This is a genomic window from Microbulbifer sp. YPW1, from assembly GCF_013367775.1.
Lineage (GTDB): Bacteria > Pseudomonadota > Gammaproteobacteria > Pseudomonadales > Cellvibrionaceae > Microbulbifer.
Map to the genome: position 1 here is coordinate 1,267,126 of NZ_CP055157.1, position 115,343 is coordinate 1,382,468.

The 115,343-nt window shown below is 59.1% G+C and carries 103 protein-coding genes and 1 tRNA gene (1 of these 104 running past the window's edge); 33 read left to right on the forward strand and 71 right to left on the reverse strand.

All coding sequences use genetic code 11. From position 1 onward, the window contains the following. Positions 1-153 precede the first annotated feature (153 nt). The 6 genes from hfq to HUW35_RS05370 form a co-directional block, all read right to left on the reverse strand. Positions 154-438 (reverse strand): RNA chaperone Hfq, encoded by a 285-nt coding sequence (hfq, locus tag HUW35_RS05345; RefSeq protein ID WP_181254590.1) that lies wholly within the window; start codon positions 436-438, stop codon positions 154-156. Positions 439-603: 165 nt separating this feature from the next. After that, a complete protein-coding gene (gene miaA / locus HUW35_RS05350) occupies positions 604-1,593 on the reverse strand; it encodes a tRNA (adenosine(37)-N6)-dimethylallyltransferase MiaA (RefSeq protein ID WP_181254591.1) in 990 nt (329 codons plus the stop codon). Between the two features lies 1 nt (position 1,594). After that, positions 1,595-3,490, reverse strand: a complete 1,896-nt coding sequence (mutL, locus tag HUW35_RS05355) for a DNA mismatch repair endonuclease MutL (RefSeq protein ID WP_181254592.1) — start codon at positions 3,488-3,490, stop codon at positions 1,595-1,597. A gap of 305 nt (positions 3,491-3,795) precedes the next feature. Beyond that, complete coding sequence (locus HUW35_RS05360; protein WP_181254593.1) at positions 3,796-5,139, reverse strand: N-acetylmuramoyl-L-alanine amidase; 1,344 nt, start codon at positions 5,137-5,139, stop codon at positions 3,796-3,798. A gap of 70 nt (positions 5,140-5,209) precedes the next feature. Next, entirely contained in the window at positions 5,210-5,719 is a 510-nt protein-coding gene (tsaE, locus tag HUW35_RS05365) for a tRNA (adenosine(37)-N6)-threonylcarbamoyltransferase complex ATPase subunit type 1 TsaE (RefSeq protein ID WP_181254594.1), read from the reverse strand. Between the two features lie 9 nt (positions 5,720-5,728). Then, positions 5,729-7,240 (reverse strand): NAD(P)H-hydrate dehydratase, encoded by a 1,512-nt coding sequence (locus tag HUW35_RS05370; RefSeq protein WP_181254595.1) that lies wholly within the window; start codon positions 7,238-7,240, stop codon positions 5,729-5,731. A 108-nt stretch (positions 7,241-7,348) separates the two neighbouring features. On the opposite strand from HUW35_RS05370, the gene queG reads away from it, so the two are divergent. After that, complete coding sequence (queG, locus tag HUW35_RS05375; protein WP_181254596.1) at positions 7,349-8,464, forward strand: tRNA epoxyqueuosine(34) reductase QueG; 1,116 nt, start codon at positions 7,349-7,351, stop codon at positions 8,462-8,464. A 390-nt stretch (positions 8,465-8,854) separates the two neighbouring features. On the opposite strand, the gene orn is transcribed toward queG, so the two are convergent. Beyond that, positions 8,855-9,397, reverse strand: coding sequence for an oligoribonuclease (gene orn, locus HUW35_RS05380; protein WP_181254597.1), 543 nt, complete (start codon positions 9,395-9,397; stop codon positions 8,855-8,857). Positions 9,398-9,532: 135 nt separating this feature from the next. Here orn and rsgA point away from each other — a divergent pair, with 135 nt between their 5' ends. The 4 genes from rsgA to HUW35_RS05400 all read left to right on the forward strand — a co-directional run bounded on the left by rsgA (position 9,533) and on the right by HUW35_RS05400 (position 13,890). Then, the gene (rsgA, locus tag HUW35_RS05385; protein WP_181254598.1) at positions 9,533-10,576 is read left to right on the forward strand and encodes a small ribosomal subunit biogenesis GTPase RsgA; all 1,044 of its coding nucleotides are present in this window, start codon (positions 9,533-9,535) and stop codon (positions 10,574-10,576) included. Between the two features lie 23 nt (positions 10,577-10,599). Continuing rightward, a complete protein-coding gene (locus HUW35_RS05390) occupies positions 10,600-11,406 on the forward strand; it encodes a sulfurtransferase (protein ID WP_181254599.1) in 807 nt (268 codons plus the stop codon). 195 nt (positions 11,407-11,601) lie between these two features. Then, positions 11,602-12,453, forward strand: coding sequence for an archaetidylserine decarboxylase (asd, locus tag HUW35_RS05395; RefSeq protein WP_181254600.1), 852 nt, complete (start codon positions 11,602-11,604; stop codon positions 12,451-12,453). A 207-nt stretch (positions 12,454-12,660) separates the two neighbouring features. Further along, positions 12,661-13,890: an MFS transporter gene (locus HUW35_RS05400; RefSeq protein WP_181254601.1), complete on the forward strand. Its 1,230-nt coding sequence runs from the start codon at positions 12,661-12,663 to the stop codon at positions 13,888-13,890. A 55-nt stretch (positions 13,891-13,945) separates the two neighbouring features. Here HUW35_RS05400 and HUW35_RS05405 read toward each other — a convergent pair whose 3' ends face one another. The 11 genes from HUW35_RS05405 to HUW35_RS05455 all read right to left on the reverse strand — a co-directional run bounded on the left by HUW35_RS05405 (position 13,946) and on the right by HUW35_RS05455 (position 30,267). Further along, positions 13,946-15,328, reverse strand: coding sequence for an HD-GYP domain-containing protein (locus tag HUW35_RS05405; protein WP_181254602.1), 1,383 nt, complete (start codon positions 15,326-15,328; stop codon positions 13,946-13,948). A 196-nt stretch (positions 15,329-15,524) separates the two neighbouring features. Next, on the reverse strand, positions 15,525-16,604 hold the full coding sequence (gene hemE / locus HUW35_RS05410; protein WP_181254603.1) for a uroporphyrinogen decarboxylase: 1,080 nt from the start codon (positions 16,602-16,604) through the stop codon (positions 15,525-15,527). 559 nt (positions 16,605-17,163) lie between these two features. After that, entirely contained in the window at positions 17,164-18,582 is a 1,419-nt protein-coding gene (locus HUW35_RS05415) for an FAD-dependent oxidoreductase (protein WP_181254604.1), read from the reverse strand. 15 nt (positions 18,583-18,597) lie between these two features. Continuing rightward, positions 18,598-23,049: a glutamate synthase large subunit gene (gltB, locus tag HUW35_RS05420; protein ID WP_181254605.1), complete on the reverse strand. Its 4,452-nt coding sequence runs from the start codon at positions 23,047-23,049 to the stop codon at positions 18,598-18,600. A 404-nt stretch (positions 23,050-23,453) separates the two neighbouring features. After that, positions 23,454-24,539, reverse strand: a complete 1,086-nt coding sequence (gene aroB / locus HUW35_RS05425) for a 3-dehydroquinate synthase (protein ID WP_181254606.1) — start codon at positions 24,537-24,539, stop codon at positions 23,454-23,456. A 164-nt stretch (positions 24,540-24,703) separates the two neighbouring features. After that, positions 24,704-25,225: a shikimate kinase AroK gene (gene aroK / locus HUW35_RS05430; protein ID WP_219932692.1), complete on the reverse strand. Its 522-nt coding sequence runs from the start codon at positions 25,223-25,225 to the stop codon at positions 24,704-24,706. Beyond that, a complete protein-coding gene (gene pilQ, locus HUW35_RS05435; protein WP_181254608.1) occupies positions 25,225-27,450 on the reverse strand; it encodes a type IV pilus secretin PilQ family protein in 2,226 nt (741 codons plus the stop codon). The genes aroK and pilQ overlap by 1 nt, the downstream gene beginning before the upstream one ends. Before the next feature lie 2 nt (positions 27,451-27,452). Beyond that, on the reverse strand, positions 27,453-27,980 hold the full coding sequence (locus HUW35_RS05440; protein WP_181254609.1) for a pilus assembly protein PilP: 528 nt from the start codon (positions 27,978-27,980) through the stop codon (positions 27,453-27,455). Then, positions 27,977-28,597: a type 4a pilus biogenesis protein PilO gene (locus HUW35_RS05445; protein ID WP_181254610.1), complete on the reverse strand. Its 621-nt coding sequence runs from the start codon at positions 28,595-28,597 to the stop codon at positions 27,977-27,979. The genes HUW35_RS05440 and HUW35_RS05445 overlap by 4 nt, the downstream gene beginning before the upstream one ends. Positions 28,598-28,599: 2 nt before the next feature. Then, positions 28,600-29,187 (reverse strand): PilN domain-containing protein, encoded by a 588-nt coding sequence (locus HUW35_RS05450; protein ID WP_181254611.1) that lies wholly within the window; start codon positions 29,185-29,187, stop codon positions 28,600-28,602. A 3-nt stretch (positions 29,188-29,190) separates the two neighbouring features. After that, complete coding sequence (locus HUW35_RS05455; protein WP_181254612.1) at positions 29,191-30,267, reverse strand: pilus assembly protein PilM; 1,077 nt, start codon at positions 30,265-30,267, stop codon at positions 29,191-29,193. A gap of 156 nt (positions 30,268-30,423) precedes the next feature. On the opposite strand from HUW35_RS05455, the gene HUW35_RS05460 reads away from it, so the two are divergent. Continuing rightward, complete coding sequence (locus HUW35_RS05460; RefSeq protein WP_181254613.1) at positions 30,424-33,111, forward strand: penicillin-binding protein 1A; 2,688 nt, start codon at positions 30,424-30,426, stop codon at positions 33,109-33,111. Positions 33,112-33,188: 77 nt separating this feature from the next. Here HUW35_RS05460 and HUW35_RS05465 read toward each other — a convergent pair whose 3' ends face one another. The 6 genes from HUW35_RS05465 to pilG all read right to left on the reverse strand — a co-directional run bounded on the left by HUW35_RS05465 (position 33,189) and on the right by pilG (position 44,393). Then, positions 33,189-33,674, reverse strand: a complete 486-nt coding sequence (locus HUW35_RS05465; RefSeq protein WP_181254614.1) for a chemotaxis protein CheW — start codon at positions 33,672-33,674, stop codon at positions 33,189-33,191. A gap of 64 nt (positions 33,675-33,738) precedes the next feature. Further along, positions 33,739-40,272, reverse strand: coding sequence for an Hpt domain-containing protein (locus HUW35_RS05470; protein ID WP_181254615.1), 6,534 nt, complete (start codon positions 40,270-40,272; stop codon positions 33,739-33,741). Positions 40,273-40,408: 136 nt separating this feature from the next. Next, on the reverse strand, positions 40,409-42,589 hold the full coding sequence (locus tag HUW35_RS05475; protein WP_181254616.1) for a methyl-accepting chemotaxis protein: 2,181 nt from the start codon (positions 42,587-42,589) through the stop codon (positions 40,409-40,411). 256 nt (positions 42,590-42,845) lie between these two features. Next, entirely contained in the window at positions 42,846-43,388 is a 543-nt protein-coding gene (locus tag HUW35_RS05480; protein ID WP_181254617.1) for a chemotaxis protein CheW, read from the reverse strand. Positions 43,389-43,406: 18 nt separating this feature from the next. Further along, positions 43,407-43,769, reverse strand: coding sequence for a twitching motility response regulator PilH (gene pilH / locus HUW35_RS05485; protein WP_181254618.1), 363 nt, complete (start codon positions 43,767-43,769; stop codon positions 43,407-43,409). A gap of 228 nt (positions 43,770-43,997) precedes the next feature. Then, positions 43,998-44,393 (reverse strand): twitching motility response regulator PilG, encoded by a 396-nt coding sequence (gene pilG / locus HUW35_RS05490; RefSeq protein ID WP_010132439.1) that lies wholly within the window; start codon positions 44,391-44,393, stop codon positions 43,998-44,000. A gap of 380 nt (positions 44,394-44,773) precedes the next feature. On the opposite strand from pilG, the gene gshB reads away from it, so the two are divergent. The 8 genes from gshB (at position 44,774) to HUW35_RS05530 (ending at position 52,668) form a co-directional block, all read left to right on the forward strand. After that, positions 44,774-45,730 (forward strand): glutathione synthase, encoded by a 957-nt coding sequence (gene gshB, locus HUW35_RS05495; RefSeq protein ID WP_181254619.1) that lies wholly within the window; start codon positions 44,774-44,776, stop codon positions 45,728-45,730. A gap of 94 nt (positions 45,731-45,824) precedes the next feature. Further along, complete coding sequence (locus tag HUW35_RS05500; protein ID WP_181254620.1) at positions 45,825-46,766, forward strand: energy transducer TonB; 942 nt, start codon at positions 45,825-45,827, stop codon at positions 46,764-46,766. A 59-nt stretch (positions 46,767-46,825) separates the two neighbouring features. Continuing rightward, on the forward strand, positions 46,826-47,410 hold the full coding sequence (locus HUW35_RS05505) for a YqgE/AlgH family protein (protein WP_181254621.1): 585 nt from the start codon (positions 46,826-46,828) through the stop codon (positions 47,408-47,410). A gap of 9 nt (positions 47,411-47,419) precedes the next feature. Beyond that, the gene (gene ruvX, locus HUW35_RS05510) at positions 47,420-47,848 is read left to right on the forward strand and encodes a Holliday junction resolvase RuvX (protein WP_181254622.1); all 429 of its coding nucleotides are present in this window, start codon (positions 47,420-47,422) and stop codon (positions 47,846-47,848) included. A 65-nt stretch (positions 47,849-47,913) separates the two neighbouring features. After that, on the forward strand, positions 47,914-48,849 hold the full coding sequence (hemC, locus tag HUW35_RS05515; protein ID WP_181254623.1) for a hydroxymethylbilane synthase: 936 nt from the start codon (positions 47,914-47,916) through the stop codon (positions 48,847-48,849). A 16-nt stretch (positions 48,850-48,865) separates the two neighbouring features. Further along, positions 48,866-49,684 (forward strand): uroporphyrinogen-III synthase, encoded by an 819-nt coding sequence (locus tag HUW35_RS05520; RefSeq protein WP_181254624.1) that lies wholly within the window; start codon positions 48,866-48,868, stop codon positions 49,682-49,684. Positions 49,685-49,882: 198 nt separating this feature from the next. After that, positions 49,883-51,418, forward strand: a complete 1,536-nt coding sequence (locus HUW35_RS05525) for a uroporphyrinogen-III C-methyltransferase (RefSeq protein WP_181254625.1) — start codon at positions 49,883-49,885, stop codon at positions 51,416-51,418. Beyond that, complete coding sequence (locus tag HUW35_RS05530; RefSeq protein ID WP_181254626.1) at positions 51,415-52,668, forward strand: heme biosynthesis protein HemY; 1,254 nt, start codon at positions 51,415-51,417, stop codon at positions 52,666-52,668. The genes HUW35_RS05525 and HUW35_RS05530 overlap by 4 nt, the downstream gene beginning before the upstream one ends. Before the next feature lie 69 nt (positions 52,669-52,737). Here the strand turns inward: HUW35_RS05530 and HUW35_RS05535 are convergent, their stop codons facing one another. The 24 genes from HUW35_RS05535 to HUW35_RS05650 form a co-directional block, all read right to left on the reverse strand. Continuing rightward, the gene (locus HUW35_RS05535) at positions 52,738-53,085 is read right to left on the reverse strand and encodes a phosphoribosylaminoimidazole carboxylase (RefSeq protein ID WP_181254627.1); all 348 of its coding nucleotides are present in this window, start codon (positions 53,083-53,085) and stop codon (positions 52,738-52,740) included. A 30-nt stretch (positions 53,086-53,115) separates the two neighbouring features. Then, on the reverse strand, positions 53,116-53,292 hold the full coding sequence (locus HUW35_RS05540; RefSeq protein WP_181254628.1) for a PLD nuclease N-terminal domain-containing protein: 177 nt from the start codon (positions 53,290-53,292) through the stop codon (positions 53,116-53,118). A gap of 101 nt (positions 53,293-53,393) precedes the next feature. Then, entirely contained in the window at positions 53,394-53,813 is a 420-nt protein-coding gene (locus HUW35_RS05545; RefSeq protein ID WP_219932654.1) for a GNAT family N-acetyltransferase, read from the reverse strand. A gap of 114 nt (positions 53,814-53,927) precedes the next feature. Then, positions 53,928-54,344, reverse strand: a complete 417-nt coding sequence (locus tag HUW35_RS05550; RefSeq protein ID WP_181254629.1) for a hypothetical protein — start codon at positions 54,342-54,344, stop codon at positions 53,928-53,930. An 83-nt stretch (positions 54,345-54,427) separates the two neighbouring features. Beyond that, on the reverse strand, positions 54,428-54,787 hold the full coding sequence (locus HUW35_RS18720; protein WP_219932655.1) for a hypothetical protein: 360 nt from the start codon (positions 54,785-54,787) through the stop codon (positions 54,428-54,430). A gap of 4 nt (positions 54,788-54,791) precedes the next feature. Further along, entirely contained in the window at positions 54,792-55,190 is a 399-nt protein-coding gene (locus HUW35_RS05560; RefSeq protein WP_219932656.1) for a hypothetical protein, read from the reverse strand. A gap of 117 nt (positions 55,191-55,307) precedes the next feature. Then, positions 55,308-55,787, reverse strand: a complete 480-nt coding sequence (locus tag HUW35_RS05565; RefSeq protein WP_181254631.1) for a GNAT family N-acetyltransferase — start codon at positions 55,785-55,787, stop codon at positions 55,308-55,310. 132 nt (positions 55,788-55,919) lie between these two features. Beyond that, positions 55,920-56,378 (reverse strand): ABC transporter permease, encoded by a 459-nt coding sequence (locus tag HUW35_RS05570; protein WP_181252545.1) that lies wholly within the window; start codon positions 56,376-56,378, stop codon positions 55,920-55,922. Between the two features lie 124 nt (positions 56,379-56,502). Beyond that, on the reverse strand, positions 56,503-56,889 hold the full coding sequence (locus tag HUW35_RS05575) for a molecular chaperone DnaJ (protein ID WP_181254632.1): 387 nt from the start codon (positions 56,887-56,889) through the stop codon (positions 56,503-56,505). Between the two features lie 142 nt (positions 56,890-57,031). Further along, complete coding sequence (locus tag HUW35_RS05580; RefSeq protein WP_181254633.1) at positions 57,032-57,496, reverse strand: hypothetical protein; 465 nt, start codon at positions 57,494-57,496, stop codon at positions 57,032-57,034. Between the two features lie 115 nt (positions 57,497-57,611). Continuing rightward, entirely contained in the window at positions 57,612-57,998 is a 387-nt protein-coding gene (locus HUW35_RS05585; RefSeq protein WP_181254634.1) for a hypothetical protein, read from the reverse strand. Positions 57,999-58,021: 23 nt separating this feature from the next. After that, complete coding sequence (ubiD, locus tag HUW35_RS05590; RefSeq protein ID WP_181254635.1) at positions 58,022-59,485, reverse strand: 4-hydroxy-3-polyprenylbenzoate decarboxylase; 1,464 nt, start codon at positions 59,483-59,485, stop codon at positions 58,022-58,024. Between the two features lie 165 nt (positions 59,486-59,650). Then, positions 59,651-59,920 carry an RNA-binding protein gene (locus HUW35_RS05595; RefSeq protein ID WP_010133764.1) on the reverse strand — a complete coding sequence of 90 codons (270 nt, stop codon included), beginning with the start codon at positions 59,918-59,920 and terminating at the stop codon, positions 59,651-59,653. A gap of 296 nt (positions 59,921-60,216) precedes the next feature. Beyond that, positions 60,217-61,476, reverse strand: coding sequence for a transcription termination factor Rho (gene rho / locus HUW35_RS05600; protein WP_181254636.1), 1,260 nt, complete (start codon positions 61,474-61,476; stop codon positions 60,217-60,219). Between the two features lie 443 nt (positions 61,477-61,919). After that, entirely contained in the window at positions 61,920-62,246 is a 327-nt protein-coding gene (gene trxA / locus HUW35_RS05605; protein ID WP_161859768.1) for a thioredoxin TrxA, read from the reverse strand. 171 nt (positions 62,247-62,417) lie between these two features. Then, positions 62,418-63,671: a radical SAM family heme chaperone HemW gene (gene hemW / locus HUW35_RS05610; protein WP_181254637.1), complete on the reverse strand. Its 1,254-nt coding sequence runs from the start codon at positions 63,669-63,671 to the stop codon at positions 62,418-62,420. A 4-nt stretch (positions 63,672-63,675) separates the two neighbouring features. After that, the gene (rdgB, locus tag HUW35_RS05615) at positions 63,676-64,320 is read right to left on the reverse strand and encodes an RdgB/HAM1 family non-canonical purine NTP pyrophosphatase (RefSeq protein ID WP_181254638.1); all 645 of its coding nucleotides are present in this window, start codon (positions 64,318-64,320) and stop codon (positions 63,676-63,678) included. A 70-nt stretch (positions 64,321-64,390) separates the two neighbouring features. Further along, positions 64,391-64,840, reverse strand: a complete 450-nt coding sequence (locus HUW35_RS05620) for a DUF4426 domain-containing protein (RefSeq protein WP_181254639.1) — start codon at positions 64,838-64,840, stop codon at positions 64,391-64,393. Positions 64,841-64,916: 76 nt separating this feature from the next. Further along, positions 64,917-65,507, reverse strand: a complete 591-nt coding sequence (gene metW / locus HUW35_RS05625) for a methionine biosynthesis protein MetW (RefSeq protein WP_181255567.1) — start codon at positions 65,505-65,507, stop codon at positions 64,917-64,919. Beyond that, positions 65,507-66,730: a homoserine O-acetyltransferase gene (locus tag HUW35_RS05630; protein ID WP_181254640.1), complete on the reverse strand. Its 1,224-nt coding sequence runs from the start codon at positions 66,728-66,730 to the stop codon at positions 65,507-65,509. The genes metW and HUW35_RS05630 overlap by 1 nt, the downstream gene beginning before the upstream one ends. Positions 66,731-66,943: 213 nt before the next feature. Further along, entirely contained in the window at positions 66,944-68,920 is a 1,977-nt protein-coding gene (locus tag HUW35_RS05635; RefSeq protein ID WP_181254641.1) for a dynamin family protein, read from the reverse strand. A 198-nt stretch (positions 68,921-69,118) separates the two neighbouring features. Next, positions 69,119-69,724 (reverse strand): YggT family protein, encoded by a 606-nt coding sequence (locus HUW35_RS05640; protein ID WP_078082709.1) that lies wholly within the window; start codon positions 69,722-69,724, stop codon positions 69,119-69,121. Between the two features lie 164 nt (positions 69,725-69,888). Next, entirely contained in the window at positions 69,889-70,716 is an 828-nt protein-coding gene (proC, locus tag HUW35_RS05645) for a pyrroline-5-carboxylate reductase (RefSeq protein WP_181254642.1), read from the reverse strand. 30 nt (positions 70,717-70,746) lie between these two features. Beyond that, on the reverse strand, positions 70,747-71,442 hold the full coding sequence (locus HUW35_RS05650; RefSeq protein ID WP_181254643.1) for a YggS family pyridoxal phosphate-dependent enzyme: 696 nt from the start codon (positions 71,440-71,442) through the stop codon (positions 70,747-70,749). 99 nt (positions 71,443-71,541) lie between these two features. On the opposite strand from HUW35_RS05650, the gene HUW35_RS05655 reads away from it, so the two are divergent. From HUW35_RS05655 to HUW35_RS05665, 3 genes are all read left to right on the forward strand, one after another. Continuing rightward, entirely contained in the window at positions 71,542-72,576 is a 1,035-nt protein-coding gene (locus tag HUW35_RS05655) for a type IV pilus twitching motility protein PilT (RefSeq protein ID WP_181254644.1), read from the forward strand. A 239-nt stretch (positions 72,577-72,815) separates the two neighbouring features. Next, the gene (locus tag HUW35_RS05660; protein WP_181254645.1) at positions 72,816-73,964 is read left to right on the forward strand and encodes a PilT/PilU family type 4a pilus ATPase; all 1,149 of its coding nucleotides are present in this window, start codon (positions 72,816-72,818) and stop codon (positions 73,962-73,964) included. A 98-nt stretch (positions 73,965-74,062) separates the two neighbouring features. Beyond that, complete coding sequence (locus HUW35_RS05665) at positions 74,063-75,754, forward strand: amidohydrolase (RefSeq protein ID WP_181254646.1); 1,692 nt, start codon at positions 74,063-74,065, stop codon at positions 75,752-75,754. A gap of 14 nt (positions 75,755-75,768) precedes the next feature. Here HUW35_RS05665 and HUW35_RS05670 read toward each other — a convergent pair whose 3' ends face one another. Both HUW35_RS05670 and HUW35_RS05675 read right to left on the reverse strand, forming a co-directional pair. Beyond that, positions 75,769-76,533, reverse strand: a complete 765-nt coding sequence (locus tag HUW35_RS05670) for a LytTR family DNA-binding domain-containing protein (protein WP_181254647.1) — start codon at positions 76,531-76,533, stop codon at positions 75,769-75,771. Beyond that, positions 76,530-77,732 (reverse strand): sensor histidine kinase, encoded by a 1,203-nt coding sequence (locus tag HUW35_RS05675; protein ID WP_181254648.1) that lies wholly within the window; start codon positions 77,730-77,732, stop codon positions 76,530-76,532. Before HUW35_RS05675 ends, HUW35_RS05670 begins: the two co-directional genes overlap by 4 nt. 124 nt (positions 77,733-77,856) lie before the next feature. On the opposite strand from HUW35_RS05675, the gene argH reads away from it, so the two are divergent. After that, positions 77,857-79,278: an argininosuccinate lyase gene (gene argH / locus HUW35_RS05680; RefSeq protein WP_181254649.1), complete on the forward strand. Its 1,422-nt coding sequence runs from the start codon at positions 77,857-77,859 to the stop codon at positions 79,276-79,278. A gap of 155 nt (positions 79,279-79,433) precedes the next feature. Beyond that, on the forward strand, positions 79,434-79,667 hold the full coding sequence (locus tag HUW35_RS05685) for a hypothetical protein (RefSeq protein WP_181254650.1): 234 nt from the start codon (positions 79,434-79,436) through the stop codon (positions 79,665-79,667). Between the two features lie 77 nt (positions 79,668-79,744). Here the strand turns inward: HUW35_RS05685 and HUW35_RS05690 are convergent, their stop codons facing one another. The 3 genes from HUW35_RS05690 to cyaY form a co-directional block, all read right to left on the reverse strand. Further along, positions 79,745-79,951 (reverse strand): Arc family DNA-binding protein, encoded by a 207-nt coding sequence (locus tag HUW35_RS05690; protein WP_181254651.1) that lies wholly within the window; start codon positions 79,949-79,951, stop codon positions 79,745-79,747. A 15-nt stretch (positions 79,952-79,966) separates the two neighbouring features. Next, complete coding sequence (locus HUW35_RS05695) at positions 79,967-80,836, reverse strand: SPFH domain-containing protein (RefSeq protein ID WP_181254652.1); 870 nt, start codon at positions 80,834-80,836, stop codon at positions 79,967-79,969. 189 nt (positions 80,837-81,025) lie between these two features. Beyond that, positions 81,026-81,358 (reverse strand): iron donor protein CyaY, encoded by a 333-nt coding sequence (cyaY, locus tag HUW35_RS05700; protein ID WP_181254653.1) that lies wholly within the window; start codon positions 81,356-81,358, stop codon positions 81,026-81,028. 100 nt (positions 81,359-81,458) lie between these two features. Between cyaY and HUW35_RS05705 the strand changes: the two genes are divergently transcribed. Genes HUW35_RS05705 through xerC form a run of 5 tightly spaced genes read left to right on the forward strand, consistent with a single transcriptional unit; the run spans position 81,459 to position 85,542 of the window. Continuing rightward, positions 81,459-81,698, forward strand: a complete 240-nt coding sequence (locus HUW35_RS05705) for a lipoprotein (RefSeq protein WP_181254654.1) — start codon at positions 81,459-81,461, stop codon at positions 81,696-81,698. Further along, positions 81,695-82,948, forward strand: a complete 1,254-nt coding sequence (lysA, locus tag HUW35_RS05710) for a diaminopimelate decarboxylase (protein ID WP_181254655.1) — start codon at positions 81,695-81,697, stop codon at positions 82,946-82,948. Before HUW35_RS05705 ends, lysA begins: the two co-directional genes overlap by 4 nt. A 26-nt stretch (positions 82,949-82,974) precedes the next feature. Continuing rightward, complete coding sequence (gene dapF / locus HUW35_RS05715) at positions 82,975-83,805, forward strand: diaminopimelate epimerase (protein ID WP_181254656.1); 831 nt, start codon at positions 82,975-82,977, stop codon at positions 83,803-83,805. 31 nt (positions 83,806-83,836) lie between these two features. Continuing rightward, positions 83,837-84,598 (forward strand): DUF484 family protein, encoded by a 762-nt coding sequence (locus HUW35_RS05720; RefSeq protein WP_181254657.1) that lies wholly within the window; start codon positions 83,837-83,839, stop codon positions 84,596-84,598. Between the two features lie 11 nt (positions 84,599-84,609). Beyond that, positions 84,610-85,542 (forward strand): tyrosine recombinase XerC, encoded by a 933-nt coding sequence (gene xerC, locus HUW35_RS05725; protein WP_370464615.1) that lies wholly within the window; start codon positions 84,610-84,612, stop codon positions 85,540-85,542. A 191-nt stretch (positions 85,543-85,733) separates the two neighbouring features. Here xerC and HUW35_RS05730 read toward each other — a convergent pair whose 3' ends face one another. The 6 genes from HUW35_RS05730 to HUW35_RS05755 all read right to left on the reverse strand — a co-directional run bounded on the left by HUW35_RS05730 (position 85,734) and on the right by HUW35_RS05755 (position 89,294). Continuing rightward, positions 85,734-85,946: a hypothetical protein gene (locus HUW35_RS05730; RefSeq protein WP_181254659.1), complete on the reverse strand. Its 213-nt coding sequence runs from the start codon at positions 85,944-85,946 to the stop codon at positions 85,734-85,736. Positions 85,947-86,047: 101 nt separating this feature from the next. Next, positions 86,048-86,263: a hypothetical protein gene (locus tag HUW35_RS05735; protein ID WP_181254660.1), complete on the reverse strand. Its 216-nt coding sequence runs from the start codon at positions 86,261-86,263 to the stop codon at positions 86,048-86,050. 106 nt (positions 86,264-86,369) lie between these two features. Next, positions 86,370-86,708 carry a P-II family nitrogen regulator gene (locus HUW35_RS05740; protein WP_043319767.1) on the reverse strand — a complete coding sequence of 113 codons (339 nt, stop codon included), beginning with the start codon at positions 86,706-86,708 and terminating at the stop codon, positions 86,370-86,372. 113 nt (positions 86,709-86,821) lie between these two features. Beyond that, entirely contained in the window at positions 86,822-88,081 is a 1,260-nt protein-coding gene (locus tag HUW35_RS05745; protein WP_181254661.1) for an ammonium transporter, read from the reverse strand. 90 nt (positions 88,082-88,171) lie between these two features. Continuing rightward, complete coding sequence (locus HUW35_RS05750) at positions 88,172-88,510, reverse strand: P-II family nitrogen regulator (RefSeq protein ID WP_181254662.1); 339 nt, start codon at positions 88,508-88,510, stop codon at positions 88,172-88,174. 58 nt (positions 88,511-88,568) lie between these two features. Beyond that, positions 88,569-89,294: a TorF family putative porin gene (locus HUW35_RS05755; protein ID WP_181254663.1), complete on the reverse strand. Its 726-nt coding sequence runs from the start codon at positions 89,292-89,294 to the stop codon at positions 88,569-88,571. Between the two features lie 437 nt (positions 89,295-89,731). Between HUW35_RS05755 and HUW35_RS05760 the strand changes: the two genes are divergently transcribed. After that, a complete protein-coding gene (locus tag HUW35_RS05760; RefSeq protein ID WP_181254664.1) occupies positions 89,732-89,953 on the forward strand; it encodes an accessory factor UbiK family protein in 222 nt (73 codons plus the stop codon). Between the two features lie 75 nt (positions 89,954-90,028). After that, positions 90,029-91,519 (forward strand): YifB family Mg chelatase-like AAA ATPase, encoded by a 1,491-nt coding sequence (locus tag HUW35_RS05765; protein WP_181254665.1) that lies wholly within the window; start codon positions 90,029-90,031, stop codon positions 91,517-91,519. On the opposite strand, the gene HUW35_RS05770 is transcribed toward HUW35_RS05765, so the two are convergent. The 6 genes from HUW35_RS05770 to HUW35_RS05795 form a co-directional block, all read right to left on the reverse strand. Next, positions 91,506-92,066 carry a GNAT family N-acetyltransferase gene (locus HUW35_RS05770; RefSeq protein WP_181254666.1) on the reverse strand — a complete coding sequence of 187 codons (561 nt, stop codon included), beginning with the start codon at positions 92,064-92,066 and terminating at the stop codon, positions 91,506-91,508. The genes HUW35_RS05765 and HUW35_RS05770 overlap by 14 nt on opposite strands. After that, positions 92,066-92,941, reverse strand: coding sequence for a subclass B3 metallo-beta-lactamase (gene bla / locus HUW35_RS05775; RefSeq protein WP_255463509.1), 876 nt, complete (start codon positions 92,939-92,941; stop codon positions 92,066-92,068). Before bla ends, HUW35_RS05770 begins: the two co-directional genes overlap by 1 nt. A gap of 102 nt (positions 92,942-93,043) precedes the next feature. Beyond that, positions 93,044-93,499: a YaiI/YqxD family protein gene (locus tag HUW35_RS05780; protein WP_181254667.1), complete on the reverse strand. Its 456-nt coding sequence runs from the start codon at positions 93,497-93,499 to the stop codon at positions 93,044-93,046. Next, entirely contained in the window at positions 93,499-93,732 is a 234-nt protein-coding gene (locus HUW35_RS05785) for a DUF3565 domain-containing protein (protein ID WP_181254668.1), read from the reverse strand. Before HUW35_RS05785 ends, HUW35_RS05780 begins: the two co-directional genes overlap by 1 nt. A gap of 73 nt (positions 93,733-93,805) precedes the next feature. Beyond that, complete coding sequence (locus HUW35_RS05790; protein WP_181254669.1) at positions 93,806-95,236, reverse strand: hypothetical protein; 1,431 nt, start codon at positions 95,234-95,236, stop codon at positions 93,806-93,808. Between the two features lie 77 nt (positions 95,237-95,313). Then, positions 95,314-96,186: a helix-turn-helix domain-containing protein gene (locus HUW35_RS05795; RefSeq protein WP_181254670.1), complete on the reverse strand. Its 873-nt coding sequence runs from the start codon at positions 96,184-96,186 to the stop codon at positions 95,314-95,316. A gap of 168 nt (positions 96,187-96,354) precedes the next feature. Between HUW35_RS05795 and rep the strand changes: the two genes are divergently transcribed. After that, positions 96,355-98,388 carry a DNA helicase Rep gene (gene rep, locus HUW35_RS05800; protein ID WP_181254671.1) on the forward strand — a complete coding sequence of 678 codons (2,034 nt, stop codon included), beginning with the start codon at positions 96,355-96,357 and terminating at the stop codon, positions 98,386-98,388. A gap of 460 nt (positions 98,389-98,848) precedes the next feature. On the opposite strand, the gene HUW35_RS05805 is transcribed toward rep, so the two are convergent. Continuing rightward, a complete protein-coding gene (locus HUW35_RS05805) occupies positions 98,849-99,268 on the reverse strand; it encodes a cytochrome c5 family protein (RefSeq protein ID WP_181254672.1) in 420 nt (139 codons plus the stop codon). A gap of 251 nt (positions 99,269-99,519) precedes the next feature. Here HUW35_RS05805 and HUW35_RS05810 point away from each other — a divergent pair. Continuing rightward, positions 99,520-99,596: transfer RNA gene (locus HUW35_RS05810), tRNA-Arg, on the forward strand. 449 nt (positions 99,597-100,045) lie between these two features. Here the strand turns inward: HUW35_RS05810 and HUW35_RS05815 are convergent. The 4 genes from HUW35_RS05815 to HUW35_RS05830 form a co-directional block, all read right to left on the reverse strand. After that, positions 100,046-100,708: a hypothetical protein gene (locus tag HUW35_RS05815; RefSeq protein WP_181254673.1), complete on the reverse strand. Its 663-nt coding sequence runs from the start codon at positions 100,706-100,708 to the stop codon at positions 100,046-100,048. A 421-nt stretch (positions 100,709-101,129) separates the two neighbouring features. Next, positions 101,130-104,897, reverse strand: coding sequence for a S8 family serine peptidase (locus HUW35_RS05820; RefSeq protein ID WP_181254674.1), 3,768 nt, complete (start codon positions 104,895-104,897; stop codon positions 101,130-101,132). A 446-nt stretch (positions 104,898-105,343) separates the two neighbouring features. Beyond that, positions 105,344-106,333, reverse strand: a complete 990-nt coding sequence (locus HUW35_RS05825) for an NADP-dependent oxidoreductase (protein WP_181254675.1) — start codon at positions 106,331-106,333, stop codon at positions 105,344-105,346. A gap of 215 nt (positions 106,334-106,548) precedes the next feature. Further along, positions 106,549-107,607 carry an AraC family transcriptional regulator gene (locus HUW35_RS05830; protein ID WP_181254676.1) on the reverse strand — a complete coding sequence of 353 codons (1,059 nt, stop codon included), beginning with the start codon at positions 107,605-107,607 and terminating at the stop codon, positions 106,549-106,551. Between the two features lie 267 nt (positions 107,608-107,874). Here HUW35_RS05830 and HUW35_RS05835 point away from each other — a divergent pair, with 267 nt between their 5' ends. The 3 genes from HUW35_RS05835 to HUW35_RS05845 are packed head-to-tail and all read left to right on the forward strand — an operon-like array spanning position 107,875 to position 110,412. Further along, on the forward strand, positions 107,875-109,305 hold the full coding sequence (locus tag HUW35_RS05835; protein WP_181254677.1) for a cytochrome ubiquinol oxidase subunit I: 1,431 nt from the start codon (positions 107,875-107,877) through the stop codon (positions 109,303-109,305). Beyond that, positions 109,292-110,296, forward strand: coding sequence for a cytochrome d ubiquinol oxidase subunit II (gene cydB, locus HUW35_RS05840; protein WP_181254678.1), 1,005 nt, complete (start codon positions 109,292-109,294; stop codon positions 110,294-110,296). The genes HUW35_RS05835 and cydB overlap by 14 nt, the downstream gene beginning before the upstream one ends. Further along, complete coding sequence (locus tag HUW35_RS05845; RefSeq protein ID WP_219932657.1) at positions 110,296-110,412, forward strand: DUF2474 family protein; 117 nt, start codon at positions 110,296-110,298, stop codon at positions 110,410-110,412. The genes cydB and HUW35_RS05845 overlap by 1 nt, the downstream gene beginning before the upstream one ends. Here the strand turns inward: HUW35_RS05845 and katG are convergent. Next, positions 110,409-112,586, reverse strand: a complete 2,178-nt coding sequence (gene katG / locus HUW35_RS05850) for a catalase/peroxidase HPI (RefSeq protein WP_181254679.1) — start codon at positions 112,584-112,586, stop codon at positions 110,409-110,411. The genes HUW35_RS05845 and katG overlap by 4 nt on opposite strands. Positions 112,587-113,037: 451 nt before the next feature. On the opposite strand from katG, the gene mtgA reads away from it, so the two are divergent. Beyond that, positions 113,038-113,733, forward strand: coding sequence for a monofunctional biosynthetic peptidoglycan transglycosylase (mtgA, locus tag HUW35_RS05855; protein WP_181254680.1), 696 nt, complete (start codon positions 113,038-113,040; stop codon positions 113,731-113,733). 131 nt (positions 113,734-113,864) lie between these two features. Then, on the forward strand, positions 113,865-115,343 hold the 5' portion of the coding sequence (locus tag HUW35_RS05860) for a TonB-dependent receptor (protein WP_181254681.1). 765 nt of this gene lie beyond the right edge of the window; only the first 1,479 of its 2,244 coding nucleotides appear in the window; the start codon lies at positions 113,865-113,867; its stop codon lies off the right edge, out of view.

Here is a 115,343-nt window from a genome sequence, read left to right on the forward strand (position 1 = left end):
CACTGGCGCCGAACAACAGACGCCCCGGACGAGCCGGGGCGCTGTAAGTAACTACTTTTTAAACCACGGCTTACCGCCCGCCCCATAAAAACCCCAAGTGCGCAGATTGAAAGCGCGTACAGGACCCGTGGAAGCACGGCGGCAGAATCAAACTCAGCCGAAAGTATCTCGTTCACCGCCCTCAGGGGCGCCGCCTTCACCACCCTGTGCAGCCGGATTCATCAGCGGCACACGTACGGCACGGGACGGAACAACGGTGGAAATTGCGTGTTTGTAGACCATCTGGCTCACGGTGTTCTTCAGCAACACTACGAACTGGTCGAAGGATTCGATCTGGCCCTGCAGTTTGATGCCGTTCACCAGATAGATGGAAACCGGGATACGTTCTTTACGCAGAACATTGAGGTAAGGGTCTTGTAAGCTGTGCCCTTTTGACATCTTTTTTCTCCTTGCCAAAAGATAAGTCGCCAGATGACGCACGATCGCGCCCGCGAAACCCGCGGACTAAGAAACGGCCATGGTGATGCGGCGTATAAAATGAGCCAAATGTAACCAAGGCTCTTGTGAATAACTGACTGAACTGGGACGGATACACCGGCCCACTCACGTTATGGCTGCTGAACCGAGAAATTTCAAGGCCTCAACCAACATTTCATCGATTTTGCGGACTTTGCCGCCAGGTTCCTGTGCGTGGATAGGCGCCAGGTCCGGCCAGCGTCGTAACCAGGTGAGCTGGCGCTTGGCCAGCTGGCGGGTGGCAGCGATTCCCGCAGCCACCATCTGGTCGTAATCGGACTCCCCCTCGAGGTAGTCCCATACCTGGCGATAGCCCACCGCGCGGATTGCTGGCAGATCCCGGTGCAGGTCGCCGCGCGCGCGCAACGCCCTCACTTCCTCGATAAAGCCATTATCCAGCATTCGCAGGAAACGCTGCGCGATACGCTCGTGCAATATGGCCCGATCGCGGGGCACTATGGCCAGCTGGCAGATATCATAGTCTGCGTGCAACGATTCACTCTGCTGCTCCGCGCGCAGCTGGGTCATGGTCTTGCCGGTGAGGTGATACACCTCCAGCGCCCGCTCGATACGCACCGAATGATTCGGATGCAGCTCAGCAGCGAGTTCGGGATCCACTTTTGCCAGCTCCGCGTGCAGAGCGGGCCAACCCTGTTCGGCGGCGCGCGCTTCGATCTGTGCTCGCCACTCGGGGTCGGCCTCGGGCATCTCTGCCATGCCCTGCAATAGAGCCTTGAAATAGAGCATGGTTCCGCCAACCAGCAACGGAATTTTGCCGCGCGCAGTGATTTCCTGCATGGCACTCAACGCGTCCTCGCGAAAGCGGCCGGCGGAATAACTCTCGGACGGATCGCAGATATCGATCAGGCGATGGGGATAGCGGGCAAGCTCTTCCGGCGACGGCTTGGCAGAGCCGATATCCAGCCCCCGGTATACCAGTGCGGAGTCGACGCTGATCAGTTCCACCGGCAAGTGGTCGCTGATCGCCATGGCCAAATCCGTTTTGCCCGAGGCTGTGGGGCCCATCAGGAAAATCACCCGGGGCCGTTTTTCCTCGGGTACGCCGGAACTGCTCATTCTACTGACCACGCATAAACCACTTATCCATATCTGCCAGTTTAACCTGAGTCCAGGTGGGCCGGCCGTGATTGCACTGACCGCTGCGTTCGGTGCGCTCCATGTCGCGCAGCAGCGCATTCATTTCCGGAATGGTCAACTTGCGATTGGCGCGCACGGAGCCGTGGCACGCCATGGTGGAGAGGATCTCGTTGATCTTGTTGCCGATACGGTCGCTGCTGCCTTCCGCCAACAGGTCGGACAGAACATCCCGCACCAGCTGCTCGACCGGTGCGCTGTGCAACATGCTCGGGACCTGTCGCACCATCAGGGTTTCCGGTCCCGCGCGCTGCAGTACGAAGCCGAGGGCAGTGAAAACCTCCTCGCGCTCCTCGAAGCAATCCGCTTCCCGCTCGCTTACCGCGAGACTCACCGGCACCAGCAGTGGCTGCGCCTGGATACCGCCCGCGGCGTGGGCGGCCTTCATCTGTTCGTACACAATCCGCTCATGGGCTGCGTGCATGTCCACCACCACCATGCCGTGCTGGTTCTGCGACAGGATATAAATCCCGTGCAGCTGGGCGACAGCAAATCCCAGTGGCGGCGTTTCCTCATCGGATGCCGCGGGGATCGACTGCCCCCAGCCGCCCTGACCCGCCGCTACTGCGGGCGCTTCCTGCACGCCACCGCCATAGGGTTTGTGCAGCTCACCATATCCCTGCATCTGCTGCTGAAGGCGCTCGGGAGAGCTGCGCTCGCCGTACATGGGCGATGAAAATCCACTGCCTGACGGTGATGTCGGCGCCTGGGGCGCAGCCTGGGATAACGGCATCCGTTCCTGGCCGGCAAATTCGCCGGCGCTGACGCCGGACACCTGCGGCGCGACTTCCTCGTGCTCGTCTTTCTGTCCCGGACGCACATCCGCCAGTGCGCGGTGCAGGGAGCCAAACAGGAAATCGTGTACCAGGCGGCTGTCACGGAAGCGCACTTCGTGTTTGGTCGGGTGCACGTTCACGTCCACCGAGGCCGGGTCCAGCTCCAGGTAAAGTACGAACGCGGGGTGCCGTCCGTGATACAGCACGTCGGCAAAGGCGCGACGCACTGCGTGACTTACCACGCGGTCGCGGATGGCGCGGCCGTTGACGTAGAAAAACTGCAGGTCTGCCTGGGATCGGGAGAAGGCGGGCTCGGCCACCCACCCCCACAGGCGCAGGCCGCTGCGCTCCATTTCGATGTGCAGGGCATTCTGCATAAATGCCGGTCCGCACAGCTGGGCGACACGCCGCTCCTTTTCCGCCCGGCTGGTGCCACCGCGCAGATTGTGCACGCCCTTGCCGTTGTGACGCAGGCTGATGGAGACATCGAAACGCGACAGAGCGAGCCGCTTGATGGTGTCATCGACGCGGTTGAATTCGGTTTTCTCCGTGCGCAAAAATTTTCGCCGCGCGGGGGTGTTGAAGAACAGGTCACGCACTTCCACCGTTGTGCCGCGGGGGTGCGCTGCAGGCGCAAGCTGGGTTTCCATTTCGCGCCCCTCGGCGGATACGACCCAGCCCTTGCCGGTATCGTCGCGGCTGCTGGTCAGCGTGAGTCGGGCGACCGAGGAGATACTCGCCAGGGCCTCACCGCGGAAGCCGAGGGTGGCGACGGCTTCGAGGTCTTCGAGAGCGTGGATTTTCGAGGTGGCGTGCCGGGCAAGCGCCAGGTGCAGGTCTTCTTTTTCGATGCCCTTGCCGTTGTCACGCACCATGATGCGTTTGGTGCCACCCGCATCCAGGTCCACTTCCAACCGTGTTGCACCCGCGTCGAGACTGTTTTCCAGCAACTCTTTGATTACGGATGCGGGCCGCTCGACCACTTCACCGGCGGCGATCTGGTTGGCGAGTCGCGGGGATAGTAACTGGATATTTTCAGGCATTGGGATCTTGGTGTTTGGCGTTACCCCGCTGCCACATACCTCGGGGTTCTTTTAGAGTCAGTGGCGCCGGCGCACCGGTTTAAATTCGAATCACACTACTTCGTTAGCGGCACACGAAGCCCAACTGCGGACTCAATGCGAAGCCAAAATGCTGGGTATGGGTTTTCAAAAGCGTCGGCGACAGGGACGTCGCCGACGCAGCGTACATGGATGTATTCACAGCGGTTTTGAAAACCCATACCCAGTGTTTTGGCGCCTCCGGGCAAAATCTAAAGCCCAGTTTCTGCAGCACGGGTCCACAGATCTCAACCAGACGGTATGGTCAGCGTCTGGCCCACTCGGATCATGGATGTCTGCATCCCGTTGGCCCTCTTCAGGTCCGCCACGGAAATGTTGTAGCGCGCAGCGATGCCAGACAGGGTATCACCCCGAGAGATGGTGTGCTTGCGGTCGATGCGATCGCCGTTGGCGGCGAGCCAGCTGCCCGCTGGTGGGCGGGAAGTAAAGTGGGCCACTATACCCTCGCTGAGTTTTTCCGCCATGCGCTTTTGGAATGACGGGTCACGCAACCGGCGGGCCTCCTGGGGATTGGTGATAAAGCCGGTCTCCACCAGAATCGACGGCACATCCGGGTTGCGCAGCACCGAGAAATTGGCCTGCTCCACTTTCTTTTTGTGCAAATGGGTAAAGCTACCCAGAGAGCGCAATACGCTGCCGCCAATATCCAGGCTCGCGTTCATGGTCGCCGTCATTGCCAGATCCAGCAAAACCCCGGCCAGGGTATCGTCCTTGTCGCTGAGACTCAGGCTACCGGCACCGCCGATCAGGTCAGACTCGTTCTCCCGCTGCGCCAGAAAACGCGCGGTTTCACTGGTAGCGCCGCGGGAAGATACCGCGTAGATCCCGGCTCCACGCGCATCCTTGCGGGTAAACGCATCCGCGTGAATAGAAACGAACAGGTCCGCGCGCAGCTGGCGCCCCTTCTTCACCCGCTCGCGCAGGGGAATGTAGTAATCACCGGTACGCACCAGCTTGGCGGAGAAGCCGGAATGGCGGTCGATGGATTTTTGCAGGTAACGGGAGATCGCGAGCACCACGTCCTTTTCCCGCAGGCCGCCGGGGCCGAGTGCACCGGGGTCCTCGCCACCGTGACCGGCATCGATGGCGACCACGATGTCGCGCTTGCCGCTCACCTGCACCTGTTCGATGGTTTTCTCTTCCACCTTGTCGCGGTCGTGCAGGTCGATCACCAGACGATCCGGGAGCTGTTCATGGCGGCGCAGGGCGAAACTGCGGGGATTGACCGGTTGCTTCAGATCCAGCACCACGCGCAGGTCGCGCTTGTCTTTCACCGCGTGGCGGACGCCGGCGATCGGCGTATCCGTCAGCGGCAGCTCGTCGATCCCGGTTACCAGCTTCGCACCGCTTACATCGATCACCACGCGATCGGGGTTACTCAGCATGAACAGCTTGTGCTCGGCCGGGCCATCCAGGTCGAATACCAGACGCGTGTGATCCGGGGCGCGCCACAGGCGCACACCTTCGACCTCCGCGCTGCTCGCCTGATAGGCCGGCAGCATCGACATCGCTGCCAGCATTGCGGCGATAAATTTTGTTTTCAGTCGCACCGACAAACCTGCTCCAATCATTATTTTTTGCCCTGTCGATTCCCTTGCAGTTCCCGTCCCCGACCGCATTTCTTAAGCTTGTTAAATACTCTTAGCCAGCGAACGCCGCTTTTGCCAGGACTTCGCGACCGGTGTCACTCAGTGCGGACAGTGTCAGCGCGCGACCGTCACCCTGTAACTGCAGGTTCAGCTCGATATCTGGCGGCGGCAAAACACCGCTGCCGCGCTCCGACCACTCCACCAGACTCAGGCTGCCGGGGCCGAAGTAATCCCGTACCCCCATGTATTCCAGCTCTTCCGCATCGCCCAGCCGGTACAGGTCGAAGTGGTAAACCCGCTGCTCCTGCTCGCTGCCGACACCGAATTCGTAAGGCTCCACCAGTGTGTAAGTGGGGCTCTTAACCGCACCGCGGTGACCAAACGCACGCAGTACCCCGCGGCTGAACGTGGTCTTGCCGGCTCCCAGTTGTCCGCCGAGAAAAAACACCAGGCCGGACGCCATGCCGCTTTCGATACACGCCAGCCCCAGCGCCTCACCGGCAGCGACGGTGGCCGCCTCGTCGGCGAGGTACAGGGTTTTATCCACAGGCTGTTCGCTCACGTTGATTCCTCAATCCACCAGGGCGCGCACATGCGGCAACAGGTCCGTCGCCAGCAGGCCGCGCTGGCCGGCTTCTGCCGCGCGATCACCGGCAGCACCGTGCAACCACACCGCAAGGCGCGCCGCGGCCGCGGGCTGCAACCCCTGTCCGAGCAAGGCGGCAACGATACCGGTGAGCAGGTCGCCCATGCCGCCGGAGGCCATGCCCGGATTGCCACTGTTGATCAGGTCGACCCCGCCACTGTGGGCAATCAGGGTACCCGCGCCCTTAAGTATCACTACGCCGCTGAATTTCTGCTGAATCGCCCTCGCTGCTGCGACGCGATCGGCAATGACTTCCTCATTTGAAATACCCAGAAGTCGCGCCGCCTCACCCACGTGCGGGGTAAGCACCCAGTCGTCCCGCTGCACACCGGCAAGTACCCGGCCACCGGCGAGGATATTCAGTGCATCTGCATCCAATACCAGCTTTGCCGCTGCGCGACCGGCGCGGGCCAGCAGCTGTTCACTCCAAGGACTCCGGCCCAGGCCGGGACCCACCGCAATCACATCCGGCGCCTCCAGCAGCGGCTCCAGCTCCTGGCCGGAAACCACCGGCTGTGCCATGACTTCCGGACAGCGGGTCAGCGTTGCCGCGACATGCTCCGGACGGGAGGCGAGGGAAATCAGGCCGGCACCGGCGCGAGCAGCCGCTTCCGACGCCATCAGTGCGGCGCCACCGAAGCCGTGGTCGCCACCGACCACCATCACGTGGCCAAACTGGTTTTTGTAACTGTCTGCGGGGCGCGCCGGCAAGCGCTCGAGAGAGCTGCCGGTATAGCGGACCAGCGCCGCAGTCACCTGTGGATAAATCTCCGGGGCCGCCCCCAGATCCTCAAAAATCACTTTGCCGGTAAGCGCCGGTCCACGCCCCAGGTACAGGCCGGTCTTGCGCCCGATAAAGGTCACCGTCGCATCCGCCTCAACCGCGGCACCCTCTGTTGCCACGCCGGTGTCCGCGTTGAGACCGGATGGCAGATCCACCGCCAGGACCGGACAGGACGACGCATTGATATGGGCGATCGCTGCGTCCATGGGCGCGCGCAGTTCACCACTGAAGCCGGTACCGAGCAGTGCATCCACCAGCACGGTGTGCTTTTCCGGAGCCGGCAGCTCTGCCAGGCTGGATACCAGCGTGGCGCCCTCGCGTTCGGCGAAGCGGTAGGCTTCCAGCGCCTCCCCCTTGAGCTTGTCCTCTGGCACCGCCACAAGCACCGTGGCCGGGATCTGGCGCTGGGCTGCAAGGCCTGCAATCACGTAGCCATCGCCGCCGTTATTGCCGCCACCACAGAACACCTGAATACCACTCACATCCGGCCAACGCTGGCGCAGGCAGTCGTATGCCGCTCGCCCGGCGCGCTTCATCAACGCGAGCCCGGGTATCTGCTGCTGGCTGATCACCAGCTGGTCCAGGCGACGCACAGCCTCGGCGGTATAGAGGTTTTGCGGGGCCGAATGTGGTGAAGAATTCTGACTATCCATGGTGTGTACTGCGTTCCAGCTGTGGTCAATTTTTAAACTGTGGCAAAATACCGATGATTATACCGCTTCAACCCACGAACCGCCGCACACAGGGTCACGCCATCTTCCATGAGTTCCCTCCCCGATTCCTCCGTCCTGCAAGACCTGGCCGCACAGATCCGAGTGTGGGGGCGGGAGCTGGGCTTCCAGCAGGTGGGCATCACCGATTGCCAGTTGCAACAGCACGGTGAGCGCCTGCAGCAGTGGCTGGAGGCCGGCTACAACGGCGATATGGAGTGGATGGGTGCCCACGGTGAAAAGCGCTGGCGCCCGGAGCTGCTGGAGGAAGGCACCCTCAGGGTGATCAGCGTACGCCTTGATTACCTGCCACCGGACACGCAACCGGTACAGGTGCTGAAGGACTCCAGCAAGGCCTACGTGTCCCGCTATGCCAACGGCCGCGATTACCACAAATTGATCCGCAAGCGCCTGGCGCAACTGGCGCAACAGATCGACCGCTACTGCGAGGAACGCGGCATTGCCGCCAGCGGCCGTGCGTTTACCGACAGCGCGCCGGTCATGGAGCGGGCACTGGCGGAAAAGGCGGGGCTGGGCTGGATCGGCAAGAATTGCATGGTGATCAACAGCGCGGCGGGCAGCTGGTTTTTTCTCGGCGAGATTTACACCAATCTGCCATTGCCAGTGGATGTGAGCGAGGAGCCGAACCAGTGCGGCGAGTGCTCAGCCTGCCTCAAGGTGTGCCCCACGGATGCTTTTGTCGGCCCCTACACGCTGGATGCGCGCCGCTGTATTTCCTATCTCACCATCGAGAACAAGGGCCCGATTCCGGAAGAATTTCGCGAGCCCATGGGCAACCGGGTATTTGGCTGCGACGACTGCCAGATTATCTGCCCGTGGAACAAGTTCGCCGCCCCCACCGGCGAAAAAGATTTCCACCCCCGCCACGGACTGGACAGCGGCGCCCTCGTGGATCTATTCCGCTGGTCGGAAGAGGAATTTCTGAAGAAAACCGAGGGCTCGGCGATTCGACGGATCGGGTTTGAGCGGTGGCAGCGGAACTTGGCGGTTGCTTTGGGTAATGCCGATGCTGCGCCGGATATTTTTGAAGTTTTGGAGAACTCGCTGGCTTCAGCAACGCCGCTGGTAGCGGAGCATATTGAGTGGGCCTTGGAGCGGCTGCGTAGTGGGCGGCGGCGGAAGCGAAAGGTTAAACGGGCCTCGTAGTGACTTCCCGCCTCAGTGGTTTTGGGCGCTCTGACTCCAGCTCAGTGGCGGCTGGGCACCTGGGGCGGGTTTTCAGGACCGCTGTGAACCCATCCCTGGGCGCTGCGGCGCAAACATCCTGTTTGCGACGCTCCTGAAAACCCGCCCCAGGCACACAGCCTTCGCGTCAAATATTGCTACTTCGTAAGAAAAATAGCTGCCACACCCGAAAACTATTGGCTTACGAAGTGCCACAGCTTAAATCGTAGGTGGAGTGACGGGGATCTGTTTTCAAAAGCGTCGGCGACAGGGACGTCGCCGACGCAGCGTACAGGGATGTATTCACAGCGGTTTTGAAAACAGATCCCCGGCGCTCCACCGCCACCGAACCTGCTTCCAAGCTACCGAAGCTCAGCTCATACGAAAAAAGTGCTCACGATAGTGTTTCAGCTCATTAATCGAATCATGAATATCATCCAAAGCCAGATGCGATGAAGTCTTCTTAACCCCCTCCAGAACATCCGGGCGCCAGCGGCGGGCGAGCTCCTTCACCGAGCTCACATCCAGATTGCGGTAGTGGAAGTAACGCTCCAGTAGTGGCATGTACTTCACCAGGAACCGGCGATCCTGACCGATGGAGTTACCGCACATGGGCGAGGCTCCCTCGGGCACCCATTGCTGCAGGAACTCGATCGTCTCCCGTTCCGCCTTGTGTTCACTGATCTGCGACTCCTTCACCCGGGTCACCAGACCCGACCCGCCATGCTGTTCCGTATTCCAGTCATCCATCGCAGCCAGCAGCGCATCGCTCTGATGGATCGCCATCACCGGGCCCTCTGCCAGCACATTCAGGCGCGAATCCGTCACCACCGTCGCAATCTCGATGATGCGCTCCTTCTCCGGATTCAGGCCGGTCATTTCCAGATCGATCCAGATCAGATTATTCTGATCCACATTAGTCTCCTTAACAGCCGCTGGCGGCGGTGGCAGTTACACAAGTATTGGATAAACGTGAGGATAGCGGGGAAGTTACCGCAATCCCCCACCGATGCAAGTTATAATCCGCCGCTTTCCACAGTGCGAACTCCCATGAGCAAACGCAAACTCAATCGCCGCCAGCAGTGGCGCATCGCCAAAATCCAGCAGGAACGGGAGGCTCGTGCGCGCAAGCGGGACGAGAGTTTTGAACATGCGGAGGAAGAAGGCGACCTCGGCCAGGAGCAAACCGGCCTGGTCATCGCCAACTACGGCAGCCAGGTACTGGTAGAAAGCGAAACCGAGGGGGCTGAAGCGGCAGAATTGCGACAACGCTGCCATATTCGCGCCAATATCGACACATTGGTCACCGGCGATAAAGTCGCCTGGCGTCCCTCCACCGGTGAATCTACCGGCGGCCTCGGCGTCGTCGGTGCGCGACTGCCGCGCCACTCAGAACTGCAGCGACCGGATCGCTACGGCGACATGAAGACCGTCGCCGCCAATATCGACCGAATCCTCATCGTCATTGCCCCCTACCCGGAGCCCTTCGCCAACGCCATCGACCGCTATCTGGTCGCCGCCGAAACCACCGGTATCCAGCCGCTGCTACTGCTGAACAAGATCGACCTGATTGACGACAGCAATCGCGAACAGCTCGAAGACCTGCTGCGCCCCTACCCCGACCTCGGCTACCGGGTACTGCAGCTGTCCACCAAAACCGGCGAGGGTCTCGGCGAGCTGCTGGACACGCTGGCCCAGGGAACCAGTGTCTTCGTTGGCCAGTCCGGCGTGGGCAAATCCTCCCTCATCAACGGCCTTTTACCGGGGACCGACGCCCGCACCGGCGCCCTTTCCGAAGCCACCGGCAAAGGCACCCACACCACCACCGCCGCGGAACTGTTTCATCTGCCCAGCGGTGGCGATCTGATAGACTCACCCGGCATCCGCGAGTTCGGCATCTGGCATATGAGCGAGCAGGAACTGCTGGAAGGCTACGTGGAATTTCGCCCGTTTATCGGCTATTGCCGCTTTCGCGATTGCCGTCACCAGAGCGAGCCCGGCTGCGCAATTCAGGAAGCACTTGAGCGCGGCGATATCAGCCAGAGACGCATGGACAGCTTCCTGCATCTGCGCAACAGCCTGGAAAACGAATAGAACACATCGACAAGGAATCTCACGTGAGTGATGTACCCCTGATCCTGGAACCCGAACAACTGGCGCCACTGCTCGAACACGAAGAAATACGGGTCGTCGACCTGAGCAGCCCGCAGAACTACCTCGCCGGCCATATCCCCGGCGCCCTCGGTCTGCCCTTCCAGGCCCTGATGGCCGGCACCCCACCCGCCGCCGGCAAACTGCCCTCGGTAGAACGCCTCACCGAGGTCTTCCGCGCCCTCGGCCTCACCCCGGAAACCCATATCGTCGCCTGTGACGACGAAGGCGGCGGCTGGGCCGGACGCCTGCTGTGGACCCTGGAAGTTATCGGCCACAAAAAATACAGCTACCTGAATGGTGGCATGCACGCCTGGAAAAACGCCGGCCTGCCACTGTCCACAGAAAATGTCACCGTCCCCCCTAGCGATATCGAAATCCAGATCAGCGACGACGCGCCGATGCTCGACGCCGATCAGATCCAACAACGCCTGAATCAGGGCGACTTGCAGATCTGGGACGCCCGCTCCCCCTCGGAGTACAGCGGCGAACGCGTGCTGGCAATGAAAGGCGGCCACATTCCCGGCGCGATCAATTGTGATTGGACACAACTGATGGACCCACAGCGGGATCTGCGCATCCGCACCGATGCCAAAGAGTTTCTCGCCGCACTCGGTATCGATGGCGAAAAGGAAATTGCCACCCACTGCCAAAGCCACCACCGTTCAGCGTTTACCTGGCTGGTAGGGAAATCTCTGGGATTGCCGATCGTGGCCTATCCGGGGTCATGGAGCGAGTGGGGTAACTTGCCAGATACTCCGGTAGAAAATTGATTCAGGATTTTCACTTTCTCTAACGAAGTGAAAACCTCAAATGCGAAGGTCGGGTGCCGGTTGCAGGTTTTCAGGAGCGTCGCAAACAGGACGTTTGCGCCGCAGCGCCCAGGGATGGGTTTACAGCGGTCCTGAAAACCTGCAACCGGCATCCGACCGCCACAAAAATCCAAACAACGGGACCACAATACTTACATGCACCCGAAACTGTTTATCTTCCTGCAATACATCACTCCCCAGCACCTGCCCTCCCGCGCTGCTGGATGGTTGGCAGAAACCCGTATCGGCGGAATCAAAAACCCCTTCACCAAGTGGTTTGTAGAAAAATACAAAGTCGACATGAGCGAAGCCCTCGAAGAGGACTACACCGCTTATACCTGCTTCAACGACTTCTTCACCCGCGCCCTCAAAGACGGCGCACGCCCCATCGTCGAAGGTGAAAGCACCATCGCCGGCTGTGCTGACGGCGCCATCAGCCAGCTGGGCGAAATTCACAACGGTCGTATTTTCCAGGCCAAAGGCCAGGACTACAGCCTGCTCGAACTGGTCGGTGGCGATCCCGAAGTCGCCGCGCAATTTACCGGCGGCAACTTCGCCACGGTGTACCTGTCGCCAAAGGATTACCATCGTGTACACATGCCCCTCGACGGCGTACTGCAGCGCATGATCTACGTGCCCGGCGAACTCTTCTCCGTCAATACCACCACCGCAGAAAACGTACCCCGCCTGTTCGCCCGCAACGAACGCCTTGTGTGTATCTTCGACACCGCCGCCGGCCCCATGGCCATGATTCTCGTTGGCGCCATGATTGTCGCCGCCATCGAAACCGTCTGGGCCGGCCAGGTCGCCCCGATCAAGCGTCAGATCCGCACCACCCGCTACGACGAACAAAAACCCATCGCGCTGAAAAAAGGCGAGGAAATGGGACGCTTCAAGCTCGGTTCAACCGTGGTACTGCTGTTCGGTGCTGACAAAGTGAAATGGGCAGAAGAACTCGCCGCGGAATCTCCGGTGAAAATGGGTGAGTATTTCGGAGATCTGATTTAATTTCTCCGCAACAACCTCAATAGTCGTTTCGTAATAACAACGTCGAAGCGAAGACCCAGCTACCGGATACTTGTTTGCGAGACTGTCGAAAAGAGGGACCTTTTCGACAAGCCCCCAGGGATGGGCCTACGGCGTGTCTCGCAAACAAGTATCCGGTAGCTGGGGCGCCACAAAACCCCGTACTCGCGTTCCACTTCAGCAGAATCCATGCCCCCAGTACCAGACTTTATCCGCAGCAATCCCCAGCTCGCGTTTTTTGCACTGTTAGCCGTCGCTGCCTCCGGTTTCGGCCAGACCTTCTTTATCGCAATTTTCGGCGGTGCCCTGCGGCAGGAATTTGAGCTGGGCAACAGCTGGTACGGTGCCTGTTACAGTGCCGCCACGCTGTTATCCGCCTTTGTTTTGCTGGGCGCGGGCACACTGGTAGATCGCTGGCCACTGAAACGGGTCGCCACCCTGGGTGTACTTTTACTGAGCGCCGGCTGCCTGACCCTGGCCGTTGCACAAAGTGCCTGGATGCTATTGCCGGGATTTTTCCTGCTGCGGTTTGCCGGACAGGGATTTATGACCCATATGGGGATGACCACCGCGGGACGCCATTTCACGGCTAATCGCGGCAAGGTGATTGCCCTGGCCGCACTGGGATTCCCCATCGCCGAAGCCCTGTTGCCCACAGGCGGATCGCTGCTGATCGAAAGTAGTGGCTGGCGCAGCGTATGGTGGCTGGCCGCCGGTGTGCTGTTGCTGGCTGTGTTACCTGCCCTGATATGGCTCGCCGGCAATACCGGGAAAGAAAGCGGTCAAAGTGAGAGTACAGCCACCAGCGGCGAGAACGACTATACCCGCACCCAGGTACTGCGGGATCGCGGTTTTTATTGCCTGTTGCCAGCCGTATTGATGACCCCCTTCGTGGTCACTGCCGTATTGTTTCACCAGGCCGCCATTGCCGACGAGCGGGGCTGGTCGATGAGCGTTCTCGCCGGCGCTTTCGGAGGCTATGCCGCCGGGCATCTGCTGGCCCTGTTTTTTGCCGGGGGGCTGGTGGACCGCTTCGGTGCACAGCGCAGCCTGCCACTGGCCCTGCTGCCGATGATTGTCGCGTTGCTGCTATTAGCCCTGCGCCAGGATTCCTGGGTGCCCTACGTGTATCTCGCGCTGATTGGCGTGGCCCAGGCCGGTACCGGCACCGCCGGCAGTGCTTTGTGGCCCGAGCGTTATGGCAGCACCCATCTCGGTGCGATACGCGCCGTTTCCCAGGCGTGCATGGTTTTCTCAACCGCTGCGTCGCCACTGTTACTGGGTTTTCTGCTGGACCAGGGAATGAATGTTTACGGGGTAGGCTTGCTGCTGGCGGCAATCATCCTCGGCGGCTGCCTGCTTGCGGTATTCGCACCCTGGACCGCAAAGCAAAAGCCGCTGCACGCGACCAGTGAATAGTCCTGCGCCAATCGGGAAAAATAAAATGAAAGGAATTCGACGCTGAGTCGAGAAATCAGCGATTCGGAATAAAACGCGCGATAAACGCGGGCAGGCGCTGCTCGAAGAGATACTGATCACGCACTTTCGCCACATCCACCTGTGGATAGCGAACCGGATCCAGGTCGTGCAGGATGGTGATGAAGCCGGCATCACGCAGGGACTTCTTGCCCTTTTCCACCAGCGATTGCTTGCGGTCGTCATCCGCCGCCATATCGAACAGCTGCGGCTTTTCCAGCAGTTTTTTATTGGTGTCGGTCACCAGCATCACTTTCGGCTTCAATCGGCGCTTGTGGCTCTGCTCCACCACAACCGCGAGCTCACCAGTGGAAAGCTCCACCTGGGTACCGGTAGGGTACAGGCCTATGGACTGGATAAACTCCAGTACCAGCTGCTCCTGGAAAGCGCAATCCCGCAGAGCATACAGCTGCGCCACCGCCTTGGACGGCGCCAGCGGAAACTCGGCCCCGCGCGGATTGGTCGCCTCATCGTAGAAAGTCACAATCCCGCACATACGCGCCAGTACCGGAATCTGCCCTCCGCGCAGCCCGCGCGGATAGCCGCTGCCATCGTGCTGCTCTTTGTGGCAATGCACAATGGCCACAACCTGGGGATCGATATTCCCGTCGGCGGACAACAGTTTCACGCTGTAATCCACGAACTTGCGGTATTCCAGCTCGTCCCGCGGATCGCGCTTTTCGGCCTTCAATACCGAATCGGAAAGATACAGCTTGCCCACATCCTTCAACAGGGTGGCGATACCCAGCTGCACCAGTTCCTGGCGACGCAGGCCTATGTGTCGCCCGAAAACCACCGCCCAGACACTGGCGCGTACCGAGTGGCTGTATGTGTGCTCATCTTTTTCCCGCACCCGCGCGAGCCAGGAATAGGCGTCCGGGCTGCGCAGCACACTGTCCACCATCTGCGTGACCGTCTGGCTGACCTGTGCCGTGGGCAGCGGTCGGTCCGACTTCACCTGCACCATGACCTCGTGCATACCCTGAATGATTTGCTGGTGCAGCTGCTTGGCTTTCGCCGCCTCCTTGCGCGCAGGCTCGGGGGGGGCGTAGCTGTCGTGCTTGACCTGTACCGGCTTGCAGTTGATAGCAACGGGAATGCGACGCGCGGCGCCGCGTACCTGGGCTTGTTTCTGCGCTGCGATCTGTTCGTTGGCTGCGCGGGTCAGCTTGCGCAACTTGACGCCCACATCGCCAACGGTCTTGGCGACATCAACGTACACAAAGCGACAGTATTTTTGCAGCTGGCGGATTTCTTCCAGATCGCGGATATAAAAGCCCTGCAGGGCGAAGGGAGTACGCGTCCACGGGCGATCCAGGCGAGACACAAACATGCCTCGCTGCAAGTCTTCAACGAATACTTTCGCCTGCTGGATTGCCACTTGATAGTTGCCGCGTATTTTTTTGTTTTGGGTAATGCTGGTGTCAGCCAGATAACGGCACAGCCGACACACTAAAGCCCCGCTAGAAGCCAAAGCGGGGCGGATTGTCACACGATTCTACTCTCTAGTAGACACCGTATTTGTGACGCACGTCACACGAAATCAGTCAGTAAGCATTCACAGACCGTATTTCGGGTCACTGGTGATACTGCGGCGACAGCTCCACAACCGCGTCAAACATCGCGCCGGCATGGGCCGGGTCGACTTTCGGGGTGATACCGTGACCGAGATTGAAGATATGGCCGCTGCCCTTACCGAAGCCCGCCAGCACGGCAGCAACTTCCTCGCGGATTCGCTGCGGGTTCGCCAACAGGATTGAGGGATCCAGATTGCCTTGCAGGGCAACCCGGTCGCCCACCCGCGCACGGGCCTGGGCAATATCGGTGGTCCAGTCCAGTCCCAGCGCGGTAGCACCGCTATCGGCCATGGCTTCGAGCCACTGGCCACCGCCCTTGGTAAACAGAATCACCGGCACCTGGCGCCCATCCTGCTCCTTGATCAGCCCGTCAACGATACGCGCCATATACTGCAGGGAAAACTCGCGATAGGCCGTGTGGCTCAAGGCCCCACCCCAGGTGTCAAAAATCTGCACCGTCTGCGCACCAGCGCGGATCTGGGCGTTCAGGTAATCGATCACGGAATCCGCCAGAACGGTCAGCAACTGGTGCATGTCTTCCGGACGGTTATAGAGCATTTCCTTGGCGCGGGCAAAGTCGCGGCTGGAGCCGCCTTCGATCATGTAGGTAGCCAGGGTCCAGGGACTGCCGGAGAAGCCGATCAGGGGCACGCGGCCATTGAGCTCGCGGCGGATAGTGGTCACCGCATCGGTCACGTAGCTGAGATCACTCGCGGTATTCACCACTTCGAGCGCCGCGATATCGGCGCTGGTGCGCACCGGCTTTTTGAATTTGGGCCCTTCGCCTTCTTCGAAATACAGTCCGAGCCCCATGGCGTCGGGGATGGTGAGAATATCGGAGAACAGGATGGCGGCATCCAGGGGGTAACGCTCCAGCGGCTGCAAAGTCACTTCGCAAGCCAGTTCGGTGTTGCGGCACAGATCCATAAAGCTGCCGGCCTTGGCGCGGGTGGCGCGGTACTCGGGCAGGTAACGGCCGGCCTGGCGCATCATCCACATGGGGGTACGGTCGACGGGCTGGCGCAGCAGGGCGCGAAGGAAACGGTCGTTTTGCAGGGGGGCGAACTGGGTATCGGACATGATCACAACGGCTGGGTAAATGGCCGGCCATTGTACTCTCGGGGTTCCGTTTAGGACAGGGACTCGCCTGACTGGGGATTTATGTGGGTGATTGGGGGGCTATCGGGGTTTGGTGGTTCGTATTTGGGTGGTCTCGTGGCGGCTTTGCTACCGGGTACCCCTTTGCGAAACACGCCGTGAACCCATCCCTGGGGGCTCTGCACCGCCATCCCTGGCGGTGACAAAACAATCGTTTTGGACGCCGGAGGCGCCCGCAGGGTGAGCTTGCGAATCAACGTTTCGCAAAGGGGCACCCGGCATCAAAGCCTTCGCATCTGAATCTTGTGCAATTTGATACTTCGGAGAAACCCGCTCGTGGCCCGAACCAAGCTCTGAGTTCCTATGCGAAGGTGCTGATGCCGGTAAAGGTTTGCCAGACCTTCAAAAACAGGATGTTTTTGCAGAGCCCCCAGGGATGGGTTAACGGGGGGCGCCTAGCTCGTGTCTGGCAAGTTTGTATCGGCAGCAGTACCGCCACTAGACCAGCTAGCGGCACCACGGAGGCAGACAAAACGAGAAATTAAACCTCAAGGAAATCGAGAATACCTTCTGCAGCCTGACGGCCTTCCCAGATCGCAGTTACAACGAGGTCAGAGCCGCGAACCATATCGCCACCGGCAAAGACTTTTTCGTTGCTAGTCTGGAATTTGTATTCCTGCTTCTCAGGAGCAACCACACCACCCCAGTCAGCAACCTCGATATTGTGGTCACCGAACCACTCGGCAGGGCTCGGACGGAAACCAAAGGCTACCAGCACGATATCTGCAGGAATAATTTCCTCAGAACCGGGTATCACTTCCGGGCGACGGCGGCCATTTTCGTCCGGCTCACCCAGCTTGGTAGTCACCACCTTAACGCCTTCCACCTTGCCGTCCCCGACAATCTCAACCGGCTGGCGGTTGAACAGGAAGCGCACGCCCTCTTCCTTCGCATTCGCCACCTCGCGACGGGAACCGGGCATGTTTTCCTCATCGCGGCGGTAGGCACAGGTCACGCGCTTGGCTCCCTGGCGGATGGAGGTGCGGTTACAGTCCATCGCGGTGTCACCACCGCCGAGCACTACCACGCGCTTGTCTTGCACGGAAATGAAATCTTCCGGTTTCTTCTCGAAACCCAGATTGCGGTTCACATTGGCCACCAGGAACGGCAGCGCATCGTACACGCCCGGCAGGTCTTCACCGGGGAAGCCGCCCTTCATGTAGTTGTAGGTACCCATCGCCAGGAACACCGCATCGTAATCGGCCATCAGCTGGTCGAAGGTGATGTCCTTGCCGATCTCGGTTTCCAGACAGAATTCCACACCCATTTCGGTAAAAATCGCACGACGCTGCTGCATCACGGACTTTTCCAGTTTGAATTCTGGAATACCGAATGTCAGCAAGCCGCCAATTTCCGGGTACTTGTCGAAAACCACCGGTTGCACGCCGTTGCGCACCAGTACATCCGCACAGGCAAGACCCGCAGGGCCCGCGCCGACAACCGCGACGCGCTTGTCAGTTTTCTTAACTGTACTCAGGTCCGGGCGCCAGCCCAACGCGAAGGCGGTATCGGTAATGTATTTTTCGGCGTTGCCGATGGTCACCGCACCAAAACCATCGTTCAGGGTACAGGCCCCCTCACACAGGCGGTCCTGCGGGCACACGCGGCCACACACTTCCGGCAGGGAGTTGGTCTGGTGACTCAGCTCCGCCGCTTCCATGATGTTGCCTTCGCTGATCAGGCGCAGCCAGTTCGGAATGTAGTTGTGTACCGGACACTTCCACTCACAGTAGGGGTTGCCGCAATCCAGGCAACGGTGTGCCTGGCTGGCTACCTGTTTCTCGGTGTAAGGCTGGTAGATCTCCACGAACTGATTGGTGCGCGTGATAATGTCTTTCTTGGCGGGGTCCACTCGGCCCACGTCGACAAACTGGAAATCGTTGTTGAGACGCTGTGACATAAGTAAATATCCCCCTTATTCGCCGCGCTTGCGTACATCGGACAGCAGTCCGGCGAGGCTGGCCGCCTTCGGCTTGACCAACCAGAATTTGTTGAGGTAATCGTCGAAGTTGTCGAGCAACTCCTCACCCCAGGCACTGCCGGTCTCGGCGACGAACTCTTCGATCACTTCGCGCAGGTGGCTCTGGTATTCCTCCAGGGCCTCGCTGCTGATGCGGCGCAGCTCGATCAGCTCGTGGTTGCACTTGTCGAAGAAGTCGCGATCCATATCCAGCACATAGGCAAAGCCACCGGTCATGCCGGCACCGAAGTTGACCCCGGTCTTGCCCAGCACCGCGATCATGCCGCCGGTCATGTACTCACAGCAGTGGTCACCCGCGCCTTCCACTACCGCGAAGGCACCGGAGTTGCGTACGCCGAAGCGCTCGCCGGCACACCCGGACGCGAACAACTTGCCGCCGGTGGCACCGTACAGGCAGGTGTTGCCGACAATGCTGGTCTCTTCCGACTTGAAGCTGCTGCCCTGGGGCGGACGGATCACCAGTTTGCCGCCGGCCATGCCCTTGCCCACATAGTCGTTGGCGTCGCCTTCCAGGTACATCTCCAGGCCGCCGGCATTCCAAACACCGAAGGACTGACCGGCAACACCGGTAAGGCGCAGCTTGATCGGCGCATCGACCATGCCCTGGTTGCCGTGCCGCTTGGCAATCTCACCGGACAGGCGCGCACCGATGGAGCGGTCGCAGTTGGTGAGGTTGAAGCTGAATTCGCCACCGGCCAGGTTTTCGATGGACGGAAGGGTTTCTTCCACCATACGCTCGGCCAGCAGGCCCTTGTCCCACGGCTCGTTCTTCGCCTGCTGACAGGTCTGCGGCTTGCTGTCGAGCAGTGCATCGGTGTGCAGCAGCGGCGACAGGTCCAGGGTTTTCTGCTTGGCGGTGCGTCCTTCCAGGGTTTCCAGCAAGTCCACACGACCCACCAGCTCGTCCATAGTGCGCACGCCCAGGCTTGCCATCCACTCGCGAGTTTCCTCGGCCACGAACTTGAAGAAGTTCATCGCCATTTCCACGGTGCCGATGTAGTGATCGTCACGCAGGTCCTTGTTCTGGGTAGCGACACCGGTAGCGCAGTTGTTCAGGTGGCAGATACGCAGGTACTTACAACCCAGCGCCACCATAGGCGCGGTACCGAAGCCGAAGCTCTCCGCACCCAGCATGGCCGCCTTGACCACGTCGAGACCACTCTTCAGACCGCCGTCGGTCTGCACGCGCACATTGCCGCGCAGGTCGTTGGCGCGCAGGGTCTGGTGGGTTTCCGCCAGGCCCAGCTCCCACGGGGAGCCGGCGTAGCGGATGGAGGTAATCGGGCTCGCCGCGGTACCGCCGTCGTAACCGGAAATAGTGATCAGATCCGCGTAGGCCTTGGCCACACCCGCGGCAATGGTGCCGACGCCGGGGCGGGACACGAGTTTCACCGAAACCAGCGCATCCGGGTTGACCTGCTTGAGGTCGTAGATCAGCTGCGCCAGATCTTCAATCGAGTAAATATCGTGGTGCGGCGGCGGCGAGATCAGGGTCACGCCGGGTACGGAGTAGCGCAAGCGCGCGATCAGCTCGTTCACCTTGCCGCCGGGCAGCTGGCCACCCTCACCGGGCTTGGCGCCCTGGGCGACCTTGATCTGCAGTACTTCCGCATTGACCAGATAGTGCGGGGTCACCCCGAAACGGCCGGAGGCGATCTGCTTGATCTTGGAGACCTTGTCGGTGCCGAAACGCACCGGGTCTTCACCGCCCTCACCACTGTTGGAGCGACCGCCCAGGCGGTTCATGGCCTGGGCCAGTGCCTCGTGGGCCTCCGGCGACAGGGCGCCCAGGGACATGGCGGCGGAATCGAAGCGGCGCAGGATGTTTTCCGCGGGCTCCACTTCGTCCAGCGGAATCGGCTGCACGTCTTTTTTCAGTCCCAGCAGGTCGCGCAGGGTGGCGACCGGGCGCTGGTTGATCAGGGTAGCGTAGTCGCGCCAGGCGCCGTAGTCGCCGGTGCGCACCGCTTCCTGCAGGGCCTTGACCACATCCGGGTTGAACGCGTGGTACTCCTCGCCGTAGACAAATTTGTGCAGGCCGCCGGGGGAAACTTTTTTGCGCGGTTTCCACGCCAGCTGCGCACGCGCACGCATGTCGTCTTCGAGCTCGGCAAAGCCAGCACCCAGTACCCGGGCGGGCGCTTCCGGGAAACACAGGTCGATCACGTCCTGGGACAGGCCGACCAGTTCGTACAGCAGCGCACCGCGATAAGAGGCGATGGTGGAGATACCCATCTTCGACAGGATCTTCAGCAGGCCTTTAATGATGCCGTTGCGGTAATTCTTCTGCGCAGTCGCCGCGTCCAGCAGCAGCTCACCGGTTTCGATCAGGTGATTGATGATGCTGTAGGAGAAATACGGGTGCACTGCGGTGGCACCAACGCCGATCAGACAGGCCAGCTGGTGGGAATCACGCGCGGTGGCGGTATCCACCACGATGTTGGAATCACAGCGCAGGCCGTTGTGCACCAGGTGGTGATGTACCGCACCGGTGGCCATCAGCGCGTCGATGGGCAGCTTGCCCTCTTCGATATCGCGGTCGGAGAGCACCACAACCACGGTGCCGTCCTTGCGCACCGACTCGGCCACATCGTTGCACAGCTTTTCGATGGCACTCTTCAGGTCCAGCTGCGCCGGGTCGTAATTGAGGTCGAATATTTTCGCGGTGAATTCTTCGCGCCCCAGATCCAGCAGCGCGGTGTACTTCATGTGCGACAGTACCGGGGACGACAGGATCACCCGGTCGGCGTGCTCCTGGGTCTGCTCGAACACGGATTTCTCACGCCCCAGGCAGGTTTCCAGGGACATGACGATGGTTTCCCGCAGCGGGTCGATAGGCGGGTTGGTGACCTGCGCAAATTGCTGACGGAAATAGTCGTACAGGCAGCGGTTGCCTTCGGAAAGCACCGCCATAGGCGTATCGTCACCCATGGAGCCCACCGCTTCCTGCCCGGCTTCTGCCAGCGGGCGGATCACCTGATCACGCTCCTCCAGGGATGAGCTGAACAACTTCTGGTAGACCTTGAACTGCTCCATGGAGAAGTTGTTGTCCACCGGTGCGGTCACCAGGGTGGAACGGATACGACGGGCCTTTTCCTTCAGCCACTTCTTGTAGGGCTGGGCTTTTTTCAGTTCTCCATCCACTTCGGCGGTGTGGCGCAGCTCACCCTTCAGGGTATCTACCGAGAGAATCTGGCCCGGGCCCAAACGGCCTTTGGCGACCACATCCGCCGGGTCGTACTGGTAAGTGCCCACTTCCGAGGCCACGGTAATGAAGTCATCTTTGGTGATCACCCAACGGGATGGGCGCAGGCCGTTGCGGTCCAGGGTACACACCGCGTGGCGACCGTCAGTCAGTACCAGGCCGGCAGGACCGTCCCAGGGCTCCATATGCATGGAGTTGTATTCGTAGAAGGCGCGCAGGTCCGAATCCATGGTATCCACGTTCTGCCAAGCCGGCGGTACCAGCATGCGGATGGCGCGATGCATGTCGATACCGCCCACAGTCAGCAGCTCGAGCATATTGTCGAGGCTGGAAGAGTCGGATCCCACACGGTTGACCAGCGGCTTCAGCTCGGTGAGCTCTGGCAGCAACTTGGTGATGAACTTGTTGGTGCGCGCCACGGACCAGTTGCGGTTGCCGGTGATGGTGTTGATCTCACCATTGTGCGCCAGCATGCGGAACGGCTGTGCCAGCGGCCAGCGCGGCATGGTGTTGGTAGAGAAGCGCTGGTGGAACACGCAGATGGCGGTTTCCAGGCGCGGGTCGGCCAGATCGGGGAAGAACGCCGGCAGGTCTGCCGGCATCATCAAACCTTTATATGACAGTACCGAGGTGGACAGGCTGGCGATGTAGGTGGCGTCGGTCAGCTGCTGCTCGGCCTTGCGGCGCGCCACAAACAGGCGCGCATTGAACTGCTGCTGCTCCAGCGGCGCTTCCGCGTTGTCGATCAGCAGGTGTTCGAAGCGCGGCAGGCTTTCCTTGGCGATCGGCCCCAGACAATCCTCATTGGTGGGCACCACGCGCCAGCCGGCCACTTGCAGGCCCTGTTCTTGTACGGCGCGCTCCAGAATCGCGCGCGCACTGGCGGCCTCGGCATCGTCCAGCGGCAGCATAATGGAGCCGATGGCGTACAGGTCGCTCAGGTCCCGGCCAAACTGCTCTTTGGCCACGGCGCGCAGAAAACCGTCAGGCTTCTGCAGCAGCAAGCCACAGCCGTCGCCGGTTTTGCCATCGGCGGCAATACCGCCGCGGTGAGTCATGCAGGTCAACGATTCAATCGCTGTCTGCAACAACTTGTGGCTGGTTTCGCCCTTCAGGTGGGCGATCAATCCAAAGCCACAGTTATCTTTGAACTCATCCAATCGATACAGACCGCTACCCATAGAATTCCTCAAAGTGTTATTGCTACCCCTCCGGTTCCGATGGTCCACCGCGGATCTATTGCAGTGAAAATCAGTTCACAGCCCGCGAGCTGCTACGGGGGTATATTTATCTACTTTCGAGCCAAAGGTGCCGCAGATTCCACTGAGATTTCAGTACCCCAATGACAAAAAAAGCCCGCGTTAGGGGCTTGGGTGTGTCTCGCTGTATGCGAGCCTGCGTTTGTTGTTATTAGCTCATTTCCCCGGCTTTCACCGAGGGGGCGCGCAATATTACTCGTGCCCCCCTGCAATTGCAAGATTCGTCAGTTTTTTTCGCTGTTGACAGCAGGTTTAACCGATTTATCTTCTTTTGATCAGGTTGCTCGCTAAAGAATCCTCACGCAACATCCATTCCAGTTATTCCATCACTTCGCACCACAGGCGTGCAAAGCTTCTATCAGCAGATCCCGGGGGGTATCAGCGACAATCTGTGCGTCGCCGAGGGCAGCGAGCAGTACGAGGCGCAATTTGCCATCTTGCACCTTTTTATCCACCGACATTGCCTGCAAGTAATCGTCGACGGTCATATCTGCGGGGGATTGTTGCGGCAGGCTGGCCTTGCTTAGCAGCACGCGCAGCCGATCCACTTCCTGCTGGCCGATCCAGCCGCGCAGTCGCGACAACTCTGCCGCCATCACCATGCCCGCAGCAACCGCCTCACCGTGCAACCAGTTGCCATAGCCCTGCACGGCCTCGATCGCGTGACCAAAGGTGTGCCCGAAATTGAGAATGGCGCGACACCCGGATTCGCGCTCATCCTCGGCCACAACCGCGGCCTTGTCCGCGCAGCTGCGCTCCACCGCGTACGCCAGCGCCTGCGGATCCCGCGCCAGCAGCGCATCCATGTTCTGCTCCAGCCACTGGAAAAACTCGGCGTCACAGATCATCCCGTACTTGATGACTTCGGCAATCCCCGCGGAGAGCTCGCGATCGGGCAGCGTATTCAGCGTATCGATATCGATCAGCACCAGCTGCGGCTGATAAAAGGCCCCGATCATGTTTTTGCCAAGCGGATGATTGACCCCGGTCTTGCCGCCAACGGAAGAATCCACCTGGGACAACAGGGTCGTAGGCACCTGTACAAAGTCCACGCCGCGCTGGTAACAGGCAGCGGCGAACCCACTCATATCACCAATCACACCGCCGCCGAGCGCAACAATTGTGGTGCTGCGATCGTGACGCGCCGTCAGCAGGGTGTCGAAAATGCGATTGACGGTATCCAGTGTTTTGAAGGCTTCCCCATCTGGCAACTGCACGGTGTCCACCTTGTCAAAGCCACTCAGGCTCTCAAGCAAGGTCTCCAGGTACAGCGGGGCAATAGTCTCGTTGGTGACAACCAGCACCTGCCTGCCGCGTATGGATTTTTGCAAATACGTGGACTGTTTAAGCAGGCCGCTACCGATCAGAATGGGGTAACTGCGGTCACCCAGGTCGACATGAAGGCTGTGCATGGCTACTCCCTTTAGCGCACATTGAACAGTTCTGAAATTGGAAAGGTGGGCACTCTAGCACAAGCAGCGAGGGCACATAGGATAGCGCGACAGCACAATCAGCTACATAAGCACAGGGGATCGCGAGCGATGGGGTGGGAAATTTTACTGGCGGCAATGCCGACTCAGCGATCGGCACTCGCCAGCAGTCGCTCTGACACCAGATTCGAGGCCTGCCGCGGCGTACAGTCGTCGGTATCGCAGACAAGGTCGGCGACTTCAGCGTAGAAGGCTTCCCGCTGCTGGAGAATTTCCCGCAACTTGCTCCTTGGATCGGAGACCTGTAGCAGCGGTCGATTGCTATTCTTGGAAGTGCGTTCCACCAGCTGGTCGAGGCTTGCACGCAGGTATACAACAAAGCCTTGCGCCTTCAGCAGCGCGCGGTTTTCCGGCAGCAGCACGATCCCCCCGCCAGTAGCAACCACCTGGGGCTGACCGTTGCAGAGATCAGCGAGCACCTCGCTTTCGCGACGACGGAATCCGGCCTCGCCCTCGACATCAAATATCCAGGGAATGTCGGCGCCGGTGCGGTCTTCGAGGACTTTATCCGAATCGGCAAAAGGCAGCCCGAGTTGGGCTGCCAGCAATTTGCCGATGGTGGACTTGCCGGCCCCCATGGGGCCGACCAGGAAGATAGGCTGTGTGATCACTTGCTGAAGGAGAGAAACTCGTCTTGCATGATGCGCGGCGTGATGAAGATCAGCAGCTCGCGTTTGTCTTCTTCACGACTGGTGCGCTTGAACAGGTGGCCGAGGAAGGGAATGTCCCCCAGGAACGGCACCTTGGTCTCGCCCTCAATGGTCTGCGCTTCAAAGATACCGCCTAGCACGATGGTTTCACCATTTGACACCAGCACCTTGGTCTGCAGCGAGTTCACGTTGATCGCCGGGATCTGTGCGCCGGTAATCACGTTAGTGAACAGCTCACCGACACTATTCTGGTCGATGTTCAGATTCATGATGATGTTGTCATCCGGGGTGATCTGCGGGGTTACATTCAGCAACAGCACCGCTTCCTTGAAGGTTACAGATGCGGCACCGGAGGAAGTGGCTTCCAGGTACGGAATTTCCACACCGGAGCGGATGCTCGCTTCCTGTTTATCACCGGTAACTACTTTAGGCTGGGAAACGATTTCCGCCTTGCCCACATCTTCCAGAGCGGTGAGCTCGAGGCCGAGCAGGAAGTCATCTTTCAGTATCGCGTAGGCCACGCTGCCCGCAGGGCTGGAAATACCCAGGTCAACCAGCATTGGATCATGCAGGGTCCCAGGTGCTTGCAGGTCCGGACCACTGCCATCACCTTCCGAAATCTGGCCCAGCTGTCGACCAGAACCGATACCGATCGCATCATCGCTGATGTTGTGGTCTTCCATATAATTCCAGCGCACGCCGACATCCCGCAGGAAGCCGGTGTTGGCTGTCACAATACGCGCTTCGATCATCACCTGACGGATCGGGATATCAATGGCATTGATCAGCTCGCGGAACTGGGCAATTTTATCTTCGGTATCGGTCAGGATGATGGTGTTGGTTCGCTCATCCACGATCGCGCTACCGCGGGTCGAGAGAATGCTGCGCCCTTCCTGATCCTCGCGACCACCGGCAAAGTTACCTTGACCAAGTCCACCACCACCAGCACCGCCCTGCTCACCAGCGAACAGTGTGAACAACTCACGCGCATCGGCGTAGCGGATCTGGATATATTCCGTACGCAGCGGCGCCAGCTCTTCCAGTTGCTTGCGGGTCTCGAGTTCACGGCGCTCGCGCTCGGCAATTTCTGCTGCCGGTGCCACCATGATCACGTTACCTTCCTGACGCTTGTCCAGGCCTTTGGCCTTGAGGATCAGCTCCAGCGCCTGGTCCCAGGGCACACCGTCAAGTCGCAGGGTAATACGGCCCTGCACAGTATCACTGGCTACGAGGTTGAGATCCGTGAAATCGGCAATCAGCTGCAGCACGGAACGCACTTCGATGTCCTGGAAGTTCAGGGACAGCTTCTCACCGGTGAACTGGAATTCTTTTTTCTTCTCGCGAACCTGGGCAACCGACAGCGGTTTTACACTGAGCACGTACTCGGTGTCCGCCTGGTAGGCCAGGTAGTCGTATTCGCCATCGTGGGGATCAACGGAAATCACCGTGTTGCGACCGTCGTAGTCGACGCTAATGCTGTTCACCGGGGTGGCGAAGTCAGTCACGTCGAGACGCTGGCGCAGCGCCGGGGGCAGCTCGGCACCGAGGAAGGTCAGTACGATCTTGCCACGGGTGCGCTCCACGTCGATATTCACCGCGGGATCGGTAAGGCTGACGATCACCTTGCCTTCGCCGCCCTCACCGCGACGGAAATCCACGTTGTTGATCGCGACATTACCCGCGGCCTTGAACTGGGGATTACCGCCGACATTGATGCCGCTATTCACTGGCGCTGCAGCAACGGCTGCGGTAGTCGCGGTATCGGCTCCCACTTCGAGCACCACCTGATTGCCCACGCGCTCGCTGGTGTAAACCGGCAGCTCGTCGAGATTCAGAATCAGTCGAGTACGATCATCGCTGGACACGATCACTGCGCTGCGCGCGGTACCGATGTCGAGTGCGTATTTCTTTTCCGGAAGCACGCTTTCCACACCGGCAAAATCCATCACGATACGTGCTGGCTGCTCAATGGTGTAACCCGTAGGTTCCGGCGGTACATCGCTGAATGTCAGACGCAGCTGCAGACGGCTTCCGGGCAGTTCGGAAAACTGGATATCGTTCAACTGGCTGGCCAGTGTTGGCGCTGCCAGTGGCAGTAGAAGCAGGCCCAGCAGCTGCGCTTTCAGGCACGGCAATGCATTGGCTACCCGCGCCAATACGATGGCGAGATGCTTGGTGATCATTTTTAGTTGTCCTTGTCTTCCAAAGTCAGTGCCCGCGGCCGTTCAATCCAGCCGCCGGTGCCATCCGGCACAATTTCCAGTACATCGATCTGTGACGATGAGGCGTTGACTACACGCCCGTGATTTTTACCCATGTAATTGCCGATGGTGATGCGATGAATCCCCCCGTCACCATCGTTTACCAGAGCCCACAACTGGCCGCCACGGGAGAGAGTTCCCACCATGGAAAGCGCATCGAAGGAGTAACGCTCCAGCAGTTCTTTCTGTCGATTTATATCCGGCGCCACATCCAGCTTACGCCCGACCAACCGCTGATCGGCTTCCAGTACCGGGCGAATAAACGGGCTACGCAGAGCGGCCGCGCTGTACACATACGGGCTGTAAGGGGTAAACGTAGGGATAGGCTCGATCTGCCCCTTGGGCTTGTGCTTTACCGCCGCCATCTTTGCGCGCAGGTCGCCGTGCGAGCCGTCCAGGCTACAGCCGGAAAGCGCCAGCAGGGCCGCGGTCAGAGCGAAGTATTGTTTCATCCTTCCTCTCCCTGATCCTTGTAGCGATAGGTCTTCGCGTTCACCACCATGTTCAACAGGGCTGCGCCGTCTTTGCTGTTCTCGATTTCGAAATCATGCAGGGTGACGATGCGCGGCATACCGGCGATACCACTGATAAACGCACCAAATTCGTGGTATCCGCCTTGCACTTCGATACGAATCGGCAGTTCCACATAGAATTCACCTACCTGCTCACCTTCCAGCGCAACCTTCTGGATCGTCAGGCCACTACCGCGGCCGAACTCATCGATATCTTCCAGCAGGCCCGGCACCTCGGTATCTTTCGGCAACTGCTTGAGCAGCGCCCCGAAAGTCTCTTCCATTTCCGCCAGCTGTTCGCGGTAGGCATCCAGGTTTGCAGCCTCAAATGACTTGCGCTCGAACTGGGTAAACAGCTCGCGCTCCTGGTTGGCTGCGAATTCAAGCTGGGTGTAGCGATCCTTGATCAGCGCAAAGTAGCCTCCGCCGACCAGAACCGCAGCAATCACAATCAAAAGTGCCACGCGTCCGGCCAGGGGCCAGACACCGACGCGAGAAAAATCGATATCGCTGATATCGAGATCATTGAGCTGTTTGAGAGTATCTTCAAGCGCCACGGTTACGCTCCATTGTTGGCGCCGTCAGCGCTCTGATCTTCTTCTTTTTTGCGGCCGCTGACATTGACCGTCATCTCAAACGCACTGGCTTGCTCGCCAAACTCCGGCTTCGCGGTAACGCCTGTCAGGTTCGGGGACTGGAACCACTCCGACTGATCCAGGCTGCGCATAAATGAGGAAACCCGGTTGTTGGATTCCGCCACTCCGGAGACCTCGAGTGTCTTGCCGGTGCGTTTCAGATGGGTCAGCCACAGACCTTCCGGTGCTGCGCGTACCATTTCATCGAAATAGCGCACCGCCAGCGGGCGGTTGCCCTGCAGTTCCTGAATGACCCGCATACGGTCGATCAGCTCCTGACGGCGCTTTTTGAGATCCTTGATTTCGCGCACCTGCTTGTTAAGTGCGGCGATTTCCGTATTCAGCAACTGATTGCGCTCGTTCTGGTTGGCAATCTGCGCATCCACGGTCTTCATCCACATAAACACGGAGACAGCGGCAGCGATCACCACCAGCACAGCGACCTGCTGGAATTCTTTCTGTTTCTGCGCCCGGTATTCCTGGCGCCAGGGTAATAGGTTGATCTTTGCCATGTGTTAAAACTCCCGTTCGCGCATGGCGAGGCCAGCGGCAATCATCAGCGAGGGCGCCTCACTGGCCAGCGCCTGACGATTGACACGGGATGCAACGCTCATATCCCGGAAAGGATTGGCCACCATGGTGGGCTTGTTCAGCTTCTCACCCACCAGCTCGGCGAGTCCATCCATGGCGGCGACACCGCCGCCGAGGAGGATGTAATCCACGTCGCTGTAGGAAGTCGAGGAATAGAAGAACTGCAGGGAACGTGTCACCTGCTGGACTACCGCATCGCGGAAGGGCTCCAGCACCTCCGGGTAGTAGTCATCCGGCAGACCGCTGCCGCCCTGGCGCTTGGCGAGAGTGGCCTCTTCCGCTGACAGGCCGTAGCGACGCTGGATTTCATCGGTGAGCTGGCGACCGCCAAACAACTGCTCGCGGGTATAGACGGTACGACCGTCGACCATCACCGACAGCGCACTCATGGTGGCGCCGATATCGATGACCGCCACCACCAGTTGCTCCTGGGGAGGGAACTGGTTATCCAGCAGGGTATAAGCGCGCTCGATGGCGTAGGCCTCCACATCCACAACCCCTGGCTGGAGATCGGCTTCGCCCAGCGCGGAAATCCGCTGCTCTACATTCTCGCTGCGGCATGCCGCCAGCAGCACTTCAACCTGCCCCTCACCCTTTTCGGACGGCCCCTGCACTTCAAAGTCGAGGTTTACCTCGTCCAGGGGGTAGGGAATGTACTGGTCGGCTTCCAGTGCGATCTGGGCTTCCAGCGCATCGTCGGAGAGATCGGCGGGCATATCCAGGGTCTTGGTAATGACCGCAGAGCCGGAAACCGCCACGGCCGCCTGCCGCAGCCGGGTCTTGGAGCGGCGCACCACCTTGCGAATCGCCTCGGCGATGGCTCCCACATCATTGATATTTTTATCCACCACCGCATTCGGAGGCAGGGGCTCGGTTGCATAGCTTTCCACGCGGTATTTGTCGCCACTGCGACTCAGTTCGAGCAACTTTACCGAGGTGGAGCTAATATCGAGCCCAAGCATTGCTTTCGGGCCCTTATTGAGAAAAGGGAGCATCCCCATTTTTCTTATCTTTTCCGTGGGTTATGGAGGTTTGATGGTATAGCACTTTAAATTACCGCCGCAACCGCCTTTTGCATAGGTAACAGTGCACATTATTCGTATAATTGTCGAACAGTGCCGATATAATTGATTAAGACGTATACAGAAGCATTATTCATGACCGATAAAGCCCGCAACCGCCTGCTATCCCTGCTGTGGCTGGTTCTGGCCGGCGCCGCCGCTGGCGCCATGGCGTTTTCCAGCATTTACCTCTATCTGAAGCCAGGCCTGCCCTCGGTGGAGAGCCTGCGGGATATCCGCCTCCAGACCCCCCTGCGGATCTATTCGCGGGATATGAAGCTGATCGGGGAGTTCGGCGAAAAGCGCCGCAGCCCCATCACCATCGACCAGACCCCGGAGATGTTCATCAAGGCCATTCTCGCCGCGGAGGATGACGCCTTTTACTCCCACAGCGGCGTTTCCATCAAGGGCCTGATGCGCGCGGTGCGCCAGCTGGTGGCCAGTGGCTCCATCCAGTCCGGCGGCAGCACCCTGACCATGCAGGTGGCGCGAAACTTCTTCCTCAGCCGGGAACAGCGTTTTATCCGCAAGTTCAACGAGATTCTGCTGTCCCTGCAGATCGAGCAGGAACTCAGTAAGGACGAAATTCTCGCCCTCTACATCAACAAGATCTTTCTGGGGAACCGCGCATACGGCTTCCAGGCCGCGGCACACGTGTATTACGGCCAGGACATCAACGAGCTGAACCTGGCCCAATGGGCAATGATGGCCGGCCTGCCGAAGGCGCCTTCCACCTATAACCCGATCGCCAACCCTTCCCGCGCGCTGGTGCGCCGCAACTGGATCCTCAAGCGCATGCTGGACCTCGGTTATATCGACCAGGACCAGTACAAGAACTCCATCACCGCGCCGGTCACCGCCCGTTATCACGGCCGCGATCTGGACCTGAGCGCCCCCTATGTGGCGGAAATGGCGCGCAAGGAAGCCGTGGACCTGTTCGGCGATGCCGCCTATACCGACGGCTACCAGGTGATTACCACGGTCGACAGTCGCCTGCAGGACGCTGCACGCAACGCCCTGCAGCACGGACTGGAAACCTATGACGGCCGCCACGGATACCGCGGCCCGGAACAGCGCCTGGACCCGGAATTGCTGGCGGACAATGACCAGCTGGTTGATCTGCTGAAGGAAATTCCCGTGCTGGGCGGCCTGGAGCCCGCCGTGGTCACCGAGGTTGCGCCGCAGAGCCTGCGTGTGCAGCTGCGCGACCGCCGCGTGATTGAGATCCCGTGGGAGCACGGCCTCAGCAATATCCGTCCGTATATTTCCGAAAACGCCCGCGGCGCCCGCATCAATTCTGCCGAAGAGATGTTCGCCGCCGGCGATGTGATCCGCCTGCGTCGCGTGGTGATCTCCGCCGAGGAAGTCGCCCGGGAGCAGCGCGAGGCCGAAGATCAGGCGAAGGAATCTGCCGCCGAAGCACTGGCGGAGACCGATATTACCGACGACCCGTTTGCGGCACCGGAAGGACTGGAACAGCAATCCGAAGATGAGCTACCCCAGGCCCGCGAGGAGTGGCACCTGACCCAGATCCCCGAAGCCCAGGGCGCACTGGTGTCTCTCGAGCCCGAGGATGGCGCCATCCGCGCCCTCGTCGGCGGCTATGACTTCCGCCAGAGCCACTTCAACCGCGTTGTGCAGGCCGCACGGCAGCCCGGTTCCAGCTTCAAGCCGTTTATCTACTCGGCGGCCCTGGAGAACGGCTACACCGCTGCCAGCATCATCAACGATGCGCCGATCATCTTTGAACAGACCAACCTGGAAGATGTGTGGCGCCCCGAAAACGACGGCGGCACCTTCCTCGGCCCGACACGCCTGCGCAAGGCCCTGTATCTGTCGCGCAACATGGTCTCCATCCGTCTGCTGCAGGCTCTGGGACTGGAGCGCGCGCTCACCTTTGCCGAGGGCTTTGGCTTCGAGCGCAACAAGCTGGCGCGCAACCTGTCCATCGCCCTCGGTAGCTCGGCGCTGACGCCGCTGGAGATGGTGCGCGGCTACGCGGCCTTCGCCAATGGTGGATTCAGGGTAGAGCCCTATCTGGTGGATCAGGTACTGGACGTGCACGGCGACGCGGTTTACCAGGCCCTGCCACTGACCGTTTGCCGCGACTGTCCGGAGATCGGCGAGGAGCGTGATCCTTCGGCAGAACCCATCGATCTGCAGGCGGCCCAGCAGGAAGCAGCACTGACCGGCGAAGAAGAACCGCTGGAACTGCGCACCCTGCCGGTAGCACCACTGTATGCCGATGAGCAGGCGCGTCCGCGCGCCCCCCGTGCGATGTCCGCGGAAACCGCCTATATCATGGACTCGATCCTCAAGGACGTGATCAAGCGCGGTACCGGCCGCAAGGCTCTGGTCATGAAGCGTGGCGATATCGCAGGCAAGACCGGTACTACCAACGGCCCGCGCGACGCCTGGTTCTCCGGGTACAGTCCCTACCTGGCAACCAGCACCTGGGTGGGCTTTGACGACAACACGCCCATCGGTCGCAACGAATACGGTGGCTCCGCCGCCCTGCCGATCTGGATTGATTTCATGTCTGCAGCACTGGACGGCCTGCCCGAGCGACACCTGCCGCAGCCGGACGATATCGTCACCATGCGAATCAATCCGCGCACTGGCCTGCGCACCTCCCGCGGCGGCATTTTCGAGATTTTCCGTGCGGACCGGGTGCCCGGACGCGAGACTTACGGCAACTACCCGTCGATCTATTCCGACAGACCCGGCTCCCAGGAAAGTGAAAGCGAACAGACTCAGGAACAGCTGCCGGAAGAACTGTTCTGATCCTGGCTCGGGACATCACCAATAAAAAAGCCGCTCAATTGAGCGGCTTTTTTATTGGTTCCGGTTAGTACGCAAAATCAACGACGCTTGCGGTACGCCAGACAGGCTTCTTCCAGTGCCGCCAGGTCGGGAATGACTGCGGCTTCACCCGACAGCGCAACGTGCATCAGTTCACCGAGCGCACATTCCCCTTCGCGCCCGGTCAGCTCATCCGGTGTAACCCGCACCAGTCGCGGCGTGCCCTGCAGTACAACGGCAAAGAACGGCAGATCGCCCTCGCTATTGCCACTGCTGAGCACTGCGATGCGGCAGTTGCTGCGCAGGGTCGGCATCGGGTTGCCGCGCATCACCTCAAACGACACCAGCGGCAGCCGCAACTCCCGCCAGTGCAACTCCCCCATGTACCAGTCCGGAGCGTCAAATGCCGACACCGGGCTCTGCAGGGCGATGATTTCAGATAATGTATCTACCGGCACCAACAGCTGGCCGTCCGACAACGGCAGTAACAGGCTGCTGACCTCCTGGGGCATTTCGGTAGTGGGCAGGGCGTCTACTCCGCTCATGGTGTGCACTCTCCGCCACAGGTTCGGGCTTCAGTTCGTTCGTTAATCTCGGTCAAGCGGTACATCAGGCTTCCGCCTCCACATCGCTGTAATCGCGAATGGCACTCAGCAGCACCTCTTCCTGGTAGGGCTTACCCAGATAGTGGTTAACCCCAAGCGACAGCGCGTGATCGCGGTGCTTTTTACCAGTACGGGAGGTGATCATGATGATCGGGATATCCCGCAGACGGTGGCTACCGCGGATATTGCGCGCTACTTCGAAGCCGTCCATACGCGGCATCTCGATATCCAGCAGCATCACGTCCGGAATCACGTCCTGCAACTGGATGATCGCATCCTGGCCATCTTTCGCGGTGATGACACGGTAGCCCTCGCGCTCGAGGAAACGGGTAGTTACCTTGCGCACGGTTACCGAGTCGTCCACTACCATCACCAGCTTCTGCTGTACCGGCGCTTCACGCCCGCTGACGGGTTCCGACATCTCTCCCAGCAACGGTGTTTGTGGGCGCGCCAGCAATGCGGCGTGCTTACGTAACAGTGCGTGCGCATCGAGAATCACCACCACGGTACCGTCACCGGTTACGGTTGCACCGGAAACCCCCTGCACCGCAGCAAACTGCGGCCCCAGGCTTTTCACCACAATTTCACGGCTGCCCATGATGGCGTCCACCTGCAGGGCCATGGCCGAATTTTCCGTGCGTACCAGCAGTACCGGCATCTGCATGTCTTCCACCGCCAGGCGCGGTTGCGCACTGGACTGCAGCAGGCTGCCAAAATAATTCACCTGATAGGGTTCGCCGGCGTACTCGAATCGCGCTTCCGGCGTGCGGTAATAGTGCTCGAGTTCGAACGGGCTCAAACGCACGATACCTTCGATGGTGTTCAGCGGCAGGGCAAACAGGTCCTCACCCACCTTCACCATCAGTGCGCGGTTGACCGATACCGTGAACGGCAGTCGCACGACAAATTCGGTACCGTTGCCCGCCTGGGACGCAATGCTTACCGCACCACCGATCTGCTTGATCTCGGCGGACACCACGTCCATACCCACGCCGCGCCCGGAAATCTGGGTCACCTTGTCGGCAGTACTGAAGCCGGCCTGCAGAATGAACTGCATGATTTCGTTGTTCGACAGCTCGGCATCCGGGCGCATCAGGCCGCTTTCGATGGCCTTTTCGCGCACACGCATCAGGTTGATACCGGCACCATCGTCACTGATGGTCAGTACCACCTCACTACCTTCCCGGGCGAGCGCCACAGAAATGCGTCCGCGCTCGGCCTTACCTGCCTCGCGGCGTTTTTCCGGGGATTCGATACCGTGGTCCACCGCGTTGCGCAGCATATGCTCCAGCGGCGCCACCATACGCTCGAGCATGGAGCGGTCCAGCTCACCCTCGACGTTGGAGAACACCAGATCAACCTGCTTGCCCAGTTCCGCACTGACCTGACGCACAATGCGGCGCAGGCGCGGTACCAGCCGCGAGAAAGGCACCATGCGACTGCGCATCAGGCCTTCCTGCAGTTCGGTATTTACCCGCGACTGCTGCAACAACAGGGTTTCAGTGTCCCGGGCCTTGTGCCCCAGGGTCTGCTTCAGATCCAGCAAGTCCGAGGTAGATTCCAGCAGGGAGCGGGAAAGCTGCTGAATGGACGAGTAGCGGTCCATTTCCAGCGGATCGAAATCCACGTCCTGCTCTGCCAGCTGTTCCTGGCGGAACTGGATCTGTGCTTCGGTTTCCTTGTCCAGTCGACGCAACTGTTCGTTGAGACGGGACAGGGTCGAGTCCATCTCGTCCAGCGCAAGACCGAACTCGCCCACCTGCTCTTCGAGCCGTCCCCGCGAGATGGAGGTTTCACCGGCGAGGTTAACCAGCTCTTCCAGCAGCTCGGATGCGACCCGCACCATTTCCTGGGGCTGGTTGCGCGGCTGCCCGCCATCGCGCTCGCCGACTTTCTGCGACTTGCGTACAAATGGCAGTACATTGCTGGCAGCTGCCGGCGGCTGCGCGGGCGCGCTTTTTTCGATAACTTCAACGGCAGGCGCAGGCGGCTGCGGATCGCTCGCCGACTCATCGTCCTGCTCTGGCAGCGCGGCCTCCTCGGCCTGCGCTTCCGGCATTTCTTCGACAACCGGCAGCGGCTGCTCGGAGTCCATGCCGTAATCGACCGGACTCGCGTTTTCCGAGACCTGCTCATCGGCCCAGCGGGTTTCCAGCAGGGCACAGAAGGGTTGCAGCTCTTCACCGGCCATCCAGGCGCGCGCGGTTTCCACACCAGCAGCCAGGCGGTCGTAGATACCGTGGGCATCGGCAAAGAACTCTGCGGAGGGCGAACTGCCGCTCTGCATGTTTTCGATAACGGTTTCAAATCGGTGCGCCACTTCACCGAGACCCATCAGCGCGGCCATGCGCGCACCGCCCTTGAAGGTGTGCAGCACGCGCTTCAGTGCTTCCGGGTACTGGGCGTCTTCCGGCGCCTGCTCCCAGTTCTGGATCAGCTCCTCGAGCTCGTCGACCAGGTCACTGGCCTCTTCGAGGAACACTTCGACCACATCCGGATCGATATCCGCCAGCAGTGCGCGCTGGGCATCACTAACGCCAGCGGCAGAATCATCCGCTGACGACTGCGCCGCTACCTCGACAGACTCCGCGGCGGGCTCGACCCGTGCGGGGGCAGTCTCAGGCTCTTCGACAAATTCGAGATCTTGCAACAGCTCTGGTTCGTCCGCTGTGGCCTCTGCGGCCACCTCAGGGGAATCGACAACCGGTGCGGTGTCCTCGAACTCCTCGACCGGAGTTTCCGCGGATGACATCTCGCTCTCGAGCCATTCGACCGTCAGCTCCGGCTCGTCGTGCTCCGGAGCCACCTCGATCAGGCCGTCCACCGGCTCCTGTTCGAAGATGGTTTCTGCATCCGATGCCGGTTCGAATTCTGCGGGTTCGGCATTCCAAGCATCTTCTACTCGCGGAGCCTCTGCAGCGATTTCTTCTGCGACAAGGTCATCGAAACTGAATGCTTCCTCGTCACTATCACTCGGCGCTTCGGCAGCTGAGCTTTCCTCGCCCGCGGCGGGCTCGTCTTCTACAAAACCAAATTCGCTAGTGTCGATGCCGTATTCGGACAGATCGATATCTTCATCGTCGACACCATCGTCGCCCTGAGCGAGGTAGCGCAGGGCTTCGCCGACCGCTTCACTGACCGGCGGCAGATCGGTAGAAGCGGCAACCGCGTCTACCAGATCCAGCAGTTCATTGTGCCCCTGCTCCAGCGTCGCCCACAGAGCGGGCTCCTCCTCCAGATGTCCGTCGATAACCTGGCGGTAAACCGCCAGCAGCAACTGCGACAACTCCTGCAGAGCCGGCAACTGGGCCTGCCCCGCAGCCTGCTGGAGCACGTCCAGCTCTTCCGCGACCGGCAGCAGGATAGATTTTTCGCCCGGATGCTGACGCCAATGATTCAGCATCTGGTCTGCATCCAGCAGCACCTTCATGCCATCGGCCATGATCACGGCCAGCAGTTGCGGATCCACCGCCTTTGGCTCGTTGGCCTCGCGCTCGCGGATCAAATGGCCTACTGCGCGTTCCTGCAGCTCAGCGACACGCGCAAGGAACTGTTCGCTGCGCTCCACATGTAGAGGCTCGCCGCGATAAATCTGGTTGAGTACGCCCTGCACATAGCTGCGCGCATCGCCGAACAGCTCGAAAATATCGCTGTCGATCGCTACCTGATAGGTGCGCAGCTCCTTGGCAAAACGCTCTAGCGGCGCCATCAGCTCCGCCACCTGGGTAACGTCCGCCATGTGCGCGGACCCCTTTAACGTGTGCAAAGCGCGGTGCAGGGGATCGGAGGGCACGCCGTATACCGGAGCGGCGCGTTCCATTTCGTTGAGGAATTCCGTCACCGTGGCGAGATGGGTTTCCGCCTCCTGGGCAAAAATTTCCCACAGCTGCGAATGCTCGTCGACATCACTGTCGATATCGCTTTCGGTCTCACTGACCGGGCTTGCGGCCCCGGCGTCATTGGCGCTGCTTTGCAGTAGTGCCTCGGGCACCTCGCCGTGGGACAGCTGTTTGGCCCAGCCTTCCAGTTCCGCAGTGCGCGCGGGATCCGGATCACCGGTACGGGTGCGGAATCCATCCACCATGGACGGCAGCTTGGCCACTACCTGCTCGATCAACATGACATGCGCCCGCGCCGGAGACACGGTTTCGTCGAGCACCCGGTTCAGCATGTTTTCCACCGCCCAGGCCAGCTCACCCACCTCGTGGGCTTCCACCATGCGGCCGGAGCCTTTAAGGGTGTGGAAGCCGCGGCGGAATTCCACCAGTGCGTCGCGGTTGCCGAAATTTTCCGCCCACAGCGGGAAATACTGACCGATGGTTTCCAGCACCTCACCGGCTTCCTCGAGGAAGATCTCCACGATTTCGTCGTCGATGATGCTGGTATCGTCGTCTTCGTCCAGAGTCGAAGCCTGTTCCGCAGAATCGGCTGGCGACACTTCGGAGGTCTCGGCGACCTGGGCTTCGATATCAGCCACCGGCGCTTCGCTTTCCGCAGCATCGCCGGCAAACCAGCTCTCTTCGATCAGCGAGGGCTCTTCGTCCGGAGTTTTGGTCGCGGGCTGTTCCGCAGTAGCTTCCACAGGCTCATCGATCACGCCCATGGACAGACCCGCCAGCGGATCGTCGCTCACCGCAGGCTCTTCCGCTTCAGAGGTGCTATCCGCGGACTCCGGTGCCGGGTTGAATTCAAAACTATCCAGCGCATCCTGCTCGGCCTGAACCTCGACGCCTGCAACCTCGGCATCGTCACTATCGGCCACAGACTGTTCTGCTGCTTCCGCAGCGACCGGCGTTTCTTTAGCGGCCTGCTGCTGGACCTGTTCCGCTTCTGCGGCATCACGCTTGTCATCGACCACCGAGTAACCGAGGGTCGCAACACTGTCTTCCGCCAGGGCCAGCAGCATGTCAGCATCTTCGATACCGTCGGCGCGACGTTCGAGATAGTACTCGACGCTGGTGACGGCATCCGCAAGGGTATCCAGCAGCTTCCAGTCGGGCTGGTCACCGGCGCTGATCAGGCGCTCTTCGATATAGCTTTTACAGGCACCGACAATTTCTGCCGCGCGCCGGTAGCCCACCATATCCAGGCCACCGCAGACTTCCTGCAGGCGCCCGGGAACATGGGACAAATGTCCAGCATCCCAGTGGCTGGCAATGTATTCGACAACCGCCTCTTTGACGGTCTCCAGACCGATACGCGCTTCGCGCAGCACCTGATCGGTGGCCTCTCCCATCAGCGGCGAATCGCTATCGATTTTTCTGTCGCGCTCGGCAGCGGCAGCGAGTCCGGAATCCAGCTGCACCAGTTCCGAGGCGGCCTGCATCAACAGGTCGTCCGGTGACGCGACACGGGACGCATCCCGCAGGTATTCGTAAATGCTACGCGCGCGGGTGCGCTGGTTTTCCAGCCCCAGTACGCCGAGGGTGTCGGCAATACGCTTGGCCACCATGGCAGTGTCCGCAAGTGGCGGGCGCTCGCTGTTGGCGACACTCGGGTCGAGGGCCTCGCGCACTCCAGCCAGCTCCTCGCGCAGCGCCGCCACCGCCGTACCCATGGCTTCAGGGCCCATGGCGAGCGCGTCTTCGGTGTCCGGGCGCGGTGTGCCGGGAACCGCTTTGTCGAGAGCAAACTTCTTGTACAGCGCCTCGGTGCGCGGCCCGTTGGGACCACACAGGTAAACGTAGAACAGCAGGTTGCGGGTCAGGTCGCGGTCCGGACGCAGGTCCAGCACCTTCGCCCCGTGCCCGGAGAGCAGACGGAATTCCACATCGATACGGCGCAGCAGCTGGCGCAATGCCGGCAGTACGTTGACACGATGATCGGCGATGCCTTCCAGCAATCCCTGCAGGACTACCCACAGGTGCTGACGCTGGCTGCCGCTGTACAGCAGCGCCATTTTTTCGCTGACCTTGTTCAGGTAGGCGAGGCTCTCGCCGCTGTTCACATCGCGAATCAGGGAAGCCGCAGCCACGTGGTACATCTTGCGCAGCTTGGCGACCAGTTCCTGCAACTTGTCGGGATTGGCGAGCAGCGGCTGGCGATTTCCCTGGGCTTCGTCCAGCGGGCTCAGGTCGGGTGCGAACAGTGCACCCTCGGTGATCAGGCGCTCGCGACGCACCGCGCGCAGGTCGTTCAATAACGGCAACAGAAGCACCGCATTATCGCGGCGCTGGAACGCAATTTTTTCCAAGTAGAGCGGCAGCTCAAGCAGCGCACGCATGAGGAATTCGCGGGTTTCGTCGCTGTTTTCGACTTCACCGCTGGCCAGGGCGTGTACCAGCTGCTCCATCTCTTCGGCGAGCATGGCGGCGCCGGTGAGCTCCGCCATGTGCAGACTGCCATGTACCTGGTGAATCAGGTCGAGGCAGTTTTTCAACAGGCCGGAGGCGTCGCTGGAGTCGCTGTCTGCGGAGGGGCTGGACGAGGAGGAATCGGAGGCAAATGTTTCCAGTTGCTGGCGCGCCTGGGCCAGCGTCTCGTTGATTTCGCCTATCAGCCAATCCAAGGCCACAAAATTGGGATTGTCGCGATTCACGCCAAGTCCTCGGTAATTCAAGTTGCTCGCTGACAGGCGGCGGTTAACGACTGGCGCCACCCATCTGCTGCTTTACACCTCCGGGGCCGCGAGCCCCGGCAGTGTCCGCATTGTCGTTATCGGTATATGCGGTGGTTCAGGCCATGGCCCGCTCTGTATCGGAGCGCTCAGAAGAGAGACCCGCGAGACCGTCTTCTTCAGCGGCCACGCCTTCGGCGGTATCTTCTTCCAGCATCGGGAACTCTTCGGAGAGTTCGGCCAGATCGCCATCGTACAGATCGCTTTCGCCTTCCACTTCGTCTTCGTTGGGCAGCTTGAAGCCGGCAACGGAGTCGCGCAGTGCGGATGCGGTCTGGGCCAGGTTACCAATCGACTGTGCGGTAGCCTGGGTACCGGCAGAAGTCTGCGAGGTAATTTCCTGAATCACGTTCATCGTGTTGGAGATGTGACCCGCGGACGAGGCCTGCTGGCGTGCCGCGTTGGAGATGTTCTGAATCAAGGATGCGAGGTTGGTAGATACCGTTTCGATCTCTTCCAGGGCAACACCTGCGTCCTGTGCCAGACGGGCACCGCGCACCACCTCGGTGGTGGTGGATTCCATCGACACAACCGCTTCGTTGGTGTCGGACTGAATCGCTTTTACCAGGCCTTCAATCTGCTTGGTTGCCGCAGCGGAACGTTCCGCGAGTCGCTGTACCTCGTCCGCAACCACCGCGAAGCCTCGACCTGCGTCACCGGCCATAGAGGCCTGGATCGCAGCGTTAAGTGCAAGAATGTTGGTCTGGTCGGCAATGTCGTTAATCAGGCTTACGATGTCACCAATCTCCTGGGAAGATTCACCCAGTCGCTTGATTCGCTTGGAGGTGTCCTGAATCTGCTCGCGGATCGTGTCCATGCCCTTGATGGTGTTCTGTACCACCTTGGCACCATTACTTGCGATCTGTACCGAGCGTTCCGCTACCTGGGCAGATTCCGCGGCGTTCGCAGATACCTGGTCAATGGTAACGGCCATCTCGTTCACCGCCGCGGATGCCCCGGCAATTTCCTGGGCCTGGTGCTCAGAGGCCTCGGCCAGGTGCAGAGCGGTCTGCTGGGTTTCCTGGGACAGGGAAGACACTTCCTGCGCCGCGCCGTTGATTCGCGATACCAGCACACGCAGCTGGTCGATGGTGTAGTTAATGGAGTCCGCAATCGCACCGGTGAAGGCCTCGGTTACCGTGGCAGAGGTGGTCAAGTCACCGTCTGCAAGGTCGGCCAGCTCGTCCAGCAGCTGCATAATCGCCTGCTGGTTACGCTCGTTGGTTTCGGTCTCTTCTTTCAGGGTACGGCGGGTACCGGAGAATGCGGTGATCATCATGCCGAAGATCAACAGTACAAACACACCGGCGATGATGGCGATGGTCTGGTTGTTCGGCTGACGCTCGCCAGATAGGCTCACGATACGGTCGTTCAGGGTAGACAGCGCTTCCAGCAGTTGCGGAGAGGAGGCCGCAATACCATCCGCCGCCTGGCGGGTGGCGAACAGTGCCGGAGTGGCTTCGAAGATTTCCCGCACGGAAGAACTTACGAACTCGAACAGCTCGGTAATTTCTTCCAGGGACTCGCGGGCCTCGGTGTCGGTTACGCGGGAAATACCCATAACCACGTCGCCGCTCTTCATGCCTTCAACCACTTTACCGAACAGGCTCGCGTCGGTATTGAACTGGTCAGCGGCAGATTCCGCGTCGTCACCACCCTGCAGCATCTTGTCGATGTTCCGGCCGATACGCTCGGCGCGCCATACCTGCAACTGGGCCTGCTCTACCTGGTTGGCCGGGGCGTTGTTGGCCAGCAGGATTTCCACGATGTTGTTGTGCTCTGCCTGCAGTTCCGGCAGCGAGTCGTTCAGGGTGCTCGCCACGTCGTTCAGGAAGATGATCGAATCCTTGTTGCCGATAATGGTGTCGGCCTGCTCGCGCAGCTGGCGCCATACCTGACCGTAGGAGGCGAGCTCCTGGTCCAGCGCCTGCTTGCTGGCGGTATCCATGCCCTGCAGCTCGTTCCAGGTGGCAGCCATCTGATTGACGGTCTGCTCCAGGTCCGCGAACGCCTGCTCGTCACCCGCAGTCGCCGCCGGTGCGTAGGACACCAGCTGGTAAGACAGGGCGCGAAGTTCGGCCACGTCTTCCAGGTATTCCTGGTCCTGGTCGGCACGGGTCTGCACCAAGTAGATGCTGACGATCAGCCCCGCCAGTGTGGCGAGTACCAGCAAACCCATAAACAGCGCCGCAGGGTTACTGCGCAACGCGGAAAATGAACTCTGGGAGCCTGTTTTCATAATTTACTCCTGGCGGACCTGTGATCCAGGCCAATTCTTGTTATCACCACTTTTGAAGCCGGGTGGCTCCACATCCCCTTTTCGCTACCCACCTGAGTGAGCACCCCCAAACCGACATACGCCAGTTACGGATTCTGCGGCAACGGGTAAAACCCGCTCCCTCAATAAGGTTTAACGCACGTAGCCGGATAAACCTCAGCCACCCCGAGAGGTGGCGCGCCCGAGCGAGCGGACGCACAAAACAGAAAACCGCGGCTCAATGGGCCGCGGCGTCTGCGAACTGAAAATCATTAAGCAGGGCCTGCAGGTCGAATACCAACCAGCGCCCCTGTTGCAGCTGGAACTGGCCGCTCACCATCGGCGCATAGGGCTCCGCCAGATCGGAGGGTGGCAGCTTGCCGTACTCGAGCGCCAAATGCTGCATCCCGTGCAGTTCATCGACGATCAGTCCCACATAGATTTTCTCATGCTCCAGCACCAGCACCCGACGGCGCTGGCGAGAACTGGTCAGGTGGCCGCCAAAGAAGGCAGCCAGGTCAAACAGCGGCAGCAGGCGTCCACGCACATTGGCCACGCCGCGCACCCAGGGCTGAACCCCGGGAACGAAGGTGTACTGGGGCACCTCCAGCAGTTCCACCACGTCTTCCATGGCGGACACAAACCGCTGTCCCAGCAGAGAAAATCCGATGCCCGTCCAGTAGGGTTTTACTTCCTGGCGGGCAGGCAGCCCCTGCGCCTGCGCCTTTGCGCGATTGGCGATATCAACCAGCGCGAGATAAGGGGTAAGAGTTGGTTGCACGGAGACTCAACGCTGGCCTCAGGCCAACACCTCCTCGATCGTGCCCAGCAGCTTGCCTTCGTCTACCGGCTTGGTCAGATAGGCACGAGCGCCCTGGCGCATACCCCACACGCGGTCGGTGTCCTGATCCTTGGTAGTCACGATGACAATGGGAATACCACTGGTCTGGTCGCCCTTGCTGAGCTGGCGGGTCGCCTGGAAACCGTTCAGGCCCGGCATGACGATATCCATCAGGATCACGTCGGGACGCTGTTCGCGGGCGACGTCAACACCGTTTTCACCATTGGTGGCTGTCAGTACCGCGTGACCATTCTTTTCCAGAATAGTGGTCAGCTTGTGAGTTTCGGTCGGCGAATCATCGACGATAAGCACCTTGGCCATTTTTCCCCCGAGATAGTGATTCCGCGCCGATCATTACTCTCCATCGGGCGGATTGTTGTTGGTACCGGCCGCCCAACAGAGGCTGGACCGCCACACGCTTTGTTATTTATTGCTGACTTTCGTGAATCTCATGCATTTCCGAACGTATCGGACGACTGAAGAGCAGCAAGTCGCCATAGTCTACGCCATTTATGCCGAATATTTCACGCTCTGAGAGTGAAGCGGTTCTCAGGCGGCGTGATGCGGCTTGGCGTGTGCGGAAATTGCGCCCAACAGTTCGCTCTTGCTGAACGGCTTGGTGAGGTACTGATCGCAGCCCACAACGCGACCCTTGGCCTTGTCGAACAGGCCGTCCTTACTAGACAGCATCACCACCGGCGTGCTGCGGAATTCGCTGTTGTTCTTGATCAGCGCACAGGTCTGATATCCATCCAGGCGGGGCATCATGATATCCACAAAGATGATATCCGGGCGCGAATCGGCGATTTTCGCCAGCGCATCGAAACCATCGGTAGCAGTCACAACCGCACAACCCGCTTTTTGCAGCAGCGTTTCCGCGGTGCGACGAATGGTTTTACTGTCGTCAATCACCATCACGGTGAGACTTTCCCAGTTGAGTTCCATAGTGTTCCTGAATCCCCTTTACTTATTTTTCAGGCGCCGGTTGTGGAAACCGATGCGACGCCCTTCGTGCAACCTCATTACGGGGTCCGATCGTCGCAGTCATTGGCCGCCGGCCAGCGGGCGCAGATCAGGATGAAACTTTTATCACAGATACCAGAGTGAATCTAGCGACGGCGAACCCCGCGAGCGAGTCATGGTCAGTTTGTGAGCAATGCCGCATTTCTGTGCACGGCTCACAGGATTGTGCGGCTTGCACGGCGCGCCCACTACTCTTACCTTACCCGGATTGCGGATCGCGACCCCAGCCCGTGCCGAAAGTGCACATCGGCTGTCGCGGCCGGCACCCCGCCCAGATCACCTTCAGAAAGACGGATACCGGTATGAGCCACACGCTCGGCGTGGTCATGGACCCCATCGCCAACATCAATTACAAGAAAGACACGACCCTCGCCCTTTTGCTCGCCGCCCAGCGCGCAGGGTTCAAGCTGCAGTACTTCCTGCAGTCAGACCTTTACCTGGATGGCGGCAAACCCATGGGTAACGGCTCCCCGCTGGAGGTTTTCGAGGACCCGAAAAACTGGTTCAAGCTCGGCGAGCGCAAGCCTGTGCACCTGGGTGATCTCGATGTCCTGCTGATGCGCGTGGACCCGCCTTTCGACAACGAGTACATCTATTCCACCTACATACTCGAGGCGGCCGAGCGCGCCGGCACCCTGGTGGCCAACAAGCCCCAGTCCCTGCGCGACTGCAATGAAAAAATCTTCGCCACCCATTTTGACGGCTGCTGCCCACCGCTGATTGTCAGCCGCGATATCGCACAGTTGCGCGCCTTTCACGCACAACACAGGGATGTGATTTTCAAACCGCTCGACGGTATGGGCGGCACCGGGATCTTTCACGTCAAACCCGACGGCAGCAACATGGGCGCAATCCTGGAAACCCTCACCGATAACGGCAAGCGCCAGATCATGGGGCAGCGTTATATTCCGGAAATCAAAGACGGTGATAAACGCATTCTGATGGTGGATGGCGAGCCGGTGCCCTACTGTCTCGCGCGCATCCCCCAGGCCGGGGAAACCCGCGGCAACCTCGCCGCCGGCGGCCGCGGCGAAGCGCGCCCGCTTTCGGAACGCGACCTGTGGATTGCACGCAAGGTTGCGCCAACCCTCAAGGAAAAAGGCCTGTTGTTTGTCGGCCTGGACGTGATCGGCGACTACCTCACTGAGGTCAATGTCACCAGTCCCACCTGTGTACGAGAAATCGACGACGCCTACGGCACCGATATCGGCGGACTATTGATGCGCGCGATCACAGACCGAATGGCGCAAAAAGGGTAAACTGTCCGACTCCTGCCGGAGCCCGAATTGAGCGAATCAAGTCGCTCTGCCGGGTGCCGGCAGTTTCACGGCAGTAGTAAAAGCAATAACCAAAATGACCGCAGCAGCCAGCCAACCCAGCGCCACGCGCGCCACACTGGATCAGCCCCAGGCGACACCACCGTCCCAGGGGGATCGATTTACGTTTGCCCTGTTCCTGGCCTGCGCGCTGCACGCCCTGTTGATCTTTGGTGTGGCGTTTACCGCGCCCGAAGCCAAGGAAGCGCCACCTACTCTGGAAGTCACCCTCGCCCAGCATCGCTCCGTTGACGCGCCGGACGACGCCGACTACCTGGCGCAACACAATCAGCAGGCCAGTGGCACCGCGGAGACTCCCAAGGAACTCTCCACCGATCGCCGCGCGGAAATCGCCGATACCAGCATCCGCCAGGTCAATCCACTGCCCCAGCAACAGGCAGCGCGCCCCGCCGATCAGTTGCGCCAGCTGGTCACCACCATTGGTGACAGCCCGCAACAGGCACCGGAGCTACCTGCGGAAGACAAGCGCTCGGAAGAAAAACGCGGCGATGCACCCACGGACCTGCCCCCCAGCAACCCGGAAATTGCCAGCCTGCAAGCACGCCTGGACAAAATTCGCCAGACTATCGCGCAGCGCCCGCGGGTACGCCGCCTTACGTCGGTGGCCACCAAAGCCGCGCCTGATGCAGCCTACCTGCACGACTGGCGACAGAAAGTGGAAGCGATCGGCAACGACAATTTCCCCGAAGAGGCCCTGGCCCGCCAGATCACCGGCGACCTGCGAATGATGGTGCGATTGCTGCCGAGCGGTGCAGTGGAAGAGGTGGTCATCCTGGAGTCCTCCGGCGAGCGCGTGCTCGATGACGCCGCCCAGCAGATCGTACGCCTGGCGGCACCCTTTGCTCCCTTCCCGCCAGAAATTCGCAAAGAGGCCGATCGCCTGGAAATCATTCGCACCTGGCGATTTGAAATGACCGGGTTTTCCACCGCCGCCGGTAAAGCCCCAAGCCGCGGTTGAGCGCGTCTCTCGCTCAACCGCACTAAACTTAACGTTCATGCGCCAACCTCACGTGTCCCATGCAGCCATCCAGTATCGATAGTGACCTCACCCACAACAGCCTGCGGGGCCAGTTCCTGATCGCCATGCCCGGCATGGAAGACCCGCGCTTCCATCAGGCGGTGGCCTTCGTCTGTGAACACGGCAAGGAGGGCACCATGGGGATCGTGATCAATTCCCCTAGCAAGGTGACCTGGAAAGAGGTGTTCTCACAGTTATCCCTGGATGACACCAGCCTGCGCGGCGACGAGCCGGTACTGGTGGGCGGCCCAGTGGCTCAGGAGCAGGGTTTTGTACTGCACGGGCGCGGCATGCAGTTCGCCTCCACCGTGGAGGTCTCCGACGACATCAGTCTGACCGCCTCCAAAGACATTATCGAATCCCTTGCCTGTGGACGCGGTCCGGATGACGTACTGCTGGCACTGGGTTATGCCGGCTGGGGACCCGGGCAACTGGAGCAGGAGATCGCCGAGAACGCCTGGCTGACCCTGCCCGCGGAGCCGGAAATCCTGTTCGCCACCCCATGGGACAAACGCTGGCACACCGCCGCCTCTCGCCACGGTATCGACCTGAGCGGGATAGGCACCCAGTCCGGTCACGCCTGAGCAGCAAGCATGAGCAAACCTGTAACCGCCCTCGCCTTCGATTTCGGCACCCGCTCAATCGGCCTTGCCTACGGCCAGAGCCTCACCGGCAGTGCCCGCGAACTGGATCCACTGCCCGCCAAAGACGGCAAGCCCGACTGGGATCAGGTGCAGAAGGTCGTCAACGAATGGCGCCCGCAGGTGTTGCTGGTAGGTCTGCCGCTGAATATGGACGGCAGCGAGAGCGAGTTCGGCGCCCGTGCGCGCAAGTTCGGCCAGCGCCTGCACGGCCGCCTGGGTCTGCCCGTGGCCTACGCCGATGAGCGCCTGAGCACCCGCGCGGCAAAAGACGAGGCGCGCGAGCGGGGCCACCGCGGCGACTACGCCAACCAGCCGGTGGATTCCATTGCCGCGCGGATCTTTCTTGAGGACTGGTTGCGCCAGCAGGGCGAAAGCTAGCTCCTCCAATCAGCGCCCCAAACTGATAGACTTGCGCGCAAATTTCCATCGATCCCGTTGCGCGCATGACCGAAAACACTATCACCACCATCCGAATCGCTACCCGCGAGAGTGCCCTCGCCCTGTGGCAGGCCAACTACGTCAAGCAACAGCTGGAGCTCCACCACCCGGACCTCACCGTTGAACTGTTGCCACTCACCAGCCGCGGCGACCAGCTGCTGGATATCCCGCTTAGCAAAGTGGGCGGCAAGGGTCTGTTCGTCAAAGAACTGGAAAAAGCCATGCTCGAGGGGCGCGCCGACATCGCGGTGCACTCTATGAAAGACGTGCCGATGGAGTTTCCCGAAGGACTGCACCTGCCGGTAATCTGCGAGCGCGAAGACCCGCGCGACGCCTTTGTGAGCAATCACTACCGCTCCCTCGAAGAGCTGCCGCAAGGTGCGGTGGTCGGCACCTCCAGCCTGCGCCGCCAGTGCCAGGTGCTGGCCCTGCGCCCGGATCTGGAAGTGAAATTCCTGCGCGGCAACGTCAACACCCGTCTGGCAAAGCTGGACGCCGGCGACTACGACGCCATCATCCTCGCCGCCGCCGGCCTGCTGCGCCTGGAAATGCGTGAGCGCATCGCCGCATTTATCGAACCCGAAGTACTGCTGCCCGCTGGCGGGCAGGGTGCCGTGGGCATCGAATCCCGTCGCGACCCTGCACTCGAGGCACTGCTCGCACCCCTGCACCACACCGATACCAGCCACCATCTGGTCGCCGAGCGCGCCATGGTGCGCCGCCTCAACGGCAGCTGTCAGGTACCCATCGGCTGCTACGCGATTTTCGAGGGCGAGGACAAGAAGCAGCTGTATATGCGCGGCCTGGTAGGCAGCCCCGACGGCACCACCATGCTCAACAGTGAAATTCGCGGACACGTGTCGGAAGCCGAAACCCTCGGCACCCGCCTGGCCGAGCAACTGCTCGATGCCGGCGCCGACAAGATTCTCGCGGCCATCTGATTCCTCACCCGCAGCCATGAACAGCGCCACCGAGGCACTCGCCGGACGACGTATCCTGATCACCCGCCCCGCTCACCAGAGCGGCGGCTGGCGCGATCTGCTGCACACAGCCGGCGCGCTCACCGACTGTATTCCGCTGCTGGATATCGTACCGGTGGAAGAAAATGAAGCGATTCAGGCCATCAAAAACCTGGTGATGGATTTCGACCAGTTTGAACACGCCATCTTCGTCTCGCAGAACGCGGTGCAACACGGCTTTGACTGGCTGGAGACCTATTGGCCGCAGCTGCCCCAGGGGCCGCGCTACTACGCCATTGGCGCCGCGACCGCGCGCGCCATCCGCGCCCGGGGTGCGGAACCCGAAATCGGCAATACCGGTGACGCCGGTGACGGAATCCCCAGCACCATGGATTCGGAGGCACTGCTGGCGCTGTCGCCGCTGCAGCATCCGCAAGGTGAGCGGGTGATCATTTTCCGCGGCCAGGGCGGCCGCACCCTGATTGGCGACACCCTGGTCGAGCGCGGTGCGCGCCTCGATTACTGCGAGCTCTACCAGCGCGCACTGCCCGCGGAAGCCACCGAGCAATTGCGCGCCTACGGGCATATTCCCGACGCAATCACCGTGCACAGCGGCGAAACCCTCGACAATCTGCATCGTGCACTCGATGCGAGCGGCCGCAGCGCCCTGCGCCAGTGCCACCTCATCTGCCCGAGCCCACGGGTTGCCGGGCGAGCGCGCGAACTCGGCTTTACCCGGGTTCTCGCCGCGCACAATGCCGGCGACAGCGCGATGCTGGCCGCACTGAAAGACGCTCTGGCCGCCGACGATTCCTGATTACACGCCAGAGTCGGTAAAAAATTTCATTTCCGCGCCAGACTCCGTATAAAGAACCGCTTCAGTCGCTATAATTTGGCGACAAAATTTCTTTCGGCAGACGCGGCAGTGTCCGCCAGCCCGTCGCACGACCGGTCTGGCCGCGGAAGAAAGCCGGTGCCATTAGCATCCCAGTATCCATTCTGAGCAAGCGAGTCCATGAGCGATAAAAAAGCCCCGCCGCCCTCCACCCCGGATAACAACGGCGACAAAAAGGCCGATGAAAAAGATGTGCCGATGGTGACCCGCAAAGCCGAACCCAAGAGCAATTTCGCCAAAGCGGCAGAAACGTCCGGTAAAAGCGGCGACAAGGCGACCAGCAAATCCGCCGCAGGTGCAGGTAAAAAGCCCCCCAAGGCAGGCACCGCGAAAAAAGGGCGCGGCTGGACCTGGTTCTGGTTACTGCTACTGGCGCTGATCGCCGCAGCAGTCGCGGCCTGGTACCTGCTGCCCGGTGTGCGTCAGCAGGTCGGGCAACATCTGCAGACACTGCCGGTAATCGGTAAACACTTCTCTGCCGGCAGCAGCACCACCGATACCGCGAATTCGCCGCAGCAAAGCGGCAGCGACAACCATGGTGCGACCACGCCGGACTATCAGGTAGATACAAACCAGGGCAATTCCAGCAGCGACGAATTACCGTCGGATTCCACTGCGAGCGCACAACAACCCCCGACGCCCGAACAGCCGATATTGCAGCCGGAGGAGTCCCGCCCATCACCGGATACATCATCTCCCAACACACCGGCCGCCACCTCTCCGATGCCGCCGCAAGACCAGAGCGCACAATTGATCCGCGCACTGCGCCAGCAACTGTCCCAGCAGAACCAGCAGCTGACGCAACAGGGCGAGACCATCGAGCAGCTGCAGCAACAGCTGGCAGGCTTGCAGCGCAATGTCACCGCCCAGGGCAACCGCCTGAGCCAGCTCGGCAACGCCAGCCGGGAAGACTGGCAACTGGCAGAAGCGGACTATCTGCTGCGCCTCGCCAACCAGCGCCTGATGCTGGAACAGGACAGCCGCGCCGCCCTCGGCCTGCTGCAGGAAGTGGACACCATCATGCGCCAGGTCGACCTGCCGGACCTGTTTGGCGTACGCCAACAGTTGGCGCGGGACATCACCGAACTCAAGCTGGTGGAAAATGTGGATCGCGAGGGACTCTACCTGCGCCTGCGCGCACTGGAAGAGCAGATGGTCAAACTGAATATCCAGCCCCAGTTCGATCTCGCCAAACGGGATGCCGCCAGCGCCAAAGCCCAGTCGGATAACGCCGATGTGGGCGAAGCACATTTCCGCTCCAGCTGGGACAACTTCGTCGACTTCCTCAAGGGCTCTGTGCGTATCCGCGACGGCGAGGTAGACCCGGTACTGCTGTCGCCGCAAAGCGAAACCCGCTTCCGCCAGAGCCTGCGCCTGAACATGGAACAGGCCGAACTGGCCGTGCTGCGCGCGGACGACACCGTGTACAAGGAATCCCTCAACCACGCGCGCCAACTGCTGCTGGATTACGGCGTGGAGAACCCCCAGCGCCAGGTAATCCTGCGCGAGCTGGAAGAGTTGAGCCAGGAGAAGGTGAAAACCGACCTGCCCAACCTGAGCGCCTCGCAGAGCGCCCTGCGCAGCTATATCGATCGCATGCACAAGGTCTCCGCGGGTCAGTCGGACGACAGCGGTAACGGAGGCAGCTTCCAGTGAAACGCTTCCTCTTCTTCACCCTGGTACTCCTGCTCGGCGGCGCCCTGCTCGCCGAGGCCATGCGCTCCTATCCCGGCTACCTGTTGCTGATGGTGGGCGGCGATAGCGGCAAGCGGATCGAGATGAACCTGTGGGTCGCCATTGGCGGACTGGTACTGGGCCTGCTCATCCTGTTCCTGCTGATCTGGCTACTGCGCAGCCTTGCACGCGCCATCGAGGGCAGCGTGAGCCGCATTCGCTTTGGTCGCAGCCGCATGGCCCGCCGCCGTCTTACCAACGGGCTGGTCGAGTATATGGAAGGCAACTGGGCCCGCGCGCGCCGCCTGCTGCTGAAAAGCGCGGCCCGCTCCGATGCCCCCATCATCAACTACCTGGCCGCCGCCCGCAGCGCGTTCGAACTCGGCTACCGGGATGAAGCCAACGAGCTGCTCGCCAAGGCCGAGGCCACCGGCGACGATACCCAGCTCGCCGTCGCCATCAGCCAGGCGCGCATGCAATTGCTCGACAAACACTACGAGCAATGCATCGCGAGCCTGCAGCGTGCCATGCAGGAAGAGCCCAATCACCCCGCATTGCTGCAGCTGTTGCGCCAGGCCTACTACCACATCGGCGAGTGGAACGGTCTCCGCGAATTGCTCCCGCGCCTGGAAAAGCACGGCACCATGCCGGAATCCCAGCTGCAGCAACTGGAGCTCGAGGTGTACCAGAATCTGCTGCGCGACGCCGCCAACCGCAAAGACCGGGAAAAACTCCGCGAGATCTGGCAGAGCTTGAATGGCCGCTGGCAACGCAATATCGAGCTGCGCAATCTCTACGGCGAGACCCTGCACAAGGTCGGTGATGACGTGGAAGCGGAAAAACATCTGCGCTGGATTTTGAACCGGGAATGGCGCGGCGATACCGTGCGCCTGTACGGACACCTCACCGGCGCCGACGCCAATCAACAGCTCTCCGTTGCGGATGGCTGGCAGAAAGAATACGGGGAAAACGCCGACCTGCTCACCTGCCTGGGGCGGCTGTGCCTGCGCAATGAAATCTGGGGCAAGGCCCGGCAGTATTTTGAAAAAAGCCTGCTGCTGCGCTCAGACCCGGTCACCTCCGCCGAGCTGGCGCGCCTGCTGTTCGCCCTGGGAGAAAAAGACCAGGCAGCGCGCCTGTATGAGCAGGGGTTGTTACAGGCGGTTTCCGACCTGCCGCAATTGCCGCTGCCGGGGCAGAATTCCAGTATGCTAAGTACTAAAGCATCCTGATCGTGCCAACAGCAAAAAAGGTTGAATCAACGCCTTAACTACTTTCGAGACTGGAACCAGATCAGGTTGTCAGCGGTAAAACACCGCCAACCACACAGTCTGCTGCTGCGGGTCAGTCCAGCTCACCCGGTGACGGCAGTGGGCGGGAATATTCAGATAGTCTCCCGGCGCCAGCCCCACCTCCCGTGTGCCACGTGCGTTACCCCCGGCAGCAGGAGTTTCCAGCATGATACGCGCCGCCCCTTTCAGCAGGATCACCCATTCGCTCTCCTGCTGATCGTACCACTCTGACGCCGGCGTCACTTGCCCGCGGGAAACAATGCGCTCGATGCGAACGCGATCGGCACTGACAATATCTTCAAATACCTCGCCATCCAGTGCTTCGGGCAGCGCTGCGAAAATATTGTCAGCGTGCAAGGAAACCCTCCAAAACCGGCTTGCGAATACTCATCCGGAGCGTCCACCGGGCCCCATCAGGAACCAGGCGATCAGGCCGATAACCGGGAGGATCAGCACTATCAACACCCACACCAGTTTCTTGAGACCGCTGGCCGAACTCTGCAATATCTTGACGATCGCGTAGATATCCGCGATCAGTATCAGTAAACCTAGTAATCCCTCCATTGATCCACCCTCTCAGTTACCATTGATCGTAAGCCACCAAGTATAGGTTGCCATCCGCATAATCCACGGGAACCGGGTACTGAACAGTCGCTTCACTCAATTTACTCAGCGATACACACATCGCGATCAAGCACCCAGCAACGCGGGTTATTCTCGAAACCCAGATGCTCATAATATGAATTCGCCGCGGGCGCGGCGATCAGGATCAACTTGCATTGCGGCCCGAGCTGCTCCTGTGTCATCCACAGCAATTTACGGCCAATGCCATTTTTTTGAAAATTGCCGTCTACCGCCAGGTCAGATAGATAACATGCATAATTAAAGTCGGTAACGCTTCTCGCGATACCTACCAGAGTATCTGCACGCCAGGCACTCACAGTCAGGCTACTATGCTTTAACATACCTCCAAGGCAAGCAGCATCATCTACCGGCCTGCGCTCTGCCAAAGTAGAGCGATCCAGCAAGCTTCGGAACTGTTCAACCGAAACCGCTTCATTTACTTTATATTCAATTTTCATCATTACCTGAACGCCGCACTCAGCCGCGGACAATTTTGGGCGCTTTATGCGCGATAATCGGAGCGAAGCGACCGCGCATAAAGTGCACAAAGTTGGCCGTCGGTCTGCAGCGCATTGTTATGCATTGCTGACTCTCGGTTGGTTGTGCAAAAAAAGGACTAGATCTTTGACGCTTGTAATCTGATTAAAGTACGGATTACTTTCAGGCTGCCCAGTGTCTATACACAGCCGATCTGCTACCGACCAATAAATTTCATCGAGATCATCGGGGTGCATTTTATATGTTTCTTCAAACATATCTTCGGCTTTAACGGGAAAGGGCTTCCCGTTGAATTTACCTAAATTGAGCTGCACTTCATTCCATACTTCACGGATTATTTTAGTGTCCACACTTCTGTAGTCGAAAGACCTGGCGTACTCGCAGATATTAGGATCACCTCTTTTCGTGGCGATCTTTTTCATCCGAATGTGATCGATGAGAGCCCAAATGACTATCACCAGAACTGAACCACAGATAATTATGAAGGTGCTCATGATTTACCTATGCATAACGCCAACAGCAGGGGCGCGACGAAAGGAGCGTCCCTTACCTGTACTGGTTATGTGACTTCCAATGTTTAAGCAAAGTAGAAATAGACATCTTTGATTAAAGATCCGACTTCATCGGAAATCTCTTGGTCACCGTGTTTCTGAACTTCGGCCAAAATGCCTTTCGCGGGAAGCGGACCTCGCACGGCTCTCAGGGCAGCTAACTCAGCGTGCAGCTTGTTCCTAGTTGCTGCATTCGATATTGCTGCATCGACGATACTGCCCAACGCGTTTATACCTTCTTCCCTAGTCATATCGCTCCGACCACATAACGCCGCGCTCAGGGGCAGCTTACTTTGGGCGCTTGATTGCGCGAAAATGGGAGCGAAGCGACCGCGTAATAAAGTGCACAAAGTAAGCCGCCCCTCCTGCAGCGCCTTGTTAGGCATGGGGCTACTCTAGAACCATCCGGAACTCCTCTGCCATTGATTCCGATACGAATGACGAGAAGTGTGACAACCTTACTTGGTTGGGTATTTCTGTTTTATTAGCAAATACATAATACTTGGTTCCAGCATTATCAAAGTACCCTGAACATGTGCCACTAAGCTTGTTATCCACGATGTAATAATCGTTTGACTCACCTTTGAACATTTTTTCTACATCAAAAGTTACGATTTGGTGGTCATTACTTACGTTTTCGTTACTTGTGATGACTCCGAAAAATACAACCTCGTACTGCTCAAGGTATTTTTCAGGGTTCATAGCGATTCTCGAACTTGGATCAGCTATACAGCTGACCCCAACAGAAGGGATAAGTATGCCAATTATTGATGCGAGCACTTTCATCACTATGTTGCCTAACGCCGCAATCAGACGCGGCTTGCTTTGTGTGCTTTTTGCACGAAAATGGGAGCACAGCGACCGTGCAAAAAGCGCACAAAGTAAGACGTCGGCTGCATTGCATTGTTAGGGCTCGGAGGCGGAGTGCCAAACCATTTTCTTTAGCTCTCCCCCTGAACTACCACGCCCCTCCTCTAAAGCTCTGAATCCGATCTTTGAATACAGGCTATATGCTGCTTTGTTTTTTACAGATACATTCAAAACCACAGAAGAAAAGCCTTGCGATTTGGCATGGCTCAGCAACTCTTTTGCTAGGCCTACGCCAATACCGCCATTTCTTTTCTCCGGCTTTACCCACATGGAAACTAGTTCGTATTGTCCATGAGTGTAAACACCACCGACTAATCCGACACACTCTCCATTACAACGAGCAAGTAAAAATTTTAACCCATTTCCTTCCGAAGCGATTGACTTCCATTTATCGTCAGAAATCTCTCTTGCTTCCTGATAGGTAAGACCAAATGCATCAGGAGAATCAAGAAGTGACTCTAGTCGAATATTTTTTAACGACTCCCAATCGCTTTCAAAGACGGGCACGATATTCATAGCTTTGGAGCCCTAACGCCCAGCGCAGGCGCAGCCAGCGCGGAGCGCCTTTTGTGTTAATGTTTGAGCGCCAGCGAGTAACACGAAAGGTGCGTAGCGTTGGCTGTCGCTCTGCCGCTGTTTGTTAGCATTTTATTGGTTGATGAACTTGTTTCGGTCCCTCAAGATCGTAACAAGCGTAGATGGCCCATAAATAGCCATAAATAAATATGTTCCCAAAACCAGTAGAGCCCTAAATTGGCCGCCAATTGAGTAGGAAAATATTTCAAAAAGTGAGCTATCTTGCTTGCCTAGGCTAATTTTTTCTGGATTTTCAGGTAGAGTTAAGACTGGCACAGACTTACCTACGGGAAGACTATAACTAAACCCCTCAATTAATCTATTCTCATCTATTTGAAGCTCATAGTAATAGGTTGTACCACTTCTACCACTTCGACTTGTATGATCAAGCGCAATAATTTCAGAATTTTTTTCTATGCCGTACTTCCAAAATATGTATGTATCTTTGGCAGAATAAAGTCCAGCCCAAATCAATAAGGGGAATCCCGCCAAGAGAAAAAGATACAAGAACCAGTTCCAAATTTTCTTCATGGGTAACTCTGAATGCTAACGCCGCAATCAGACGCGGCTTACTTTATGTGCTTTTTGCACGAAAATGGGAGCGCAGCGACCGTGCAAAAAGTGCACAAAGTAAGGCGTCGGCTGCATTGCTTTGTTATGCGCCGCCGCCCTGCATTTGCTGGGCAATACGCTCATTAAGTTGCTTAAACTCTTCTATGAGGTTATCGCAAGCCACTTTCTCAGCTTGGCATAGCGCCTTAATATCTATAGAAATTGAGCCTTCTCTTTCTAAAACGGTGCGCTTAACTGCCGCTGGATACGCCTCATGCTCCGGTGGTGAAAATGACCAAAGAACATAATTGCCATTTTTTTTGGTTGCGAAAATAGCCCAGCCATTTTGTGTTGACTCAGAAGCTTGGGGATCTTGCCTAAGACTATTCAAAGCCTCTGACACTGTTTTGAACCCAATAGCGCTTGATTCACTGGCTACGGCGGTGACCGAGACAGAAATAATTGCAAAAAGGACTAAAATTTTTCTCATTATTCTTCCTCATGCGCTTTCAACGCATAACGCCGCGCACAGGGGCGGCTTACTTTATGCGCGTTTTGCGCGAGAATGGGAGCGCAGCGACTTGCGCAAGACGTGCATAAAGTAAGCCGTCCCATTGCTGCGCTTTGTTAGGCTACGCCCACGTGCACCGACTCTCGTGGGTAGTTCCGTACATTGACCACCCTACAATTTTCCAGCCTTCTTTTAGTTTTGCCAGAGAAAATATACTGCATAGTGCTTTTTGATACTTGTTCTTTGATTTAGCTCTTTTGAACACGACTGCTAGCGCTGCGGAGCCATCATCAGAAATATTTGAAATATCTGTACTAAATCCGGTATACGGGAAATCGGCAACTCCCATACTTTCGCGCAGTATTTCTATCATTCTTGGTGCAAAATTCTCATCGCTAGAAATAGCCGGTTGTTCACCCAGTTGGAAAACTGGAGATTTCGCGAAAAATCCCTTTAAGCTACCTGGATCAGATGAGCTATTAAACTGGTGGTAAAACCTTTCCATAAATTTTTCTACTTCAGATTCTGAATTGGCACTAGCCAAGACCGGAAAAAATATGAAAAAAACAATCCAAATAATTTTCATGGATCAGCTCTCCTTAGCCTAACAGTTTTATTCAAAAGCTCCAGATCTAGGCATAATGCCTAGATCTGGCAATATTTTTCCATATTTAGGCATTATGCCTATATCTGGAAGCATTCTACATGTCTACATCTAGGCACTTATCGATAAGCCCTTCTACTATTCGATGGTGTAATTCTGCGCCTTCTGCGAGCTTTCTCTTTACCACCCAGGCTTTGGCTAGCTTGCTCCATCGCCCGCCGATTCGTTTTGCTTCATTGCGTAGCTCTAGCTCATCAAAGGCAATTTTCAGGGCGACCCATTCAGTGAGTTTCGTGTTAGCTGCGCGGTGTGCTTGCGAGCGCGGGTAAGCTTCGCGTTCGGCAACGATGATTTCTACGGTGGTGTAGACGGTCTTTTTACATCGTGACCGGCGGTAGCGGACAGCGCAGAGTTGCTGCCCGTATTTATCTGAATACCTTTTGGTCCCGTCATCTCCGGGCCTGAAGGTTTTTATTATGTTCATATGCCCTCCTTGGCATTTTCTGTTTAAAGTCCTAGCTTGCTCCAGATTTCGTCAACTTTCTTGGTGACATCCGGATCTTTTACGATTGGCCGCCCCCATTCGCGCGTTGTCTCCCCTTCCCATTTGTTGGTTGCATCAAATCCGATTTTTGATCCAAGGCCGGAGACCGGGGAGGCGAAGTCGAGGTAGTCAATTGGGGTGTTTTCCACCATCACCGTATCCCGCGCGGGGTCCATTCTGGTGGTCATGGCCCAGATCACGTCCTTCCAGTCGCGGGCGTTCACATCATCATCGGTGACGATAACGAACTTGGTGTACATAAACTGGCGCAGGAAGGACCAGACGCCCATCATCACGCGTTTGGCGTGGCCGGCGTATTGTTTCTTCATGGTGACCACCGCGAGGCGGTAGGAGCAGCCTTCCGGGGGCAGGTAGAAGTCGACGATCTCCGGGAACTGCTTGCGCAATATCGGCACGAATACTTCGTTCAGGGCTTCCCCCAGTACCGCGGGTTCATCCGGTGGGCGGCCGGTGTAGGTGCTGTGGTAAATGGGGTCTTTGCGGTGGGTGATTTTCTCCACGGTGAATACCGGGAAGCTGTCGACCTCGTTGTAGTAGCCGGTGTGGTCGCCGTAGGGGCCTTCGTCGGCCATGTCATCGGGATAAATGTAGCCTTCGAGCACATACTCGGCGCTGGCCGGCACCTGCAGGTTGCTGAGCCTCGCTTCCGCTACCTCGGTCTTGGCGCCGCGCAGTAAGCCGGCAAAGCCGTATTCAGAGAGCGTGTCCGGCACCGGGGTGACGGCGCCGAGGATGGTGGCGGGGTCGGCCCCCAGGGCCACTGCGACGGGAAAGGGCTCACCGGGGAATTTCTGCTGCCACTCACGGAAATCCAGTGCGCCGCCGCGGTGGGAAAGCCAGCGCATAATCAGGCGATCCTTGCCAATCAGCTGCATGCGATAGATGCCGAGATTCTGGCGTTTCTTTTCCGGTCCGCGGGTGATCACCAGCGGCCAGGTGACCAGTGGCGCGGCGTCCCCCGGCCAGCAGGTTTGGATCGGCAGCTTGGTGAGATCGATATCACCGGTGTTGATTTCAAACTGCTGGCAGTCGGCCTTGCTGACAACCTTGGGGCCCATGTTCATGACCTGCTTGAATACGGGCAGTTTTTCCCAGGCGTCGCGGAGTCCTTCCGGCGGCTGCGGTTCTTTAAGGAAGGCGAGCAGTTCGCCCACTTCCCGCAGCTCACTTACGGATTCTCGCCCCATGCCCAGTGCGACACGCTCGGGGGTGCCGAACAGGTTGGCGAGTACCGGGGTGTCGTAGCCAGTGGGGTTTTCAAATAACAGGGCGGGGCCACCGGCGCGCAGTACGCGGTCGGCGATTTCTGTCATTTCCAGGTAGGGGCTGACGGGGTGTTTGATACGTTTGAGGAGGCCGCGCTTTTCCAGGAGTCGGATGAAGTCGCGCAGGTCTTTGTATTTCATGTTTTACCGGTCGACGAGAAGTTCAGCGGCCAGTGTAAAACAGTCGGGACACAATGGGGAATTTGCGCCTTGCCATGGGTACGGCAGTGCAGAATTAGGAGGGGGTTTTGAACAACCCGCAGCGGGCGCTGCGGGCTGCCGGACTTCTAGACGATAAAACGTGTCTTAGAAGCGGGGACGACGCGGACGGTCTTCGCGCGGCTTGGCTTCGTTAACACGGATGTTACGGCCAGACAGCGGCTGATCATTCATTTCTTCGATTGCCTTACGCGCTTCGTCGTCGTTCGGCATTTCTACGAAACCAAAACCTTTAGAACGGCCAGTTTCCCGGTCAGTGATTACAGTAGCCCGGGAGATTTCACCGAACGCACCGAAAGCTTCGTGCAGTTCGTCAGAGGTTACGCCGTAGGCCAGATTTCCGATATAGATATTCACAAAAAAGTCTCACTAGAGTCAGTGGGCTGTCGAGCAATTCACAAATGGTAACCAGCTCCACCGAGTTATCCATTTGAGATTGGTCCAGAGTCGCTCGACTTCCCAGCCGGGCGAGACCAATTCAGTAGGTGTCGAAAGTATGTTCAACACCGCAATGAAAGCCTTTATATGCCTAACGCTTGGCCTTTTCAACTGAATTCGGCGTAATTTCACGCCTCATTCGTCGCATTGCAAAAATTGTCCATTAGAAGCAAAAAAGGCCTGCACATTGCGCAGGCCTTTATTGTGTATCGGAATTATTTCCGTTTCATGGACAGGAAGAATTCGTCGTTGGATTTGAAGTCCTTGAGCTTGTCGATCAGGAATTCAGTGGCGGCGAGATCTTCCATATCGTGCAGAAGCTTGCGCAGAATCCACACGCGCTGCAGTTCGCCTTCCGGCATCAGCAGCTCTTCGCGGCGGGTACCGGAGCGGCGCACATTGATGGCCGGGTAGACGCGCTTCTCGGCGATCTTGCGATCCAGCTGCAGCTCCATGTTACCGGTGCCTTTAAACTCTTCGAAGATCACTTCGTCCATCTTCGAACCGGTGTCCACCAGCGCGGTGGCGATGATGGAAAGGCTGCCGCCCTCTTCAATATTACGGGCTGCACCAAAGAAGCGCTTCGGGCGCTCCAGGGCATGCGCATCGACACCACCGGTCAGCACCTTGCCGGAGCTGGGTACCGTGGTGTTGTAGGCGCGCGCCAGACGAGTGATGGAGTCCAGCAGGATCACCACGTCTTTCTTGTGTTCTACCAGGCGCTTGGCCTTTTCGATCACCATCTCGGCCACCTGTACGTGACGGGCCGGCGGCTCGTCAAAGGTGGAGGCAACCACTTCGCCGCGCACGGAGCGCTGCATTTCGGTCACTTCTTCCGGGCGCTCGTCGATCAGCAGGACGATCAGGTGACACTCCGGATTGTTGCGGGTGATGGCCTGGGCCATGTTCTGCAACATGATCGTTTTACCCGCTTTAGGGGGTGCAACAATCAGGCCACGCTGGCCTTTGCCGATGGGTGCAACCAGGTCGATGATGCGGCCGATCAGGTCTTCGGAAGATCCGTTGCCGCACTCGAGGGTGAGGCGGTCGTTCGGGAACAGCGGCGTAAGGTTTTCAAAAAGAATCTTGTTGCGCGCGTTTTCCGGCTTGTCGAAGTTGATATCGCTTACTTTCAGCAGTGCGAAGTAGCGTTCGCCTTCTTTGGGGGGACGGATCTTGCCGGCAATGGAGTCACCGGTGCGGAGGTTGAAGCGGCGGATCTGACTGGGAGAAACGTAGATATCATCGGGGCCTGCGAGGTAGGACGAGTCGGCAGACCGCAAGAAGCCAAACCCGTCCTGAAGAATTTCCAACACCCCCTCACCGTAGATGTCTTCTCCGCTCTTGGCGTGGCGCTTGAGGATATTGAAAATGATGTCCTGCTTGCGCGAGCGGGCGAGGTTTTCGAGCCCCATGCCTTTGGCAATTTCAATCAGCTCTTCAATGGGTTTGGTTTTTAATTCAGAAAGGTTCATACCAATTGCTTTATTAAGGTTTCTTCTGTCAGTTGGCGCGGACGCACCGGAATTTTTTGAGGGGGGAGTTGAAAGTTCGATCTTGATAATACCCGTATCGACTAGTCGACGGATTAGCTTTCCGCACGCTACTCAATTGAAGACCACCTGAACACAGGTTACCACTCGCATCGGCACACTAGGCTTGGCGAAGGTGCCAGAAGGAAGATCGTTCAACTTGAGGAGTTTGCGCCGGAGAGGCTGTGACGACAGCGGGGTTGGCGACTTGGCTCAGGTCTGGACTGAACAGTTACTTTGATTACTAGGCAGTATAACGGTAGTTCGGCATCCTGCAAGGTCTATTTACCGGACCGATGAGCCGCCTGGGTACCTGTAGCATTGCAGGGGCCAGAAACGACTCGGGGCGCCCTGCCGTCGACAGGAGGCGCCCCGCACAGACCAGATCAGATCTGGCTGTCGATAAACTCGGTCAGCTGTGCACGGGACAGCGCACCTACCTTGGTGCCTTCCACATTGCCGCCCTTGAACAGCAACAGGGTGGGGATACCGCGCACGTTGTACTTGGCGGCGGCTTCCTTGTTGGCATCTACGTCCACTTTGACGATTTTCAGCTGCTCACCGTAGTGGCCTGCCAGATCTTCCAGTACCGGGGCGATCATCTTGCAGGGGCCACACCATTGTGCCCAGAAGTCTACCAGTACCGGGCCATCCGCCTTCAGTACTTCGGCTTCAAATTCTGCATCGGTTACGTTGACGATGTTCGCGCTCATAGTGCTTTCCTGTGGTTCTGTTTCTTCAGGCCCCGCGGACCTGCCGGCTGACATGATAAGTACGGCCAGCAGGCCCCGCAAGGCAAATGGGCTCGCCGCCGTTGGCAAATTGCTGCAACAGTTGGCATTTCGGCCTATATGAGGGCCGTGGCACCGTTTTCAAGGGCAGGCTCAATCCTCGGGCAGGAACCGCTGCAAGATCTCGTCCACATAGTCATAGCCAAATTCGCTGGTGGCGATACTCGGCCCCAGGGGCTCCACCAGCTCCATGGCCTGCAATCGCGTCCACTGTCCCTCGAGTACCGACAGCGGAAGCCCGGTGTAGGCAGGGAAGGTCCCTGCCGGCACGCCGGACGCCAGCCGCAGGGTATTCATCAAAAACTCCAGCGGCCGCTCGGCCTCGGTCACATCGGTGGTCTTGGGCAGCGGGAATTGCACGCCGCCCTCCCCCACATGGCAGCCGAGCGCCAGGTAATCCCGCGGGGTGCGTGTGCGCTGGGTGCGAATGATGCGGCCACTCTCCGGCAGGGTGAACTTGCCGTGGGCGCCGGCGCCGATGCCGATATAGTCGGCAAACGACCAGTAGTTGAGGTTGTGGCGGGAGGCGAGACCGCTGCGCGCGTATGCGGATACCTCGTAGCGGCCATAGCCCTCCCCGGCCAGATACGCCCGCCCGGCCCGCTGGATGGCCGCGATCTGCTCCGAGCCCGGCGTAACCGGCGGCGCGGAGTAGAACGCGGTATTGGGCTCGATGGTGAGCTGATACCAGGAGATGTGCTCCGCCCCCAATTCCACCGCGCGCTCAAGATCCCGCAGGGCATCGATTTCGCCCTGTCCGGGCAGGCCGTGCATCAGGTCGATGTTGATATTGTCGAAGCCCGCCGCACGGGCCTGGGTGGCCGCGGTCTCCGCCTCGGGGCCGCTGTGGATGCGACCCAGATTCTGCAATTGCAGGGGATCAAAGCTCTGCACACCGATGGACAACCGGTTGACCCCGGCGCGGCGGTAGCCGGCGAACTTTGCCTGCTCAAAAGTGCCCGGATTGGCCTCGAGGGTGATTTCGATATCGGACTCGAAGCCCACCAGGGATTCTGCCAGGTTCAGGATACGCTCGATGGCCAGCGGCGAGAACAGGCTCGGGGTACCGCCGCCAAAGAAGATGGATCCCAGCTTGCGCCCCTGAATCCAACCCAGCTGGCTGCGCAGGTCCCGCTCCAGCTGGTCCACATAATCTGCTTCCGGCAGCTGGGAATCGGTCTGCTCGCTATCCAAAGAGTGGCGGATGGCGACATGCTCGCCTGTGCCCGCGGAGACTTCATGAGAATTGAAATCACAATAGGGGCATTTGCGCACACACCACGGGATATGCACATACAGGCTGAGGGGCGGCAGTGACAGTTGCGGGGAATCGGGATTCAATGGCATCAACTCAGATCAGCTTCTTGCCCACATCGGCATTCCGGCGTTGTTCCGGCAGCACCATTTCCTCGTGCCACAGCTTTTCAAACTTCTTCACCGCCTGGGCGCGATGGCTGAGGCGGTTTTTCACTTCCCGCGGCAACTGTGCCGAGGTGAGTTTTTCCGAAGGAACGTAAAACAGCGGATCGTAGCCGAACCCCTGGTCGCCGGCGGTGTGATTCAGTATCAGCCCCTGCCAGCGCGCGGTGCACACCAGCGGCACCGGATCTTCCGGGGTGCGCACAAACGCCAGAGCGCAGTGGAAGCTTGCAATACGCTGCTCGCTGGGTACGGCTTGCAGCGCGTCCAGCAGCTTTTGGTTGTTGTCGGCGTCGCTGGCACCGGCGCCGGCATAGCGCGCGGAGTAAATGCCAGGCGCACCGCCAAGCGCATCCACCGCCAGGCCGGAATCATCTGCCAGTGCCGGCAGGCCGCTGGCGCGACTGGCGTGACGCGCCTTGATCAGCGCGTTTTCAATAAAACTGAGACCGGTTTCTTCCGCTTCCTGCTGCAGAAAATCCGATTGTGGCAACACCGCAATCTGCCAGCCGGCAAATAACTGGGAGAATTCCTTGAGCTTGCCGGCGTTGCCACTGGCGAGAACGATTTTATCCATGGGAAGAATTCAGTTTCCGAAATGAAAACAGCGGGCTACCGGCCCGCTGTAATAGGTTTCTGTCGGTCTGTCAGTCCTTGTGCAGCTGACGACGGAAGGTGAGCTGTTGCGAACTGCCATCTGGCATGACCAGGTCGATATTGAAGGTGAGACTCTCTTCGTGTTCAAAGCGCAGCGGTGCCAGGTAATAGACCGCATCCTGCTCGCGGATTTCTTTGAACTCCAGCGGGCGAGACTGCTGGATCAGGTTGGTCGCATTCCCGGAGATCCCTGCACTCATGCCCTTGAGATCCCCCTTCTTGCTCACGGAAATATTCACGAAAGCGCGGTCCCGTGCGCGCACCAGATTGTACTGGCGGGCAATATCCGGGGGGATAAAGTCGCTGTTAAATACCGAGTAGGTTACCCGGTAATCGCCAAAATCCTGGTGGTTTTCAATGGTCTTCGCGCCCTGGGCGGCGGCCGCAGCGGCCCACAGCAACAAGGCTATGGAAAAAAATGCAGCATACAGACGTTTCACGGCGTTCTCCTCAATCATCCTTTCGGCAACCTCCTCGCGCAGAGGCGGCGCGTTAAACAACCTTCTGACCTTTATATTAGCGAGTCAGATGGTAAATCGCCGTCTCTCCAAAGAGATTCGGTAAAAAATCCTTCAACACCCCGGAAACAGGGGACTCTGAGACTACCTGACGGTGCAGGATTTTCCAGCTGTGCTCTCTGCACAGCACCTCGAAGTCCTTGAAAGTACAAAAGTGAATATTGGGCGTGTCGTACCATTCGTATGGTAATAAATCGGAAACCGGCATACGCCCGGATACCGCCAGGTGCCAGCGCGCCTTCCACTGCCCGAAGTTGGGGAAGGTAATGATGCACTCGCGACCCACGCGCAACATTTCTTCCACTACCAGATGCGGAAAACGCAGGGTCTGCAGGGCCTGGGTCATTACCACCGTATCAAAACTGTGGTCGGCAAAGTTTTTCAGCCCGTTGTCGAGGTTCTGCTCCACCACATTGACCCCGCGCTCGACACACTTCTGGATCTGGCCGGGATCGATTTCCAGGCCGTAACCGCTCACCTGCTTTTCCTTCGCCAGCCGCTCCAGCAAGGCACCATCACCACAGCCGAGGTCCAGCACCCGCGTATTGGAGGCAACCCAGTTGTGAATAATATCCAGGTCCTTACGCATCATGCCGACACCTCCCCTACATTGGCAGCGCCGTGTTCGCGGGCGACATTGTTCATATACGCGGCGAACAGGTTTTCGTAACGCTCGTTGGGCAACAGGAAGGCATCGTGCCCCATGGGGGATTCCACTTCCGCATAGCTCACCGGAATATTGGCGTGCATCAGCGCATCGGCAATTTCCCGCGAACGCTCCGGGGCAAAGCGCCAGTCGGACGTAAACGATACCAGCAGGAATTTACAGCGCGCGTTGGAAAAGGCTTTTACCGGGTCGTCCTCGTATTCCCGCGCCAGGTCAAAGTAATCCAGCGCGCGCGTCATCAGGATATAGGTATTGGGATCGAAGCTGCTGGAAAAGGTATCCCCCTGATAGCGCAGGTAGCTCTGCACCTGAAACTCCACCAGCTCTTCCACACCCTGCTGGAAAGTACCGGAGCGCAGCTCGCGGCCAAATTTCTTGCCCAGGCCGTCGTCAGACAGGTAGGTGATGTGCCCGATCATCCGCGCCACCGCGAGACCATCTCGCGGCAGGGTGTCCGCTTCCAGGTAACGCCCGTCGCGGAAATCCGGATCGGAGGTAATCGCCTGACGGGCGGTCTCGTTGAACGCGATGTTTTGCGCAGACAATTTCATCGCAGATGCAATAACTACACAGTGGCGCAGTCGCTCGGGATATTCGAGCGACCAGCGCATGGCCTGCATCCCGCCGAGGCTGCCCCCCACCACGGCGGCCCATTGATGGATACCGAGGTGATCCGCCAGTTGCGCCTGGCTGTGCACCCAGTCCCGCGCCCGCAGTGGCGGGAAGTCCGGCCCCCAGGGTTTGCCGGTCTCGGGATTGATCGAGGCTGGGCCGGTGGAGCCGTGGCATCCACCCAGATTGTTCAGCGCAACCACGAAGAATTTGTTGGTATCGATGGGCTTGCCAGGACCGATGTAGTGATCCCACCAGCCCGGCCGCTTGTCATTTTCGCTGTGGTAACCGGCGGCGTGATGGTGCCCCGAGAGCGCGTGACAGATCAGTACGCCGTTACTTTTATCGGCGTTCAGGGTGCCGTAGGTTTCGTACACCAGGGTGTACTCATCCAGCACACGGCCACAGGCCAGCTTGAACGGCCCGGGAAAAGTGTGGCTCTGGGGCTCGACAATGCCGACAGAATTCGCGGGCAGGCCTGTCGGCTTCGGAGAACTGGGAGATTGCGCTTCCGTGGTCAAAATCTTTCGCATGTGGTTACTGGGCGGGGCGCCAAGTTTACGAAAGGTGGGGGCGGGAGTACACCGGTTAACCTTTTGCAGTTTATCGCCGCCCTGCCCCCGGGTATGCCTTTGCGAGACACGCCGTGAACCCATCCATGGGGGCTCTTCTAAAACATCCCTGTTTTAGAAGGTCTCGCAAAGGCATACCCGGCGTCAGGGCTACCCGTTGAACTTCGAATCAGATCAAGAAATGGCAGGCGATTTCAATGGCGTCACATTACTGGCCATGGTCGCCACCGGTGCAGGCGCAACCGGCTGCGGGGCGGGCTGGGTCTGTTTGAGCAGGTCTTCCAGGCTTCCCAGGGCACTGTGGTTGCGTACCAGCTCTTCTTCCAGCGCGCGCAAGTCGGTGCGCTTGGTCTGGGTTTTCTGTTTCAGCTCGGTGAGCTTGATCAGGTGACGGTTGAGCAGATGTTTCTGGTACTGCACATGCTGCTTGAGCGGTTCCAACACCTGATCGAGCCAACCGTCCACGGAAGAAATCATCTGGCTGTACATGCGCCCCACTTCATTGGCCAGTGTCGCCACGAAGCGCTCGGTCAGGCGATTGCGGCGGGCCAGCAGCAACTGGGGAGAGCGGCGCAACTGCGCTGCCTGACGGTGCAGCCCGCGCAGGGCCGCGCGGAAGCCGGCAATGTCAAAATGCTGCTCGGCGGAGATGATGTTGTTCAGGGTGGAACGATCGTAAATCGCGTCTACCAGGCGGTTGGTCTGATCGACCTCGCGCTCGAGGTTGGAGAGCTGATGCTCCACGCCACCCATGAAATTATCGATCGCTCGCGCGAGGCCGAGAGGCGACCAGCGCTCGTTCAGCGCTTTGCGGGTTTCATCGATCAGTTGCTGCAACTGCTGGCTGGAAACCGGAGCGAGCAGGGATGCGCGCTGGCGTGACAGCATGCGCTGACTGGACTTGAGCGTCAGCAGCTCCTGGTGACAGTACTTGTGCTGCTCCTTGGCGGTCTGGTGCAGCTGCTTGAGCTCCTCGAGCTGATCCGGATTGGTGGCACCGTGGCGTTTCAGATGATCCAGGGTGGCGCTACCGCTGTTCAGGCGGCGCTTCAACAGGTCTCGGGTGTCGGCCATCAGGGTCAGCGCCTGATGCAGGGAGCGGTGGTTGGCTACCTTTTGGCGATGCTCCATCAGGCGCTGTACCAGCAGCTTTTCAAAATCCCCGAAACAGCTCTGCTTCAGCAGGACCGGATCGCGCTCGGCGCGCGCCAGCAGTGCTTTTTTCGCGGATACGCCGACCACGTTTTCCAGGGGCAGATCCAGCAGCTTGCTCACTTCATCGCGCATCTTGCGCAGCATGTGATCCGTATCTTCGTCGGGGTCGTCCCACAGCACATCGATCTTGTTGAGCAGTGCCATCACCGCTGTGCCGCGGTGATCCCGCAGGGGAACCAGGTGGGTTTCCCACATATTCAGGTCAGTGCCACTGACGCCGGCATCGGCGGAGAGCAGGAAAGCGACCGCCTGCGCGCCCGGCAGGGTGGACAGGGTCAGCTCGGGCTCGTTGCCCAGAGCATTCAGTCCCGGGGTGTCGATGATGCGCAGCCCCTGGGCCAGCAGCGGGTGCGGCAGGGAAATGAGGGCATAGCGCCACGCGGGAATCTGCACAAGGTTGCCGTTGCCGTCCAGGTGACGGCGGTCAAAACCGTAGCGGGCAGCCTCTTCAGGGGTCACCGCCTTGGTGGCGGCGACTTTCATCAGTGCCTCGCGGGTGGCTTCGGCGTCTTCCGGGTCGAAGGTGTGATTGACCCACTTCTGCGGAATGCGACGGAAGCTTTCCAGGCTGGTGTTGGTGGCCAGGGTCTCGATCGGCAGCAGGCGTACCGAAGCCTGTTCGCTGCCGTCACAGAAGATTTCCGTGGGGCACATGGTGGTACGGCCCGGGCGCGAGGGCAGCAGACGCTTGCCGTAGGTATGCGACAGCATCGCATTGATCAGCTCGGTTTTACCGCGGGAAAACTCCCCCACAAGGGCCACGGTGAACTGGTCTTCCACCAGCAACTGACGCGCCTGTTGAACCACCTGGCGGGCGCCGGCGGAGTTGGGGAAGTGGTCTTCCAGCCAGTGGCTGAACGCATCTAACTGGCCGTCGAGCCCCCTCTTCCACTGATCGTAATCGGCAATGTGCTGGCGCAAAGTCGCATCTTCCATGTTTAGTGTTCTTGTAGTTACTGCTTTTATTGTGATTACTGATGAATATTGCGTGCCATTTTCCAGCAAGCAGGCGCGGAGTTAAACCCTGCTGACACGGTTTCGCGAACTGGGTAAGGCTTAAGGGGAAGAATCCGGAGAGGCTGACAGTTAAGACAGCTGGGGAGCCGGCAGACCCGGCTCCCGAAGCGCATCAGATCAAAATGGGATGTGCCAGAAGAGGTTGTATACCAGCTGCGGCATATGCGCGCTCTGCGCGAAGCCCACCAGCAGCTTGTCGGCCACGGTCAGCAGGATGAAGACAAAGATCGGGCTGATGTCGATCACACCCAACGGCGGGATGATCTTGCGCACCGGAGCGTAGATCGGCTCCAGCAGCTGGCGCAGCAACATCAGCGCGGGATGAGAGCTCTGCGGCGCGACCCAGCTGACCACGATGGAGACCAGCATACCGACAAACAGGATCGCGATCAGGGTCATCAACACACCCAGCAGCGACCACAGCAGTGCACTAAGCGGGTTCAACAGTCCGGCGCCGGCGAGGAATCCCGCACCGAGGATCATCACCCAGCCCACCAGCAGGGCGAGCACCAGGGATGCCATATCCAGGCCGAACAGGCCGGGCACGATTTTGCGCAGCGGGCGCAACAGCGGGTTGGTGACCTTGACGATGCCCTGGGAGATCGGGTTGTAAAAGTCGGCGCGTCCCAGCTGCAGCATAAAGCGCAGGATGACCGCAAACAGAAACAGAATGCCGATAGTGGCGAGAATGAAAACGCCGATATTGCTGAAGGTGTTGACCATCAAAAGTCCTTTTAACAGGCTGTTGCAAACAGTTTGTTAAACCGGGCCACAGATGGCCCGGCCGCAAATTGGGCGCATGCGCTCAATTTGTCGTGGAGGGTTTGCGGACAAGTGCCGCAAACCCGGGTTGGAAAAGGCCAGGATGGCGTTTTCCAACAAGCTAATCAGTTATCCAATTCTTTCGCCATTTCCGCCGCACGCGCAGCGCAATCGCTCATGGCCTGCTCCACCAGTTCCGGCAAGCCGCCCTCCTGAAAGCGTTTGACCGCACGCTCGGTGGTGCCGTTCGGGGACATGACATTGCGCTTTAATTGCGCCACATCCACATCGGCAGACACCGCAAGTTTCGCCGCGCCCAGTGCGGTTTGCAAGGTGAGTCGTTCAGCGTCCGCACGATCCATGCCGGCCTTCTCCGCCGCATCGATCATGGATTCCATAAACTGAAAATAGTAGGCCGGGCCGGAACCGGAAACGGCGATCACCTGATCGATACCGGATTCCTCCGCTACCCACAGCGCGATGCCCACCGCATCCGCCATCTGTGTGGCTACGGACTTGTGCTCATCGGTGACGCCGTCACCGGCATACAGGCCGGTGACGCCGGTGCCCACCAGGGCCGGTGTATTCGGCATTGCGCGCACGATAGGCACGCCCGCACCGAGCCAGCGCTGGTACGCAGCGAGCGGAATACCCGCCGCCAGGGTGATCACCAGAGGTTTGCGAGCACTCACTATATCGGCGATAGACTCGCACATTTCCTTCATGACCTGAGGCTTGACCGACAGCACAATCACATCGGCATCCGCGATCGCGGCCAGGTTGTCGGTACTGCCATGCACACCGGTGCGCTGGCAAAACTGCTTGAGCTTTTCCGCATTGCGGCCGGTGGCCACGATTTTGTCTGCGGGATAGCCGCTCGCCACCATTCCGCCAATCACCGCACCGGCCATATTGCCCGCGCCGCCGATAAAGACCATTTTTTGATCAGACATAGTGTTCCTTATCGTTTTCCGTTGAGAAATCTATTTTCTGGCCCCGAAGATATCGGTACCGATGCGCACCATCGTGGCGCCGCTGAAAATGGCCGCCTCCATATCGCCAGACATACCCATGGACAGGGTATCCAACGGCTGGTCGGGCAGCGCGCGCTTGAGATCCTCCAGCAGCGCGGCGAGCTGTTTAAATGGTGTGCGCTGATCCTCCGCAGCGCCGCGGGGAGCGGGAATTGTCATCAGGCCGCGCAACTGCAGGTTGGGTAACGCCGCCACTGCGGCTGCCAGCTCCGGCAGCTTTTCCGGACTGACGCCGGACTTACTCTCCTCACCGTCGATATTCACCTGCAGGCAGACATTCAGCGGCGGCATCTCGGCCGGGCGCTGCTCCGACAGGCGGCGTGCAATTTTCAGCCGGTCCACCGTATGCATCCAGTGAAAATGCCCCGCCACATCGCGGGTCTTGTTGGACTGCAGCGGACCAATGAAGTGCCAGATGATGTCGCAATCCGCCAACGCCTCCTGCTTGTCCAGCGCCTCCTGCAGATAGTTTTCACCAAAATGACGCTGTCCTGCGGCATACGCCGCACGCAGGTCCTCTGCCGGTCGGGTTTTGGACACCGCCAGCAGCGTGACCGAGTTGTCCTGCCGGTCACAGCTACGACAGGCTGTGACGATTCGCTCAGCGACGGAATTGAGGTTTTCGGGGATAGACCCTTTGCGCATATACTGGGACCCATTCATTACTCGGCGGGCATTCTATGCGCTCAGTGCCCGCGCGTCATATCGACAAGTGTCAGAAAGAGAAGAATAAAGGGTAGCAGTATGGACATTACAGAACTCCTCGCCTTCAGCGCCAAGCAGAACGCCTCGGACCTGCACCTCTCCGCCGGCCTGCCACCCATGATCCGGGTCGACGGCGACGTGCGCCGCATCAACCTGCCGCCCATGGAGCACAAGCAGGTACACGGTCTGATCTACGAGATCATGAACGACAAGCAGCGCAAGGACTACGAAGAGTTCCTCGAGACCGACTTCTCCTTCGAAGTCCCCGGCGTGGCCCGCTTCCGTGTGAACGCGTTCAACCACAACCGCGGCGCCGGCGCCGTATTCCGGACCATTCCCTCCAAGGTACTCACCATGGAAGACCTCGGAATGGGCCAGGTGTTCAAACAGATCTCCGACACCCCCCGCGGCCTGGTACTCGTCACCGGTCCTACCGGCTCCGGTAAGTCCACCTCGCTCGCGGCGATGATCGACTACATCAACGACAACAAGTACGAGCACATCCTCACCGTCGAAGACCCGATCGAATTCGTACACGAATCCAAGAAGTGCCTGGTCAACCAGCGGGAAGTCCACCGCGACACCCACGGCTTCTCCGAAGCCCTGCGCTCCGCACTGCGTGAAGACCCCGACATCATCCTCGTGGGTGAGATGCGAGACCTGGAAACCATCCGCCTGGCACTGACCGCCGCGGAAACCGGTCACCTGGTATTCGGCACCCTGCACACAACCTCCGCCGCCAAAACCATCGACCGTGTGGTAGACGTATTCCCGGCGGAGGAAAAAGCCATGGTGCGCTCGATGCTCTCAGAATCCCTGCAGGCAGTAATCTCCCAAACCCTGCTCAAACGCAACGGCGGCGGCCGGGTTGCCGCCCATGAAATCATGCGCGGCACTCCCGCCATCCGGAACCTGATTCGCGAAGACAAGATCGCGCAGATGTACTCCGCCATCCAGACCGGCGCCAGCGTCGGCATGCAGACCATGGACCAGTGTCTGCAGGATCTGGTGGAGAAACGCATCATCAGCCGCGAAACTGCGCGCGAGAAAGCGAAAATGCCGGAAAACTTCTAAGCAAAGTTAATACCCACAACAAGCAAGCGCTTACGAAGTACAGAGTTTCAAATTGAAGGCCGGGTGCCGGGTGCGGGTTTTCAGGATCGTCGGCAACAGGGACGTTGCCGACGAAGCGTACAGGGATGTATTCACAGCGGTCCTGAAAACCCGCACCCGGTGCCCGGCCGCCACCGGACCAGCACTAAAACGTACCTCCGGATCCAGAATAAGCGAACACCCAAGGCGGTAAATAAAAAATGGAAATCGAACGACTCCTGCAACTGGTCACCGAAAAAGGCGCCTCCGACCTGTTTATCACCGCCGGTGTGCCGCCGTCCATCAAACTGCACGGCAAAATCGTCCCCGTAAGCAGCTCCCCGCTAAGCCCGGAAAAAGCGCGCGAAATGGTCGTCGGCATCATGAACGATCGCCAGAAAAAAGAGTTCGCCGAAAGCAAAGAACTCAACTTCGCCATCTCCCTGCGCAACGTCGGCCGCTTCCGGGTGTCCGCCTTCTTCCAGCGCAACCTCGTCGGCATGGTACTGCGTCGGATCGAAACCAAAATCCCCACCATCGACGGACTGGGGCTGCCAGAACAGCTCAAAGAACTGGCCATGACCAAGCGCGGCCTGATCATCTTCGTGGGCGCAACGGGTACCGGTAAATCCACCTCGCTCGCCTCCATGATCGGCCACCGCAATGAAAACTCGAAGGGTCACATCATCTCCATCGAAGACCCCATCGAATTCATTCACCAGCACCGCGGATGTATCGTCACCCAGCGCGAAGTCGGCCTCGACACCGACTCCTTCGAGACCGCCCTGAAAAACACCCTGCGACAGGCCCCGGACGTCATCCTCATTGGTGAGGTGCGCTCCCGCGAAACCATGGACCACGCCATCGCCTTCGCCGAAACCGGCCACCTGTGCCTGTGTACCCTGCACGCCAACAACGCCAACCAGGCACTGGACCGGATCATCCACTTCTTCCCCGCCGACCGGCACCAGCAGCTGTGGATGGATTTGTCGCTCAACCTGCAGGCCATGGTTGCCCAGCAGCTAGTACCGACACCGGACGGCGATGGTCGCCGCGCCTGTCTCGAAATCATGATCAACACCCCGCTCATGTCCGACCTCATCCGCAAGGGCGAGGTACACAAAATGAAGGAATTGATGAAGCGCTCCGTCGAGCAGGGTATGCAGACCTTCGACCAGGCCCTGTACGAACTCTACGACCGCGGCGAGATCACCTACGAAGACGCCCTCGCCCACGCCGACTCCGCCAACGACCTGCGCCTGATGATCAAGCTCAAGTCCGAGTCCGACGCCGAGTACCTCAACAGCGCCGCCGACGAACTCAGCCTCGCCAGCGATAGCGACAGCGGCGGCGGCCCGCAGATCTACTGATTCAAGAACCGGTCAGATACTCGATGTACATGGGGCAGGCACGGAAACGTCCTGCCCTTTTTATTGATTGGAAAGCCCTATCCGCCGGTCAAATGCAGATGGATATAAAAAAATATTTGAGAGTTGCGTTACTTCTATCGGCAACCCTGCTGATCGCGGGCTGCGACGAGGAGAAGTCCGCGGCGCGTATTTTCATCAATGGCACAATAGTTACCGCTGATAAAAACCATCCCTTGGCTGAAGCAATTGCGGTACGGGATGGGCGCATAATCGCGGTGGGCACTCGTGCCGAAGTCGAAAAGTTTTCCGACGACAATACCGAAGTAACCGACCTCTCAGGCAATACGCTTCTCCCTGGATTTGTTGCCGCCCACGAGCACCCCGCCATCAGTGCGGTGTTCCGCAATTTTTTTGATATGAGCGGCTTCACCCATCCCTCCGCGGCAGATGCATGGAAAGCACTGGAAGCAGAAATCGCCAACACGCCGCGCGGTGAATGGATTTACGCAAAGGGACTGGATCCAGTATTACTCAGCGGATTGGCGACGCCCACGCGCACACAACTGGATCAACTGGCGCCGCACAACCCGGTATTTATTCTCGCCCAGAGCATGCACACCGCGTGGGTGAACTCCGCGGCGCTGGCGGCCATGGGTATCGATGAAAATTCTCCAGTACCCGGTGAGGGCTCCTACTACGGGCGCGATGAAAACGGGCGACTAAACGGCATGCTAGTAGAAAAGCCCGCGCTGGAGCCTTTTCTCGCCCCGCATAAAAACCCACTGAAAGTGACCGCAGCTTACCAAGCAGAGCTGGACGATCTGCGGCGCGCTGGCTACACCACCGTTGCCTCCTTGGGTTTTAACGTACCTGCCTGGCTGGCGCGGTGGGTTGCCAGTGATCATTTCTCCCCGCGTATCCGTCAGTTTTTTTACTACCGTGGAGAAAACCTCGACAAGCTGGATGGCACGCCAGAAAAAGAAGGCGATAGCTTCCGCGTCCTCGGGGCAAAATTCTGGTACGACGGTTCGCCCTACAGCGGCAGTATGGTTGTGGAACAGGCCTATGCGGATAGTGACCTCAGCACGCAACTGGGTATCGCCCACGGCAGCCACGGTGAACCGGTAATAGGCGCGCAAGAATTCCAACAGCAGCTACACCTGTTCAGTGAGCGCGGCTGGCAGACCGCCACACATGTGCAGGGAGACCGCGCGGCACGGGATTATCTACGTCTGTTACAGGCCAATCTGGATAACCTGCCAGTAGATCAACGGGATAGGTTCATCGCCCAGCGGCACCGCCTCGAACACGGCCTGCTGCTGTCAGAGTCCTTGTTGCCGCAGCTGGCCGAACTCGGCATCACCCCCAGCTTCCATATCAACCACCTGTATTACTACGGGGATGCACTCAAGGACCAGCTGCTGGGCGAGGAGCGCGCACAGCGCCTGTTGCCGGTCGCGGCGGCATTTGCCCACGATATGCACCCCACCCTGCACGCGGACAGCCCCATGTTTCCCGCCGAACCCTTCAGCCTGATGCAAACGGCGATTACCCGCCGCAGCCGCGGTGGCACTGTGCTCGGGCCGGATCAGGCTTTAACCCCACTGCAAGCGCTGCGGGCGCTAACCATCAATGGCGCCTGGCAACTGGGGATGGAAAACGAGGTAGGCAGTATCGAGGTGGGAAAATACGCGGATCTGGTGATTGTGGATAAAAATCCGCTGACCACACCAGCGGAACAGTGGCGGGAAATCCGGGTGCTGCAGACTTTGATTGCGGGACGCGACTGACTTTCAGAGGCGACTCAGGCGAGTTCGGTCAGCAGATCCCGGATACTGCCGAGCAATCGGCGGGAAACCGGCGGCGCCAGATCTATATCCTTCAGGGTTACTTCGTGGCCGCCGGCGGTTTTGCGCAGGCCGGTAATGTATTCCACCGCGACGATGGCACTGCGGTGCACCCGCACAAAACGCTCGCCAAACTCCGCTTCCAGTTCTTTTAACGATTCATCCAATAGCGTCTCGCCACCACTGTGGTGGGCGATAACGTATTTGTCTTCGGCAATAAAACAGCGGATATCCGCGACATCCAGTAACTGCACGCCGCGACGGCTCACCGCTTTGATCTGGCGGCGGCCGCTCGTGGGTGCCTGGGCGTTGAGTTTTTTGAGTTGTGGCCGGCTCAGTCTTCGCGCCTGGGCAATCGCCTGTGCCAGTTGCTCCACACTGACGGGCTTGAGCAGGTAACCCGATGGAGCGACCGCAAAGGCAGGGAGCGCAAACTCGTCGTGGGCGGTGCAAAAAATGATCGCGGGTGGGTTGGGGCGGTTGGTGATCTGGGTGGCGAGTTGGAGCCCGCTTTCCCCGGGCATTTCGATATCCAGTAACAACAGGTCCGGGTCGAGTGAATCCAGCTGTTGTATTGCGCTTTCCCCATCGGCAGCTTCTCCCAGCAGTTGGCAACCATCAATAGTCTGCAACTGTCGGGCCAGTCTGGCCCGTGCCAGCGGTTCGTCGTCGACGATCAACACGCCGAGATTGCTCGCGGGAGTGGATACGGAATCGCTCACGAGGCGTCCTCCGCCACAGCCGCCGACTGATGCACTGACTTCAGCAATTGTCCGGTTTCCAGCGGCAAACGCAGTTCCACCCGGTAGTGACCGTCGCGGACCTCCGCACCGAAGCGGAAGCGATTGCCGTAAAACGCACCGAGACGCTGACGGATATTATCGACCGCCATACCGTTGCCGCGATGGACGCTAGTGCTGCCCTGTTCGCGACCATTTTCCGTCCCGGAATCTGCAATGGGATTTTCAATCGACAATAGCAGTTCGCGCGCCCTGCTGCCAATGACATTTTGTTGAATGGCAATGCGCACCACACCGCCCTGTCGCAGTCGCGCAACACCATGCAGCACCGCGTTTTCCAGCAGCGGCTGCAGCAGCATGGAAGGTAGTTTGATTCCTACGGGCAGCTCTTCAACCAGCCACTCCTGACGGAGCCGATCGCCGAGCCGCAGGGACTCGATTTCCAGATAACGCTTCGCCAGCGCAACTTCCTGCTCAAGGGGTACCAGCGTTGAGTCTGCCAGTGAGGCGCGAAACAGTGCCGAGAGATCTTCCACCAGTTTTTCCGCGCGCTCGGCATCCACGGCAATCAGGCTGGCGAGACTGTTCATACTGTTGAACAGGAAGTGCGGACGAATACGCGATTGCAGTGCCTCGATACGCGCGCCCAGCTCCGCCTGCTGCTGATTGTGCAGTTGCTGCTGCACATAGGCGTAGCGCAGGAAGATCCCGGAACAGATGGCGCCCACCAGCAGGCTTGTCAGTAGCGACCAGTGATCGATGACCGAGCCTGACATATCCGCCAGCCACCAGTGCTGCACCCCGAGCACAGTGACCAGTACCGACAGCACCACGGTATAACTGAGTGCGGCGGCCAGCTTGTGGGAGAGACGCGCCAGGGCTGGGCGCAGGCGGCACAGAATGGCGGCAGCCGGCAGTATCACCCACAGCACGGTAAGTGAAACCAGCCCCAGGCGCTGCCAGTTGAACGGATACAGGCCATCGCTGGCGAGCACCAGCACCAGGGACAACAGCTCGCCGATCAGAACCAGAGCGGCCACGCCGGTCACATTGCACAGATCGGGCAGGAATGGCGCCGGTTCCGCGGACTCCGGGCACGCAGAATCTTTGCCATCGGGGGCAATTTCGCGAACTTGCTGCGCTATAATGCCCGCCGCTTGCGCGGGCCGCGAAGATGTCATACCACGTTATCTTTATGATTGGATCGGCTTACTGGCATCAAAAGATACCGCCTGCGCCCGGTCACTTCCACTATCCGGATCGGCAAACAGTTACCTTTCATTCCGCAGTCAGACCAGAGGCAGCATGAGCAACGACAACTCCTCAGCCAACAACGCACAGAACCCCGCCGCCAAGCTCTGGGGTGGGCGCTTCAGCGAAGCCACCGACGCTTTCGTAGAGCGCTTTACCGCCTCGGTGATGTTTGACCAGCGTATGGCGCTGGAAGACATCCAGGGTTCCCTGGCCCACGCGCAGATGCTGTCGGAAGTCGGCGTGCTGACCGAAGACGAGTTCAAGCAGATCGAAGGTGGCCTCAAGGATATCGCCGAGGAGATCAAGGCCGGCGAATTCCCCTGGTCCGTGGCGCTCGAAGACGTGCACATGAATATCGAAGCGCGCCTGACCGACCGCATCGGTGCCACCGGCAAGAAGCTGCACACCGGCCGCTCGCGCAACGACCAGGTAGCGACCGACATCCGCCTGTGGCTGCGCAACCGCATCGACCTGATCGCCGGCGAACTGACCCGCCTGCAGACGGGACTGGTGGATCTGGCGGAAAAGGAAGCGGACACCATCATGCCCGGTTTCACCCACCTGCAGTCCGCGCAGCCGGTGACCTTTGGCCACCACCTGCTGGCCTGGAACGAGATGCTGACCCGCGACTTCGAGCGCCTGATGGACTGCCGCAAGCGCGTCAACCGCTCGCCCCTGGGCGCCGCGGCCCTGGCCGGCACCAGTTACCCGATCAACCGCGCGCGCACCGCCGAGCTGCTGGGCTTTGATGCGCCCACCGAGAACTCCCTGGACTCCGTCAGCGATCGCGACTTCGCCATCGAATTCTGCGCCTTCTCCGCACTGCTGCTCACCCACCTGAGCCGCGCCAGCGAAGAACTGGTGCTGTGGACCTCCAGCCAGTTCGACTTTATCGACCTGCCCGACCGCTTCTGCACCGGTTCCTCCATCATGCCGCAGAAGAAAAACCCGGACGTACCGGAACTGGTGCGCGGCAAAACCGGCCGCGTCAACGGCCACCTGATCGCCCTGCTCACCCTGATGAAGAGCCAGCCGCTGGCCTACAACAAGGACAACCAGGAAGACAAGGAACCCCTGTTCGACGCCGCCGACACCGTGCTGGATTGCCTGCGGGCCTTCGCCGATATGGCGCCGGCGCTGAAGCCGAAGAAAGAGAATATGCTCGCCGCCGCCGGCAAGGGTTTCTCCACCGCCACCGATCTGGCGGACTATCTGGTGCGCAAGGGCGTGGCCTTCCGCGATGCCCACGAGATTGTCGGCCAGTCCGTGGCCTTTGCCATTGAAAAGGACTGCGACCTCGCCGACCTCAGCCTCGCCGAGCTGCAGAAGTTCTCCGATGTGATCGGCGACGATGTGTTCGATGTGCTGACACTGGAAGGCTCCGTCGCCGCCCGCGACCATATCGGCGGCACTGCACCGAACCAGGTGCGCGCCGCCTGCGAGCGCGCGCGCAAGCTTATCGCCGCGCGCTGATAAGCTTCCCGTAAGTTACTGTGTAGGAGCCTGCCATGCAGGCTCCTACACAAAACCTCCTGCCATCATTCATCTGGCTCCGCGCCACTTTCTGACACCCGTGACCCGCTAGACTTCTTTTGAGAAAAAGAAGCGATCACGGGGACAGTCTGCACGTGCGAAAATATATTGTTATCGGCATTGCTGCCTTCGCGGTCGCCACCTACCTCACCAACGCCTCCTGGCTCGTGCAAAAGCGCACGGGCGAGCCGACGCTGATTTCCCACCGCGGGGTCTATAAAACTGAGGAACTGGATTTTTTACCGGCAGATTATCGCGGCGCGCTGTGGGTGGAAGAGATTGAAGCAATACGGCCTTATGCGAAAACAAGGTTCGAAATCGAAAAGTAGAAGGGACACCAAACTCAAAAGCGAAGACGGCGATACCCGGTAGCGTCGCCGCCAACAAACCACCTACGAAGTCTCTCCTAAGATCCATCAGAGTCCTCGTCTTTCTCGTGAACCTCCGTCACCACCTTCTGTACCAGCTTCACCCGCCCGGACTGCACCAGTGCATCGCGCAGTACGTACTCGATCTGCGCATTGAGACTGCGCAGATCGTCATCGGCCCAGCGCTGCATTGCTGCCAGCACCTGCTCGTTGATTCGCAGTGGGAAAGCTTTCTTTTTTGCCATAATGTCGGATCGGGATCAGTAAAGACTGCCGCTGTTGATGACCGGCTGCACCTGCTGTTCACCACAGATCACGACCATCAAATTGTTTACCATATTCGCCTTGCGCTCTTCATCCAGCTCAAGTTCGTGTGACTCGGCCAGGGTGGAAATGGCATCGGTCACCATTTCCACTGCACCGCGTACGATCAGTTTACGCGCCGCCAGTATCGCGCCCGCCTGCTGCTTGCGCAGCATCGCCTGGGCGATTTCCGGCGCGTAGGCGAGATGACTGATGCGCGCCTCGATCACCTGGATGCCCGCGCGCCCCAGCCGCTCCTGGACCTGATCGCGGATTTTTTCCGCAATGCTGGTGGGGTCGCCGCGCAGGGACAGCGCCTCTTCACTGTGGTTGTCGTAGGGGTATTCGTTGGCCACGTTGCGCAGTGCCGCCTCGCTCTGGATGGTGACAAAGCTCTCGTAATCGTCCACCTCAAAGTAAGCTTCGGCGGAGTCCACCACCTTCCACACCACCACCGTGGCGATCTCGATCGGGTTGCCGTTGGCATCGTTGACCTTGAGCTTGCCGCTTTCGAAGTTGCGCACCCGCAGGGAAATGGGTGTGCGCTTGAACACCAGTGGATTGGTCCAGCGCAATCCGCTGGTGTGTTCGGTGCCCACATACTTGCCGAACAGCTGCAGGATTTTCCCCTGATTCGGCGCCACCATAAACAGGCCGTGCCAGCAGAAACCAACCACCAGAGTCGCTAACCCCCAAAGGGCGGCAGCCGCGAACTGCTGTGCGGCCAGGCTCCAAACCGCCATACCAATGGTCAGCACCTGCAGCGCCAGAAGCACTGCCAGCATGCCATATCCACTCACCGTAAAGGCGCGCTTTTCCTTGATCATCCGGGACTCCTTGTATTCAGGCCGCGATTTAGATATCAATTTGATATCAATCTAGCATCACACAAATTGGCTGCCAAGGATTTTCGGACGCACGAGCCCTGCGGATAGACCGATGTCCATCTGCCGCGGTGAATTCGAAACGAGGGAAAGGGCTCCGGGATGCGGCGTACCGAGATCCCGGCGACAGGATTACAGGCCGAGGGACACAGGGGTGCCCTGCTGCTCGGTCAGCACCCGATCCAGCAGGGTCGGCAGATCTTCGCCGGTGGTGGTGCATTTCCAACCCGGGTTCTGGAAGCCGAGGTGATAGCCCCCGGAGCGCGCTGCCACCCACAGCTCCTGCACCGCGCCCTGGCGGGACAGAATCACCTGGGTGCCGTTGTCCTCCAGGGTGATGGTCAGTACCGCGTCCGCGCGCTCGTAGTCCATATCCACTTCGCATTCATCGAGGGCGTCTTCGATCGCGATGAGGGTTTCTTCGATGGCGGCGTTGTAGGCGGTTTGCGTGGCGGCCTGGGTCATATTCCGGTTACTTTTGTTACTGTGTTGCTAAAGGGAGAGGATCGCTATACTAGCAGGCTTTTCCAGTCTTCTCGTACCGCGCTTTGCGGCAGGAAAACCGATGCGTAAACCGATTACCCTCCTGGCACTGTCACTCACCCTCACCGGTGCGCTGACCGCATGCGGCCAGAAAGGCCCTCTTTACCTGCCCCAGGATACGGCGGCACCGACCGCCGCTGGCGCCGGCCAGCCGCAACAGGAAACCGACGGAAAACAGAAGCAGAGCCCGGCGCAGTCGCCCGAACAAGACTCTAAAAACAATACCCAGCAACACACGGAAGCAGAAGCAGTAGCCAAATGAGTGAATTTCACTACCAGCAGGGAAGCCTGTGGGCCGAGGGCGTCAGCCTGGAACAGATCGCCGAACAGTTCGGCACCCCCACCTACGTGTACAGCCGCGCGCACTTCGAACGGCAGTATCGCGCCTACGCCGATGCCCTGGGCGATCACCCCGGCCTGATCTGTTACGCCATCAAGGCCAACAGCAATCTGGGTGTGCTGTCGGTGCTGGCACAGCTGGGCGCGGGCTTCGATATCGTGTCTGCCGGTGAGCTGGAGCGGGTCATCCTGGCCGGCGGCGATCCCGCCAGAGTGGTGTTTTCCGGCGTGGGCAAGACCGCGGCGGAAATGCGCCGCGCACTGGAAGTGGGCGTGCACTGCTTCAACGTCGAATCCGAATCCGAGCTGGAACGGCTCGAGGCGGTAGCCGCGGAAATGGGTACGGTGGCCCCGGTATCCCTGCGCGTTAACCCGGACGTGGATGCCAATACCCACCCGTATATTTCCACCGGCCTCAAGGAAAACAAATTCGGCATCGCCATCGAGCGCGCGCCGGAGGTGTACCGCAAGGTCGCCGCCTCCAGCAGTCTCGAGGCGGTGGGTGTGGACTGCCATATCGGCTCCCAGCTCACCGAGATCAATCCTTTCCTCGATGCGCTCGACCGCCTATTGGTGCTGATCGACCAGCTCGCGGAAAGCGGTGTCGAACTCAAGCACCTGGACCTGGGTGGCGGCCTCGGTGTGCGTTACCGCGGCGAAGAGCCGCCGGAGGTAAGCGACTATCTGGGCGCAGTGAAAGAAAAGCTCGCCGGGCGCAATCTGGCCCTGGTACTGGAGCCCGGCCGCTCCATTTCCGCCAACGGCGGCACCCTGCTGACCCGGGTCGAATACCTGAAGCGCACCGAAGAGCATAATTTCGCCATCGTCGACGCGGCGATGAACGATAACCTGCGCCCGGCCCTGTACCAGGCGTGGCAGGATATCGTGGCGGTTACCCCGTCCAGCGGCGAGACCGAGAGCTGGGACATCGTCGGCCCGGTATGCGAGACCGGCGATTTCCTCGGCAAGCACCGCCCGCTGGCGCTCGAGCAAGGCCAGTTGCTGGCGATGCTTTCCGCCGGAGCCTACGGTTTCACCATGAGCTCGAACTACAACTCGCGCACTCGCGCTGCCGAGGTACTGGTGGACGGCGACAAGACTTACCTGGTGCGCGCACGGGAAAGCCTCGCAGATCTGGTACGTGGTGAATCCACGGTGCCGGCCAAGGATTGAAGAGACAGGACGGACGAGACACTCCCATGCGGCTCAAATTCACCAAAATGCACGGCCTAGGCAACGACTTTGTAATGGTCGACGGCATCACCCAGCGGGTAAAGCTGTCGCCGGAGAAGGTCCGCCAGATCGCCGACCGCCACACCGGCATCGGTTGCGATCAGCTGCTGCTGGTCGAGGCCCCTCGAGATCCGGACGTGGATTTCCGTTACCGCATCTACAACGCCGATGGCAGTGAAGTGGAAAACTGCGGTAACGGCGCGCGCTGTTTCGCCCGCTTTGTGCGCGAGCGACGCCTTACCAGCAAGGAAAACATCCTGGTGGAAACCGCCGCGGGCACCCTGCGCCTGAATGTGCAGGGCGCCGACCAGGTGAGCGTAGACATGGGCGAGCCGGTACTGGAGCCCGCACTGATTCCGTTCGAGGCCGATATCCAGGCGGAAAGTTATCCACTGGAAGTGGACGGTGAGACCTACAACGTGGGTGCCGTATCCATGGGCAATCCCCACGCGGTCCTGCTGGTGGAGGACGTGATCAAGGCCCCGGTGGAAACCCTGGGCGCCGCCATCGAGAGTCATCCCCGCTTCCCTGCACGGGTCAATGTGGGCTTTCTGCAGATCGAAGACCGCACCCGCGCCCGCCTGCGGGTGTTCGAGCGCGGCGTGGGCGAAACCCGCGCCTGCGGTACCGGCGCCTGCGCCGCCATGGTTTCCGCACGCCTGCGCGGACTGGTGGACGAGGAACTACAGATCACCCTCCCCGGGGGAACCCTGACAATCCGCTGGCCCGGGCCCGGTGAGCCGGTTACCATGACCGGACCCGCGACTGCGGTATATCACGGACAGATAGTACTCTGAGAACTCTCCCTGGAAGCAGCCGAAGACCACAATGACCGAACACAGCGACGCCCCCCTGATCGACAGCGCCGTCGAGGCCAGCCTGGAAAAGCAGGAAGCCAACGACAGCGAAAACCAGCGCAACAAAAAGCTGCTGTCGCGGCAGGTGGCCCGCTATCTGATGCAGAACCCCACCTTCTTCGCGGAAAACATGGAGCTGCTGGAAAGCATCCAGCTGCCCAAGGAATCCGGCAAGACGGTGTCGCTGATGACCCATCAGACCAACCTGCTGCGGGAGCGCAATATCGAAATGCGCCAGCGGCTGGATCAGCTGCTGCAAAATGCGCGGGACAACGACCAGCTGTTCATGCACAGCCGCCGGCTGGTACTGGCACTGCTGGAAGCCCGCACCGTCGCGGAAGCCGGCGACGCCCTGCTGAAAAGCTTCAAACAGGATTTCAATGTCGAGGTCACCGCGCTGACCCTGTTCGGCCCCCTGCCCGGCTCGGGGAAACAGCTGGGCGATGTGCGCAGCAGCTCCCGCAACAGCGCCGAGACCGCTATCGGCTCAATCCTGCGTAATGGACGCACCGTGTGCGGCTCCCTGCGCCCCACAGAGATCGCTTACCTGTTCGGCAAGGACGCGGATCGCGTCGCCTCTGCCGCGGTGGTACCGCTGGCGGGCCAGCTGGGCATCCTCGCCGTGGGCTCCAGCGATCCCAACCATTACCGCTCCAGCCTGGGCACCCTGTTCCTGTCCTACATCGGCGAGATCCTCGAGCGGCTGCTGCCCGACCTGCTGGCACGGAGCTGAGCCCGATGCAGCTGGCGGCCGCTACAGACGCCTTCCTGCGACATCTGCAGCACAAGAACCTTTCCCCCCATACCCTCGCCGGGTACCGCCGCGACCTCGATAAACTGCAGCTGCTGGCGGATGAGGAAGGGCGCGGCGACGTCCAGTCCCTGGATGAAATGTGCCTGCGCAGCTGGCTCGCGCGGCTGCACCGCAGCGGTATCTCCCCGAAAAGTCTGCAACGCTGGTTATCCGCCGTGCGTACCCTGTTGCGCTTCTGTGTCCGTGAGGGCTGGCTGGCCGCGAATATGGCCGAGGGACTGCGCGCGCCTAAGGCGGAGAAGAGACTGCCGAAGCTCCTCGATGTGGATGCCGCGGCGCAGTTTGTGGAAAGCCCGGACGGCCATGCGGGGGGCAACACCGAGGATGCGGCCAGCGACCTGCTGGCCCTGCGCGATACGGCGATACTCGAACTCTTCTACAGTAGCGGACTGCGCCTGTCGGAACTGACCGGACTCAACTGGCCAGATCTGGACCTGCGCGGCGGCGAAGTACGCGTGACCGGTAAAGGCAATAAAACTCGCCTGCTGCCGGTTGGACGCCATGCCCGGCGCGCCCTTGAGGACTGGCGCCGCGAGGCACCGCCATCCATCGCCGACGCCCTCGGTGAATCCCCGGTATTTACCAGTGCCAAAGGCAAGCGCCTCGGTAATCGCGCGGTCCAGCTGCGCCTTTCCCACTGGTCCCGGGCCGGCGGTGCCGAGCAACCAGTCCACCCGCATATGCTGCGCCACTCCTTTGCCAGCCATATGCTGGAGTCCAGTGGCGACCTGCGCGCCGTGCAGGAACTGCTCGGCCACGCGGATATCAGCACCACCCAGATCTACACCCACCTGGATTTCCAGCACCTGTCGCGGGTATACGACAAGGCCCATCCGCGGGCGCGAAAATCTGACGACGATTAAGCCGCCGGCGCAGTAATCAATGTGTCGGCGTCACGCCGGGAAGAAACTGGAAGGGAGTTGAGGGCGCGCAGCGGAAACAGGATGGGTGGAAACAGCCCGGAAGAATCTGGCCCCGGCCGAAGCCGGGGTGACACAGTGACTGTGCACATACCGGCGGGCGCCGGTATCCAGATATCCCTCGCCTGACGCGCTTAGATGGGCCGGCTGCCGTACTTCGGCTGCGGCTTGCGCGGTGGGTCTGCGGTCACTTCCGGGTCAATCTCGTTGATTGCCCCGCCTCTGGCGAGGAAAGCCTCGACTTCGGCATTCAGTTGACTGCGAGCCCGTTCCCGGGAGGTGATGGAACGCTCTTCGGCAAACTCTTCATTGTCTTTCGAACGAGCGCTGGACTGATCGTCTTTCATAGTGATTTACCCTGTAACTTGATACCCCTGTTACAGAGGGAATACCCCTGCTGCCGCACTCCATCCCGGAATACTCCGCACGCACCAATCAGATTCCTTTCTCAGTCCCGTTCCACGTAAAGCAAAAACCGGTTCTGCAAATAAAATCCGCCGGCCAGAAGATTTCCTGCGGCGAAATATTTATAGGCAGTGTCCAACCAGCCTGCCAGAAAAGGTTCCCGAATTCGGTAGAGTTTTTTTGCTCGTTTTTTGCCCGATTTATTGCACTTGGTTATGCAATTTTTACCGCCAGGGTTTTGAACGCCGTCACGACGCATAAATCACTTTTGCGCCATTCGAACAACGTTACTTCTCATACAGGATTTACAGGCACAAAAAAGCCCCGCGAGCGGGGCTTGAAAAACACTGTGTCGGATTCTTTGATCAGACCGCTTCGCTGCCGGTTTCGCCGGTGCGGATACGGATGACTTCTTCGAGCGCAGTGATGAAGATTTTGCCGTCACCGATTTTGCCGGTCTGAGCGGCTTTGGTGATGGCTTCAACGGCGCTGTCGACCATGCTGTCGTCAACCGCCAGTTCCAGTTTTACCTTGGGCAGAAAATCCACTACATATTCAGCGCCACGGTACAGTTCAGTGTGTCCCTTCTGGCGGCCGAAACCCTTAACCTCGGTAACGGTCATGCCCTGCACGCCGACCTCAGACAGTGCGGTGCGCACGTCGTCCAGTTTGAATGGCTTAACCACAGCCGTAATCAATTTCATTGACTTATCCCCTGATTATGTTTCTTGCGGGCACCGGCCCGAAAACCGGTGCCGGAAGATTCTTGCCGCCGTCGGCCGGGAGTCTCCCGCACCGACGGCTAGTTTATGAGCGCTTATTTGCTCATAAATTCCGGATAAGCTTCCATTCCGCACTCGGCCAAGTCAACACCCTGCTGCTCTTCTTCCTCGGTAACACGGATACCGGTGATCAGCTTGAGGGCGAACCATACCGCGAAGGAGGCCGCGAATACCCAACCAAAGATGGTAGCAGCGCCAATCAGCTGGCCGCTGAAGGAAGAGCCGTCGTTGGTCAGCGGTACCAGCAGCAGACCCAGCAAACCAACTACGCCGTGCACGGAGATGGCACCGACGGGATCGTCGATCTTCAGCTTGTCCAGGGTGATGATGGAGAATACCACCAGGATGCCACCCAGGGCGCCGAACAGGGTAGCCTGCAGGGCAGTCGGGGTAGAAGGCTCAGCGGTAATCGCTACCAGGCCAGCCAGGGCGCCGTTCAGCAGCATGGTCAGGTCGGCCTTGCCGAACAGGATGCGGCCGGTGATCAGCGCAGCAACAGCACCACCAGCGGCAGCGGCGTTGGTGTTCAGGAATACCATGGCCACGGAGTGTGCATTGGCAGCATCACCCAGCTTCAGTACGGAACCGCCGTTGAAGCCGAACCAGCCCATCCACAGGATGAAGGTACCCAGGGTAGCCAGCGGCAGGTTGGCACCCGGAATGGCGTAGATTTCGCCGTTCGGGCCGTATTTGCCTTTACGTGCACCCAGCAGCAATACGCCAGCCAGAGCAGCAGCGGCACCCGCCATGTGAACGATGCCGGAACCGGCGAAGTCGGAGAAGCCCAGGTCGCCCAGGTTGTACAGGCCGAAAACTTCACCGCCGCCCCAGGTCCAGTAACCTTCCAGCGGGTAAATGAAGCCGGTCAGGGCAACTGCGAATACCAGGAAGCTCCACAGCTTCATGCGCTCGGCAACCGCACCAGATACGATGGACATTGCGGTAGCAACGAACACAACCTGGAAGAAGAAGTCGGAAGCACCGGAGTACACGGAATCGCCTTCGAATCCGTTCTCAGCAGATGCAGCGAGCACTTCGTCGAGGCTGAAGGCCTCAATGCCGTTCAGCAGCCAGCCGCCGTCATACATGATGGCGTAACCACTGATCAGATACATGGTGCTCGCAATCGCGAACAGTGCCACGTTCTTGGTAAGAATTTCAGTCGTGTTTTTGGAACGCACCAGGCCGGCTTCCAGCATGGCAAAGCCTGCCGCCATCCACATAACCAGTGCGCCACACACGAGGAAATAAAATGTATCAATTGCGTACTGCAACTGAAAAATTTGATTTTCCATTTTTCGCTCCGTTTAACCCAAACTTCCCGAGTTGCCCCGGCAGTTATTGTCTAATGATCAAAGAATCGTTTTGGCAATCTGTTCTGTTATTTAGATCGCTTCCGAACCGGTCTCGCCGGTGCGAATGCGGATTGCCTGCTCAAGGTTCGCAACAAAGATCTTGCCGTCGCCGATCTTGCCACTTTGCGCCGCAGTACCAATTGCTTCCAGCACAGAGTCAACCTGGCCGTCTTCAATCGCGATCTGCAACATGGTCTTGGGCAAAAAGTCCACCACATACTCCGCTCCACGATAGAGCTCGGTATGTCCTTTCTGTCGCCCGAAACCTTTTACTTCACTCACGGTAATGCCGCTGACACCGGCCTCAGCCAGCGCGTCGCGCACTGCGTCGAGCTTGAATGGTTTAATAATTGCGGTTACCAGCTTCATGGGTTCCCCCTACAGTAAGAGCCCACTCACAATGAGCGGGCTCAATTTGTTGTGGCTATTACCAGCTGTAAGTCGCTCCAGCGAGTACGGTCGGCTCACACCAATCGGTGAAGAAACACTCTGCGTCGCTCACGTCAGTACCCACCACAGAGGCACTCAGCGCCAGTCCACCAAACTCCTTGCCCACTGACACGGAATAGTCGATGTAGGAGTCGGATCCGCTCAGGAAGACTTCTTCATCAAACAGGTTCAGGCCAGCGCTCAGGTCCAGGGAAATATCGTTGGCCAGCGCAAAAGAGTAGCCAGCGCTCAGGTAGTAAAATTCACCCGCCTGGTACCAGTAGTCGTCGGAGTAGGCAAAGCCAAGGCTTGCGTCGCCGATGCTCAGGCTGCCGTAAACTTCCTGGTAATCCTCATCCCGGTCACTACCGTGGTAGGCGTAGTAAATGTAGCCAACGTCATAGCCGATTCCACTTGCGGTTTCACCGGCGTAGCCACCGTAGAAATCCTGCTCGAAATCGGTTTCGTCTGAGCCGTAGGCGAAGTCCACTTGCGATGCCCAGGTGCCCAGGTAAACGCCGTTGCCCATGTCCAGATCAACACCGCCCTGGATGGCCGGGCCGGTATCGGTCTGGGAAATACCGCGGAAGCGATAGTCACTCACCACACCGATATTTGCGCTGAGGCTGGGACCGTCAGCGGCAGTTGCTGCACCACTGATGGCCATGGCCAGCAAACTTCCAGAAACGAGGGCAGCAATTTTGTTATTCAGTTTGGTTCCCACTGTTTGGTTCTCCTAGATCTCTGTGTGAAATGCTTGTCTTACTTTTTTTATATTTGCAGCTTCGACTTCGCCGGGGAGACGGCACTTGCCGCACACGCCCAGGCACTTCCCCAGAAGACCTATCCCCGCCTTCTTTGCCAGGGCGATTCGCACACAGGTACTTGCAGAGTTAGTGCCAACTTTAAAAAGACACACACAAATCAATGAGTTAGCGCTAAATGGCGGGGCATATCAGGCAAACAGAACGGACCGGTCAATTGATATGCGCAAAAACGGTGCGCACCAAAATAGAACCCGCACCACCAGTGGGCACCGGATATGAGCGGCGCGCCAAAGTTGAACCAACACGGCGCACGACAATCGTCCCTTGGTGGTAAAACCCCTCTGCGGTACTATTTCGCTTCGTTTTACAGCGGTTTCTTAGTGGAGAATTGCGCGTGGCCCGTGACAAATTGCAAGAGTTATTAAGTGAGCTGCAACAACAGGGGGCAGTGATCAGCAGCGACCTGCGCGATGCACTGGAGGTCGCAATGGGTAAACTGCCACTGGTCAGTCAGCGCGAATTCGATATACAGACTGCGAAGCTGGCGCGCGCGGAAGAGAAGCTCGCACAGCTGGAAGAGCAGATCCGTGCGCTGGAGAGCCGACTGGGCGACTGACCAGGGCCGGACACGGCGACCTGTTAGTCGCCATGTGCATACCATTTCAGGGACGACAGCTTTGCAAGGAAGAAAGTGAGCCTATCCATTACCTACGCCCGCGCACAGCTGGGCATTCAGGCGCCGCTGGTGACCGTGGAAACCCACCTCGCCAACGGACTCCCCGCATTCAATATCGTCGGCTTGCCGGAGGCAGCGGTACGCGAAAGCCGCGACCGGGTGCGCAGCGCCATCGTCAACAGCCACTTCGAATTCCCCCAGCGGCGTATCACCGTCAACCTGGCCCCGGCAGACCTGCCCAAGGCCGGCGGGCGCTACGATCTCGCCATTGCCCTGGGCATCCTCGCCGCGTCCGGGCAGGTGCCCGGTGAGACACTGGAAAACTACGAGTTCATCGGCGAGCTGGCACTGTCCGGCAGCCTGCGCCCGATCCCGGGCGCCCTGCCCGCCGCCATGGCCTGTCGCGACAGCGGCCGCACCCTGGTCACCGACACCGACTCCGCCAGGGAAGCGGCACTGATCGCAACACCCATCAAATCCGCCACCACGCTGTTACAGGTCTGCGCGCAGCTGCACGGTCGCGAGCCGCTGCCCGATGCGGTACAGGACACAGAACAGGAAGCGGTTATCTGCGCGGACCTGGCAGACGTGCGCGGGCAGCTGAAAGCACGACGTGCACTGGAGGTGGCTGCGGCAGGTGCGCACAACCTCCTTTTCTATGGTCCCCCTGGTACGGGAAAGACGATGCTGGCCAGCCGCCTGCCCGGGATACTGCCACCGCTGGCGGAAAACGAGCTGATCGAGGTGGCGGCGCTCTACTCCAGTGCCGGGCTGGATCGCGTGCGCCAGCGCCCGTTTCGCGCCCCGCACCATTCCGCCTCCCCCACCGCGCTGGTGGGCGGCGGCAGTAACCCCCGGCCCGGCGAGATCAGCCTGGCCCATCGCGGTGTGCTGTTCCTGGATGAAATGCCGGAGTTCCCGCGCTCCGCGCTGGAAATACTGCGCGAGCCGCTGGAGAACGGCGAGGTGCGCATCTCCCGCGCCCGCGCCCAGGTCACCTTTCCCGCCGACTTCCAGCTGGTAGCGGCGATGAATCCCTGCCCCTGCGGATATCTCGGCGAACCCCGCTGCCGCTGCACCCCGGACCAGATCGATCGCTACCGCAACAAGCTATCCGGGCCCCTGCTGGACCGCATCGACATGCAGGTGGAAGTCGCGAGCATGAGTGCCAGCCAGCTGCAGGATGCACCGGTGGGAGAAAGCTCGGAGAGCGTGCGCAACCGGGTGCGCAGCGCGCGTGAAATCCAGCTGGCGCGACAGGGAAAAATAAACGGCGAGTTGAAAGGCAGTGAGCTGGACGAATACTGTCGCTTGGGCAAAGCGGAAAGCGCCCTGCTGCGCGCCTCGGTGGAAAAGCTTGGCTTGTCTGCGCGCAGTTATCACCGGGTATTGAAAGTGGCGCGCACGCTGGCGGATTTATCCGGGCAGGAAAATATCGGTACCGTACAAATTGCGGAGGCGCTGGCCTATCGCAACCTGGATCGTAAAACTGTCATGCCGGCATAGCCGCCTGGTAATCGCGGTAGCTCAGTCGATAGAGCACATGCGCCTGCATCGGGTGCCCCTCGGGCAAAGCGGGATGCAAAAAATTTTCATCCTGTTGCATACCCAGCTTTTGCATCACCGCGCGCGATCGAAAATTGCCCGGCACGGTGAATGACACGATTTCTTCGAGACCGAGCTGCTCAAACCCGACCCGGAGACTAACCCGCGCGGCCTCCGTCGCGTAGCCTTTCCCCCAGGCTTGCGGCGCTAACCGCCAGCCGATTTCCACCGCCGGTGCAAACGGCATATCGTCGGTGACATGCTTGATGCCGACAAAGCCGATGAACTGCTTTTCACGCAGCGTTTCCACGGCCCAGAATCCCCAGCCATACTTTTCAATATGCGTTATCTGGCGATCGATCCCAGCGTCGCTTTCTGTGCGACTCAACAGCGCGGGAAAAAATTCCATCACGCGCGGATCTGCGTTCATCGCGGCAAACGGCTCGCGGTCACTCTCGCGCCACTGACGCAACTGCAGGCGCTGTGTTTTAGGTTCAATTAACTGCATCACTGCTGTCGGCGCTCTTTTTCGATGCGTTTATCCAGTGCAATTTGTGCAGCTGTGGAATAGTCGCGACAATCCATCACCTTTTCCTGTGTCGCGACATCACCGTAACTCCAGCCACTGGCGCCGGGATGCGGCGTCAGCAACAGCTCACAGGGAAGATCCCGCACCTTGGCAAGGGTCAAGCGAAAATCGCGCACGATGTACGGGTAGCGAGAATTGTCCAGCAACTGGTAACCGGGCGCCGTCAGGCTGTCCACGTAGGCCACATCCAGTTCTTTACCCTCACGCTGCTCACGCCAGGTCCACGCCATACTCCCCGGGGTGTGCCCCGGAACAAAGTGCACCTGAAACTGCAGGTCCCCTAACGCAATGATTTCCCCATCCTGTACATAGCGATCGACTGTAACAGACGGGTATAACAATGCGTCACCGAAATGGATATCACCGGCACCGCCACTGGCCAACAGGTGGGCAGACTCCGCATTTGCCACAACCCTTGCTCCGGTCGCGCGCTTGATGGCGGCAAGAGGACCGGCATGATCAGCGTGCCCGTGGCTGAGCAATATCCATTTCAAATCCTGCGGCGCCACCCCCAGAGTGCGCATATTCGCCAACAGATGATCTGCTGCCTGCGGCATCCCGCCGTCGATCAGCACCGCGCCGCTGTCGGTTTTGATTAACAGCGCCGTCAATCCCTGCGTGCCGATCTGCCATACATGCTCGGTGATCCGCAGTGGCTTTACAGGTGTACGCCAGGAATCGGGGACTTCGTAGGCTTTCAGTTGTGGCAGCGGTTTTTCTTCTGCCGCTAATGGCGCGATATCGGCAGTCAACATCAGGACGCCAAGCCCCAAAACCTTAATTATTTTTTGCATTACAGTACTTCCCAACGTCTTCCATCAGCGGTGAGAAAAATCGCTCTACTCCCGGACTCTATTCAGATACGGAAAACGCAGCGACATAAAACGACGATAAAACTACGACTTTTTCGCCTGCACCAGCCAGCGATCCAGCTGATCCGCAAATGCCTTGCGTTCCTGTTGTCCCAGCGGTGGCGGCCCGCCGGTGTGGACACCGCTGGAGCGCAGGGTTTCCATAAAGTCGCGCATGTTCAGGCGCGCGCGGATATTGGCTTTGGAATATTTTTCCCCGCGGGGATTCAGCGCGGTGGCGCCCTTGTCGATCACCTCCGACGCCAGCGGGATGTCCGCCGTAATAATCAGGTCGCCCTCACTGCAGCGCTGCACGATTTCGTTATCGGCCACGTCAAAGCCGGCCGTCACCTGCATGGCGCGGATGAATTTTGATGGCGGCACCCGCACGTGCTGGTTTGCCACCAGTGTCATTTCGGTTTCCGTGCGCTCGGCAGCGCGAAACAGGATTTCCTTGATCACCGTGGGGCAGGCGTCGGCATCGACCCAGATTTTTGGCATTAATCAGTTTCTCTCAATTGTGAGGGCGGTTGTTCGTCGGCGGGCGCACCTGCATCGCACTTCTTGCACTCCAGCTGCAGCCCCAGCATCCGGGTGCGGCCCGCTACCGATGTGACCCAGGAACGATTCTGCCACGGTGGATCGTGGCGCACATGCTGGTTGTGGCCACAGGCGAGCTGTGCCACCCAGTGGGCTTCGTCGTCGCGGTGATAGCCGCTAATGGGTTGCTTCATAAAGGCAGTCGGCAATAAAAAAAGGCACCTCAGGGAGGTGCCTTTATAGACAAATAATCGCGGAAGGTAAAAATCAATCTCCCGCAGGGGCCACCTGTGAGGGTTGTTCCGAGGATTTGGCCTTTTTCTGCCAGCGCGGCAGGTTGCCGTTGATAAAGACGAGCAGGAAGACCGCTGCACCCAGTGCCGTCCACACATCAAACATGGCGAGCATAAAGCCGATCACCAGGGCGCAGACCATCTCCAGCGGCTTTTTCACCAGCGGCGCGGCCACCATGATGCAGGCGAAGGCGGTGAGCGCGAGGGTGAGCATCAGGGCGATGGCCATGATCGGCTTGATCAGGCTGATCCAGGGCCAGCACAGGTAGATCAGTGGCAGGCCAAAGCCGTAGTAGGAGCCGATCCCGCTGTGCAGGTTGCGCATCTTGTCGCGCCCGCGGCGCCAGGTCTGGATTACCACCGCGTGCACCCCGGTCCACAGCACCCCCTGATAGGGAAACAGCGGTGCGAATACGGCGGAAACGGCATTGCGCAATGCCACCGCGATTTCGCTGCGCTCGAAATTGGTATCGATGGGGTCGTCTTCCCGCGCCGCTTGTGCACTGTGGATCATTTCCGTGCCAGTGACAAAATCCCCGAACAGAATCACGTAGGCCACAAACGCCAGCGGCAGTACTTCCAGGTACATGGACACCGGCGGCCAGCCGATACTCAGCGGCGACACCTTGGCCAGGGTCTCCGCCACCGGCGGCAGGAACAATCCCCAGCGGATATCGAACTGGATTTCCCCGACGAGCACCCCCACCACCGCGGCAGCCACGAAACCCGGCAGCAGCCCCAGACAGCAGACGCTATCCAGCCATTTGTAGCGGGTGCGCAGCTCCTGAACCGGGGCGGAAAAGGTAAACAACAATGACACCAGCAGCGCGGTGATAGCACTGAAGGTATGGCTCTCGAACAGCGCCACATCCTTGATAAACACCCGATCGAGGGCGGATATGGCAGCGCCAAAGATGATCCCCGCCTTCAGCGCCACCGGCAGTGCGCGCATCATCCGCTTCGACAGTCCCGACAGGCTGAACACCAGCGCAATGGCAGCGAGGGTCAACGACAGTGCGGTCATCACCTGGAACCGCTCCGGCCCCTCGGGATAGCCGCTGACGATAAATGTGAGCACCAGGGGGAAGGCCGGGGTCAGCATCCCCGGGGCGAAGGGTTCGCCGAATACCACAAACGATGCGCAGAGCACCGTGTTGGCCAGCAGCAACAGTGCCAGCGCCTCCTCGAACGACAGGCCAAAGTAGCCGATCATCACCGGCGCCATGATCAGGCTGGTGCCGCTGGCCACCACCAGGCCCTGTATGAACTGGGAGGGCACGAATTTGAGGTGCAGGAAGGGCACGCGAAAGGTAAAGGGCCCCCAGCGCCAACCGCCGGATTGAGATAGGCCGGGTTTGTGATGAGAGGTATCCAGGCGGCTGCCCGGGGAGTTGGTCTGATCCATCGCCTTGCGCTCGTTATTGTTATTACCTCTTCGAGCTTAGGTGGGGCCAGACCGGGTCACCATTATTTGCCAGGTAATCAGTCTGCCTGCATTAGTGACCGGTAAAGCAGTGGATGGTCATCCGGCACCGCCGACAGCTCCTCGTCACTGACCACACGCTCACCGTCGTCGCGATAGATGCGACCGATCAGCAGGCGCGGCTGCACCAGTTGCGAGGTGGAAGATAGGGTGTCGTTGTAAACGGTCAGGTTAACCAGCCCTTGCTCCGTATTGAGGGTCATCGGGTAATCGCTGGTGTGGATCAGGCGCCTTCCCAGTTGACGCCAGTTCTCCGGCATGGCACCGGCGGCCTCCAGCCGTTCCAGCATCTCCCACCCGGCGGGATTGTCGCTCTGCAGGGTTTCCATGGTCAGATACAGGGCAAGGCCACAGGACAGCGCCATACCGTTGTGCAGGTGGGGACGCAGGCCTTTGGGGTGCATCACCAGCTCATACATGTTCGGGTCTTGCAGCAGCGCCGGGTCCACCCGCGGCAGGAAGAACGCCAGCCAGGCGCGGTTGACAGAAATCACCCGACCGAAGTTATCCAGTGCAAACGCCGGCTCCGGCTCGGCCCGGGCCATGGCATTCTGCAGGGACTTGTTCATCCACACCGCCAGTTCCGGGGAGTCGAATACCGACTGGTCCGCAGAGAAACCCGCCGCGGTCAGCAGGTACGAGCGGTCGCGGGCACTGAGCCCGAAACAGTCCGCCAGCGCTGCCGCCACCAGGCGCGAAGGCTGGGAGCGCCCGGTCTCGAGGAAGCTGATATGCCGGGTAGACACCCCGAGATCCTCCGACAGCTGTTCCTGGGACAGGCCCAGCGTCTTGCGCCAGAAATGCATCAGGCGCCCGAAGGCACTCTCGCTGCGAGATTGTTCCACCAGGCTGAGCGGTGTGTTGGTCTTCATGTTGCGGACCTGTGTTATCGGTTGTTCTTATGCTGTTCCCTCTGTCGGGAAATCTCGTCGTCGCGTTGATCAATATAAATCCAATCGGCAGACGCAGCCAACCCGCGGCGCGACTGATAGAATCGCACCCTCCGTGTCATTCACCGTCATCCACTACAGCTGTACCCCATGACCAAACTCAACCCGCGCCAGGCGGAAGCAGTCAAATACATCGACGGCCCCTGCCTGGTACTGGCCGGTGCCGGCTCCGGCAAGACCAGTGTAATTACGCGAAAAATCGCCTATCTGATCGAACAATGCGGCTATCAGGCACGAAATATTGCTGCCCTGACCTTTACCAACAAGGCCGCACGGGAGATGAAAGAGCGGGTTGGCAAGCTGATCACCGGCCCCGATGGCAAGAAATCCAAGGCCTCCCACGGCCTCACCGTATCCACCTTCCACAACCTGGGCCTGAATATCCTGCGCAAGGAATACCGCGCCGCCGGCTTCAAACCCGGCTTTTCGATTTTTGACTCGGAAGACGCCCGCGGCCTGATCAAGGAGCTGATGCTGCGCGACGGCGACCTGGACACCGACCTGCTGGACCGGGTGCAGAACCAGATCTCCAACTGGAAGAACGACATGCTCTCCCCGCGCAAGGCGCTGGAAATGGCCCAGAGCCCGGGGGAGCAGGCGATGGCGGTGGCCTACGGGCGCTACTGCGACGCCCTCAAGGCCTACAACTCAGTGGATTTTGACGACCTGATCATGATCCCTGTGCAGCTGTTCGACACGGACCCGGAGCTGCTGCAGCGCTGGAGAAGAAAAATCCGCTATCTGCTGGTGGATGAGTACCAGGACACCAACAGCTCCCAGTATCTGCTGGTGAAGTTGCTCGTCGGCAGCCGCGGCGGTCTTACCGTAGTGGGCGACGACGACCAGTCCATCTACGCCTGGCGCGGCGCGCGCCCGGAAAACATGAGCCAGCTGAAGCAGGACTACCCCAACCTGCGCCTGATCAAGCTGGAGCAGAACTACCGCTCCACCAGCCGCATCCTCAAGGTGGCCAACCACCTGATCGCGCACAACCCGCACGAATTCGACAAGGCACTGTGGTCCGATCGCGGTCTCGGCGACGAGATCCGCGTACTCAAGGTGACCAATGAAAACGAGGAAGCCGAGCGCGTCGCCAACGAGATCTTCCTGCAGAAGGCCCGTCGCGGGTGCAAGTTCATGGACTTCGCGGTGCTCTACCGGGGCAACCACCAGGCGCGCCTGATCGAGATGAAGCTGCAGGAAAACCAGATCCCCTACCAGCTCTCCGGCGGCACCAGCTTCTTCGCGCGCGCCGAGATCAAGGACGTGATGTCCTACCTGCGCCTGCTGGTAAACCCGGACGACGACAACGCCTTCCTGCGCATCATCAACACCCCGCGCCGCCAGATCGGTACCAGTAGCCTGGAAGCCCTGGGCAACTACGCCAAGGGTCGCGAAGTCTCGATGCTGAGCGCCTGTACGGAAATCGGTTTCAAGGAACACATCACCGAGGCCGGCTACGAGCGCTTGAACCGCTTCGCCCACTGGCTCGAGGGCGTGGCGCGCAACTGCCGCGACAACAGCCCGGAATCGGCGCTGCGGGAGATGCTCGACGATATCGACTACGCTGGCTGGCTGTCGCAGAACGCCAGCAGCGAAAAGGTCGCCGAGAAGCGTATGGAGAACGTCTACTGGCTGCTCGACTCCCTGATGAAAACCATGGAGGGCACCGACGACGAGCTGGAGCAGGACGTGCGCCTGGAACAAGCCATCTCAAAACTGATCCTGCGCGACATGCTGGACCGCCAGGAAGAGGAAGAGGCCACCGACAAGGTCAGTCTGATGACCCTGCACGCGTCCAAGGGTCTGGAATACCCGCACGTGTTCATGATCGGTATGGAAGAAAACCTGCTGCCGCACCGCAACAGCATCGAAGACGACAACATCGAGGAAGAGCGCCGCCTTACCTACGTAGGTATCACCCGCGCGCAGAAGACCCTGACCATGACCCTGGCAGGCAAACGCAAGATGTTCGGGGAGAACCAGGACACCACGCCGAGCCGCTTCCTCGACGAACTGCCGCAGGAAGACTGCATCTTTGAAGGATTCGGCCAGGCGACGCCAGAGCAGAATCAGGCCAAGGGGGAAGAGACCCTGGGATCGCTGCTCAGTATGTTTGATTGAGGCACCTTGAGGCGTTACTTCGATAACACCTCAAGGTAGTACATCAGCCGCCAATATGCTGCAGGGTCTTCTTCGTAAAGAGTCCACAGCCTGATAGATGCGACGGCAAAAAATACCAACATTGCCATTCCGACGACCAAATCTCTATAGGTAAATGTTTCGCTCCCCGGAAGCGGTTTTTTAGCCCACCTGGAAATAAAGCGCTTTACCGCTCTCTTAGGCCTAGCCACATCCCAAGATGTGGTTTTACTCCTTGATACTTTCATGCCCACGAGACTCATTCCTTAATGCGCGGATTGCAAAATGAGCTGGGATTTTAGCGACAAATTGTGGTTGTTTTCTATACAACATGCGTACCAATTCAGCGCCACACTAGCCATTTGCGCATGGGAGGCAAGTCTTTCAGACATAAAAAAAGCCGCTCCATGAGCGGCTTTTTTGCACCGGTGTAAGCAGTCGCTTACTTGCTGCCTTCCACCATGTGGTCAACAGCAGCCTTCACTTCATCGTCGCTGCAGTCCATGCACAGGCCGCGCGCCGGCATCGCGTTGAAGCCGTTGATGGCGTGGGTGTACAGCGTATCGATACCCTTGTCGATACGCGGCCCCCAGGCAGCGGCATCGCCAAGCTTGGGCGCGCCCGCGGCACCGGTCGCATGACAGGCGGCGCAGTGGCCGGTATACACGTCGCTGCCGCTGCGGGTACCACCGGAAGAGGCACTGGCTGCCGGTGCCGCTGCGGCACACTCGTCGCCCTGCATACAGGTCTTGCCGGCCGGCGCGATACGCTCGGCGATCTGCTCATCTACAGACTGCGCCACAGCTACTGCCGCACCAGCCACCACGGCCAGGGCCGCCACGAAATTCAAAACAACTTTCATCCAATCCCCCTAAAGGCCTTGTGCGGCCCGTAGATTCCGGTGTGTTAGCCACATACCTCTACAATTCAGCCGCGCATTATAAGCATAGCGCCCGCCTCTGCGAAGGCCCGCGCACCAATAGTGCCCGATTTATGCCCCGCCACCGGCCAATTTCCTTTGCCCCGCCACAGCCGTTCTGTATAATCCGCGTCCGCGCCGGGGTTATCTAAGCCCTTGATTTGGCGCAGATTTGGCCTCCCAGGTCAGTCAATCCGCCCGTAGCTCAGCTGGATAGAGCGTCGCCCTCCGGAGGCGAAGGTCAGAGGTTCGAATCCTCTCGGGCGGGCCATATATAAAAAAGGCCACCCGTTGGGTGGCCTTTTTTATATATAGTCCCAAGCCCAAGGGCTTCGACCAATTCCCAGGTTCGACTCGTAGGCGCGCAGCGCCGGAGAGCAGCGAGCCCGCAGGGCGAAGCTAATCCTCTCGGATGACTTTTCTTATATGCCACCTCAAGCCCGAGGGCTCTGACCAACTCCCAGGTTCGACTCGCAGGCGCACAGCGCCGGAGAGCAGCGACCGAAGGGAGCTATCTGGAGCGAGGCGGATAGCCGCGAACAATGAGAGCGCATCCTCTCGGGCAACCTCGTCCATGTTAAAAAACAAAACCCCTGCTCACATGTGAGCAGGGGCTTTATTTTATCGATCTGAGAATAAGGCTTGGCTGACGTATCTAATTCCAGCCAACTTTCCAAGAGTCGACTAAACCGCAACAGGTTTATATTGTTCCAATACGGATCAAAGCCGCAGCGTATTAGCCTTGAATTCACCGATACAATAATCCGCAGCCGCGTGTAATTCCTGCTTCAATCGCGCCGCCTCGTTCCCTACCAGTTCGTCATAGGTAGGCGCCGTCTCGCTATCCTCATGGCTAAATTTGCTGCACATAGATTCGGCGAGCACTTCCTTGGTGGAAGTGTCGACCAGCCGTAAAACAGCGCTGTAGCCTACTTTGTATTTATTCCAAGTGGTCGGGAAGTAAACGAAGTTCCAATTCGTGGTGCGAACATCCAGCAGCAATCTGGCATCACTTACTTGCGCAGTGAGGTCGTCCAGCTTGGCGCCAGAGGTTTCAATTCTGGTATCTTCAAGAAGGCGCAGCGAGTATTCCTTGGCCAGCTCTGTAGCCAGAGAGTCATAGATATAGCCGGCAGGGTCTTGCACATTATTTTCGGCAACCAGCTTATTGCCCGCAGATATCATGGCGACGGCACCAAGTGCACCAAATGCACCTTTACCGGCCGTCATCGCTGCAAAGCCCGGTTTTTCACTGGAGAAAGATCCGCTGATGGCTCTGCCCTCTATCATCGGAATCGACTCTTCAGACAACGGCACTGTTTTAACACCAGCACAGCCAACAGCGGCAAGCGCCAGGCTCAGGATGAAGAGTTTCTTTAACATGTTATTTCCCCCAGTAATTTGAGTTTATTGTTTATCTTCCACAAGCACCGCATCGCAAGCTGGCACGCACAACTAATCCCCACCCGCGGCCTCTTATCCCATCGAAATCTTTTAAAAAAACATGGTTCCAGGCTGCTGCGAGAGTCTGCCGCGCCCAAATTCAGCCAAATGGCACAATAATACACATTTCTAATATTTACAAAAACTCAGTATTAAATTTCCACCAATACGTCATATCCCAACCTAAAATCCTAATCTTCAATTAAGGGGAGTTCTTTTGGTCGTAAGTTTTCTGGAGCATCGGGCGCGGCATTAGGCAGTGTCAACACATACAACCCGTCTCGGGGGCATACATAAAAAAGGCCGCTGATGCGTAAACATCAGCGGCCAAAGACAGGACCAAATGAAATTTATTTAACGCTTACAGCAGCATGTAAGTCCGCATGGTGATCTGCTTGGTGTGGCTGCCCTTCGGGCCAGTCATTTCCACGCGCAGATGTACAAACTCACCCGCTTCGCCCGCATTCGGGATAGTGGCAATCCACTCACCGTCTACCTGCTCCACTTCTGCGTCCACCCAGCTGCTCTCAGAGAACTTGGTGGAAACCGGGCAGTACACAAATGCCGGTACGGTATCCACAACACATTCCTGGCCGTAGCCGTACTGCAGGGAGACGGAGGAGAGGTCGACTTCACCCAGCCCATCCATTACCCCGGACAGCTTGACCTGCATCGGTTCACCGGCGTTTGCGGTGTTCACGATGCTCACCGGCAGGTCGATTACCGGTACCAGAACCGGTTGCGGTCCCTGTTGCTCGGCGCTGGTGTTGAAGGAGTAAATGCCCTGGTAGAGCGAGCCCAGGTGGTCACCCACCGGAGAACGCTCGCCCACGCCTCTCGGGTAGTAGCGAATTTCCAGGGTGATTTCACTGTTGCTGTCGGGCACGGTGAGCAATCCGCCGTCCGGGTACTGGGTTTCGCCATTGACGGTCAGGCCATACGCCGCACGCCCGTTGTAGCCACCGGTGCCGTCGTGACCGGCCGCATCACCAAACGAGGGGGTGCGGATCTGCAGCACATTGGTATCGCGATACGCGAGAGGGGAGCCACTGCTCAGCAGAGTTCCGCCACGGGGGCCCTTGAACCAGGAAGTTTCCTCTTCGGCGCCAGCAGTCATCAGACGCGGACCGTCGAAGTAACCACCGTTGCTGCGCAACTGGTGGTCGGGCATCACAATGTTGGTCCAGGCATTTTTGCTGGTCGCGGTGTAATACTCTTCGCGTTCCACCGGGGTCATCACCAGCTGCGGGCTGCCGGTGGAGTAGAACTCACCGGTGCTGTTGGTCATGGCCATCACATCGGTCCAGGCCGGACGGTCGTCATCCTGTGCGTGGTAGCGCGCAGTGATTTTGTGCATGTCTTTTTCGTGGACCTGCACCAGACCGCCGTCGATGTGCCCGTCGGTGATGTGGTTGATGGAATAGGCGTAAGGGGTGCGTTCCGCCGCAATACCAGACCAGCTCACCAGGTTGTTACCGGCTTCTACCTGGGCCGCGATGCGCTCGCCCTGCTCGCTGCTCACACCGATCACCGGTACCTTGGGCGTACCGTTGATGATGCCCTTGTAACGACCACTGCTACCCGGGCGATAGAAAATCACACCCGCAGCGCCGTGCTTCATCGCATTGCCGACCATGTAGGAAGTCAGGTAGTAGGGGTTGGAAATCAGCGCGATCTTGCCTTCCAGGTCGAACTGCTCCCAGTCGGTCGCGTAGCCGGCATCGCCCACGGCGACCATTTCGGCACTGCCTTCACCGTGGAAGCTGAGCGCCAGGCCCTGGTTGACGTAATCCAGCACTTCGCCGTTTTGCAGGGTCACCACCGCTTCAGGGGCAATCGCGCGGGTAGTCACGAAAGAACGGAAGCGCTCGTCGTGGCCCTGTGACCAGGCGTAGAAGTTCTTGACGTAATCCGGTGCCAGCTCCATTGCCGCCAGCTTCGCCGTTTGGGCATCGTCCAGCGCGTAGGTAAAGCCAAAGGAATAGCCCTGGGGTGCCAGCGGTTTGTCGGCCTTGAATTCCACCTTCTCTGCATTGCGCGCATCAAACTCGATGGTGGCGTTGCTGGATACCTTGCGACGCAGTACCGCCATCTGTGCTGCGGACTCGACCAGGCCACCGAAAGCGCTATCGGTATCGAAGGTCATGATGTTGGCGACGATGCTGTACTCACCTTCCGGCAGTTTCATACTGGCGACACCGTTGTGTACCGCCAGATAATGACCCCAGTCATCTTCGTCGTTCATCACGTAGATTTTGGACGGGGACTGTGCCGGCTTGCCGCGGTGGTCGGTGACGGAAAAGCTCAGCTCGACTTGCGGCTGATCGATCCAGAAGGAAACCGGAACGGTGAGACGCTCGTCGGTGTTGCCGACAACGGTGCCCTCGATGCGACCGGTGATTGCACCGTAAGCACCACTGCGCAGGCCAACGGTCGGGTCGATCCAGACCGGCACCTGGACACTGCCGTTCGCCGGTACGGTAACGGACTTGACGCCCAGTCCGGCCAGAGTTGACGGCAATTCCACGGACTCGTCTTCACCGACGATATCCAGCTTCAGTTTGAAGGTTTTGTCTTCAGCGGAGAGGTTTTCCAAGGTGACCGAAGTTTCGGTGTACTCGTAATGACCGCCGGTGAAAAAGCCCAGTTCCGGATTCGGGTTGGCCACGACGTTTTGCACCATCGCCTGGTTGACGTCCATGGGGCCTGCGCCCTGCTCCAGCACGTTCGCATCGCTCGGAGTTACCGAAGAGGTCAGCACTTTTTTCAGCTCGCGCGGCGTCAGTTCCGGGCGCGCCTGCTTGAGCAGCGCAGCGCCGCCGGAAACATGCGGCGCGGCCATGGAAGTACCGGAGAGAGCGGTGTAGCCGGTTTCGCCAAAACCACCGGACGCAGCCGCAACCACGGCAACCCCCTGGGAAGCGATATCAGGCTTGGAAGAGTGGCCATCCGGGGACGGGCCGCGGGAGGAGAAGACCGCGGTTTCGTTGTTGCGATCGATCGCACCCACGGTCAGGGCGCTGGGCGCACAACCGGGAGAACCGACGGTTTCGCGGGTAAAGCTGTTGCCCGCAGAAATAACAAACAGGGCTTCGTCGCTCAGCGCTTCCACCAGATCCACCATGGGGCCGTCACAGGAAGTGGCGCTGCCACCCAGGGACATGCTGACGATGTCGGCGCCCTGCTCCACGGCCCAGATCATGCCGTTCAGAATACCGAAGGTAGAACCGCCACCGGTATTGCTCAGGACCTTGCCGATCACCAGATTGGTTTCCGGCGCCATACCTGCCCAAAGGCCATTGGATTCAGCGCCGGTGCCGGCGATGGTGGTGGCAACGTGGGTGCCGTGACCATTCAGGTCGTCCACACCGTTGCGGGAATAAGTGAAGTCACGGGAAGCGACAACGCGACCAGTCAGGTCCGCGTGCTCGGTGTCGTAACCGGTGTCCAGTACCGCCACAGTGACACCTTCACCGGTGAAGTCCGCGGCGTACTTGCCATGGGCGCCGGTCAGCGGCACGGTCGGGGTCAGGGTTTCAGAACCGGACACCTTGTGTGCATGCACAAACGCATCCAGCCACACGCCTTCCACGCTGTTATCTACGGTCAGCTGGGTCCAGAGTTGAGCAGCCTGGGACTTTTCGATACCGAAAGCGGCGCTGTCGATAATTTCGATTTCACCGGTCAGGGACATACCGTTGAGTGCTTTGGGCACTGCAGCGCCCTTTAGGGTGCCGTCGACGTATTCGACAATCACCGGCAGCTTGCTGGTGGATGCGTCGTCGTAGCCCGCCTCGTAGAGCTTGCTGATATTGAACAGCTCCATGTCCACGGCTTTTGCATCTACCAGCTGTTGCGCCTTGGGCGGCACCACATAGGTGCTGTCACCGTACTTGTAGATGCTGGTCACTACGTCACTGCCATCTTCACCCATCAGGCGAATACCGGCCAGCGCACCGTCATTTTTTACAACGGCGGAAACCTTGTCACCGGTAATCAGGGTAAAGGTCAGTTCGCCACCAGCAGGCTGCTGCTCGGGCTCCTGGGCCAGAGCGGGAGCGGCGGACAGCCCCCCCGAAAGCGCAAATATAGCCGCGGCCAGGCGACTCACTCTGCCAAAATTATTCATCTTAAATACCTAAAAAATTTAATTTTATTCTCATCAACCGCGCCGCAAGGCTCTGCCTTATGTCAGGAACAAGCCCATGGATTTCACAGGGAGAGATTAAAATCGCGGGTTATTATTCTGTTGAGGAAGGAATTCCTGACTCTTCAGTTTACTTACCCGCGCAGTTTTACAAGCTGTCCCTAGTAAGACTTGGTGGTACGTCACAACCTCACAGAACTCTGCGTAACGTTGTGTAACGCCACTTGCCATAAAACGGCCGGTGAGCCTGTGGATATCGCGATCTAATTCAAATAATCAAATCCAGCTTCTACAGGCGCATGAAATAGAAATAAATTTCTAGAATGAGATGTTTAAAAAATCAGGAACAGAAATGAGAAAATTGGGGAAGGGAGAAGTCGTCGAATGAGTGCCTCCGCCACGGGCGCGGCGGAGGCGCGAAATCAGTTTCAGAGTTTAACTAGTAGCTTACCCTGGTTTTCACCACTGAACAGCAAGTTGATACCTTCCTTGGCACTGTCCAGCCCTTCGATGACATGGGTGCGGTAACGGATCTGGCCATTCTGCACATATTTGGTCAGGGCTTCGGTCGCTTCCTGTGCCTTGTCCAGGTGGTCCGGCACCACAAAGCCCTCCACGCGCAGACCTTTCAGGTTGATGTCCATCCAGTTCGGACCCGGCGCCGGCTGTTCGAAGTTGTACTCGGCGATCATGCCGCACACCAGGATACGACCGAAGCGGTTCATGCGCTTGTACGCCAGCGCCTGAATCGGACCACCGGTATTTTCAAAGAACAGGTCGATACCGTTCGGACACGCCTGGTCCAGCTCCAATGCGAGGTTGTCTGACTTGTAGTTGATCGCCTTGTCAAAACCCAGCTCTTCTTCCAGCCAGCGACATTTTTCGTCACTACCCGCAGTGCCCACTACACGCAGGCCTTCGGCTTTGGCCATCTGGCCCGCCAGTGAACCGACAGAACCGGCCGCTCCACTCACCAGAATGGTCTCGCCCGCTTGCGGCCGGCCGATCTTGATCAGGCCCACGTAGGCCGTGAGGCCGGTGACATAAAACACCGACAACAGGGCTTCCGGATCGAGGGAGGGATCCACGACCTGCATTTCCTCGTTGCCGAGCACGTACTCCGCCCAGCCGGTGGTACCGATTACCCGTGCGCCTTGCGGGTAATCGGGATTGCGGGACTCCACCACCTCACCCACGCCGTAGGAACGCATGACCTCGCCGATCTGTACCGGCGGCATGTAGCTGTCCTCGCGCGGGTTCAGCCAGGTGCGCATGGCCGGGTCGAGGGACATATAGGTCTGCTTGACCAGGAATTGCCCCTCTTCCAGGGTCGGGGTTTCCAGTTCGACGGTTTCAAAAATATCCGGTGTCAGGTCGCCGTTCGGGCGCTTGCTCAGTTGGATCGCTTTGTAGGTCATAGAACACTCTTTGCTGAACTGCGTGGCAATGATTTGTTGGCAGTGTGATCTCTTTGTACCCGTCCCGAGGAATGGGCAGGCAGGACTGATTCGATCGCGTATTGTCGCGGCAAGGGCAAGAGTGAAACTTGTCTAAAGGCGTAAATTATTTGTCAATTCACGCCAAATGTTTTGATTTTTCAGGGGGAGAACAAAAGCGGCTTGTTGCGCGGAATTTAACGCAACCAGGAGGGGCGTCGGCGCTCGCGCGCCAGTTTTTTCGTCGTATCGGAAGGGGCGGCGTTGGCCTGGCGCCACTGTCGTGGACTGACACCAAACCAGCGCTGAAAGGCTTTGGAAAAAGTGGCCAGGTCGGCGTAACCGAGCAGCCCCGCCAGCTGGGTCAGACTGATGTCGGATTCTTTCAGGTAGCGGGAGGCCACTGCCTGGCGGGTTTCATTCAGCAGTGCCTGAAAGCTGGTGCCCTCTTCCATCAACATGCGCTGCAGCGAGCGGGTACCGAGCATCATATAGTCCGCAACATAGTCGAGGGAAACCTTGCCACTGGGCAGCAGGTTGCGCAGCAACTGGCTGACGAATGCGGGTAATTCCTTGGGCGCGAGCGCATCCAGCTTGTCGATATGCGCCTGCATCAGTGCGTGGAGGGCTGGATCCGCATCGCTTAACGGCGCCTCCAGCAGCGCAGCATCAAAGACCCAGGCGTTTCTATCACTGTTGAACTGAGGCGTGGTACGCAACAGGCGTGTGTAACTGCGGGTGGAAGCTCCGGCAGCAGTCTGCAGATAAAGACCGCGAGGGTTCCAGTTATTGCCCAGCAACATTTTCAATAGCTGCCAACCGACGGCTACCCCGTGCTCGATTGCCTGTCGCGAGGGAATACCCTCGCGCAGCACCGGTGTGTATTCGAGAAATGCCAGCTTGTTGTGTATCTCCACCTTCACCGTGCCGCTGCTGGAATGCAGATGGTAATAGCGGGCGAGCTCCGCAAGGGACTCACCCACGGTGTGGGCGTTTTTCAACAGATACAGTAGCTGACCAAATACAGCCGTTCCCTGACGCAGCCCCAGTTCCAGCCCGAACAGCGGGTTGCCCGATACCTGTGCACAGTCATCCAAAAGCAACGCCATCCGCTGGTAGGAAATCATGCTTTCCGGCTGTGTGAGGATATCTACGGGCAGCCCCGCCTTTTCCAGCATCACCCGTACATCAAGTCCTGCCGCGCGACAGGCCTCGTCGAACAAGACCAGTGATGAGGCTCGAGAGAATTCTTCCATTATGAAATCTAATTGAATAAGGCTACTGACATTACACCAATTTCGTCAGTAGTGTTTTTGCTGTCGAGCAGAACGATCCAATCACCCGCCCAGAGTAGATCCGGTTCAACACTTCAAGAAAGCAACAGCGCGCCAAAGTTTCAGGTGAAAGCCAGCCTGTCGCCGTTTTTGCGCTATCCCCGCCTAGACACCGCACCTATGACGACTACGGTTTACTAGGAAAAATGAAAAAACAGCTGCTTCGGCAGGTTAAGAGGTAAGGCAGGCTTGATCGAACAACTAGACGCCGTATTGCTGGCCCGAGTGCAATTTGCTTTCACCGTGTCGTTCCATTTTATATTCCCGGCGTTTTCCATCGGCCTGGCGAGTTACCTGATGGTGCTCGAAGGGCTGTGGTTGAAAACCGGACGCGGGGTCTACGCGAATCTGTACCGCTATTGGCTGAAGATATTTGCCATAGGCTTCGGCATGGGTGTGGTCTCCGGCGTTGTATTGTCTTATCAGTTCGGCACCAACTGGTCGGTGTTTTCTACCAAGGCCGGACCGATTATCGGGCCACTCATGGGCTACGAAGTCATGACCGCGTTCTTTCTGGAAGCGGGTTTCCTTGGCGTCATGTTGTTTGGCATTAGCAAGGTGGGAAAAGGGCTGCACTTTTTTTCCACCTGCATGGTGGCATTCGGCACATTTATTTCCGCATTCTGGATTCTGTCGGTCAACTCCTGGATGCAGACGCCAGCAGGTTTCGAAATCAATGCCGACGGGCAGTTTGTGCCGGGCGGCTCCTGGTGGGACATCGTCTTCAACCCGAGCTTCCCCTACCGGCTGGTGCATACGGTAACCGCGGCGTACCTGACCACCGCTTTTGCCGTTGGTGGTGTTGGCGCCTGGCACCTGCTGAAAGACAGCACCAATGTGGGTGCGCGCAAAATGTTTTCCATGGCGATGTGGATGGCGGTGATTGTTACCCCCTTCCAGATCGTCGCCGGTGATATGCACGGTTTGAATACTCTGGAGCATCAGCCGATCAAGGTGCTTGCAATGGAAGGGGATTACGATCCCAGCCCAGAGGGCGCACCGCTGATTCTTTTCGGCCTGCCGGATGACGAGGCAGCGGAGGTGCGCTACAAGGTGGCGATCCCGAAACTGGGTTCACTCATCCTCAAGCATGACCCCAACGCGCCCCTGCCGGGCCTGACCGATTTCCCCCGCGATGAATGGCCGCCGGTAGCCATTGTTTTCTGGTCTTTCCGAATCATGGTTGCGATTGGCTTTGCCATGCTGGCGCTCGGCGTGTGGAGTCTTATCGCGCGACGCCGGAAAAAACTCTATACATCGAAAAAACTGCATCGCGCCGCCGTAATCATGGGGCCTGCGGGGTTTGTCGCCGTGATTGCCGGCTGGATAACCACCGAGGTCGGTCGACAGCCATTTACCGTATACGGGTTACTGAGAACTGCGGAATCCAGCTCTCCCCTGGACGCGCCTGCAGTGGCAGCATCGCTGCTGGCATTTATCGTGGTTTACACCGCCGTGTTCGGCGCGGGTATTTACTATCTGCTGCGCCTGATGGCCCAGCCGCCACACCGCGGAGAAACAGAGCCGCCCAATGTGCCCTTCCACGCAGCGGGTATTACCCCGGCATCGAGTATCGAGGCCGCTTCTTTAAGCAAGGGGGATTCCCATGGCAAGCTTTGATCTGCCAACCATATGGGCCGCCATCCTGTGCTTTGCGGTGTTCGCCTATGTGGTAATGGATGGCTTTGATCTGGGTGTCGGTATCCTGTTTCCGGCCCTGAGTCCGGGCGAGGAAAAGGATCAGGCAATCAATTCCATCGCTCCGGTATGGGACGGCAATGAAACCTGGCTGGTGATGGGCGGTGGCGGTCTGCTGGCGGTCTTCCCCCTCGCCTATGCCATCATATTGCCTGCCACTTACCCGCTGATGATTGCCATGCTGCTCGGCCTGGTGTTTCGCGGCGCCGCGTTCGAATTTCGCTGGCGGGACCCGCGGCATCGGCCGCTGTGGGATCTGGTAATTACCGTGGGCTCAACCGTGGCCGCCGTCGCCCAGGGGATCACCATCGGTGCGCTGCTGCAGGGTATCCGTGTTGAAAACAATGCCTATGCCGGTGGTTGGCTCGACTGGTTAAGCCCGTTCAGCTGCCTCACCGGAATCGCGGTAGCTGTAGGCTATAGCCTGCTGGGTGCTACCTGGCTCATCATCAAAACCGAAGGCAGCTGTCAGCGACATGCGCGTCGTCTGGCATTCAGGCTCGGTATCCTCACCGTGCTCGCGCTAGCTGCGGTCAGTGCCGCAACCCCCTTCCTGGATTACGAATACTGGCGACGTTGGTTCGAGATGCCGCAGGTGATGCTCACCGCCCAAATCCCGTTACTCGTCGCCATCTGTACCGGAATCTTTTTCTGGAGTTTACGCAAGGGACGCGAAATACTTCCCTTTCTGATGGCGCTGGCACTGTTCCTGCTCGGCTTTATCGGCCTCTGTATCAGTATTTTTCCGTATATGGTGCCGCGCTCGATTACGATCTGGGATGCCGCAGCCCCCCACAGCAGCCAGCTGTTTATGCTGGTTGGGGCCGTATTTATTATTCCACTCATTCTGGCCTACACCGGCTGGGCCTACTGGGTGTTCCGCGGCAAGGTCGGCACCGAGGGGTATCACTAGTGGAGGCGCGGTCCACCCTGTGGAAGCGCCTGGCCTGGATGGCCGCGATCTGGCTGATGAGTGTCGCGGCCCTGGGTGCTATTTCACTGCTGTTGCGCTGGTGGCTAGTGGGTTAACTGGCCAGATCAAACCGATCCGCATCCATGACTTTGGCCCAGGCAGCCACAAAATCCCGCACAAATTTTTCCTTGCTGTCGTCCTGTGCGTAAAGCTCCGCGTAGGCGCGCAGGATCGAATTGGAACCGAATACCAGATCAACTCGGGTTGCAGTCCATTTCAACTGATCGGTTTTACGATCGCGGATTTCATACAGGTTTTTACCCGCGGGCTGCCAGGTATTGCCCATGTCCGTCAGGTTCACGAAAAAGTCGTTGCTCAACTCGCCTTCGCGATCGGTAAACACCCCATGCTTGGTACCGCCGTGGTTGGTACCGAGAACCCGCATGCCACCGATTAACACCGTCATTTCCGGCGCGGTCAGTCCCATCAACTGGGTGCGGTCGAGCAGCATCTCTTCCGGGTTCACCACATAGTCTTTCTTCAACCAGTTGCGATAACCATCGTGGATGGGTTCCAGTACATCGAAGGCTTCCACATCCGTCATTTCGTCCGTAGCGTCTCCGCGGCCCGGCGAGAAAGGCACGGCGATTTCAAAACCCGCAGCCTTGGCTGCCTGTTCGACACCGATATTGCCCGCCAGCACGATGACATCCGCAACGCTAGCTCCGCTCTCCGTCGCAATGGGTTCCAGCACCGACACAACTTTGGCTAACCGCTCGGGCTCGTTGCCCACCCAGTCTTTCTGGGGCGCCAGGCGGATACGCGCACCGTTGGCACCACCGCGCATATCTGAACCGCGGAAGGTTCGCGCGCTGTCCCACGCGGTAGCGACCATCTCGCCAGTACTCAGTCCGCTGGCGGCTATCTTGGCCTTTAACCCGTCGACGTCATAACTGGTGCTGCCTGCCGGCACCGGGTCCTGCCAGATCAAATCTTCCTGCGGTACATCCGGACCGATATAGCGCGCCCTCGGTCCCATATCGCGATGGGTCAGCTTGAACCAGGCCCGCGCGAATGCATCGGCGAGCGCGGCGGGATCTTTATGGAACCGCTCGGAAATCTTGCGGTATTCCGGATCCATTTTCATCGCCATATCGGCGTCGGTCATGATCGGGGTCGTGCGGATGGAAGGGTCCTCGACATCGACCGGTTTATCCTCTTCCTTGATATCCACCGGCTCCCACTGCCAGGCACCGGCGGGGCTTTTGCGCGGCTCCCACTCGTGGTTCAGCAGCATTTCAAAGTAGCCGTTATCCCACTGGGTCGGATGGGTGGTCCAGGCACCTTCGAGTCCGCTGGTGACCGCATCGCGGCCAATGCCGCGCTTGGTTTTGTTCAGCCAGCCGAAGCCCTGGTCTTCGATGGGGCCGGCTTCCGGCTCCGGACCAAGTAACTCGGCGTCACCATTGCCGTGGGTTTTACCCACGGTATGGCCGCCGGCGGTCAGCGCCACGGTTTCTTCATCGTCCATGGCCATGCGGGAAAAAGTAACGCGCACATCGTGTGCGGTTTTGAGCGGGTCCGGATTGCCGTCCACCCCTTCGGGGTTTACATAGATCAGGCCCATCATGACTGCGGCCAGCGGATTTTCCAGATCCCGCTCACCGGAGTAACGGCTGCCCTCACTGCCAGTGGGCGCCAGCCATTCTTTTTCCGAGCCCCAGTAGGTATCGATTTCCGGATGCCAGATGTCTTCGCGGCCAAAGCCAAAGCCGAAGGTTTTCAAGCCCATGGATTCGTAGGCAATGGTGCCGGCATAGGCGATCAGATCCGCCCAGCTCAATTTATTGCCGTATTTTTTCTTGATCGGCCAGAGCAGGCGACGCGCCTTATCGAGGTTGCCGTTATCGGGCCAGGAGTTCAGCGGTGCGAAACGCAGATTACCGGTTGCCGCGCCGCCGCGGCCGTCGGCAACGCGATAAGAACCGGCCGCGTGCCAGGTCATGCGGATCATCAGGCCACCGTAATGGCCCCAGTCCGCCGGCCACCATTCCTGGCTATCGGTCATCAATGCGTGCAGATCTTTTTTGAGCGCGTCGAAGTCGAGTTTCTTCACTTCCTCCCGGTAGTTGAAATCCGCCCCCATCGGGTCCGTCTTGCGATCGTGCTGGTGCAATATGTCGAGGTTCAGGGCCTTGGGCCACCACGCCATCACTGATTCGCCGCACTCCGTCATACCGCCGTGTATCACCGGACACTGGCCGGAAGTACTGGTCTTGCTATCAGTCATGGTCTAAATCCTTTTTTTGGTAGAAAAGCGCGAAAATATGTCGTGTAGTAGAACATCGGCCGCGAGTTTTTTCGAAATCCTGCCCTTCTATAACACGTCACATCCGGCTCTGCGCTTCCTGCTCAACACACGGGTATGACCTCGCGCCAGAAATTCTGCGTTTTGCAAACCCAAGATTGGTAGAGCGCCAAAGAACGTGTGCAGTGATTTGGCCATCTGTATCCCGGCATGCGGAAACTGTCGACCTCTCGGTCAGCGAATAATGGCGAAAAAGTTGAACCGGTCGCGAGACGGCAAAACATTCGGAATTTAATATTCGCCATCTAAGTGGTCGGCGGTAGCGGTCAACACGATTCAACCCCAGACTTCAATTCGCAGCCGGACCGCACCGGTGAATTGGAGGACAACCGCTTCGGCAAACTTCCCAGCCAGTGATGTCAGCGATCAACCCATGAGCAGCTCCAAGACCCGTTACCTGAAGCGAACCGCTAAAGCCGTACTCCTTTTCGGTACTGCGTTTGTAGTGGTTACCGCGTTGCTGGTATTTTCCCTGCGCTGGATCAATCCGCCCTCCTCCATGGTCATCCAAAACTGGGAGCGGCACAGCGGCCGCACAGCCAAGCACAGCTGGCGCCCATTGGAAAAGATTTCACCCAACCTGCAAATCGCCGTCATCGCCTCGGAAGACCAGAAATTCGCGGATCATTTCGGCTTCGATTTAGATGCGCTGCGCAAAGCGCTCACGGAAAAGCGCAAACGCACGCGCGGTGCCAGTACCATCACCCAGCAGACCGCGAAGAACCTGTTTTTGTGGAATGGCCGTAGCTACATTCGCAAGGGACTGGAAGCCTGGTTTGCCCTTCTGATGGAAATTCTCTGGCCGAAGGAGCGGATTCTCGAGGTGTACCTGAATATCGCTGAGTTCGGTGAGGGGGTTTACGGAGCAGAAGCTGCGGCGCGTCACCATTTTGGCAATTCGGCGCAACGCCTCAGCCGCTGGCAGGCAGGTCTGCTGGCGGCAGTATTGCCCAGCCCAAAACGCATGTCGGCCGGGCGACCTTCGGAGTATGTACAGGGCCGCGCGTACACAATCAATCGCCAGGCCCGACAGCTGGGCGGCGCCCGCTATCTGCAGTCACTGCAATAATCCGGCTGGCCGATTCGCGCCGGCAAATTAAAGTCCCACCGTATTTCTGTCACCAACCAGTAACAGCAACGTATTAATTCATCACTAGTATCCAGCGGGTAAATCTTCTGAGATTAAATGCTGGAGCTATCATGAACCGTATTGTGAAACGGAATTTCCCCCTCGCCACCCTGGCCTGTGTGATTTCGACGCTTGCCGCGCAGACGCAGGCGCAATCGCAAATGGAAGAAGTCATCGTTACCGCACAGAAGCGCGCCCAGGCAATTCAGGATGTACCGCTGACCGTCAGCAGCCTGGATGGCGATACCCTGAATGAACTGGGCATCGACCGCTTCGACACTCTGTCTGACCTGATACCGGGTCTTGTGGTGCAGCAACAGAGTGTGAACAACAACGGCTATGTGATCCGTGGCATTACCTCCGATGACGGCAGTGCGCCCGGTGCCGCGCGGGTATCCGTATACCTGAACGGTACCGACGTTTCCCGCTCGCGTACCTCCTATTTCGAGGTGTACGACATGGAGCGCATCGAGGTGGTGAAGGGGCCGCAGGCTACCCTGTTTGGCACCGCCGCCTCCATCGGTGCCATGAGTTTTATTACCGCCAAGCCGCAGCAGGATTTTGCCGCATCCATCAGCGCCGGTGCCGGTGATTACGAACTGCGCAAGCTCGAGGGTATGGTGACCGGCGGTAGTGAAACCGTGCAGGGTCGACTGGCATTCGTCACCCGCGAGCGCGGGGGTTATGTGGAAAACACCAGCGGCGAGGCGGACCTGAACGGCTACCAGCGCGAGGCCATCCGCCCCAGCCTGCGGTTCACCCCCAGTGAGGATCTCACTATTGATCTCGTATACAACTACGACAAGGCCACCGACCCGGGGACTGCCTTCGTCAACCAGTCCGTGTTGTTTACCGATAACGCAGCGCTGAGCGTGCCGGATAACAATATTCTGGGTATGGACGATATCGGTGTGGATCGCACGGTAAAGGATTTCAACGCAACCATTGACTGGACGCTGGGCGACGCCGTGTCCCTCACCTATATCGGTGCCCAGCGGGAGCACGATTCCCTCGAGGCCTTCGATGCCGACGGCACCGGCTTCGAGATGCTGAACTTTTCTGAATGGGCCACCGGCGACCAGTCCAGCCACGAACTGCGCCTGAACTTTAGCGGCGAGCGTATCAACGGCTTTGTGGGTGCCAGCTACTTCGAGGAAGACGCCGAGCAGTTTGTCGGCTTTGCCACCGAGGAAGGCACCTTTCTCAGCTGCGCCGGCGCGCTCGCCGCAGTCAATATTCCCAGCTGTAATACAGACAGCACCGCGCTGCTCACCGGCGGCATGGTCGCGGCACTGCCCTATGAAAGCTATTACGCTAACGGCGCCGACAACAGCAGCCTGAATCTTTTCGCGGATGTTTCCTACCAGGTGACCGCGCAACTGGAAGCCACCGTCGGCGCCCGCCTGATACGCGAGGAGCGCGAATCCAGCTACAACAGCAACCTGCCCTTTTCCCAGACACTGGCGTCACAGGGCATGATGACTGATTTGTTCTTTGGCCTGGCGCTGAATACCGATGGCGATGTGATCCGCGGGGATTCCGACAATTCC

Bases quoted from the DNA above. Each gene is read 5' to 3' on its own strand.
- hfq (WP_181254590.1), bottom strand. From the start codon at position 438: ATGTCAAAAGGGCACAGCTTACAAGACCCTTACCTCAATGTTCTGCGT.
- miaA (WP_181254591.1), bottom strand. From the start codon at position 1,593: ATGAGCAGTTCCGGCGTACCCGAGGAAAAACGGCCCCGGGTGATTTTC.
- mutL (WP_181254592.1), bottom strand. From the start codon at position 3,490: ATGCCTGAAAATATCCAGTTACTATCCCCGCGACTCGCCAACCAGATC.
- HUW35_RS05360 (WP_181254593.1), bottom strand. From the start codon at position 5,139: ATGATTGGAGCAGGTTTGTCGGTGCGACTGAAAACAAAATTTATCGCC.
- HUW35_RS05370 (WP_181254595.1), bottom strand. From the start codon at position 7,240: ATGGATAGTCAGAATTCTTCACCACATTCGGCCCCGCAAAACCTCTAT.
- queG (WP_181254596.1), top strand. From the start codon at position 7,349: ATGAGTTCCCTCCCCGATTCCTCCGTCCTGCAAGACCTGGCCGCACAG.
- rsgA (WP_181254598.1), top strand. From the start codon at position 9,533: ATGAGCAAACGCAAACTCAATCGCCGCCAGCAGTGGCGCATCGCCAAA.
- asd (WP_181254600.1), top strand. From the start codon at position 11,602: ATGCACCCGAAACTGTTTATCTTCCTGCAATACATCACTCCCCAGCAC.
- HUW35_RS05400 (WP_181254601.1), top strand. From the start codon at position 12,661: ATGCCCCCAGTACCAGACTTTATCCGCAGCAATCCCCAGCTCGCGTTT.
- hemE (WP_181254603.1), bottom strand. From the start codon at position 16,604: ATGTCCGATACCCAGTTCGCCCCCCTGCAAAACGACCGTTTCCTTCGC.
- HUW35_RS05415 (WP_181254604.1), bottom strand. From the start codon at position 18,582: ATGTCACAGCGTCTCAACAACGATTTCCAGTTTGTCGACGTGGGCCGA.
- gltB (WP_181254605.1), bottom strand. From the start codon at position 23,049: ATGGGTAGCGGTCTGTATCGATTGGATGAGTTCAAAGATAACTGTGGC.
- aroB (WP_181254606.1), bottom strand. From the start codon at position 24,539: ATGCACAGCCTTCATGTCGACCTGGGTGACCGCAGTTACCCCATTCTG.
- pilQ (WP_181254608.1), bottom strand. From the start codon at position 27,450: ATGATCACCAAGCATCTCGCCATCGTATTGGCGCGGGTAGCCAATGCA.
- HUW35_RS05440 (WP_181254609.1), bottom strand. From the start codon at position 27,980: ATGAAACAATACTTCGCTCTGACCGCGGCCCTGCTGGCGCTTTCCGGC.
- HUW35_RS05450 (WP_181254611.1), bottom strand. From the start codon at position 29,187: ATGGCAAAGATCAACCTATTACCCTGGCGCCAGGAATACCGGGCGCAG.
- HUW35_RS05455 (WP_181254612.1), bottom strand. From the start codon at position 30,267: ATGGGGATGCTCCCTTTTCTCAATAAGGGCCCGAAAGCAATGCTTGGG.
- HUW35_RS05460 (WP_181254613.1), top strand. From the start codon at position 30,424: ATGACCGATAAAGCCCGCAACCGCCTGCTATCCCTGCTGTGGCTGGTT.
- HUW35_RS05465 (WP_181254614.1), bottom strand. From the start codon at position 33,674: ATGAGCGGAGTAGACGCCCTGCCCACTACCGAAATGCCCCAGGAGGTC.
- HUW35_RS05475 (WP_181254616.1), bottom strand. From the start codon at position 42,589: ATGAAAACAGGCTCCCAGAGTTCATTTTCCGCGTTGCGCAGTAACCCT.
- pilH (WP_181254618.1), bottom strand. From the start codon at position 43,769: ATGGCCAAGGTGCTTATCGTCGATGATTCGCCGACCGAAACTCACAAG.
- pilG (WP_010132439.1), bottom strand. From the start codon at position 44,393: ATGGAACTCAACTGGGAAAGTCTCACCGTGATGGTGATTGACGACAGT.
- gshB (WP_181254619.1), top strand. From the start codon at position 44,774: ATGAGCCACACGCTCGGCGTGGTCATGGACCCCATCGCCAACATCAAT.
- HUW35_RS05500 (WP_181254620.1), top strand. From the start codon at position 45,825: ATGACCGCAGCAGCCAGCCAACCCAGCGCCACGCGCGCCACACTGGAT.
- HUW35_RS05505 (WP_181254621.1), top strand. From the start codon at position 46,826: ATGCAGCCATCCAGTATCGATAGTGACCTCACCCACAACAGCCTGCGG.
- ruvX (WP_181254622.1), top strand. From the start codon at position 47,420: ATGAGCAAACCTGTAACCGCCCTCGCCTTCGATTTCGGCACCCGCTCA.
- hemC (WP_181254623.1), top strand. From the start codon at position 47,914: ATGACCGAAAACACTATCACCACCATCCGAATCGCTACCCGCGAGAGT.
- HUW35_RS05520 (WP_181254624.1), top strand. From the start codon at position 48,866: ATGAACAGCGCCACCGAGGCACTCGCCGGACGACGTATCCTGATCACC.
- HUW35_RS05525 (WP_181254625.1), top strand. From the start codon at position 49,883: ATGAGCGATAAAAAAGCCCCGCCGCCCTCCACCCCGGATAACAACGGC.
- HUW35_RS05540 (WP_181254628.1), bottom strand. From the start codon at position 53,292: ATGGAGGGATTACTAGGTTTACTGATACTGATCGCGGATATCTACGCG.
- HUW35_RS05545 (WP_219932654.1), bottom strand. From the start codon at position 53,813: ATGATGAAAATTGAATATAAAGTAAATGAAGCGGTTTCGGTTGAACAG.
- HUW35_RS05550 (WP_181254629.1), bottom strand. From the start codon at position 54,344: ATGAGCACCTTCATAATTATCTGTGGTTCAGTTCTGGTGATAGTCATT.
- HUW35_RS18720 (WP_219932655.1), bottom strand. From the start codon at position 54,787: ATGCCTAACAAGGCGCTGCAGGAGGGGCGGCTTACTTTGTGCACTTTA.
- HUW35_RS05565 (WP_181254631.1), bottom strand. From the start codon at position 55,787: ATGAATATCGTGCCCGTCTTTGAAAGCGATTGGGAGTCGTTAAAAAAT.
- HUW35_RS05570 (WP_181252545.1), bottom strand. From the start codon at position 56,378: ATGAAGAAAATTTGGAACTGGTTCTTGTATCTTTTTCTCTTGGCGGGA.
- HUW35_RS05575 (WP_181254632.1), bottom strand. From the start codon at position 56,889: ATGAGAAAAATTTTAGTCCTTTTTGCAATTATTTCTGTCTCGGTCACC.
- HUW35_RS05580 (WP_181254633.1), bottom strand. From the start codon at position 57,496: ATGAAAATTATTTGGATTGTTTTTTTCATATTTTTTCCGGTCTTGGCT.
- HUW35_RS05585 (WP_181254634.1), bottom strand. From the start codon at position 57,998: ATGAACATAATAAAAACCTTCAGGCCCGGAGATGACGGGACCAAAAGG.
- ubiD (WP_181254635.1), bottom strand. From the start codon at position 59,485: ATGAAATACAAAGACCTGCGCGACTTCATCCGACTCCTGGAAAAGCGC.
- rho (WP_181254636.1), bottom strand. From the start codon at position 61,476: ATGAACCTTTCTGAATTAAAAACCAAACCCATTGAAGAGCTGATTGAA.
- trxA (WP_161859768.1), bottom strand. From the start codon at position 62,246: ATGAGCGCGAACATCGTCAACGTAACCGATGCAGAATTTGAAGCCGAA.
- hemW (WP_181254637.1), bottom strand. From the start codon at position 63,671: ATGCCATTGAATCCCGATTCCCCGCAACTGTCACTGCCGCCCCTCAGC.
- rdgB (WP_181254638.1), bottom strand. From the start codon at position 64,320: ATGGATAAAATCGTTCTCGCCAGTGGCAACGCCGGCAAGCTCAAGGAA.
- metW (WP_181255567.1), bottom strand. From the start codon at position 65,507: ATGCGTAAGGACCTGGATATTATTCACAACTGGGTTGCCTCCAATACG.
- HUW35_RS05630 (WP_181254640.1), bottom strand. From the start codon at position 66,730: ATGCGAAAGATTTTGACCACGGAAGCGCAATCTCCCAGTTCTCCGAAG.
- HUW35_RS05635 (WP_181254641.1), bottom strand. From the start codon at position 68,920: ATGGAAGATGCGACTTTGCGCCAGCACATTGCCGATTACGATCAGTGG.
- HUW35_RS05640 (WP_078082709.1), bottom strand. From the start codon at position 69,724: ATGGTCAACACCTTCAGCAATATCGGCGTTTTCATTCTCGCCACTATC.
- proC (WP_181254642.1), bottom strand. From the start codon at position 70,716: ATGTCTGATCAAAAAATGGTCTTTATCGGCGGCGCGGGCAATATGGCC.
- HUW35_RS05650 (WP_181254643.1), bottom strand. From the start codon at position 71,442: ATGCGCAAAGGGTCTATCCCCGAAAACCTCAATTCCGTCGCTGAGCGA.
- HUW35_RS05655 (WP_181254644.1), top strand. From the start codon at position 71,542: ATGGACATTACAGAACTCCTCGCCTTCAGCGCCAAGCAGAACGCCTCG.
- HUW35_RS05660 (WP_181254645.1), top strand. From the start codon at position 72,816: ATGGAAATCGAACGACTCCTGCAACTGGTCACCGAAAAAGGCGCCTCC.
- HUW35_RS05665 (WP_181254646.1), top strand. From the start codon at position 74,063: ATGGATATAAAAAAATATTTGAGAGTTGCGTTACTTCTATCGGCAACC.
- HUW35_RS05675 (WP_181254648.1), bottom strand. From the start codon at position 77,732: ATGACATCTTCGCGGCCCGCGCAAGCGGCGGGCATTATAGCGCAGCAA.
- argH (WP_181254649.1), top strand. From the start codon at position 77,857: ATGAGCAACGACAACTCCTCAGCCAACAACGCACAGAACCCCGCCGCC.
- HUW35_RS05690 (WP_181254651.1), bottom strand. From the start codon at position 79,951: ATGGCAAAAAAGAAAGCTTTCCCACTGCGAATCAACGAGCAGGTGCTG.
- HUW35_RS05695 (WP_181254652.1), bottom strand. From the start codon at position 80,836: ATGATCAAGGAAAAGCGCGCCTTTACGGTGAGTGGATATGGCATGCTG.
- cyaY (WP_181254653.1), bottom strand. From the start codon at position 81,358: ATGACCCAGGCCGCCACGCAAACCGCCTACAACGCCGCCATCGAAGAA.
- HUW35_RS05705 (WP_181254654.1), top strand. From the start codon at position 81,459: ATGCGTAAACCGATTACCCTCCTGGCACTGTCACTCACCCTCACCGGT.
- lysA (WP_181254655.1), top strand. From the start codon at position 81,695: ATGAGTGAATTTCACTACCAGCAGGGAAGCCTGTGGGCCGAGGGCGTC.
- dapF (WP_181254656.1), top strand. From the start codon at position 82,975: ATGCGGCTCAAATTCACCAAAATGCACGGCCTAGGCAACGACTTTGTA.
- HUW35_RS05720 (WP_181254657.1), top strand. From the start codon at position 83,837: ATGACCGAACACAGCGACGCCCCCCTGATCGACAGCGCCGTCGAGGCC.
- HUW35_RS05730 (WP_181254659.1), bottom strand. From the start codon at position 85,946: ATGAAAGACGATCAGTCCAGCGCTCGTTCGAAAGACAATGAAGAGTTT.
- HUW35_RS05735 (WP_181254660.1), bottom strand. From the start codon at position 86,263: ATGCGTCGTGACGGCGTTCAAAACCCTGGCGGTAAAAATTGCATAACC.
- HUW35_RS05740 (WP_043319767.1), bottom strand. From the start codon at position 86,708: ATGAAATTGATTACGGCTGTGGTTAAGCCATTCAAACTGGACGACGTG.
- HUW35_RS05745 (WP_181254661.1), bottom strand. From the start codon at position 88,081: ATGGAAAATCAAATTTTTCAGTTGCAGTACGCAATTGATACATTTTAT.
- HUW35_RS05750 (WP_181254662.1), bottom strand. From the start codon at position 88,510: ATGAAGCTGGTAACCGCAATTATTAAACCATTCAAGCTCGACGCAGTG.
- HUW35_RS05770 (WP_181254666.1), bottom strand. From the start codon at position 92,066: ATGCAGTTAATTGAACCTAAAACACAGCGCCTGCAGTTGCGTCAGTGG.
- bla (WP_255463509.1), bottom strand. From the start codon at position 92,941: ATGCAAAAAATAATTAAGGTTTTGGGGCTTGGCGTCCTGATGTTGACT.
- HUW35_RS05780 (WP_181254667.1), bottom strand. From the start codon at position 93,499: ATGCCAAAAATCTGGGTCGATGCCGACGCCTGCCCCACGGTGATCAAG.
- HUW35_RS05785 (WP_181254668.1), bottom strand. From the start codon at position 93,732: ATGAAGCAACCCATTAGCGGCTATCACCGCGACGACGAAGCCCACTGG.
- HUW35_RS05790 (WP_181254669.1), bottom strand. From the start codon at position 95,236: ATGGATCAGACCAACTCCCCGGGCAGCCGCCTGGATACCTCTCATCAC.
- HUW35_RS05795 (WP_181254670.1), bottom strand. From the start codon at position 96,186: ATGAAGACCAACACACCGCTCAGCCTGGTGGAACAATCTCGCAGCGAG.
- rep (WP_181254671.1), top strand. From the start codon at position 96,355: ATGACCAAACTCAACCCGCGCCAGGCGGAAGCAGTCAAATACATCGAC.
- HUW35_RS05805 (WP_181254672.1), bottom strand. From the start codon at position 99,268: ATGAAAGTTGTTTTGAATTTCGTGGCGGCCCTGGCCGTGGTGGCTGGT.
- HUW35_RS05815 (WP_181254673.1), bottom strand. From the start codon at position 100,708: ATGTTAAAGAAACTCTTCATCCTGAGCCTGGCGCTTGCCGCTGTTGGC.
- HUW35_RS05820 (WP_181254674.1), bottom strand. From the start codon at position 104,897: ATGAATAATTTTGGCAGAGTGAGTCGCCTGGCCGCGGCTATATTTGCG.
- HUW35_RS05825 (WP_181254675.1), bottom strand. From the start codon at position 106,333: ATGACCTACAAAGCGATCCAACTGAGCAAGCGCCCGAACGGCGACCTG.
- HUW35_RS05830 (WP_181254676.1), bottom strand. From the start codon at position 107,607: ATGGAAGAATTCTCTCGAGCCTCATCACTGGTCTTGTTCGACGAGGCC.
- cydB (WP_181254678.1), top strand. From the start codon at position 109,292: ATGGCAAGCTTTGATCTGCCAACCATATGGGCCGCCATCCTGTGCTTT.
- katG (WP_181254679.1), bottom strand. From the start codon at position 112,586: ATGACTGATAGCAAGACCAGTACTTCCGGCCAGTGTCCGGTGATACAC.
- mtgA (WP_181254680.1), top strand. From the start codon at position 113,038: ATGAGCAGCTCCAAGACCCGTTACCTGAAGCGAACCGCTAAAGCCGTA.